Annotated in this window: 92 protein-coding genes (1 of these 92 running past the window's edge); 84 read left to right on the top strand and 8 right to left on the bottom strand. The window is 49.8% G+C overall.

Going from position 1 to position 115,343, the window contains the following annotated elements:
* From RB298_RS12815 to RB298_RS13085, 55 genes are all read left to right on the top strand, one after another.
* Positions 1–435 (top strand): ATP synthase beta subunit C-terminal domain-containing protein (locus tag RB298_RS12815; RefSeq protein WP_486047259.1); only part of this gene is annotated, 435 nt, incomplete at its 5' end.
* Positions 436–534: 99 nt separating this feature from the next.
* Complete coding sequence (locus RB298_RS12820; protein WP_015737745.1) at positions 535–939, top strand: F0F1 ATP synthase subunit epsilon; 405 nt, start codon at positions 535–537, stop codon at positions 937–939.
* 662 nt (positions 940–1,601) lie between these two features.
* Positions 1,602–1,856: a DUF1146 family protein gene (locus RB298_RS12825; RefSeq protein WP_009590551.1), complete on the top strand. Its 255-nt coding sequence runs from the start codon at positions 1,602–1,604 to the stop codon at positions 1,854–1,856.
* 500 nt (positions 1,857–2,356) lie between these two features.
* The gene (gene murA / locus RB298_RS12830) at positions 2,357–3,703 is read left to right on the top strand and encodes a UDP-N-acetylglucosamine 1-carboxyvinyltransferase (protein WP_176502510.1); all 1,347 of its coding nucleotides are present in this window, start codon (positions 2,357–2,359) and stop codon (positions 3,701–3,703) included.
* A gap of 320 nt (positions 3,704–4,023) precedes the next feature.
* Positions 4,024–5,598 (top strand): stage II sporulation protein D, encoded by a 1,575-nt coding sequence (gene spoIID / locus RB298_RS12835; RefSeq protein ID WP_486047260.1) that lies wholly within the window; start codon positions 4,024–4,026, stop codon positions 5,596–5,598.
* Between the two features lie 111 nt (positions 5,599–5,709).
* Positions 5,710–6,450, top strand: coding sequence for a M23 family metallopeptidase (locus tag RB298_RS12840; RefSeq protein ID WP_015737742.1), 741 nt, complete (start codon positions 5,710–5,712; stop codon positions 6,448–6,450).
* A 261-nt stretch (positions 6,451–6,711) separates the two neighbouring features.
* Positions 6,712–6,996: a sporulation transcriptional regulator SpoIIID gene (spoIIID, locus tag RB298_RS12845; protein ID WP_009594246.1), complete on the top strand. Its 285-nt coding sequence runs from the start codon at positions 6,712–6,714 to the stop codon at positions 6,994–6,996.
* A 196-nt stretch (positions 6,997–7,192) separates the two neighbouring features.
* Entirely contained in the window at positions 7,193–8,191 is a 999-nt protein-coding gene (gene mreB / locus RB298_RS12850; RefSeq protein ID WP_036660372.1) for a rod shape-determining protein, read from the top strand.
* 101 nt (positions 8,192–8,292) lie between these two features.
* A complete protein-coding gene (locus RB298_RS12855; protein ID WP_036660349.1) occupies positions 8,293–9,174 on the top strand; it encodes a flagellar hook-basal body protein in 882 nt (293 codons plus the stop codon).
* Between the two features lie 68 nt (positions 9,175–9,242).
* Positions 9,243–10,070, top strand: a complete 828-nt coding sequence (locus tag RB298_RS12860) for a flagellar hook-basal body protein (protein WP_486047261.1) — start codon at positions 9,243–9,245, stop codon at positions 10,068–10,070.
* 9 nt (positions 10,071–10,079) lie between these two features.
* Entirely contained in the window at positions 10,080–10,280 is a 201-nt protein-coding gene (locus RB298_RS12865; protein WP_009594210.1) for a DNA-directed RNA polymerase subunit beta, read from the top strand.
* A 500-nt stretch (positions 10,281–10,780) separates the two neighbouring features.
* Positions 10,781–11,212, top strand: a complete 432-nt coding sequence (gene fabZ, locus RB298_RS12870; RefSeq protein ID WP_007133270.1) for a 3-hydroxyacyl-ACP dehydratase FabZ — start codon at positions 10,781–10,783, stop codon at positions 11,210–11,212.
* Positions 11,213–11,257: 45 nt separating this feature from the next.
* Positions 11,258–12,976, top strand: coding sequence for a phospho-sugar mutase (locus RB298_RS12875; protein WP_486047262.1), 1,719 nt, complete (start codon positions 11,258–11,260; stop codon positions 12,974–12,976).
* Between the two features lie 119 nt (positions 12,977–13,095).
* Entirely contained in the window at positions 13,096–15,114 is a 2,019-nt protein-coding gene (locus RB298_RS12880; RefSeq protein ID WP_486047263.1) for a DUF5693 family protein, read from the top strand.
* Positions 15,090–16,331 carry a polysaccharide pyruvyl transferase CsaB gene (csaB, locus tag RB298_RS12885; RefSeq protein WP_486047264.1) on the top strand — a complete coding sequence of 414 codons (1,242 nt, stop codon included), beginning with the start codon at positions 15,090–15,092 and terminating at the stop codon, positions 16,329–16,331. The genes RB298_RS12880 and csaB overlap by 25 nt, the downstream gene beginning before the upstream one ends.
* 5 nt (positions 16,332–16,336) lie before the next feature.
* Positions 16,337–17,095: a WecB/TagA/CpsF family glycosyltransferase gene (locus RB298_RS12890; protein WP_096775861.1), complete on the top strand. Its 759-nt coding sequence runs from the start codon at positions 16,337–16,339 to the stop codon at positions 17,093–17,095.
* Between the two features lie 114 nt (positions 17,096–17,209).
* Complete coding sequence (locus RB298_RS12895) at positions 17,210–18,334, top strand: glycosyltransferase family 4 protein (protein WP_009594254.1); 1,125 nt, start codon at positions 17,210–17,212, stop codon at positions 18,332–18,334.
* Positions 18,335–18,551: 217 nt separating this feature from the next.
* Entirely contained in the window at positions 18,552–22,190 is a 3,639-nt protein-coding gene (locus RB298_RS12900; RefSeq protein ID WP_486047265.1) for an S-layer homology domain-containing protein, read from the top strand.
* Between the two features lie 251 nt (positions 22,191–22,441).
* Entirely contained in the window at positions 22,442–22,786 is a 345-nt protein-coding gene (locus RB298_RS12905; RefSeq protein ID WP_009594240.1) for a hypothetical protein, read from the top strand.
* Positions 22,787–23,154: 368 nt separating this feature from the next.
* Positions 23,155–26,166 (top strand): Ig-like domain-containing protein, encoded by a 3,012-nt coding sequence (locus RB298_RS12910; protein WP_486047266.1) that lies wholly within the window; start codon positions 23,155–23,157, stop codon positions 26,164–26,166.
* A gap of 85 nt (positions 26,167–26,251) precedes the next feature.
* Complete coding sequence (locus RB298_RS12915; protein WP_486047267.1) at positions 26,252–26,755, top strand: hypothetical protein; 504 nt, start codon at positions 26,252–26,254, stop codon at positions 26,753–26,755.
* 188 nt (positions 26,756–26,943) lie between these two features.
* The gene (locus tag RB298_RS12920) at positions 26,944–27,231 is read left to right on the top strand and encodes an alpha/beta-type small acid-soluble spore protein (protein ID WP_486047268.1); all 288 of its coding nucleotides are present in this window, start codon (positions 26,944–26,946) and stop codon (positions 27,229–27,231) included.
* A gap of 226 nt (positions 27,232–27,457) precedes the next feature.
* Entirely contained in the window at positions 27,458–28,663 is a 1,206-nt protein-coding gene (gene metK, locus RB298_RS12925) for a methionine adenosyltransferase (protein WP_486047269.1), read from the top strand.
* Between the two features lie 450 nt (positions 28,664–29,113).
* Positions 29,114–31,816: a stalk domain-containing protein gene (locus tag RB298_RS12930; protein WP_486047270.1), complete on the top strand. Its 2,703-nt coding sequence runs from the start codon at positions 29,114–29,116 to the stop codon at positions 31,814–31,816.
* Positions 31,817–31,861: 45 nt separating this feature from the next.
* A complete protein-coding gene (locus RB298_RS12935; RefSeq protein WP_009594214.1) occupies positions 31,862–33,016 on the top strand; it encodes a sensor histidine kinase in 1,155 nt (384 codons plus the stop codon).
* Positions 33,017–33,020: 4 nt separating this feature from the next.
* Positions 33,021–33,743, top strand: a complete 723-nt coding sequence (locus RB298_RS12940; protein WP_009594205.1) for a response regulator — start codon at positions 33,021–33,023, stop codon at positions 33,741–33,743.
* Positions 33,744–34,208: 465 nt separating this feature from the next.
* Complete coding sequence (locus RB298_RS12945) at positions 34,209–34,631, top strand: hypothetical protein (RefSeq protein WP_015737728.1); 423 nt, start codon at positions 34,209–34,211, stop codon at positions 34,629–34,631.
* A gap of 578 nt (positions 34,632–35,209) precedes the next feature.
* On the top strand, positions 35,210–37,111 hold the full coding sequence (locus RB298_RS12950; protein ID WP_486047271.1) for a helicase-related protein: 1,902 nt from the start codon (positions 35,210–35,212) through the stop codon (positions 37,109–37,111).
* Between the two features lie 790 nt (positions 37,112–37,901).
* The gene (locus tag RB298_RS12955; RefSeq protein WP_486047272.1) at positions 37,902–38,525 is read left to right on the top strand and encodes a ComF family protein; all 624 of its coding nucleotides are present in this window, start codon (positions 37,902–37,904) and stop codon (positions 38,523–38,525) included.
* A 113-nt stretch (positions 38,526–38,638) separates the two neighbouring features.
* Positions 38,639–39,049 carry a TIGR03826 family flagellar region protein gene (locus tag RB298_RS12960; RefSeq protein WP_009594229.1) on the top strand — a complete coding sequence of 137 codons (411 nt, stop codon included), beginning with the start codon at positions 38,639–38,641 and terminating at the stop codon, positions 39,047–39,049.
* A gap of 87 nt (positions 39,050–39,136) precedes the next feature.
* Complete coding sequence (gene flgM / locus RB298_RS12965; protein WP_015737724.1) at positions 39,137–39,433, top strand: flagellar biosynthesis anti-sigma factor FlgM; 297 nt, start codon at positions 39,137–39,139, stop codon at positions 39,431–39,433.
* Positions 39,430–39,930, top strand: a complete 501-nt coding sequence (locus RB298_RS12970; RefSeq protein ID WP_119846169.1) for a flagellar protein FlgN — start codon at positions 39,430–39,432, stop codon at positions 39,928–39,930. The genes flgM and RB298_RS12970 overlap by 4 nt, the downstream gene beginning before the upstream one ends.
* An 18-nt stretch (positions 39,931–39,948) precedes the next feature.
* Positions 39,949–41,520: a flagellar hook-associated protein FlgK gene (gene flgK, locus RB298_RS12975; RefSeq protein ID WP_486047273.1), complete on the top strand. Its 1,572-nt coding sequence runs from the start codon at positions 39,949–39,951 to the stop codon at positions 41,518–41,520.
* A gap of 12 nt (positions 41,521–41,532) precedes the next feature.
* The gene (gene flgL, locus RB298_RS12980) at positions 41,533–42,426 is read left to right on the top strand and encodes a flagellar hook-associated protein FlgL (RefSeq protein WP_452519030.1); all 894 of its coding nucleotides are present in this window, start codon (positions 41,533–41,535) and stop codon (positions 42,424–42,426) included.
* Positions 42,427–42,440: 14 nt separating this feature from the next.
* The gene (locus RB298_RS12985) at positions 42,441–43,013 is read left to right on the top strand and encodes a DUF6470 family protein (protein ID WP_452519032.1); all 573 of its coding nucleotides are present in this window, start codon (positions 42,441–42,443) and stop codon (positions 43,011–43,013) included.
* A 68-nt stretch (positions 43,014–43,081) separates the two neighbouring features.
* Complete coding sequence (gene fliW, locus RB298_RS12990) at positions 43,082–43,546, top strand: flagellar assembly protein FliW (RefSeq protein WP_486047274.1); 465 nt, start codon at positions 43,082–43,084, stop codon at positions 43,544–43,546.
* Positions 43,524–43,760, top strand: coding sequence for a carbon storage regulator CsrA (gene csrA / locus RB298_RS12995; RefSeq protein ID WP_216534489.1), 237 nt, complete (start codon positions 43,524–43,526; stop codon positions 43,758–43,760). The genes fliW and csrA overlap by 23 nt, the downstream gene beginning before the upstream one ends.
* A 160-nt stretch (positions 43,761–43,920) precedes the next feature.
* Positions 43,921–44,766 (top strand): flagellin N-terminal helical domain-containing protein, encoded by an 846-nt coding sequence (locus RB298_RS13000; RefSeq protein WP_486047275.1) that lies wholly within the window; start codon positions 43,921–43,923, stop codon positions 44,764–44,766.
* 81 nt (positions 44,767–44,847) lie between these two features.
* Entirely contained in the window at positions 44,848–45,198 is a 351-nt protein-coding gene (locus tag RB298_RS13005) for a flagellar protein FlaG (protein ID WP_486047276.1), read from the top strand.
* Positions 45,199–45,212: 14 nt separating this feature from the next.
* The gene (gene fliD / locus RB298_RS13010; protein WP_486047277.1) at positions 45,213–46,652 is read left to right on the top strand and encodes a flagellar filament capping protein FliD; all 1,440 of its coding nucleotides are present in this window, start codon (positions 45,213–45,215) and stop codon (positions 46,650–46,652) included.
* 28 nt (positions 46,653–46,680) lie between these two features.
* Positions 46,681–47,067 (top strand): flagellar export chaperone FliS, encoded by a 387-nt coding sequence (gene fliS / locus RB298_RS13015; RefSeq protein WP_486047278.1) that lies wholly within the window; start codon positions 46,681–46,683, stop codon positions 47,065–47,067.
* Entirely contained in the window at positions 47,064–47,381 is a 318-nt protein-coding gene (locus tag RB298_RS13020) for a hypothetical protein (protein WP_486047279.1), read from the top strand. Before fliS ends, RB298_RS13020 begins: the two co-directional genes overlap by 4 nt.
* A gap of 25 nt (positions 47,382–47,406) precedes the next feature.
* Positions 47,407–50,562: an IPT/TIG domain-containing protein gene (locus tag RB298_RS13025; RefSeq protein ID WP_486047280.1), complete on the top strand. Its 3,156-nt coding sequence runs from the start codon at positions 47,407–47,409 to the stop codon at positions 50,560–50,562.
* Positions 50,563–50,675: 113 nt separating this feature from the next.
* Entirely contained in the window at positions 50,676–51,935 is a 1,260-nt protein-coding gene (gene fliB, locus RB298_RS13030) for a flagellin lysine-N-methylase (protein WP_486047281.1), read from the top strand.
* A gap of 80 nt (positions 51,936–52,015) precedes the next feature.
* On the top strand, positions 52,016–53,122 hold the full coding sequence (locus tag RB298_RS13035) for a glycosyltransferase family 2 protein (RefSeq protein ID WP_486047282.1): 1,107 nt from the start codon (positions 52,016–52,018) through the stop codon (positions 53,120–53,122).
* Positions 53,123–53,546: 424 nt separating this feature from the next.
* A complete protein-coding gene (locus RB298_RS13040) occupies positions 53,547–54,878 on the top strand; it encodes a glycosyltransferase (protein ID WP_486047283.1) in 1,332 nt (443 codons plus the stop codon).
* Complete coding sequence (locus tag RB298_RS13045; protein ID WP_486047284.1) at positions 54,878–55,987, top strand: DegT/DnrJ/EryC1/StrS family aminotransferase; 1,110 nt, start codon at positions 54,878–54,880, stop codon at positions 55,985–55,987. The genes RB298_RS13040 and RB298_RS13045 overlap by 1 nt, the downstream gene beginning before the upstream one ends.
* Complete coding sequence (locus RB298_RS13050; RefSeq protein ID WP_486047285.1) at positions 55,977–57,116, top strand: ATP-grasp domain-containing protein; 1,140 nt, start codon at positions 55,977–55,979, stop codon at positions 57,114–57,116. The genes RB298_RS13045 and RB298_RS13050 overlap by 11 nt, the downstream gene beginning before the upstream one ends.
* On the top strand, positions 57,117–57,956 hold the full coding sequence (locus tag RB298_RS13055) for a class I SAM-dependent methyltransferase (protein ID WP_486047286.1): 840 nt from the start codon (positions 57,117–57,119) through the stop codon (positions 57,954–57,956). It abuts the gene before it with no gap.
* 28 nt (positions 57,957–57,984) lie between these two features.
* On the top strand, positions 57,985–58,983 hold the full coding sequence (locus tag RB298_RS13060) for a TylF/MycF/NovP-related O-methyltransferase (protein ID WP_486047287.1): 999 nt from the start codon (positions 57,985–57,987) through the stop codon (positions 58,981–58,983).
* Between the two features lie 237 nt (positions 58,984–59,220).
* A complete protein-coding gene (locus RB298_RS13065) occupies positions 59,221–59,418 on the top strand; it encodes a cold shock domain-containing protein (RefSeq protein WP_009594275.1) in 198 nt (65 codons plus the stop codon).
* A 195-nt stretch (positions 59,419–59,613) separates the two neighbouring features.
* Positions 59,614–60,180 (top strand): ribosome hibernation-promoting factor, HPF/YfiA family, encoded by a 567-nt coding sequence (gene hpf / locus RB298_RS13070; protein ID WP_009594286.1) that lies wholly within the window; start codon positions 59,614–59,616, stop codon positions 60,178–60,180.
* A gap of 724 nt (positions 60,181–60,904) precedes the next feature.
* Entirely contained in the window at positions 60,905–63,418 is a 2,514-nt protein-coding gene (gene secA / locus RB298_RS13075; protein WP_375121460.1) for a preprotein translocase subunit SecA, read from the top strand.
* 274 nt (positions 63,419–63,692) lie between these two features.
* A protein-coding gene (gene prfB / locus RB298_RS13080; protein ID WP_096775885.1) for a peptide chain release factor 2 occupies positions 63,693–64,806 on the top strand; the annotation gives its coding sequence in 2 pieces (ribosomal slippage) (positions 63,693–63,764 and positions 63,766–64,806; 1,113 coding nt in all).
* Positions 64,807–64,832: 26 nt separating this feature from the next.
* Positions 64,833–65,738, top strand: coding sequence for a YitT family protein (locus RB298_RS13085; protein ID WP_009594247.1), 906 nt, complete (start codon positions 64,833–64,835; stop codon positions 65,736–65,738).
* 101 nt (positions 65,739–65,839) lie between these two features.
* On the opposite strand, the gene RB298_RS13090 is transcribed toward RB298_RS13085, so the two are convergent.
* Positions 65,840–66,382, bottom strand: coding sequence for a hypothetical protein (locus RB298_RS13090; protein WP_213580640.1), 543 nt, complete (start codon positions 66,380–66,382; stop codon positions 65,840–65,842).
* 147 nt (positions 66,383–66,529) lie between these two features.
* Here RB298_RS13090 and RB298_RS13095 point away from each other — a divergent pair, with 147 nt between their 5' ends.
* The 8 genes from RB298_RS13095 (at position 66,530) to argH (ending at position 76,165) form a co-directional block, all read left to right on the top strand.
* The gene (locus RB298_RS13095) at positions 66,530–67,099 is read left to right on the top strand and encodes a GNAT family N-acetyltransferase (RefSeq protein ID WP_192570422.1); all 570 of its coding nucleotides are present in this window, start codon (positions 66,530–66,532) and stop codon (positions 67,097–67,099) included.
* A 389-nt stretch (positions 67,100–67,488) separates the two neighbouring features.
* A complete protein-coding gene (argC, locus tag RB298_RS13100) occupies positions 67,489–68,544 on the top strand; it encodes an N-acetyl-gamma-glutamyl-phosphate reductase (RefSeq protein ID WP_192570423.1) in 1,056 nt (351 codons plus the stop codon).
* An 18-nt stretch (positions 68,545–68,562) separates the two neighbouring features.
* Positions 68,563–69,789 carry a bifunctional glutamate N-acetyltransferase/amino-acid acetyltransferase ArgJ gene (argJ, locus tag RB298_RS13105; protein WP_375121456.1) on the top strand — a complete coding sequence of 409 codons (1,227 nt, stop codon included), beginning with the start codon at positions 68,563–68,565 and terminating at the stop codon, positions 69,787–69,789.
* Positions 69,790–69,821: 32 nt separating this feature from the next.
* Positions 69,822–70,658 (top strand): acetylglutamate kinase, encoded by an 837-nt coding sequence (gene argB, locus RB298_RS13110; RefSeq protein WP_036660318.1) that lies wholly within the window; start codon positions 69,822–69,824, stop codon positions 70,656–70,658.
* 253 nt (positions 70,659–70,911) lie between these two features.
* The gene (argD, locus tag RB298_RS13115) at positions 70,912–72,129 is read left to right on the top strand and encodes an acetylornithine transaminase (protein WP_486047288.1); all 1,218 of its coding nucleotides are present in this window, start codon (positions 70,912–70,914) and stop codon (positions 72,127–72,129) included.
* A 58-nt stretch (positions 72,130–72,187) separates the two neighbouring features.
* Positions 72,188–73,144 carry an ornithine carbamoyltransferase gene (argF, locus tag RB298_RS13120; RefSeq protein WP_009594235.1) on the top strand — a complete coding sequence of 319 codons (957 nt, stop codon included), beginning with the start codon at positions 72,188–72,190 and terminating at the stop codon, positions 73,142–73,144.
* 106 nt (positions 73,145–73,250) lie between these two features.
* A complete protein-coding gene (locus RB298_RS13125) occupies positions 73,251–74,483 on the top strand; it encodes an argininosuccinate synthase (protein ID WP_015737700.1) in 1,233 nt (410 codons plus the stop codon).
* Positions 74,484–74,749: 266 nt separating this feature from the next.
* Positions 74,750–76,165 (top strand): argininosuccinate lyase, encoded by a 1,416-nt coding sequence (argH, locus tag RB298_RS13130; RefSeq protein WP_486047289.1) that lies wholly within the window; start codon positions 74,750–74,752, stop codon positions 76,163–76,165.
* A 204-nt stretch (positions 76,166–76,369) separates the two neighbouring features.
* Here argH and RB298_RS13135 read toward each other — a convergent pair whose 3' ends face one another.
* Entirely contained in the window at positions 76,370–77,143 is a 774-nt protein-coding gene (locus tag RB298_RS13135) for an alpha/beta hydrolase (protein WP_009594263.1), read from the bottom strand.
* Between the two features lie 417 nt (positions 77,144–77,560).
* Between RB298_RS13135 and RB298_RS13140 the strand changes: the two genes are divergently transcribed.
* Together RB298_RS13140 and RB298_RS13145 are read left to right on the top strand one after the other, a co-directional pair.
* On the top strand, positions 77,561–78,289 hold the full coding sequence (locus RB298_RS13140; RefSeq protein WP_486047290.1) for a polymer-forming cytoskeletal protein: 729 nt from the start codon (positions 77,561–77,563) through the stop codon (positions 78,287–78,289).
* 66 nt (positions 78,290–78,355) lie between these two features.
* Entirely contained in the window at positions 78,356–79,096 is a 741-nt protein-coding gene (locus RB298_RS13145; RefSeq protein WP_486047291.1) for a hypothetical protein, read from the top strand.
* A gap of 73 nt (positions 79,097–79,169) precedes the next feature.
* Here RB298_RS13145 and RB298_RS13150 read toward each other — a convergent pair whose 3' ends face one another.
* Entirely contained in the window at positions 79,170–80,606 is a 1,437-nt protein-coding gene (locus RB298_RS13150) for a VanW family protein (protein WP_192570431.1), read from the bottom strand.
* Positions 80,607–80,812: 206 nt separating this feature from the next.
* Between RB298_RS13150 and ftsE the strand changes: the two genes are divergently transcribed.
* The 5 genes from ftsE (at position 80,813) to RB298_RS13175 (ending at position 86,711) form a co-directional block, all read left to right on the top strand.
* The gene (gene ftsE / locus RB298_RS13155) at positions 80,813–81,499 is read left to right on the top strand and encodes a cell division ATP-binding protein FtsE (protein WP_015737694.1); all 687 of its coding nucleotides are present in this window, start codon (positions 80,813–80,815) and stop codon (positions 81,497–81,499) included.
* Positions 81,489–82,397 carry a permease-like cell division protein FtsX gene (gene ftsX, locus RB298_RS13160; RefSeq protein WP_015737693.1) on the top strand — a complete coding sequence of 303 codons (909 nt, stop codon included), beginning with the start codon at positions 81,489–81,491 and terminating at the stop codon, positions 82,395–82,397. The genes ftsE and ftsX overlap by 11 nt, the downstream gene beginning before the upstream one ends.
* A gap of 27 nt (positions 82,398–82,424) precedes the next feature.
* A complete protein-coding gene (locus RB298_RS13165) occupies positions 82,425–83,693 on the top strand; it encodes a murein hydrolase activator EnvC family protein (protein ID WP_192570432.1) in 1,269 nt (422 codons plus the stop codon).
* A 130-nt stretch (positions 83,694–83,823) separates the two neighbouring features.
* The gene (locus RB298_RS13170) at positions 83,824–85,296 is read left to right on the top strand and encodes a S41 family peptidase (RefSeq protein ID WP_015737691.1); all 1,473 of its coding nucleotides are present in this window, start codon (positions 83,824–83,826) and stop codon (positions 85,294–85,296) included.
* Positions 85,297–85,388: 92 nt separating this feature from the next.
* Positions 85,389–86,711, top strand: a complete 1,323-nt coding sequence (locus tag RB298_RS13175) for a PDZ domain-containing protein (protein ID WP_486047292.1) — start codon at positions 85,389–85,391, stop codon at positions 86,709–86,711.
* 79 nt (positions 86,712–86,790) lie between these two features.
* Here the strand turns inward: RB298_RS13175 and RB298_RS13180 are convergent, their stop codons facing one another.
* Both RB298_RS13180 and RB298_RS13185 read right to left on the bottom strand, forming a co-directional pair.
* The gene (locus RB298_RS13180; protein WP_486047293.1) at positions 86,791–87,441 is read right to left on the bottom strand and encodes a response regulator; all 651 of its coding nucleotides are present in this window, start codon (positions 87,439–87,441) and stop codon (positions 86,791–86,793) included.
* 48 nt (positions 87,442–87,489) lie between these two features.
* Positions 87,490–88,650: a sensor histidine kinase gene (locus tag RB298_RS13185; RefSeq protein WP_486047294.1), complete on the bottom strand. Its 1,161-nt coding sequence runs from the start codon at positions 88,648–88,650 to the stop codon at positions 87,490–87,492.
* Positions 88,651–88,832: 182 nt separating this feature from the next.
* Between RB298_RS13185 and RB298_RS13190 the strand changes: the two genes are divergently transcribed.
* The 3 genes from RB298_RS13190 to RB298_RS13200 are packed head-to-tail and all read left to right on the top strand — an operon-like array spanning position 88,833 to position 92,165.
* Positions 88,833–89,780, top strand: coding sequence for an ABC transporter ATP-binding protein (locus tag RB298_RS13190; protein ID WP_486047295.1), 948 nt, complete (start codon positions 88,833–88,835; stop codon positions 89,778–89,780).
* Positions 89,781–89,827: 47 nt separating this feature from the next.
* Positions 89,828–91,009 (top strand): ABC transporter permease, encoded by a 1,182-nt coding sequence (locus RB298_RS13195; RefSeq protein ID WP_486047296.1) that lies wholly within the window; start codon positions 89,828–89,830, stop codon positions 91,007–91,009.
* Positions 91,002–92,165 carry an ABC transporter permease gene (locus tag RB298_RS13200; protein WP_486047297.1) on the top strand — a complete coding sequence of 388 codons (1,164 nt, stop codon included), beginning with the start codon at positions 91,002–91,004 and terminating at the stop codon, positions 92,163–92,165. Before RB298_RS13195 ends, RB298_RS13200 begins: the two co-directional genes overlap by 8 nt.
* A 256-nt stretch (positions 92,166–92,421) precedes the next feature.
* On the opposite strand, the gene RB298_RS13205 is transcribed toward RB298_RS13200, so the two are convergent.
* Complete coding sequence (locus RB298_RS13205) at positions 92,422–93,237, bottom strand: flagellar motor protein MotB (RefSeq protein ID WP_486047298.1); 816 nt, start codon at positions 93,235–93,237, stop codon at positions 92,422–92,424.
* A complete protein-coding gene (locus RB298_RS13210; RefSeq protein ID WP_090909949.1) occupies positions 93,221–94,015 on the bottom strand; it encodes a flagellar motor protein in 795 nt (264 codons plus the stop codon). Before RB298_RS13210 ends, RB298_RS13205 begins: the two co-directional genes overlap by 17 nt.
* A 303-nt stretch (positions 94,016–94,318) precedes the next feature.
* Between RB298_RS13210 and uvrB the strand changes: the two genes are divergently transcribed.
* From uvrB to RB298_RS13245, 7 genes are all read left to right on the top strand, one after another.
* The gene (gene uvrB / locus RB298_RS13215) at positions 94,319–96,310 is read left to right on the top strand and encodes an excinuclease ABC subunit UvrB (RefSeq protein ID WP_009594250.1); all 1,992 of its coding nucleotides are present in this window, start codon (positions 94,319–94,321) and stop codon (positions 96,308–96,310) included.
* 100 nt (positions 96,311–96,410) lie between these two features.
* Positions 96,411–99,278, top strand: coding sequence for an excinuclease ABC subunit UvrA (uvrA, locus tag RB298_RS13220; RefSeq protein WP_192570440.1), 2,868 nt, complete (start codon positions 96,411–96,413; stop codon positions 99,276–99,278).
* A gap of 332 nt (positions 99,279–99,610) precedes the next feature.
* Positions 99,611–101,200 (top strand): S-layer homology domain-containing protein, encoded by a 1,590-nt coding sequence (locus RB298_RS13225; RefSeq protein ID WP_486047299.1) that lies wholly within the window; start codon positions 99,611–99,613, stop codon positions 101,198–101,200.
* A 216-nt stretch (positions 101,201–101,416) separates the two neighbouring features.
* Entirely contained in the window at positions 101,417–101,626 is a 210-nt protein-coding gene (locus RB298_RS13230) for a hypothetical protein (RefSeq protein ID WP_009594213.1), read from the top strand.
* A gap of 245 nt (positions 101,627–101,871) precedes the next feature.
* Positions 101,872–102,948 (top strand): S1C family serine protease, encoded by a 1,077-nt coding sequence (locus RB298_RS13235; RefSeq protein ID WP_228468838.1) that lies wholly within the window; start codon positions 101,872–101,874, stop codon positions 102,946–102,948.
* The gene (locus RB298_RS13240; protein ID WP_486047300.1) at positions 102,948–104,879 is read left to right on the top strand and encodes a stalk domain-containing protein; all 1,932 of its coding nucleotides are present in this window, start codon (positions 102,948–102,950) and stop codon (positions 104,877–104,879) included. The genes RB298_RS13235 and RB298_RS13240 overlap by 1 nt, the downstream gene beginning before the upstream one ends.
* Before the next feature lie 245 nt (positions 104,880–105,124).
* The gene (locus RB298_RS13245) at positions 105,125–107,080 is read left to right on the top strand and encodes a GTP-binding protein (RefSeq protein WP_375121612.1); all 1,956 of its coding nucleotides are present in this window, start codon (positions 105,125–105,127) and stop codon (positions 107,078–107,080) included.
* A gap of 220 nt (positions 107,081–107,300) precedes the next feature.
* Here the strand turns inward: RB298_RS13245 and RB298_RS13250 are convergent, their stop codons facing one another.
* Positions 107,301–108,509 (bottom strand): MFS transporter, encoded by a 1,209-nt coding sequence (locus RB298_RS13250; RefSeq protein ID WP_486047301.1) that lies wholly within the window; start codon positions 108,507–108,509, stop codon positions 107,301–107,303.
* 527 nt (positions 108,510–109,036) lie between these two features.
* On the opposite strand from RB298_RS13250, the gene RB298_RS13255 reads away from it, so the two are divergent.
* The 4 genes from RB298_RS13255 to galU form a co-directional block, all read left to right on the top strand.
* The gene (locus RB298_RS13255) at positions 109,037–110,134 is read left to right on the top strand and encodes a DNA alkylation repair protein (RefSeq protein WP_486047302.1); all 1,098 of its coding nucleotides are present in this window, start codon (positions 109,037–109,039) and stop codon (positions 110,132–110,134) included.
* Positions 110,135–110,774: 640 nt separating this feature from the next.
* Positions 110,775–113,288, top strand: a complete 2,514-nt coding sequence (locus RB298_RS13260; protein WP_486047303.1) for a U32 family peptidase — start codon at positions 110,775–110,777, stop codon at positions 113,286–113,288.
* A 305-nt stretch (positions 113,289–113,593) separates the two neighbouring features.
* Positions 113,594–114,694 carry an acyltransferase family protein gene (locus tag RB298_RS13265; protein ID WP_119846211.1) on the top strand — a complete coding sequence of 367 codons (1,101 nt, stop codon included), beginning with the start codon at positions 113,594–113,596 and terminating at the stop codon, positions 114,692–114,694.
* Positions 114,695–115,169: 475 nt separating this feature from the next.
* Positions 115,170–115,343, top strand: partial view of a UTP--glucose-1-phosphate uridylyltransferase GalU gene (galU, locus tag RB298_RS13270; protein WP_486047304.1) — the beginning only. It continues 699 nt past the right edge of the window; the window shows 174 of its 873 coding nt (coding positions 1–174); its start codon is at positions 115,170–115,172; the stop codon falls past the right edge of the window.

Here is a 115,343-nt window from a genome sequence, read left to right on the forward strand (position 1 = left end):
TATCCTCTTTGTCGGACGCGTCATGTGTGTATAAGAGACAGTATCTATCCTGCGGTAGATCCGTTGGCCTCCAGCTCCCGTTTCTTGGCTCCGGAAATCGTTGGTGCAGAGCATTACAATGTAGCTCAAGGCGTTACTAAAATTTTGGCTCGCTACAACGAGCTTCAAGATATCATTGCAATCCTCGGTATGGATGAGCTGAGCGAGGAAGATAAAGCGATCGTTGGACGTGCTCGTCGTGTTCAGCGTTTCCTTTCCCAGGCTTTCCACGTTGCCGAGCAGTTTAACGGCATTCCTGGTAAATATGTGCCGGTTAAAGAAACCGTACGCAGCTTTAAAGAGATCCTGGAAGGCAAGCACGACCACCTTCCGGAAGCCGCTTTCCTGTTCGTAGGTACGATTGAAGAGGCAGTTGAAAAAGCAAAAACATTGTAAGCTGACGCTCCGTGATCGGCAGACCGAAACAGTGCTCTCAGTGGGACTGTGAGGTCTGCTGCGCGAGTTTTCTGCGGAAAACGGTGAGGAGGGATGGAAGTGAGCACCATTTTGTTGGAAATCGTAACGCCGGACCGCTTGGTTTACTCGGAGCAGGTGAACAGTGTTACGGTGCGTGGGGTCGAGGGAGAGCTGGGCATTTTGCCTGGTCATATTTCCTTCGTTACGCCGCTTCAAATAGCGCCAGTCTTTGTGAAGATCGGCAACGAGAGAACCCCGTTTGCGGTACAGGGCGGTTTCGTCGAAGTTCGCAAAGATAAGATTGTCATCCTGGCGGAAAGCGCAGAGAGAGCGGGAGAAATCGATCTGGAGCGTGCGGAAGCCGCGAAGGAAAGAGCAGAGACTCGCCTGCATGCGAAGGGAAGACAAGATGAAGTTGACCATCGTCGCGCGGAATTGGCTCTGCAAAGAGCGATGAACCGGATTAAAGTGACGCGGAACTAACAATACAGCTTGGCTGCAATCTTGCAGCCAAGCTGTTTTTGTTTACAGCATGGATAGGATTTCAGAGAAGCTGAATCCTGTTGCTGTGAATCGCAAGGAAAATTTCGATAAGCGGGGAAAACGCCGGCTGTTTTCTGGGAATCGCGTCGATTATAGTTAATTTTTTCATCGTTTAAAGGGTCAGAATAGTAGGATGAATTCGCTAAAGCAGCTCTCTAACGGTGTCATATGAAGCTCATGGAGCCTGCGATTCTATGAAATGTTGGGTATCCCAAATATCTAAGCCTTGCTTTTATAGAGTCGCAGCACAACATATAGCGTCTAAGAGAGAAAGGTCATTCCAAGAATTAACCATGCTGGAAGCTTTACCGGCCGCTAAGTTAGGGACCGGTAATTTTTTGTAATATAATAAGTATAAATAGGAGCATGGGGAATGAAACTATATCCATTCCTGGTGTTTCATTGGTTCATGATTGCGATAAGAACAGCTTTTTGGACTTCAGCTAATGGCGCGTTCCTGATCGTTTTTGGGCAATGTCGATAAATTTTATTATTTCCGAGGAAATGTCGTATAGAAAGTGCTGGATTCTTAGGCTCCAGCCAAGTATTATAGAAGAGTCGGTCCTGAATAGGGCTGACAAATTCACGAAGGAGGAGGGAGTATGAATCAGGATTTATCCAATTCAATCGGTGCCGTCGGTGTTAGCGGATTGATATCGATTGTTGTTTCACTGGTCTGTATCGCACTGGCTTGGTGGGCATTACAACAAGTAAAGCTGGATTTGGTTGTCCGTCATCCGAAAGGGCCGCAGGGAAAGCTGCTGCATTTGCTGCTGGCGGTGGTGCTTGGACGATTTGTTGCTGAATTCCTAATTGACTATATTACATGGAGTCAAATGATCCGATATATGTTTTAAACGCGAAAGACGGGCGTGGTACATAACGTGTTGGAACAGCTTGTTTTACAGACATGAGTTGTAGGATGGTTATGTGTTCGGCAATCTTTTACGTGTCTGTTTTAATTGCGGTATGAATGGTTATATCTCTGTTAGGTTGCTTCAGAAGAAGATGTCGAATAAACGCATTTTATTATGTTAACACTTAAATCAAGAAACTGATCGGGCGGACGCTATGACTTCCGGACTATAATGTTCACCCGGTAATTGTTGCGCATTGACAAGTGCTGGTCGGCCATGGTACCTTTCGTAGGTCCATACTGCGGATAACAGATGCTTCATAAGGTGGCATCATGGATTGTTCAATTCCTGATGTAGACACCGTATCAGATGTCATAAATAGTTCAAAAATCGCTTGTTTAGCGGAAAACACTAATGTTAAGATGAAAGTTAGGGAATTAGCAACACCTAATTACTAACACACGCAATCAGGAAAATTATGGACGCGGAGGGAAACCATGATGAGCAAATTTATCGTCCGCGGTGGCAAAAGACTGACCGGAAGCGTCAAAGTCAGCGGAGCAAAAAATTCAGTTCTTCCGATCATCGCTGCCTCTCTACTAGGGGAAGTTGGGGAAAGTGTTATTATTGACGCGCCTCCTCTTGACGATGTAATTACAATCAGCAAAGTATTGGAGTCGCTTGGTGCGGGCATTACATATCAGGATGAAGTGATACGTGTGAATGCAGAGCACATAACGACATGTGAAGCGCCTTATGAATGGGTGCGGAAGATGCGGGCGTCTTTTCTGGTCATGGGACCTTTATTGGCACGTTGTGGACGAACCCGGATTTCGCTTCCCGGGGGATGTGCTATCGGCACAAGACCCATCGATCAGCATCTAAAAGGATTTGAAGCTCTCGGGGCGGAAATCAGCCTCGGACAAGGATATATTGAAGCTAAGAGCAATGGCAGATTGCGCGGGGCAAAGGTCTATTTGGACGTTGCGAGCGTAGGTGCTACTGAAAATATTATGATGGCTGCCACATTGGCTGAAGGGACAACGGTTATCGAAAATGCGGCGAAAGAGCCGGAAATTGTCGATTTAGCGAATTACCTGAATGCGATGGGAGCCAAAGTTCGCGGTGCGGGCACGGGCGTGATCCGCATCGAAGGCGTTGAGAAGATGCATGGCGTGAAGCATAACGTGATTCCTGACCGGATCGAAGCAGGCACCTTTATGGCTGCCGCTGCGATTACCGGCGGGGACGTATACGTGGAAGGAGCCATCGCCGATCATCTCGGCCCTGTCATCTCCAAGATGGAGGAGATGGGGATCACCGTCGAGCCGGACGAGAACGGGATTCGCGTCATCGCTGACAAGCCGTTAAAGTCGGTGGATGTGAAAACCTTGCCTTACCCTGGATTCCCAACCGACATGCAATCGCAGATGATGGCGCTCTTGCTGGTGTCGGAAGGTACAAGTGTCGTGACCGAAACCGTATTTGAGAACCGCTTTATGCACGTGGACGAATTCCAATTGATGAATGCGGAGATCAAGGTGGAGGGACGTTCCGCCATCGTGACCGGCGGCGCGAAGCTGAAAGGAGCCAAAGTAACGGCAACGGATCTGCGTGCAGGGGCCGCCTTGATTTTAGCCGGTCTTGTCTCTGAGGGGACTACCGAAGTTGGCGGCGTTCAGCATATTGATCGCGGTTATGTTCATTTGGCGGAGAAGCTGTCCGGACTTGGCGCGGATATCTGGCGTATTTCGACGGAGGAACCGAGCACGGAGAAGGTTTCGAAGAAAGCGGCAACTGAAGCAGAGGACGCCAAACATTTTAAAGTGCAGCCAACCTGGGTATAACCGGGAGGCTGGATCTGTTCATTCAGAATAGATGCAATAAGTCATAGAAGGGGCTTTGCCGATGGAGGCAAGGCCTCTTCTTTTTTGGGTATGCCATCATCATTGCAGGTACTCCTCCTCCTCTTATGTTGGGATTCCGGATGAATAGGAGACTCTTTGCTAGCTTGCTTGTAGTCAGCCGTAGCGTTTCTTCATCCATATACTTTTCCCGTCTCTTAGAATAGTTCTATCAAATGCCCGTATCTCATAAGTATAAGTAGAGCGTGATGGAGCATGAACGAGAGCCTATACCAGGGGAAAAGGCACAGGAGGGAAACGCAATGAAAGATTCGAAGGTTCGTGTGAATGTGAGCACCGCAGGGAACAAACGAGCGGTCGATTCAAAAGACGTTCGGAAAGAAGGAAGTGCTGAGTCTTATCAGGTGCCGTCCGAAGGATCGGCGGCTCCCGTGTTGAAGTGGAAATTTCCTGAGGGGCTTGAGAAGAAAGGCGGGCTGACAGAAGAACAAAGCCGTCGTTCGATATCGGATACAGAGGACATGGAGGAAGGGCCGCGCGGGCACCGCGGCCCGGGGAGCAGGCCGGACGCCTTCGGCGAGTCCGGCCATGGCCCGCGGGCGGCACAGACGCCGCCGCCCGAACGCCCTGCCGGCGCGCCTGCGCATGGCGCCGGGCCAGACCCCGGCGGGCCGGCGGCCATGCCGCAGGGCCCGCACTCCGCGGCCGAGCCGCAGCGCTTCGCGCAAGCGGCGCCGGGCCGCGTGCCGCGCGGCGGCCGCACGTTCCGTGTGCGGCCTGCGCGCTGGGGGCGCCGCGGCTTTGCCGCGCGGCGCCCGGCCGCCGGGAAGCGGCGGGTGCGGGTGCACCCCGCCGTCTGGGCGGTGGCCGGGCTGCTGGCCTTGGCGCTGGCGCTGCCTCTGCTGGTGGTTGCCCCCGGCAACAACGCGCCAGAGCCGCTGCCCCCCGGGCCGGCCCCGCTGCCTTCCGCCGAGCCGCAGGCGGCGGAAGAGCCCACGGTATCCGTCTATGTAACCAAGACGGATACCGTGGAGGAGCTGCCGCTGGAACAATACCTCGTCGGCGTCCTGGCCGCCGAGATGCCGGCCGAGTTCCAGCTGGAGGCGCTCAAGGCCCAGGCCATCGCGGCACGAACCTATATCGTGCAGCGACTGGCGTCCGGCGACCGCAGCGGCGTGCCGGACGGCAAGGCCCTGGTGACCGACACGGTCAGTCACCAGGCTTATATTGCCCAAGACGAGCTGACGAAGGAATGGCGTCGGCTGGGGAAGGAAGCCGAGCTGGCGAAACTGCGGCAGGCCGTTAAGGAAACGGCGGGTGTGGTGATGACGTATGAAGGTAAGCCGATTACGGCTTCTTTTTTCTCCACCAGCAACGGGTATACCGAAAATTCAGAGGATTATTGGAAGAACGAGATTCCCTACCTGCGCAGCGTGGAGAGTCCATGGGATAAAAAGATTTCGCCCAAATACAAGACAACGGTCACGATGCCAAGGTCGGAGTTTATCGGGAAGCTTGGACTGGCGGATGGAGCCGTACCGGTATCGGCAGGCGGGGAAGGGGATTCTTCTTTTTTGAAAGTGCTCTCGTATACGCAAGGCCATCGCATTGAGAGCATACGGGTCGGCGGCAAAAAGTTCACCGGTCGCGAGGTGAGAGAGAAGCTGGGGCTCCGGTCCAGCCAATTCACCCTTCATATGAAAGACGGAGAGATTGAGATTACGACCTACGGCAACGGCCACGGAGTCGGCATGAGCCAATATGGAGCAGAGGGCATGGCCCGCGAGGGATATGAAGCGAAAGCGATCCTGGAGCACTATTATACGAATATTTCTTTTGACAAAACTTCAAATCTTCTCTCTTTAGTTGCCCCTTGATTCATTCCGTGATCAAAAGACGTCTTTTGAAACAACCTCTCAAAAAAATAATAGTGAGATAACGTATAAAAGAGTTGACCCCGGTAACAATGGTTACTGAGGTGATTGCAAATGAATGAACAGAACAAAAATAGTAAACCCCACGAAGAAACTCCTAAAACTGTGCAAGGAGATTCGGCGGTAACGTCATCTTCGTGGAAGAAAGCATTATCCAAACGGTGGGTGTTCCCGGCAGCATACTTAGCAGCAGCGGCAATTATACTAACCCTCGTGTGGGTCTACCAGGACGCCAGCCAAAAGACGCTGAACCCACAAGAGGAAGCAACAACCGTATCGGAATCGGTTCAAGGCTCGGAGAAGCCTGCTGCAACCGAAGGCAATGACGGAGAGGCTGTAGAAGTGACGGCTAATGCGCAAGCGATGATCTGGCCGGTAGCGGACGACGTGGCGGTGAGCATCGTCAAACCTTACTTTGACGAGACGAATCCGGAGACCCATCAAGAGGCGATGGTGCAATATAACGACACCTTCACGCCGAATCTGGGAATCGACTTGGCTGCCGCCGATGACACGATGTTCGAAGTTAGAGCCGCGCTTACGGGTAAAGTAACCCGGGTCGAGAATCATCCGGTCAACGGCAACGTCGTGGAGATTACATCCGGCGATACGAAAACCGTGTACCAAAGCTTGAACGAAGTGAAAGTGAAGGAAGGCGCTGAAGTGAAGCAGGGCGATTCCATCGCGACGGCCGGACGCAGCGAGCTTGAGAAGGATCTCGGCAACCACGTGCACTTTGAAGTGTATGAGGGCGGGAAACTGGTCAACCCTGTGAGCGTGCTTCCGCAAAAATAATTTCATTTCTTCGTCATATGCGCCCACCGCGCACTTGAAGAGGCAGGATCTTGGGATCCTGTCTTTTTTTTGCTGCGGGTTCGGATGGCAAGTCCAACCCTTGCTGCGCCTTGTTTTATGGAGCTGTTCTGCTTGTCCGCGATCGGCATGTCCAGAAAATAAATGGGTCCAAGTAAGCTTGTCAGCACTTGAAACCGCGAATATCCCGTCAGGCCCCTCATATAATGTACCAAACTATCCACACAGTAGGGAGGCGGGAGCGTGCACGATTACATCAAAGAGCGGACCATTAAGATCGGACGCTGTATCGTGGAAACGAGGCATACGGTTCGAACTATAGCCAAAGAATTTGGCGTGTCGAAGAGCACGGTGCATAAGGACTTAACCGAACGTCTGCCGGAGATCAACCCGGACCTGGCGGATCAGGTAAAGCACATTCTCGAATACCACAAATCCATCCGCCATCTGAGAGGCGGAGAAGCTACCAAGATCAAGTACAAAAAAACCGGCAGCAACCGTGAACCGGTGGCCACGGCAAAATCCTGATTTTTTAGGGCTTTGGTCGCTAGATTGGCGTTGAATCCCTCCCCTAAAGTATGATATGTTAAAAGCTGGTATAGGATCGAAATATGGGACCTGTTTTGCCGAAGATCATCATCGATTGCTAGATTATGTCGAAGGGTGGTACGGTACAGCGAACAGACTCTTTTACCATAAAATAACACTTTGGGGGCTTTTCATGATGTTGAGCAAGGATATTGGAATCGATCTCGGAACGGCGAACGTGCTCATTCACGTAAAGGGGAAGGGGGTAGTGTTAGACGAACCTTCCGTTGTCACTATTGAGACCGACACCAAACGAGTCCTTGCCGTCGGTGAGGAAGCACGGCGCATGGTCGGGCGTACTCCCGGCAACATTACGGCGATCCGCCCGCTGAGGGACGGGGTCATCGCCGACTTCGAAATTACGGAAGCGATGCTGAAGTACTTTATTGATCGCGTGGGCGCGCGCAGTTGGCACAGCCGGCCCCGAATCCTGATCTGTGCACCGACGAACATTACTTCGGTGGAGCAGAAAGCGATCCGGGAAGCGGCTGAGCGCAGCGGCGCAAGGGATGTGTTCCTGGAAGAAGAACCGAAGGCGGCGGCAATCGGCGCAGGAATGGATATTTTCCAACCGAGCGGTAACATGGTTGTGGACATCGGGGGCGGCACCACGGATGTGGCCGTCCTGTCCATGGGCGATGTGGTCACCGCTTCTTCGATTAAAATGGCAGGGGACAAGTTCGACGAGGCGATCACGAAGTACGTGAAGCATAAATATAAATTGCTGATCGGGGAACGGACGGCAGAAGATTTGAAGATGGCGATCGGAACGGTTCGCCCGGGCGGCAGACAAGCTGAGATGGACATTCGCGGACGCGATATGGTATCGGGATTGCCGTTTACCGTAACGGTGTCGTCAGAGGAAGTGCAGGAAGCTCTGTGGGATCCCGTGTCATCGATCGTGCTCGCAGCCAAATCCGTATTGGAGCGCACTCCGCCTGAGCTGTCGGCAGACATCATCGATCGCGGCGTTATTCTAACGGGCGGCGGCGCGCTGCTTCATGGATTGGACGAGCTGTTGACGGACGAGCTTCGGGTGCCGGTGCTTGTCGCTGAAGATCCGATGCACTGTGTGGTTAAAGGAACGGGAATTATGCTGGATAATTTGGACAAGGTCGTTAAGAAAAAGTTCTAACCTTCCGATATAGATGATAGGACAAGTTGAATATGGAGATGAACCGTAGCGTTTATCGACTAAGGTTCTTATGATTCGTTAATGGAAGGGAAGTGCCTTCATTGTTAAGAGGTCTATATACAGCCGCTTCAGGGATGATGACCCAGGAGCAGCGACATAATACGGTGACGCAGAACATCGCCAACGTTAACACGACAGGTTATAAGGCAACGAACAGCGTACAGCGCTCGTTCCCTGAAGTGCTGGTCTCCATGATCGGCGGCAACGAGTCGTCGAATGCGGGACGGAAGCTGGGTAAGTTCAACACGGGCGTATACGCCGAGGAGAGCATTTCGCTCTATACCGAAGGTGCGCTCCGGGAAACGAACAAGACAACGGACTTTGCGCTGGTATCCTCGTTTACGGTACAGAATCCGGCAACGGGCCAGGCTTATCCGTTTGATGCTTCGGGCAGATACGTGGATGAGAACGGCGAGGTGATTTACCGGCCGGAAGGATTTTTCACGGTTCAGAACGAGAACGGAGATGTCCGGTACACCCGCAACGGCAGCTTCCGGGTCAGCCCCGAAGGCAACCTGTTGAGCGAGAGCGGCTATCAGGTTCTGGATAACAATAACAGACCGATTGTATTGACAGGTCCGGCGAGTGACTTTACAGTGAATGAGCAAGGAGAAATCATGGACGCCGCTGGCAGAGGGACGGGCATCATTCTCGGCGTCAGCATCGTGAGCCAGCCTCATGGACTGATTCGAGAAGGGCATGGCGTGTTCCGCATGGCTGATCCGGACGGTGAAGTGCGTTTTATGACGCCGGCCGATAACGGAGTGGTCCGACAGGGATTCATCGAAGGGTCCAACGTGGATCCAACGCAGTCGATGGTGGAATTGACCGCTGCGCTGCGCGCGTATGAAACGAATCAGAAAATCGTTCAATATTACGACAGAACGCTGGAGAAGGCGGTCAATGAGATTGGCCGCGTCTAAGCTAACGTCTGTAAGCAGGTAGGCAGCACATTGCTGCCGAAATAATGGGAGCCCACGGGAGGTAAGTAATGAACAACTCGATGATAAGCGCCATGGTGTCGATGAATGCCCTCCAGCAGCGATTGGATGTCATTGCGGACAATATGGCAAACGTCAACACGGCTGGTTATAAGAAAAAGGAGGCATCCTTTGAGGATGTGCTGACACAGGTTCAGGGCCATCACAAGGATTTCGACCGAACGGGCCGTGCGACGCCGCTTGGCTATACACTCGGGTACGGCATGAGATTAACTTCCGTTGTGCCAAACATGGAGCAGGGCGCCATGAAGGAAACCGGCAACCCGCTCGATCTGATGATTGACGGGCAAGCCATGTTTGCGGTTCAGGGAGACGGCGCGATCGGATATACCCGCGAAGGCGGGTTCCATGTATCCCCGGACGCCCGTAATCCGAACAACCTGCTGCTGGTCAATTCACAAGGCTATCCTGTGCTTGACGTGAACGATAATCCGATTTCTCTTCCGGCCAAAGGGAAAGTTGCCATTAATGAGAGAGGCCAGATTATCGTGGAGACCCCAACGGGTGGCCGTACGGCTCCTTATGCCACCTTGAAGCTGGTTGAGCTTGAGCGTCCGGAGGGACTGGTCGCTGTAGGGGATAACCTGTTCGTCTTAGGGAATGGTTTAGCGGAAGGCGACGTATTCGATACGACGCCGCCTGCTCCGGGTGAGCCTCCTAAATCCAAGGTGCTGTCCGGATTTGTGGAACAATCCAACGTGAACCTGACCGATGAATTGACCAAGATGATGGAAGTTCAGCGGGCCTACCAGCTGACGGCACGCGCGCTTAGTTCCAGCGATACCATGATGAACCTTGCCAACACAATGCGAGGGTAGGTGGGCATCATGAGTGAATCAAACGCCAAAAAACGCTCCAAGACATCCGGATGGAAAATCGCCGTCCGTATCATGATTCCTGTATTGCTCGTACTGGCATTATTCGGGGGCATGGTCTTCGGATATGTTGTCCTGGGGGATCAGGAGCTTAGTGAAGTGTTTGAATGGGGCACATGGAAGCATGTTTTTGATTTGATTTTCGCACCGTGACGAAGGTCGGGGTGACATACAACGTCGTTGATAAGATGCCGAACTCCCTGCAAGGGAGTTTTCTTTTTTTAGGGTTAAACGGTATAATGGGATGGGACTTGCGTATTAACTTTGTCATTTCATGACAATGGACGGATGTATATAAAATAACCCCACAAAGTGGAGCCTATGCTGCGATGCTTATTCCAAATACTTTGCGGGGACCCCAAAAAACTTGTAAAAGGGCCCTCTCCTCGTACACGGAATGTCCGAAGGAGAAAGCCCCTTATCTGAAACCTTCACTTCTGCAGCGGTGAAGGATATCCATCATTTTTTCCGCAACTCCTTCTTTTTATGCAAATGATCCGAAATTCGTTAAAGAACCTCGAAGATGAAGCATGATACAACCATCAGCAATACCTTCCGCTGCTTGAGAAAGCGGCATAGCGGCGCAACTGGAACGAACTCCCCTTTTCAAACGCTATGCTTGGCGGGTACGTACATAAGGAGGATTTAATACTATGTTGAACATCAAACAGATCCAAGAGATTATTCCGCATCGTCCCCCGTTTTTGCTCGTCGATAAGATCGTGGAGATCGAGGATGGCAAACGGGCGGTCGGCATCAAGAACGTGACGATCAACGAACCGTTTTTTGTCGGGCATTTCCCTGAATATGCCGTTATGCCGGGAGTCCTGATTGTAGAAGCTTTGGCGCAAGTCGGCGCTGTGGCGATTCTCAACGTAGAGAGCAATCGGGGCAAGCTCGGCTTTTTGGCGGGCATTGACGGTTTCCGTTTCCGTGGACAAGTGGTACCGGGAGACACGCTGCGCTTGGAAGTCGAGATCATTCGCCTGAAGGGCATGATCGGCAAAGGGAAAGCGACCGCAACGGTGGATGGACGCGTAGTGGCCGAGGGAGAAATTATGTTTGCTCTCGCGGATAAGGAGTAATTTTCAGACTATTCTTGTTTGGATGAGGAAGGGAGACTTTTTTTCATGTCAGAGATGAGTCAGAGAACAATCGATACGGTACAGCGTTGGTTGAATGATCCTTATGTAGATGAGGAGACGAAACAGGAGCTGCGTTCACTCGAGCACGATGCCAAAGAGCTGGAGGAGCGGTTTTATCGTGATCTGGAATTTGGAACGGGCGGTCTGCGCGGCGTCATCGGTGCAGGCAGCAACCGGATGAATAAATATACGGTAGGTCGCGCAACGCAAGGCTTTGCGCAGTATATTCTGGAGGCTCACGGCGATGCGGAAGGCAAGCCTTCCGTTGTCATCGCCCATGATTCCCGGCATTTCTCGCCGGAGTTTGCGTTGGAGGCTGCTTTGGTTCTGGCCGGCAACGGGATTGTAGCCAAGCTGTATCCTTCCCTTCGTTCTACGCCGCAACTGTCATTCAGCGTGCGTCATTTGGGCGCTACCGGCGGGATTGTCATCACGGCAAGCCATAATCCGCCGGAATATAACGGCTATAAGGTGTACAACCGTGAAGGTGGCCAGCTAGTGCCGGACGAAGCGGAGAACGTGATTGCCCGGATTCAGGAGGTGGATTCTTTCTCCGCCGTGAAAAGGCTGTCGCAGGCGGATGCCGAGGCTCAGGGTCTGTTGGTTTGGCTGGGCGAAGCGGAGGATCAGGCTTTTGTGGATACGGTGACCGATGTCAGCGTGAATCGGGAGCTTATCGCGTCCAAGCTGGGCGAGGATTTCAAAATCGTATTCACGCCGCTGCATGGAACTGGGCAAGCCCCGGTCGAGCGGGTGCTTCGGAGCATCGGCTTTAAACATATCCATGTCGTTCCTGAACAAGCCCAGCCGGACGGCAATTTCTCCACCGTGAAATCTCCGAATCCGGAGGAACGGGAAGCGTTCACGCTTGCGATGAAGCTTGGCGAGGAAGTGGGAGCCGACATTTTGATCGGGACGGATCCGGACGCAGATCGCATGGGGGCCGTCGTGAAGAACGCTCAGGGCGAATACGTCGTGCTGACAGGCAATCAATCGGGCGCGATCATGATCCACTATTTGCTGGGTCAATTGAAGGAAGCGGGCAAGCTGCCTCATAACGGTGCCGTCATCAAGACCATCGTTACGAGCGAGATGGGAGCGGCGATTGCGGAGCATTATGGTGCCGGCGTGTTGAATACATTGACGGGCTTCAAGTACATTGGCGAGAAAATGACCCAGTTCGAGGAGTCCGGCAGCCATACGTATCTGTTCGGCTATGAGGAGAGTTACGGCTATTTGGCAGGCAACTATGCGCGCGATAAGGATGCCGTGCTGGCCTCGATGCTGATATGCGAAGCCGCCGCCTACTATAAAGGACAAGGCAAGACGCTGTACGATGTGCTGCAGGAGCTTTACGAGCAGTTCGGTTATTTCCTCGAGACGCTGGAATCCCGGACGCTTAAAGGCAAGGATGGCGTTGCCCAGATTCAAGCCAAGATGTCCGATTGGCGCGACAATCCGCCCCAGAAGGTCGGGGGCCAAACGGTTAAGCAGGTCCTTGACTATGCGGAGGGCTTGGACGGATTGCCGAAGGAAAACGTGTTAAAATATTTGCTTGAAGACGGTTCTTGGTTCTGCCTGAGACCTTCGGGCACCGAGCCGAAGATCAAAGTGTACTTTGCCGTGCGCGGCGAATCTCTCGCCGATGCGAAGGCCAAAATTCAATCGCTCTCGGATCAAGTCATGGCCCGGGTAGACGCTTAACCATAGATACATTTTAATGAGAGAAGAGAACGAAGGGGATTTACGATGGTTGCGCAAGGCATCAAATTGCTGTTGCCCTCCATCGTAAATCCCCGCAGGTTCGATGAGGAGGTACTTTCGTGGTTCAGAAATGGAAACGCTGGAACACGGCAGCCCGCAAGTGGCTGTGGATTCTGGTTGTTCTTGGCGTTGCAGCGGCCCTGCCTGTAGGTTATGACCGACTGCAAACAGAATCAACATCAAAGAACGTTGAATTGGTGTTTGATTATCGGGATTTGTTGGATGTCGCGGTGTATCAATCCAAGCCGCAGGATTTTATATCCGAGCAGCTGGATCGCCTGAAAGAAGCTGGCGTGATCAGTATGGCGCTTTATGAAAGCACGCTGGACGAGCTGGCGAAATCGCGGCGGATATCGGTATATGACGGGCAGCAGGTCGCCGATCTGACAGGTACGACGGTCTCCCCGAACGAGAATTTTACGTATGTTGCATTCCTGAACGAGGAAAGCGCAGCTTTAATTAAACCCATCATTCAAGATACGTTCACGAGACTGGGGATTCCGGTAAGATCATGGCAGTTCGATCGCGCAGTGGACGGATTGGTGCTGGAAACTCCGCGTTCCAATGCGGTCATTAAACCGTTGTCTCCAGACCCGATTACGATCAGCATGCTGAGGGAGAAGGGCTTTAACATTGTGCCGCGTCTGTCGGACAGCCTTCCGTATGATCAGGCTTACATGGAGAAGCTGATGGCGTACTTCGCGGATAACGGCGTGAAACGCATTCTGTTCGAAGGGGATTCCGCCAGAGGTTTTAATGATCAAGCCGACATGAAAAGCCTGGATTCCTTTGGCCAGCTGTTGAACGAACATGGGATCGGTCTCGTGGCGATTGAGAATATCAAGCGTCCGCAAAAAGGCTTTACGAAACTTGCCTATTTAACGGATTACAACGTAACCCGTATTTATTCCTTAAGCGAGCGGGATGCTAATCTGGAGCCCGAGGTTATCGGGGACCGCTTTGCCCTGGCATCCAAAGACCGTAACATTCGGATGTTCTATTTGAATGCAGAGCCGAGCCGGGATATGACCAAGGCTACCGTTACGCATCCGCTCGACAATCTGATTGACAGTTTGACCGGATCGGGCCAAGCCATCAAGCAGATCGAGGACAATGGCTTCACCATGGGTCCTGCAGAGCCGTTTAAGGTAACCGACTCGTCCTTGCAGCGTTACTTCAAGCTTGGGGCGGTCGTGGGAGCCATCGCGCTGATTTCGCTCGTGATTTCCTATTACATTCCGTTCTTGACGATTGCAGCCTTCCTGATCGGGCTCGTGGGCAGCGCCGGATTGTATGTTCTAAAGCCGACATTGCTTGAACAGGCCTTGGCTTTATTTGCCGCGATCAGCGCTCCAACGGTTGCCGTCATATTGGCCATTCGCAAAGTCAATGAAACGCAGAAGAGCATTCCGGACATGAGTCCTGGCAGAAGAATGACCCATTCGATCGTATTGCTGGTCAAAACCTCGATTTTGTCGCTTGCGGCTGTACCGATCGTTGTTGCGTTATTGAACAATGTGACCTATATGCTCGTGCTGGATCAGTTCCGTGGCGTGAGCTTGCTGGCTGCAGCTCCGATTGGACTTATTGCGATCTACGTGGTTCTATATCGCGGAGGATCGACTTACAGCGCAATTCTGAAGCTGCTTAAAGCACCGATCTCGTTGACATGGGTCATCGCAGCAGGGATTGTGGCCATTGTTGGCTGGTACTATCTCACCCGTACAGGTAATGCAGGGTCCGTATCTTCGATCGAAATGACATTCCGTACATTCCTGGAAAATACGTTTGGCGTACGTCCGCGTAACAAGGAATTCTTGCTTGCTCATCCGATGATGGTACTCGGCGTGTTCCTGTCATTTAAGTATCGTCATGCCGTATACCTTCTCATTATCGGCGTGATGGGGCAGCTGTCGATGGTCGGAACATTCACGCATATTCACACGCCTCTTTATATTTCGGCGATTCGCGTCGTATTGGGCCTTGGACTCGGCCTGATCATCGGATTGATCGCGATATTGGTATGGCAAGTGGCAGAAAGGATCTGGAAACGATGGTCTCCACTTCTAAGACAATAGTCATTTCCGGATATTACGGATTTAAAAATAGCGGTGACGAAGCGGTACTGAAATCGATTCTGACCGCATTAGAGCAGGAAGGACAGGCAGCGGGGGTCGATATCAACCCCGTTGTGCTTTCCATCGATCCGGAATGGACTTCGGCTGCCTACGGGGTTAAATCCGTTCATCGGATGAAGCTCGGTGAGGTTCGACAGGCGATCAAGGACAGCGACGGCTTGATCAGCGGCGGAGGAAGCCTGCTGCAGGATGCTACCAGTCCGAAGACCATTCCTTATTATCTGGGCGTTCTCAAGATCGCGCAGTGGCTCGGTAAACCGACGTTTATTTATGCCCAAGGCGTTGGCCCGGTGAACCGTAAACTGTTTTATCCGATGATTCGCTCGATCTTCCGTAAATGCACGTATATCTCGGTGCGGGACATGCAGTCGGGCGAACTGCTTCAGTCCATGGGAATATCGGGGGAAGCCGTGCACGTCGTGCCGGACCCGGTAATGGGGTTGCCGCTGCCGGCCGGAGAGGGTGTCCATCGGGATTCCCACCCGGGATCAGCAGCGTTGAAAGAGGATGAAGCTGCACTAGTTTCTTCTATAGAAGAGCAGCACGAATCATCCGAAGAACCTGTAAAGGCATCCTCGTCATCAAGCGGAGACACGAAAGGCTCTCTGCCGGTCATAGGCATTTCGGTTCGGTATTGGCATCCGGAACGAAAAGAGTTGAAGGCTGTAGCGGAAGGTTTAAAGGCGTTGGCCGGACAACGACCGGTGCATCTTCGCTTTCTTCCTTTTCATCAGCCGGATGATATTGAGGCTTCGCAGTTTATAGCGGATGCCATGGGCGATATCTCCAAGAATGGCTCTGCCTTGAGTTTCTATCGCGATGAGAAGCAGCCGCAGGACATGCTGCGCGAGGTTAGCCGTTGTGATATGATATTGGGCATGCGCCTGCATAGCCTGATCTATGCCGCGAATCAGAGCGTGCCGCTGCTCGGAATTTCTTATGATCCGAAAATCAACCACTTCTTGAAGCGGCTTGGCAGCGAGCCTGTCGGAAGCAGTGAATCTCTTGACCCGAACGTATTAAAGGATCAGATGCTGAAGCTGTTGGACGATGCAGCGGCATGGAAGGCGGAGCATGGCGAGCAGATTGCCGTGCTGAAACGCGAGGCTGCCATGCCTGCACGCCATATTGCCCAATATTTACGCCATAGAGGATGATAAACATGAAACAGACCTATCCATTTCCTACCGTATCGGTATTCGAGATTCCTTTTTCCAAGCTAAGCATGAAAGATACGGTGAAATACCTGACAGAGGCTGTGCAGTCGGGGCAGCCCCATCATGTGATCACGGCGAATCCGATCATGGTGATGACGGCCGTCAACAATCCGGAGTATAAAGAGATGATGCAAAGCGCTGAAATCATCGTTCCGGACGGCACCGGAATCGTCTGGGCCGCCGGTGTGGGCGGCGATCCGTTGGAGGGACGCGTAACCGGCTTCGAGCTTTTACATGAATTGTTGAAGGTCGGGGAAACCTATAGATGGAAGTTCTTTCTGCTGGGAACTACCGCCGAAGTGATTCAGGAAGCTGCCGAAAGGTTACAAATGCAATATCCGGCTGCAATTATATGCGGCTGCCGGGACGGTTTTTTTGGGCCTGATGAAGATGCTGCCGTCATCGAACAGATACGGGCGGCTTCACCGGATATTTTGTTTGTGGCGCGCGGTGCGGATAACCAGGAGCCTTGGATTGCACAGCATAAACAGGCGCTCCAGGTTCCGGTCGTGATGGGCGTCGGGGGATCGTTCGATATTATCTCCGGCAAACTGAAGCGGGCACCGAAGGTGTTCCAAAAGCTGCGTCTCGAATGGTTTTATCGCCTTCTGAAGGAGCCCACCCGTTACAAAAGAATGCTTGCGCTGCCGAAATTCGTAGTGAAAGTGCTGCGCGAGAAAGAAAACGTAACGAAATCGAGCTAAATGGCTCATTTCTGTGGGTAAAATCCGGGAAATCACCGGAAATTGGCATTGGTTTTCGGACCCGAAGGGAGTATAATTCAACCGGTAGACTTTTATTGGGGGTCGAATGATTACATGTTAATGATATACATCATCGGGTTTATCGTATCGCTGGCGCTCGCTCTGCTCTTAACGCCGCTTGTAAAGAAGTTTGCGGTTAAGATTGGTGCCGTTGACGTTCCTAACGCCCGCAAGGTTCATACCCGGATCATGCCCCGACTCGGGGGACTCGGCATTTATCTGGCTTTTATTCTTGGACTGATTGCGGTTCTTCCTTTTTTGCCGGATAGCCTGTCGCCTCGTGATGCCAACTTCATGAAGGCATTTCTGATCGGCGGTTCCATGATCGTATTGATCGGAGCCTTGGATGATCGATTTGAACTTTCGGCCAAAGTGAAGTTTTTGGCTCAGATTGCAGCTGCTTGCGTGGTTGTATTCGGATTTAATATTACCGTGGACTTTGTAAATATACCGTTCCAGGACCGGTACTCCATGCTGGAGAGCTGGGTATCGATTCCGCTTACGATCTTCTGGATCGTCGGCGTAACGAACGCGATTAATTTGATTGACGGGCTCGACGGACTTGCAGCAGGCGTATCCGGCATTGCGATCGGCACGATCCTGGTCATGGCCGTCTTGATGGGCAACACAACCGTAGCCCTGCTCTGCCTGCTGCTCCTCGGCAGCATTATCGGTTTCCTGTTTTTCAACTTCCATCCGGCAAAGATTTTCATGGGAGATACGGGGTCATTATTCCTTGGATTCAGTTTGGCCATGCTGTCCCTGCTTGGATTTAAGCAGATTGCGATTGTATCCTTTATTACGCCGCTGATCATTATCGGCGTTCCGTTGTCGGATACGTTCTTCGCGATCATTCGCCGCAAAATCCAGAAGAAACCGATCTTTGCTCCGGACAAGGGCCATTTGCATCACTGCCTGCGCGAGCTTGGATTCAGCCATCGCCAGACCGTGTTGATCATTTACGTCATTGCCGCGTTCTTCGGCGTATTGGCCGTCATTCAATCGTCGGCTGCCATGTATGAAGCGAACTGGGTGACGTTTGTGGTTATCTGCGTCATGATGTGTTTCATGCAGATCGGTGCCGAAGTCATCGGACTGGTCGGCAAGACCAAACGGCCGATTCTCGGGCTGATTAACCGGATGCGGATGAAGGCAAATCCCGAAAGCCGCACCAAATAGAACTTATTCTTTTTCATTATGAGTCCGGTACGGACATGCCAGCCTCGCCCAAAAAGGGTGAGGCTTTTTTGTGTTTTTTTCTAAATAATTGAATGTCTGGGACCGATATATGAACTATGCGCAAGTACCAATCTGTCAGTGAAAGCGAGGGGACCCAGTGAACGACGCAACACCCAAAACGGACGCCAACGTCCGAATGATCAAGGAGGCACAACCGTTGAAGAAAAATTTCCGTACAATAGCAAGCCTGTTATTGGCCATTGCTATGTTCTTTTCCCTTATTCCGGCATTACCGGCTTCAGCTGCAAATGGAGCCTTGTTTTTTCACTTTTCCAATCTAAGTACGGATCCGAATTCTCCAACCCCGGAGAACCGGAGCTCGATATCGGTTACGGGTACCTACAACGGCATTAACCCGAACACCATCTCTTATGAAATCAAACGGTTCGATGACACAACCACGGGCGGCACCGGCGTCAAGCCGATTCTGGACGAAGCAGCGAATACGTTCGAGTTCCTGAATGTGCAGTTGAATCAGGGCGTGAACAAAATCATCGTGTCCGGCATGAGCACGCAAGGCCAGCAGATGAGTGCTACGGCCTATGTGAAGTTCTCCGATGTACCGGCTGTTTACGAAGTAGCGCTCAGTGATGGACGCGTTCTGGAAGAGAATGCTTCTAAGCCGGTTGTCGTTACTACGCAGACCGTCAGCATTTCCGTCAAAGCGACGAATGGATCCAAGGGTGTTACCGTCAATGGGCAGAGTATGTATGCCGGCGGCGGCGATACGTATTACTCCGCAGGGATCCTGCTGCAGAAGGGTGTCAACGATCTGGTGATCGTCGTGAACTCCGAATCGAAATCCCAGACCATCAATAGACAGGTCGTTTATCATCCGACAGGTTCCATAACTGTCAATCAACTGAAGATTGGCGGCACAAATATCGATGGGCAAGCGGTAGTAACCGGTACGGTGAACGGCGTCATCTCCGGTTATGTGATCGTGGATGCTCCTCCGGCTGGTACCCCGGCGGTTCCCCCGATTCTTGAAGTATCCGTATTTCAGGTAGGATCCACAAATCCGATCACCACCTCGCCGGCAACCGTAGGTGCGGCAAGCTTGCTGGGCAATACCTTGATGTATCCTTTTACAACGACTGGCACAACCAGCATCACTCAGAGCGGGGATTATTTTGTACTCACTAAGGATTCTACCACGGGCTTTGATGTGAAGAATTCTTTTACTTACCGCGATGTCAATGCGCCTACCATCAAGCAGGTCTACCAATTATACGGCGTAACGGAGAGCGGAGGAACGGTATCGGCTACCTCCCAATCCATTTTCCCGAGCAGTAACAACACCGTCCTGAATGAACTGCCGGTCTATCTAATGGTCGAGCAAGTGAACGCAGGCAATGTCGAGATTGAGTCCAGCAAGGGCGGCGGCACGATCGCCCAGAAGTTTACCTACGGCGGCCACACGGTTTTCAAAATCACGAACCTGCCGACAGGTCAGCAGAACCTGATCATCAAGGTCAGCAATGGTTCGGGCGTTTCCGATACCAAAGTCATCCCGGTGACGTTCTTGTCTTCTTCTTATATTGATATTTTCAATTTGTACAACAACCAGGTATTTAAGAACAGCTCGGAATTCAACCAAGTGACAGGACGCATTGTCAACTACACAGGGACTACAGGACTTACGATTTCCCTGAACGGAAACACTCGCGATCTGAACGTGAACGGCAACGGGGAATTCAGCTTTACGGATACGACGTTCCTGCAGCTGATTCCAGGTCCGAATACGTTGGTAGTCGCCGACAAGAGTGGGAAAATCTCGACGAAGCTAACCCTGCTTTATTTTAGCGATACCCGTTCGGTTATCAAAAACATGATCCCATTCCCGGTTGGTTCCGCAACGGAATCCGATCCGGACGGATTGTTCCGAGAAACGGCTGAGAACGCTTATAACACGTATGAAAAAGCTTTGGGTCTGCGATTTGAAGTGGAATACACGGATGAGATTACGGTGAACCTCAGTCATCCGACGCCAACCATCTTTGCAGTATTTACCAAAAACAACCAAGGAACCTGGACTCTTTCGGGCGGTGCCCTGAAGACGCAATTGGATCCCATTAATCCGGCGGATTACGACCGTTACTTTACCATTGGCAATGGCGCAAACTCCAGCTCGGCTCGCGTAGTGTTCAAAGAGCTCGCACTACCAGAGGTTGGTTTACAGGCAATCAGTATCGGTTCGCGTTATCAGTCGGTTACAACCACCGATACCATCGAAATCACGCGCGAACGTGCACCTTATCAAGTGCTGTCTCCGAAACTTCCGAACGAAGGCGTACTGAAACAGAACTTTGTAGAGGTAAGCATCAAGGCTGAAGGCGCGGACGCCATTCTGATTGGCAAAACGCCAATGGTGAAATCCGAAATCAGCGACATTTTCCGTCTTGAGGTCAAGAACCTGAAAAACGGCAAAAACACCATCAAGTTCACGATCGAACAAGGCACCAAAAAGACAAACGGCCAATTCGTCGTAACGTACACCGACGATGCAACGGAAGGCTCCCAGTATAAAACGAATATTTCGAAGTCCGGTAAAGTGTCCGTATTTAAAGGCGGCGTATCGCTGTCCTTGCCGAAAGGCACCGTGCTTCAGCAGGCGAAATCAAGCCCTACGGCTGAAGTGCCAACGATCAACCTGCTCGGCGAGCATGACATCCTGTTCGGCATTGCCAACCAGATCGATGGTCGTACGATTAAAGCCTATAACCGGATCGGCGAAATCGAGAACGGCGTGGAAATGGACGGACGCCTGTCCCTGATTCCAGGGGATAACAACAATGCGTTCCGTTTCACGCCGGCTGCACATTTCGGATATGCGTCTCCGCTTTACTGGCTGGATGCAGGTTCACTTAATGCCTACAGCAGCAACGTGGAAGACTTTAATGTAAAAGCGGCAACACATCCGTACGCAAAAGGGCACGAATTCCATCAACGCCTGATTCCGCAGAACTGGATGGAGCTCTCGCAAAAAGGTACGATTACCTTGAAATACGATTCCGCGCTGGTGAACTCGGCTTCCAGCAACCTGGGCATCTGGTGGTACAACCCGTCCCAAGGAACCTGGATCAACATCGGCGGAAAAGTAGACGCCAAGAAGAAAACCATTACCGCTCCATTCAAGGGCTTCGGTTACTACGCCGTTAAATCCTTGCGTTACAGCTATTCCGATGCGATCTCGCATAAGACCGCCCGCAACGATATCGAATTGATGCTGGCCAGAGGATACATGAAAGCGTCCAAGCAGGATGCGTTCGGCGTGTACGATCCGATGACTCGCGGCGAATTTGCTACGATTATCGTGAAGCTGCTGGATATTCCGTTGGATTACGATACCGACAAGAACAAGCTGACCTTTGATGACATTTATCAGGAAAGTGTCGTCAACAGCATGCAGTGGGATTACCGCTACATCGAGACGGCAGCCCGAAAAGGGATCATCCGCGGCATTGCGCCTCGAAGCTTTGCTCCGAATATGGAGCTGACCCGCGAAGAAGCGGCCAACATGATCGCACGCGCGCTGAACCTGAAGATGGGCGAAGTCGAAAAAGATAAAGCAGCGCTTCAGAAGCAATTCGAAGATGTGGGCAATATCAAGTCGAACTACTCCTATCCAGCCATTCTTGCCGTAAGCAAGGCCGGCATTCTGACCGGCGTGGCGAACAGCTTGAAGGAAGGCGAGAGAAAGCCGACTTACAACTTCAACCCGGATGCGGTGCTGAATCGTGCCGATACGGCAACCGTCGTAAAACGCATGATGAGCAAGCTGAAAATGCTGTAAGCATTATTCATAAGTTAGGATTTGCATGACAAAAGGAACGAGAGCCGATGCCCAATTTCTATTGGCAGTGCTCTCGTTTTTTCCTGCGCAGCTATTACTGAACAGGTTATATATGTCATAATTAACAAGATCTTATGGGCGTCATATGCCCCGCGGAAACCGTTTACCAATATCTATTGTTTTGTAATTTCATGTAGAATACGCTACAATAGCGGAAGCACATACTATTTTTAGAGGGTGAAGATGAATTTATGAAGCCGATATTATCAAAAGCGCAGCTCGACTACATGAAGGCGAAGACCAAGTTCGAGGAAAAAGCCAAAGTGATGGAGAAGAAGATTGAGCTGGCTCGTGCCACTCATGATGAGATAACTCAGGAAGTCATGGAGGGACTCGTTGTTGAGACAGGCTTTCATGATTCATTTAACGAAATGACAGCGGCTGAGAATGCGTTGATCCAATGGTCACATACTACAATTAAACATGATAAGACATATCGTACGAATAAAGCGGAGATCGATCAGATGTACAGCACGCTGCACAGCAATCCGGAGATGCGCGCGCGGATTATCCAGCTCGCTATGAAGATTCGCTAGCATTCTACAAAGGACGCCGATAAGGCGTCTTTTTTTGTTGTCGCAATATGTAAATGGAGGGCTGTTATACGAAGCGGGGAAACTTCGAAAAAATTTTTTAAAAAAACTTTGCAACTGCCGCAACTTTTTGGAAAATCAAACGTTTATAATGTAGAGCCAACGAAGTAACCAAGATTATCCGATGCAAGAAGATTGTCTATTAATTAGAAAAATGTTCTTTACGGTGTTGGGGACTCGTTGTATAATACCTAGGTAGGATTAGGAATCTATTCTAGTATGTAGTGTTCTCTCGTTAACAAGATTCTGTGATATCGTCACAGACATCATTTATGATTTATGCTCAACTCGGGAAAGGAGGTGCAGGACAAATGAGTGATAAGAGCTACCAAATTAAAGAAAATAATCAAGTGATGATTCAAGGAGGAGAAAAAAAGGTTATGAAGAAAATTTTATCCGTAGCACTGTCTACAGCAATGGCATTCTCCATGTTTGCTTCTGTTGCATTCGGTGACGACGCACTCAACACTCAACAGAAATTTGATGTACTGAAAGAAAAAGGGATCTTCACTGGTTATCCAGACGGAACTGCTGGCCTGGACAAAGAAATGACTCGCGCTGAGTTCGCTAAAGTCCTGGTTGGTATCATGGGTCTTGAGCCAATCGAAGGCAAAGCATCTTTCAAAGACAAAAACTACAAAGCTGACAAATGGCCAGCTCCTTACGTAGAAGCAGTTTACGCTGCAGGTCTGATGGAAGGTAAAAACACGACAAAAATGATCTTCGACTTCAACGGTAAAATCACCGTTCAAGAAATGGCGAAGGTTCTCGTTACTGCACAAAAACTCGAAATCCCTACAGAAACTAACAACAACGCTTCTGACTGGGCTAAAGGTTATGTGCAAGCAGCAATCAACGCTGGTCTGGTAGACGCTAAAGCGAACCCTAAAGCGAACGCTTCCCGTTCCCAACTGGTTGACGTTGCTTACTCCATCTACCTGGCTCAACAAAAACCAGCTGTAGCAACTTACAAAGTATCCGAGAACGGTAAAGTAGTTGAGTTCACGCTCGCTAACAGCGAAGTTGTGAAAGTAACTCTTGACACTGCTCTTGTTCCTAACAAAGATACTGAAGTGAAATTCACACATAACAACTATGACTACACTGAAACAGTTAAGTGGGTTGTTACTGAAGCAAGCAAAGTACAAGGCGTTGCTGCTGACAACCTGAAAGAAGTTGTAGTAACTTTCGACGGTGAAGTTGATAAAGCGACTGCAGAACTGAAAGATAACTACAAAATCAGCGGTAGCAACAATGTTAAAACAGCTAAGCTGAATGACGCTAAAAATGCTGTTACTTTGACTGTAGAAAATCAATTGAACAACCAACAAAAATACAACCTGACTGTATCTGGTGTTAAAGCTGGAACTAAAACAATCTCTGCTAAAGATATTGAGTTCGCTCCAGTTGACAACAAACTTCCAGAGGTGGTTAGTGTAACTGGTCTGGGTACTAAAGCAGTTAAAATCGTATTCAGCGAGCCGGTTAAACAAACTCTTACAGGTACGTTCCAACTTGATGGCAAAGGTTTCTACGGTGAGCCAAAAGTTGAAGGACGTGAGTGGGTAGTTAAATCTGCTGAAACTCTGTCTGTAGGTGAGCATACTCTGACTGTATCGGGTGTTGAAGATTTCGCAGGATTTAAGTCCTTGAAATCCGAGCACAAATTCTCTGTAGTTGAAGATACAACTGCTCCGACAATTCAAGAAGCTACTGCTACCCTTGAAAAGTTGACAGTAACATTCAGCGAAGACATTGATCCTGATACTCTGTCCACAAGCAATGTTTACCACCTGCGTGGAGCTTCGAAGATTAACCCTGAATCCTTCACAGCTGTTGCTGGTAACAAATACGAGTTCTATTTCAAGAAAGAAAATGCCTTGCCAACTTATGCCACTACAATTTTTGTAGAAGGAGTTAAAGATTACTCCGGCAACCAAATTTCCGAAACTTCCAAACAAGTAACTGCACAAATTGACACTGAGCGTCCAACAGTTGTTGATGCTCGTGTAGATGCTGCTGACAAAAAACGTTTGGTTGTTACATTCAACAAACCAATTAATCCTGATCAAAACTTTGAGTCTTTGGTTACTGTGAAGGATAAAGACGGTAAAGTACAACCAATCCGTACAGCAAATGTATCCGACAACAACAAATTGTTGGTGGATTTCTACTCTGCACTTCCTGAAGGAACTAGTACTGTTGAAATCAAAGGAATCAAAGATAACACAGTATTGGGTAACGTAATGCAAGACTACAGCACAACTGTAAGTGTTGGTGATACTACAAGACCTGAATTTGCAGGTGCTTCTTTCAATATCACTGATAGCGTTCGTCGTGCGGTTGTAGTGTTCAATGAAAAAATGGACGCTGAATCCTTACTGAACCGTGCTAACTATCAACTTACAATCAATGGTGAGCCTACTCCATTGCCGAACAATGCTCAGTTGACTGTAATTCAAGATTCCAAAGCAGTTGTTATTGAATTGCCTTCTGAAATCGGATCAACTGTAATTGATAATGCTAGCTGGTCGCATTTGACAGTAACAGGAGTGAAGGATGCTTCTGGCAACTACCTGACTCCATTGTCCTACCCAATTGAAATTAGACTGTTCAATACATTGGAAGTTAAATCTACTTACAATGATACGTATCAAGGTTCCTTGACTGGTAAAAAAGAAATCAAGGTTAAATTGAACCAAGCGGTTTCGGGTACAGTTAACAAGAACACTGTAAAAGTTAATGGTGCTGTTGTTAAGGATGTTGTAACTAACAACAATGATGTTATCACTATCACACTTAACGAGGATCATTATGATACAACTGGGCTTACAGTTGAATTCGCTGGAACTACCTTCAATGGAGTTTCTGGTAACAGATTGACTCTTGGTACAACTACTGATGCAGTAGTTGCTAACAATTTTGATGATGAAGTTAAGCCTGAAGTTGCTTCTGGTCAAAATGTATATGCAACTCAAGGAACTGCAACTAGCTCCACATACACAGCGAAAATCTATGTAACAGAAGATCTTAAAGATAACGCTGGTTTGGTTGAACTTTATCCTGCAGACCTGGAAGTTAAGCGTCTTTCTGACAGAAAGGTAGTTCCTGCATTCACTGGTGCTGGAACGCAACCTAACTTCACTTATACTGTAAGACCAGTGGCGGCTACTGCAACTGAAGCAGCTCACCTGTTAGTTACTATTGAAGACAATAGTGGTTCTAAAGAACTGTACACTATTGAAATCAAATCGGGTGCTAGATACATCCAAGACCAAGCAGGAAATGTTATTGCTGCTAAAGGTCCAATCAAAACTAACTAAGATTACTGGTTAGTGTATCCAAAAAGGTCAGAGGGCAATGGCTCTCTGGCCTTTTTATCATTATAAATAAGAGTGGGTGATACTAATGAAAAAGAAATATGGGCGTATAATGATTTCGGGTATAGTTGTAACAGTATCAATTGCAATCGGCTCCATCCTCAACGCCCCCGCCGACGGCGCAGGCACCACCCCAGGCACCACCGATGACCCAGTTGTCACCAAAAGCTACGTAGACCAACAAATCCAGCAAGCACTGAATGGCGGTGGTGGAGGGAATACCAACCCAACCAATACTACACAACCATCCCAAGGTGCCGATGAAGTCAAGAACGTTGCACTGAAGCCAGGCAAGATTCTAATCGCCGACGCAGGAACGGAGTTCATCGTGCGTTCAGGCAACGCTATGATCTACACAGAAGTCGCTAGCGGTGTTGCGGATCTTACCGATGGCAAAGACCTGTTAAACGGCGAAACGGCGCCTAAGAACCATCTGCTTTCCTTCCCACGCGAAGGTCGCGGTATCCAGGTGAAAGAAGGCCAGACAAGCAATCTAATTGTCATGGTGCGCGGCGGTTACACCATTAAATAGTGTCAGCAATTAGGGGGGGGAGCCTCCTGATAATATTGCCTCTTCCACTGAGTGGCATTACGTATAACTTTCGGTGGGTATCATCCTCTTATAATTATTGCCAGTTAAGACAACGTTTTATACGTGTTGACGCTGTGTTCTCGACAAATAATAACTTCTGTAAAAACCAATACAGGAGGTGTATTTTCATGGCACGCAGCAGTCGTAATCGTCAAGTGGTTCCGGAGAGTCGTGAAATGCTGAAGCAAATGAAATACGAAATCGCAGCAGAGTTTGGATTGCCGGTGGGATATGGCAGCAGCTCGAATGGAGCGGATACGGAATTCGGTTCAGAGCTTGGAGCCATCGGAGGAGGTTCCTCCAGCCGTCGCGCTGGATGGGGGCATCTGACATCCCGCGAGAACGGATCCGTTGGCGGAGAGATCACGAAGCGTTTGGTTCAGAACGCCGAGCAAAGCCTTTTCGGCAGACTGTAGTCATTTTTCGATATAAGACGGAACTTATTCTTGATTAACATCCGATTGAAAAACCCAAGAAAATCCTTGAAAAACAGCTCACTAACTGGATTGACACCTGGTAACAAATAAGTTAATATGCATGTTGAGGATTGTACATTTCAAACCTTTTCCTGTCGGAAAAGGTTCATTTTTTGTGTAGGACCTCTTGATATATCACATACTATTCATATGGGAGGTTGATCTCATGTCTTTAACAGGGCGACGTTTATTTACATCTGAGTCCGTAACTGAAGGACACCCGGATAAAATCTGTGACCAGATTTCTGATGCGGTACTCGATGCTTTTTTGGCTAACGATCCGAACGCACGCGTAGCTTGTGAAGTTTCCGTTGCGACTGGTCTTGTTTTGGTCATTGGTGAAATTAGCACTAAATCTGAATACGTGGATATTCCATCCATCGTACGCAATACCGTGAAGGAAATCGGGTATACCCGTGCAAAATACGGTTTTGATTCCAATACATGCGCGGTGTTGACATCGCTGAATGAGCAATCGGCCGATATTGCACAGGGGGTAAACGCTGCACTGGAGAATCGTGATCCTTCCCAAGTGGACAAGGAAACCGAGAACATTGGTGCTGGTGATCAAGGTCTGATGTTTGGTTTTGCAACCAACGAGACGCCAGAATTGATGCCTCTTCCAATTGCATTGTCTCACCGCATCGCTCGTCGTTTGTCCGAGGTTCGTAAAGACGGTACGCTGGATTACCTGCGTCCGGACGGTAAAACTCAGGTGACGATCGAGTATGACGGCAATACGCCGGTTCGCGTGGATACGATCGTGGTATCGACTCAACATGCCGAAGAAGCAACACTGGAGCAAATTCAAAAGGATATTAAAGAACAAGTCATTCTTCCTGTCGTACCGGCTGAATTGCTGGACGCAGAAACTAAATACTTCATCAACCCTACCGGCCGTTTCGTCATCGGTGGTCCTCAAGGCGATGCTGGTCTGACTGGCCGCAAAATCATCGTGGACACCTATGGCGGCTACGCTCGTCATGGCGGCGGTGCATTCGCCGGTAAGGATCCTACAAAAGTCGACCGTTCCGCTGCTTACGCGGCGCGCTACGTGGCTAAAAACCTGGTTGCCGCAGGACTCGCGGACAAGTGCGAAATCCAATTGGCTTACGCCATCGGTGTCGCTAACCCAGTGTCGATCAGTGTCGACACATATGGTACAGGTAAAGTGAGCGAAGAGAAGCTGGTTGAGCTTGTGCGCAACAACTTTGACCTGCGGCCGGCTGGAATCATCCGCATGCTAGATCTTCGTCGTCCGATCTACAAGCAAACGGCGGCGTACGGACATTTTGGACGTACCGACCTGGATCTGCCTTGGGAACGCGTAGACAAAGCCGAAGCGCTGAAAGAACAAGCTGGCGCAAACTAAGGTAATTTTAGGATATGTTCCGGATATAAAGTTTAGGCATGTGCCATTCCATTTTTCTTTTGAAAAAAGGCACATGCCTTTTTGTGCTATAAATCCGTTCGAGATGTAGTGATGAAACTGGAGACGAATTAGGATTTATGACAAAAATGCAATAATTATAAAGCCGATGCCTAGTGTAGGTATTGGCTATTTTTGATTAATAAATGGTAATAAAGGAATATACTTTATGACAAACTAGTTACTTTTAGATGAAAATATAGTAACATAGGATTGATTTACATAGGCTACTAAAAAATGCCGCTACAATTTTGCTAAGACTTGGTGTACGATACGCGAAAGTGTTTTTTTTATAACAAATTCGTAACTTTTCCTCAAAAATGAAGTCTATTAAATAGAGACTTTATATGTTCGGCATCCGTGTTGAACGAGAGATGGGAGAGTTACGATTACATGGTAAGTCAGGGGAAAACACTGAAGTCTGCAAAATCAGGCGTGGGCAAGAAATGGTTGATTATCACATTGGCCGGGGTCATCTGGGTGGGCCCTGTGCTGAGCAGCGGAATACCGGTGATAGGAAATCTATCAACTTCCCCGGTAGCATACGCGGCAACCACATCAGCGAAGAAGCTGGGTGAGGAAATCATTACGTCCGGCGCGGTTTTGATGAAGTATCAGTATACCAACAGTGCCGGCGCGAAATCGCTGGCGAATGTCATCCGGGTGGATCTCAACAACAAATATGTGAAGCTGGATGTCATGACAGGGCAAGGCAATCAATTTACAACAAGACAAAGCACGGGCGGGATGGCGAAGGAAAACGGTGCAGTAGCAGCGATCAACGGGGATTTCTTTAACACCGGCAGAGAAGGAGCCCCGATGGGCGCTCAGGTCTCGAATGGTCTTTTGATGTCGTCGCCTTCGGATCTTAAAGGCATGTATGCTTTTGCCGTAACGAATGACGGAAAGCCGATCCTGGACGAATTTGCTTTTTCGGGAAGCATTACCGCTGAGAACGGAACCACATTCCCGCTGGCAGGCATGAACAAAACCGCATACACGCCGGAGGGAACCGGATCGAACTATAGCCATGTGAACGCAGCTTATATATACACAAGTGCATGGAAGGCTCTCGAGCGTCCGAAAAACAGCTCTAGCACACCGACCGAAGTGATGGTGACCGACGGAGTCATTACGGATATTTCGGTGATGGCTGGAATACCTACGGCAGTTCCGGAAGGAAGCTACATTCTTCGTACGCATGGCGCAGCAGCCGAGTTCGTGAAGAACAACCTGGCCGTAGGCCAGAGGTTAGAAGCGGATTATGCGCTCGTATCGAAAAAGACCGGTCAAAAGCTGGATCCTACGAATCTGCAGATGATGATTGGCGGCCATACGATCCTGGTGGATAACGGCAAAGCGACGTCCTTTTCAAGAAACGTGAATGATCTGGGAGGCAATCGTGCGCGTACGGCGGTGGGTTACTCCAAAGACGGACGTTACGCATACCTGATCGCCACGGAGAGCAACGATAACAGCAAAGGCATGACGCTGCAGCAGCTACAGGATTTCATGACGAAGGTTGGCGTATGGAAGGGAATGAACCTCGACGGCGGCGGATCGACAACGATGGTCAACCGACCATTAGCCGAGATGAATACCCAGCTGACCTTCAACACGGAATACGGAACGACGCAGCGAAGCATCGTTAATGCACTCGGCGTGTTCTCGACGGCACCTAAAGGCAGCTTGAAGGGCTTGAAGGTAAGCGGCAGCAACGCACTGCTGATCGGACAAATTGGAACATATCAACTCAAAGGCTATGATACTTACTATAATCCAATTGAGGCTGGCTCGATTAAACCGACCTGGAAAGCCAGCAATGGCAACCTTGCGGTTAACGGCCAAAGCATAAAAGCAACGAAGCCGGGCACATCGACACTGACGGCGGTAAGCGGCAGCACCAAAGCGACGATGCAAGTCAAGGTGCTGGGTGCGGATGATCTCGTTGCCCTGACTACAGGCGTTTCCAGTGCACCGCTGCAGGCTGGAACGAGCGTTTCCGTACCGGTAACCGCCGTAACGAGCAACGGCCAAAGCTTGGAGGTTCCGAGCAGCGCGCTGAAATGGGAGTTTATCGGATTCAAAGGCAGTGTCAAAGACGGCCGCCTGACCGTATCCTCCGTGAACAGCAATACAAAAGTCGGTTATGCCATCGCACGTTATGACGGATTTAGCACAGTCGTTATTTTGTCGGCAGCAGGCGAGAGCACGTGGGAGAACTTCGAAAATGTAAATTACCCGGTGAAGTTCACGACCAACGTGCCTGCAGTTACCGGGACGGCAGCGATCCAAAATGGCAGCGGAACAAGGGCAACCTCCAAAGTCTTGAACCTAACCTATGATATGACAGGCGGGCTGGGACAAAAAATGTACGCTTATGCCGAGCTGAATGGCACGACAGGCAAAACGATTCCTGCACAGGCAACGTCGATGACGATTGACGTGGAGGGAGATAACAGCCTGAACTGGCTGCGTGCCGAGCTCAAGGACAATAACGGAAAAACCGTGTATGTCGATCTGGCTAAGGCGATTGATTGGAGCGGCTGGAAGACGCTGAGCATCGATTTGAGCGGATATAACATTGCGTTCCCGGCTCAGATGAAGCGGCTGTATGTCGTGAACGTGGAAGAGGGCCAGGACGAGCGTGCATTGACTGGGGCCGTGTCTTTTGACGATATTCGCTTCACGATGCCGTCCCTGTCAGGAAATGAAGGACTTCCAACCGGTAAAGCGGTCATGACCATTGGGCAAAAATCGCTCATGCTGAATGGTTCGAAAGTGGCAATCGATTCCGCGCCAATCCTGAAAAACGGAACGACCTATGTTCCGATTAAGCATGTGCTCGACGCCTTCGGCGGGCAAGCGACCTGGAACCAATCCGCGCAGCGGGTAGGCGTTCTGAGAGGCGGCATGCTCATGGAATTGACGGTAGGAAAAAAGGAATTCATCCTCAACGGTAAACGCAGTTCGGCGGCTGTGGCACCTATGGTTCAAGGCGGTAGGACTTTGGTCCCTCTTCGTCTCGTTTCCGAGCAATTAGGCCTTAAAGTAAAATGGGACAAGAACACGAAGACCGTTACGATCGAATCATGATATGGTATGATATGTATATGAAACGTTAGAAATGGAGTAGAGTGCGTGGATTATCAAGCCGATGCCATCGACCGTGTCATAAAAAATGCCATCAAAGTGATGGAGGACAGCAAATACCAAATGTTCGAAATATTGGAGGCGTCGCGGCAGGAGCTCGCGTCTCTCAATCATGAACTGCAGCGGACATTAAAAGAAACGACGGAAACCTTAGAGAAGGTGGATCAGCTGGAGCTGAACTACCGCCGTTCCCGGATCCGGCTGACCGAGGTCAGCCGGGATTTCGTCCGGTACAAGGAAGAGGACATCAAGCAGGCGTATGAGAAAGCAACGCAGCTTCAGCTTGACCTCATGATCTACCGGGAGAAGGAAATGTATCTGAAGGCTAGACGAGATGAGCTGCAAAAGCGGGTTCGCAATGTCGAGAACTCGGTGGAGCGCGCAGAATCGATCGGATCTCAGATGGGCGTAGTGTTGGAATACTTGTCCGGCGAGCTGGGCCAGGTATCCCGAATCATCGAATCTGCGAAGAACAGACAGGTCATTGGACTCAAAATTATTCTGGCGCAGGAAGAAGAACGGAAACGCATATCCAGAGAGATTCATGATGGACCTGCGCAATTGCTGGCGAATCTGGTTCTTAGGACGGAAATTGTAGAAAGAATGCTTGCAAAGCAGGAATTTAAGATGGTGCAGGACGAAATAGTAGATTTGAAGGGCCAGGTGCGTTCGAGCCTGGAGGAAATGCGAAAAGTCATCTTCAATCTGCGTCCAATGGCACTCGATGATCTAGGATTAATCCCCACACTGCGTAAATATGTGCATGATTATGAAGAGAAATCGAAAATCCGCACGATCTTCGAGACACGGGGGAAAGAGCATCGTCTCTCTTCTGCGATGGAGGCGGCCATCTACCGGTTGGTGCAGGAAGCACTTTCGAATGCTGCAAAACATGCTTACCCGACTTATGTGCTTGTTGAAATCACCTACCAGGCGCAATTGGTCAAAATCGTGGTACAGGACAATGGCCTGGGATTCAATGTCGATTTGCTGGAGCAGAAAAGCAAGGACCACTTTGGGTTAATTGGCATGCGGGAGAGGGTTGAGCTGCTCGAAGGGAGAATGGAGATCGATTCAGCCGAGAATCAAGGAACCAAGATCGTGATTCATATCCCGACGAACGTAGAAAAGAGAAAGGAGTAATCGGATGGAACATTTGGAGAAAGAGAACACGATTATCAAAGTATTATTAGCGGATGACCACCAGCTGTTTAGGGAGGGTCTGAAACGCATACTGAATATGGAGGACGACATTGACGTGATCGGCGAATGCGGCGACGGCATTCAAGTGCTTGAGTTTTGCAACGAAGTGAAGCCGGATATCGTGCTGATGGACATCAACATGCCGACCGAAAACGGCGTTCAAGCGACCGAGAAATTACGTGAAATGTTTCCTGAGATCAAAGTTATTATTCTGTCGATTCATGACGACGAAAGTTATGTGTTTGAAACGCTCCGTAAGGGAGCGAACGGTTACCTCCTGAAGGATATGGAAGCCGAGTCACTGATTAATGCGATTCGTTCGGTACATGAAGGATATGCATTTATCCATCCGAAAGTAACGGGCAAGCTGATCCACCAGCTCCGCCGGATGACGTATGTAAACGAAGCAGGCGCGATGGCGGAGAGCGGTTCGCGTGAAGCTGGAGTCAAGTTTGTGGCAGGCGAGAACAACCCATTGACAAGGCGCGAAGCGGAAGTGCTTAGACTAATGGCCGAAGGCAAGAGCAACAAGATGATTGGGGAATACCTGTTCATTAGTGAAAAAACTGTAAAAAACCACGTCAGCAGCATCCTGCAGAAGATGGAAGTGGACGACCGTACGCAAGCGGTTATCAACTCGATCAAATATGGCTGGGTGACGTTGTAATCGCCGATCCGAATGCACGGACGCGTCTTACATAGGGAGGGAACTGCCAAGGGCGGTTCCTTTTTGTTATGATCATTGGGGGGTACAGCATGGCTTAACTCTTTTCGGTAACAAGCTACATAATAAACAACTGCTTATACCGCTGCCTATTTTTGATGAAAGTGCTAGGGCTTTCTCGATATCGCAAGAAAACATCCGCTAACAGCGATCTGGCTCTGTGAAGTAAACCTCGATAGGTGCTTTTGTTAAGATATCATCTCGTACTAGCACCGAAGCAGGGGGAATACGGATATTGCAAGAAAACAACCGCTTAACTGCGGTCTAGTGACTGTGAAGTAATTACGGTAGATGTATTTCTGGCAAATAAGCCGTTCCCGACAAGTTCCGTGTGGGCACCGGTTACATAACTGTCACCGTCCTTTCCTGGTCAGCATATATTGTTGATAAGAGAAGGAGGTGAGTCTCATGGTTGCCCAATTGCTGTGGATACTCGCGGTGTACGGGATCGCTGTTGCTCTGGTTCATATCGTGCATGCCCGTCATCTCCGAAGAGCTAGTGAAGGCACGGGGCGGCGCAGACATTATGTGCTGATCACGTCCAACCATGAGCGGCAGGTGGAATGGTATTTGAGAGCCCTTTCCTGGTATGCCCTGCTGAGCGGGACGCGCGTGCGCGTCACCGTCCTTGATGACCAGTCGTATGATGATACGTTAAAGATTGTCAAGAGATTGACTCATTTGTCCGGAATTGAACTGGTATACGGGACTTGGAGATCCGGTGATCCGGCATCACAAGAAACGGATGTCGATCCGAATGAAGACGAAGTCATACGGGTCGATCTGAGAAACCCGATGGAGGCTGTTCAGATTCCATATGTACAGGGATAAACATCGGCAAGTTGTTTTGGTTCCCGGGATGATACTCATATTGTTGAAGGCGTGAAGCACACTCCGAGCGTATAGCGAGGGGTGTGCTTTTTGCGTTTATTGGCGTATTGGGGTGGAAGATGTAGGGATCAGATGCTTATAAATCGTAGCAATGACAGTATTCGACAAATGGCGTTGTGCAATGGAGATGTTTTGGTTTGGGTGATCTGAGCGTTGAGGAGAGAAACAAATAGGAAATGGAAGTCACTGCAGTTAGATAAGGACGATCGTGCTTTATATTGATTTGGAACTAACTCAAACTATGGCTTGAGATTCTAACTTCTATTAGCAGGATCGGCTAAAGGGTTTGAGTTGTTGAAGATGAGGAAGATAGGTATTTGAGAAAGAAGCCCAAATAATTCGTTATTCACGGAGCTCTATCGAATCTTCATATAATGCTTCCCCGACTGGTATTAGATGACCATATTTTTTATGAAACGATCTGAAAAGCAACTGAAGCATGGTGTGAACTACCAAGTTTCAGTACCTATATATGATCTTTTGAGCTGTTTATACGTCTCAATATTGGAGTTGATGTCATGCAGATTGCCATTTATGCCATTCGAGAAGCAGAAGAATGGAATTGCTATCTCTCGCTGGATATGAGGGTGGACCTTCAATGGTGGTATGGAAGAAAGGGGCGGGTGATTGAAAGGGATAGTGTACCGTTAGTGGTACTGTTATCCTCTCGAGTACCACTGGGATGGGCCGTTGAAATCCAAGCGAGATTTCAGCCGATTCCAGACATGGATCGATGGGTGAAGTCGGATTGGCAGAGATTTATGTACCAGGCATTAAATCCGTTTTTACTGCAGGAGCCGGAGAGCAGCAGGTCGAAATGGAGCGTATTGCTGCAGGAAATCCAAGTGATGGATGGGGCCTATCTAAGTTCCTTGATCGAAAAGGGAGCCGTGCTAGTGGGCTGGGATGCACTGGTGCAGCAGGCAGAGCTGCTGATCGAGTGCATGGCAGGACGAGCCTTGCTTGCTGGCGAGGTCGAAGCATTGTTGGGGGAGGTCGCCGTGGGCACCGGCGACTGGCGCGCTGCGGCCCAGCTCGGCGTCCTGCTGGGCCGCCTGCGCTTGGAAGCGGGGCTGGCACAGCCCGCCCCGCGCAGAGGGCCCGGCTGGCTCCGCCGCCGGGCCATGGCCTTACGCTGCCGGCGCTGCGGCAGCGAGGCCAAGAGCCGCACGGCATGCGCCGCGTGCGGCTCGGCGGCTTGCGCCTATTGCGAGGCCTGCCTCGCGATGGGGCGCAGCCGCGCTTGTGCCCTGCTGCTGCATGGCACAGCAGGGTCGGCCGTGCGGGGCACGGCCGGGGGCTCCCCCACCGCGGCCTTGGGCCAGTGGGGGCTTAGCGCAGCGCAGAGCGCCGCCGCTGGCGCTGCGCTGCGGTTTTTGGCGGAGCCGCCCGCAGGGGGCTCCGCGGGGTCCGCCGCCCGGTTTCTCATCTGGGCGGTGACCGGTGCCGGAAAGACCGAAATGATCTTTCCGCTGCTGCAGTCCATTCTGGATGCAGGCGGGCGCGTCTTGGTCGCAGCGCCAAGACGGGACGTGGTGCTGGAGTTGGCACCTCGGTTATCCAAGGCATTTCCCCAAGAGACGGTGGTCACGTTATATGGCGGAAGTCCGGAGCGTTGGAAGCGGGGGAGCATCACGCTGGCAACGACGCATCAGCTGCTGCGATTCAGGGGAGCTTTTGATCTGGTCGTGATCGACGAGATTGATGCCTTTCCCTATCATAACGATCCGATGCTGGATTACGCGGCCAAGGGTGCTTGCAAACCGGGGGGGAAATATATCTATCTGTCAGCTACCCCGCCAACGCCTCTACAGCGCGAAGCAGCGGCTGGCCGATTGCCACATGCGAAAGTTCCCGCACGCTTCCATGGTCATCCGTTACCCGTTCCTCATAAACTGAAAATGTTTGCGGTGAGCCGCTGCCTACAAGAAAAAAAGCTTCCCCCACTCCTGGTTCGCAGCCTGAGTGCCTCTCTGAGACGTGGAGCTCAGGTGTTCCTGTTCGTTTCCCGGATCAAGCATATTGATCCTATTCTGGAACTGCTCCGCGAGGCGATTGCCCATATGCCGATTGAAGGGACTTCATCCATCGACCCGGAGCGGGCGGGCAAAGTGGTGTCCTTCCGAAACCGCGAGATTCGCTTGCTGGTGACAACAACCATTCTTGAACGTGGGGTAACGGTTCCCAAGAGTGATGTTTTTATTTTGGATGCAGATAGCGAGCTATTTGATGAAGCGGCCTTGATACAGATGGCAGGACGTGCGGGCCGATCCAAGGATGATCCAGCAGGACGTGTAGTGTTTGCTGCACCGCAATGGACGAGATGCCAAAGCTCGGCTGTTCGGCAAATCAAGGCGATGAACCGAATCGCTGGTAAGGGCGGGTATTTACGAACAGTTCAAGAGTTGACGGGTAAATAGGAGGGGTGACTGGGGAGTAAGCGTGTGGGCGTTAATTATAGTTCTCGTCCTCCTGATGTTAATCTCATGGGTACCTTATGGAATCTAATAGATTCACATAGATACTTTTAGCTCCCATACATTCTCGTCTCTCATGGATACTCGTAGCCTTCCATAGACTCTTATAGTCTATTGGATTTCTTAGATTCCCTTAGATCCCCTTAGATCCCCAGTGCTTCTCATAGTTCTCAGATTCCTATAATTCCAAACCATCCTTACATAACGGGATAATAGATGACCGAGATGTCTGCTAGGGACATGGTAATGGATCGAGAGCTTCAACAGCTCCTGTGCATGGGGGATTTAGTAACTGCGGTTTCATCCGAATCGAGAGTTCGGTGGCCAAAGCGCAAGTAAATATTAATCCCGAATCATGTAACTCATTCAATATAAGCGAAATAAAAGGTTATATCAGCGGCTGCAGTGGCGATATGAACGCACTGTTCACTCTGTAGTCTTTTATCCGCAGAGCGGCATTCTTTTTTCAATCTAACCAAGAAAGGAAGGTGCGTCTTTGATATCCAACGTCTTAAGCCAACTCTTCGGGCACATGCATCGCTTGCTAAAACCGATGGACGAGATCTGCCTCACTTGCGGAAAAATAGGCTCATGTAACCAGGAACTTCAGGGGATATGCCATGCCTGTTATCGGCAGATCCCATGGATTTTCAAACCCCGATGCTTGCGATGCGGGCGGGGAATCGGTTGTCCTGACTGTACTCGATTAGGCGTGAACGATCGGAGCTTTGTTTTGAATCGGAGTGCGGTAACCTATGACGCGCAGATGAGGGAGTGGCTGGCCCAGTATAAATATAGGGGGAATGAGCGGTACGCACCTCTTTTGGTCGAGATGATGCTGCGAGCCTATACGATGTTCCATCGAGAGACGAACGTCCGTATGTTTGATCCTCGTTTGAGAAACGCTCGTAGTGTGCCTTGGAGCATACATGCCGTCACTTCGGTCCCGGTTAGCCAGGAAAGGCTGCGGGAGAGGGGGTTCAATCAAGCGGAAGTGCTGGCTATGGGGCTTGCCGCTAGCATTAAAACTCCTTATGTTCCGCTGCTGGAACGTAACCGTCACACGGATAAACAGAGTTTTAAGAGCCGGGTGGACCGGCTAAAGGATATGGTGGGTGTTTTTGGCGCGTTACAGCAAGCATCCGAAGTGTTGTGGTCTATAAGTAAGCGGGGCGCAGCGAATACCGGTTCTCCAGAGGAGATATTACCGAACATGGGGCCTCTTCGTATATTACTCGTCGATGATATCTATACCACTGGCAGTACGATTAACGCTTGCGCGCAGGTTTTGCGAGGATACGAATCCTTCTTGGAAATGCCTATCGAGATTTATAGTTTAACCTGGGCCCGCTCATAAACAACCGAAATAGGAAAAATATGTGGATTCTCCTTTCGAATGATAGACGTAAGCCCTCAGATAATGTAATCTAGGGGTATCAAAGGTTCTATGTGGCATGGAGGTTGTTGAGCATGAATTTGGGGAATTGCCCTCGGTGCGGCAAGTTATATACGGTGAATATTCGGGAAATGTGTCCTGAATGCATGAAAGTGATTGAGAAGGAATACGAGAAATGCGCAACCTTCCTGCGTGAGCAAAAAGGCGCAACCATCCATGAGGTATCTGAGGCTACGGAAGTATCCGTGCGGCAGATTACCAAGTTTATCAAGGAAGGCCGAATCTCGATTGCGAACGCGCCGAACCTGGCATATCCTTGCGAAGTGTGCGGAACGTTGATTCGCGAGAGCAATATGTGCGAGTCCTGCCGGACCCGATTAACGAGGGAGCTAAGGCAGGCGGCTGCTGGCGACCAGGAACATCAGCCTGGGTCCCGCAAAGACAGAGAGACTTATAGTGCAGTCGATAAACTGCGCAAATACTAACTTTTGAACTATTAACAATGTTTCATATCCGGCCGATAAACTTAGTAAAGCTTATCGGTCTTTTATTTTAAGTGAGGTGAATAGGGCGTGAAGATTAACGAATCGGGACGTGTGAACGGCATCAATTCGTATCAACGGAATATTGAATCTCGGGAGATGCAGCATATCGATAAGAAGAAACGCCGCAAGGATGAAGTATCAATCTCCCCGGAGGCGATGGAACTGAGTGCACAGAGTAAAGTACAGGATCCGGAACGCGCGGAGAAAATTCAGCGTTTGAAGGAAGCTGTAACCAACGGCACATATGAAGTGCCGGTTGATCGTTTGGCAGACAAATTACTCCCGTATTTTCAATCCTACAATAAATCAGGTGAGTCCAAGTGAGTGCTAGATCCATAATCGAATATATGAAGCGTCAGGATGAGCTGCATCAGCAGCTCATAGAGGCAGGGAAAGATAAAAGGCAAGCCATTCTGGATAATGATGTGGAACGTCTTACAGCGGTCATGACCAAGGAGAACCGCCTGCTGAAGCAGGTGGCGGAAACGGAAGCGCTGCGTCAAGGTGCCGCAGATGATTTTTTGCGTGAGAAGGGCATCCGCTCCCAGCTTCAGCTGACGGTTACTGAAATGACTCGTCTTGTATTTAACCCGGATGAAAAAACAGAGCTGCAGGATGTGCAGCAGCAATTGATGGACAGGCTTATGGAGCTCAAAGAACTGAATGCCATGAACCGGGAACTGATTGAGCAGTCTCTGGCATTCATAGATTATAGTCTGAATTTATTAGTCAGCCGTCCGGAGGATGATATGCTTTACCAGCATCCGCAACATCAGAATCCGGCGGGCAAAGGCCGAAGCATGTTTGATACCAGGGCATAAGCAGAAAGGAAAATGTAGATGAGATCCACATTTCATTTGCTCGAAATCGGAAAGAGGGGCTTGATCGCCCAGCAAGCTGCACTTAACACAGCTGGTCATAACGTTACGAACGCGAATACGCCGGGATATTCCCGCCAGACAACCCGCCTGGTTGCAGCTAACCCGATCGCTTTTCCGGGATTGCAGCGCTCTCAAGCGGCTGGTCAGCTCGGGATGGGCGTAGAAGCGGCGAGTATTCAGCGGGTTCGGGACTTCCTGCTGGATATCGAATACCGCAATCAGAACACGAATTTGTCGACATGGAGCGTTCAGCAAGAGACGCTTTCAAATATTGAGGGGATTTTTAACGAGCCTTCGGACAGCAGTTTGAGCGCGAGCATTGCGGAGTTTTGGACGGCTTGGCAGACGCTGAGCAAGAATCCAAGCGACACCGATTTGTCCGCCCGGATGGCGGTTCAGCAGAAAGCGATTGCTTTGACGGAGACGTTTAACCATATTTACTCCCAATTAGATACGCTCAGTAATAACTTGACGTCCCGCATCGACACTAAGGTAGCGGAAGCTAATAATTATATTGAGCAAGTGGCTGAATTGACGCAAAGCATAAAACGCATCGAGGGTCTTGGCGATAACGCAAACGATTTGCGCGATAAGCGGGATTTGCTCGTTGATCAGCTATCATTGCTCGGAAACGTCAATGTCACGGAGACCGGTGACGTTTATCAAGTGACGTTTGGTAACCAGGTCGTGGTTGATGATATGACGTTTACCCCGATTACAAACGCGATTGCGGGCGCATTGACTGGCGGGGAGATTGCTGGTTATGTGACCTCCCGTGATGTGCATGTTCAAGGGTATATCACCCAGTTGAACATTATGGCCAATACACTGGCTACCGGTAAAGTGGAAGTGACCCTGCCGGCTGGAACGATTCTTCCACCAGGTGTCAACATACCGAATGCGGTTATGGATGCGAATAACCCACGTAAACTCGCCGAGGATACTAAGCATACGGTTGATGGCCTTAACGGACTACATAAGTTAGGCTATACCCTCAATGAGCCGGCCACAACCGGCGGCGATTTCTTTGTCTCTGCAAACGGCGGGCCAATTACGGCTGGGAATATGAGATTAAGCCAGACGATCCAATCTGATCTGAAGAACATTGGTGCCTCGCTGAGGACCGAAATGAAGACGAATCCGGATGGAACAACCTCTGAGGTCGTTCTCAAAGGTAACGGCGGCATGGCACTTCTGATCGCGGGGTTGTCGGAGCGGACGTTTAGTTTCAATCCGAACAACAGCAACGGCGCGGTAACGGACATAACAAACTTTGAAGGATACCTGCAGTCCGTCATATCCAAATTGGGTACGGACAGCAGTAACGCCATCAAGATGGTGGAGAACGGCACGTTGCTGGTTGAGCATGCAGATACACTCCGCCTATCGATTAGCAGTGTATCGCTTGATGAAGAAATGTCGGACCTCATTCGCTTCCAGCATGCTTACAGCGCATCATCTCGTGTGGTCACTACCATTGATGAGATGTTGGACAAATTAATTAACGGTACCGGCGTTGTCGGCAGATAGGAGGAATAAATCATGCGCATAACCCAATCCATGATGACTAGCTCCATGATGAGCGGCCTGCAAGGCAACTACCGCAGACTGGACAAATACCAGGAGCAAATGATGACCCAACGCCGGATTAACCGTCCTTCCGACGATCCGGTGGGAGTAGCTAGTGCACTCCAGTACCGTGGTCAGATTACTGCGACGACGCAGTTTGAGCAAAACGCGGAGGATGCGGATTCGTGGTTGAAATATGGAGATACGGTTCTAACAGAGACAACGCAGATTATACAACGATTGGCTGATCTCGCTGTCCAAGGTGGAACTGATACTGTACCAGCCGATGCACGTAAAAATATTGCCGAGGAAGTAGAACAATTGTATGAACAGCTTGTTTCTCTCGGTAACTCCCAATTTAAGGGGAAGTATATTTTTAATGGTGATCGAATTGATCAAAAACCATTCCCAGATGATCCGTCACAAACGGCCTATACTTTGGATCAAGGTGAGGTTAAATATCAGGTTGGTGCTGGGATTACCGTATCAGTAAACACATTAGGAGAGCAAGTTTTTGGTGCTTATGGGGATGCAACCGGTATATATGCAGTAGTAGATAACTTTAAAAAGGCGTTGTTAGCAAACGATACTACAGAAATTCAGAAGGCTATTCCCTCCCTCCAAAATAATTTGGAGACAGTAATTACAGCCCAATCTGAAATGGGTGGTAAACAAAATCGATTGGAATTCACACTAAGCCGCCTTGGAGATTTGAATATAAATTATATGGATCTTCAGTCTAAGGTGGAGGATGCAGACATTTCAAAAGTAATCATTGACTTAAAAACCTCTGAAAGTATATATCAGGCTTCTTTGGATACAATGGCACGTATAATACGACCAAGTCTACTTGATTTTTTAAGATGAGACGGGGGGTATAAATGCAGTTTCCTCAGATTCAAATCCAACAAGGATATTCAAAGTTGGGCCTGCAGACGACAAGAGGCCAGCAAAGCATAGAACAACCAAGACCTTCATTGAATATGAGTCAGAAGCATGTTTCAATCGAGATCGAAAGTGTGAAGGGGAAGCTTGAGATTGACTCTCGTAAAGCTTGGTCTGCTTTAGGCAAAGCCCGATTTGAGGAGGTTACAGATCGAATTGCACAAGCCTCTTTGCAAATTTCTATGCAAAACATAGCCGAGATAGCGCAAAATGGAGACCGGATGATGGCTATACATGAAAATGGCAATGTATTTGCTGATATTGCTCGACAGAATGTGTTTAAAGAACGGCCAATCGAGATTGCTGGTGAGCCGGGATATGATAATGTTGATATTACTTATACTCCAGGACAAATCCAAATGAATTATATTCCAGGAGGAGTGACATTCCAACCAGAAGTTCACAGACCAGTGATAGATTATTATCCTGGTAAGGTAAATCCATATCTAATTAGCCAGAATTTCATATTCTTGTCGGTATCAGGACAACAACTCGACGCAGTTGTGTAGCGATTCATAGCTATAATGAACTAAAGTTCATTATAGCTATTGCTATTTTTGAACTAGGAGGTAATAAAATGATCGTAAACACAAAAAGATTTGGTGAGATAAAGTTAATCGATAATGAGAAACAGATTATAACGTTTATCAGTCCGATATTAGGTTTCTCAAACTTATCAAAGTATATACTATTTCAAGAAGAGTCAGGAGCGTTTGAATATCTTCAATCTATTGAAGATGAAGATTTGACATTTGTTATCGTAGATCCATTTATATTTTTTTCCGATTATGAATTTCAACTTGATTCCCATTGGATTGATGTTTTAGGGATTGAAAATGATCAAGATGTTAGTGTCAGAGTTATTGTTACGGTACGATCTGCAAACGATATAACATGTAATCTTAAGGCTCCGCTCTTAATGAACGAACAAAATTATCTGGCGGCACAAGTCGTTTTAGATAATAGGAGATATTCCACTCGACACTCACTTGTAGTTGAGGGGAAAGGAGAGAGTGAGCATGTTGATCCTATCGAGAAGTAAAGGACAGAAAATTATTATCAACGATAATATTGTTCTTTCTGTAATCGAAGTCAGCGGTGATCAGGTTAGAATCGGTTTGGAAGCACCTTCTAATGTTACGATTTACAGAGAAGAAATTTATGATGCAATACAACGTCAAAATAAAGAGGCCGTAGAAATTAATGACGATGTTCACTCGATTCTCCAAAGTGTTACTTCGGCTCGAAAAAAATAAAATAAAAATATTAGTTTGCTATAAACAAAAATAATATCAAGCCGATAACTATATTATGGGTCGAAAGGCTTGGTAGTGACGGCCGCATGCCATGTCTCGATCACAAATTGGGTGAAGCAAGGATGCTAATCACCAACACATTCCAAGGAGGAATTTTATCATGCGTATTAACCACAATATCAGCTCTTACAACACTCAGCGTCAGTTGACTTTCAACAATAATAGTTCTGCAAAGAACTTGGAGAAGCTTTCTTCCGGTTACCGTATTAACCGTGCTGCTGATGATGCTGCTGGTTTGGCAATTTCTGAAAAAATGCGTAACCAAATTCGTGGTTTGGAACAAGCTAACCGCAATGCTTTGGATGGTATTTCCATGATCCAAGTAGCTGAAGGTGCTTTGAATGAAACTCACTCCATGCTGCAACGTATGGGTGAACTGTACACTCAAGCAGCTAACGAAACGTTGACTACTTCGGATGCTAAGAAAATCCAAGATGAAATTACTCAGCTGACTGAACAAATTGATAGTATTGCTACTCAAACCAAATTCAACGGTAGAGAATTGTTGTCTACTGCCGTAGATGCTAAAGAATTGGAATTCCAAGTCGGTGCAAATGAAGGCGACACAATTACACTGGAACTGAAAGGTGCTCAAATGGCACAACTTTTCGCAGCTGGGGCTCTGGTTGACTTGACTCTTACAACAGATGCGAACCAGTTGAATGATGCTGCGAAACTTGAAATGACTAAAGTTCAGAAAGCAATCGATCTGGTGTCTGAAATTCGTTCCGGATTGGGTGCTGTTCAAAATCGTCTGGAGCATACTATTAACAATGTTGGAACGACTGCTGAAAATCTGCAAGCTGCTGAATCCCGTATCCGTGATGTAGATATGGCTAAAGAGATGAGTGATTTCACTAAGAACAATATTCTCACTCAAGCTGCTACTGCAATGTTGGCTCAGGCTAACCAACAACCACAAGGTATCTTGCAACTGCTTAGATAATTATCGTATATTTAATGGCCGGCCGGATAATCCGGCCGGTTTTTCTATAATATCAGGCAATTTTAGAGGGGAATAGTGAGAATGAAAGTGAGTAATGATTCGTCAAAGCTTCCTTTCATTAGGCAGAAACAGTTGCCATCATTAGTTGGAGATTCTACTACATTGAGTAAACCGCGACAACAACAAGATTACCCGCTGTTTTCAGCCCTTGATGGAAGACACGAGGAATTGGTGGAAAAAGCTAATAAAACTCTAGAAGACCTCAGTACGGAATTGAAGGTAACATTTCACAAAGAAACAAATCAATTAATGGTCAAGATTGTGAAATCTCAAACCCAAGAGGTTATAAAAGAGATACCCCCAGAAAAACTGGTTGATTTGGTTTACAATTTATGTGAAATCGCTGGTATTTTTACGGATCGTAAAATATAGGAGGTGACAGGGAAATGACAATCAAAATTAGCGGTATGGCTTCAGGAATGGATATTGATAAAATTGTTTCGGACCTTATGAAGGCCGAAAAACTTCCATCTCAAAAGTTGCACCAACAGAAACAAACGGCGATTTGGACAAGAGACCAGTATCGTGAAGTAAATATGATGTTGTCGAAATTAACTAACGCTGTAGATAAATTAAGGTTTGCTACAAATTTTTCAAAGCTTAGTGCAAATTCAAGTAATTCATCAGTTGTTGAAGCTACTATGAAAACTGGAGCGAAGGAGTCTTCTTACAGTATTCAAGTCAATCAACTGGCAACATCTGCTACAGTGATTGGAAGTGAAATCACAGTCCCTACGTTTCCATCAGGAACTGTCACTCTATCGGATGGAACAAACAGCAAACCTGTAACCCTGGATGGAAAAACACCACAGAATGTGGTGGATGAGATCAATAAGCTTGGTCTTGGAATTCGTGCAAGTTTTGATGCGGTTAACAATCGAATTTCTTTGGTTTCGTCCACGGTAGGAGGAAAGTCGGAAATTACTCTAGGTGGTAATGTTGGCCAATTGGGATTAACTGCTGGTACAACGAATGGTGACAACGCAGAAGTTCTCGTAAACGGCAAGACGGTTAGTATAGCCAATAACAGTCTTGAATTAGACGGGGTTTCCCTGAAGTTGAAAGGGGTCTCCACAGGACCAGTAACTGTAGGTGTATCCAAGGAAACTACTTCTGTTAAAAATCAAATCATGGAGTTTGTGAATTTATACAATACAACCATTGATAGCTTGCGTGAAAAATCATCAGAGTCGGTTTTTCGGACGTTTAAACCATTGACCGATGAAGAAAAAGAATCGATGACAGATAAGCAGATCGAACTGTGGGAGAGCAAAGCTAAAAGTGGTCTTCTAAGAAATGAAAGTATTCTTGAAGAAACAATGAATACTCTTCGAAATAATCTTTCTAAAGAATTGACGACCTCAGGGGTATTTAATTCATTGAGTGATATCGGAATTAGTTTTAAGTCTTTTATGGACGGTGGAATTAAGGAACTGGGTAAGTTGAAGGTAGATGAAGCTAAACTGGAACAGGCAATTAATGACCACCCAGATGATGTTATCAATTTATTTACTCAAGCTCCTACAGCTGATAAATCAAAACCAAGTGAACGTCTCGCACAAACAGGTTTTGCGGATCGCATATATGAAGCACTTAAGACTCAGAGCAGCAAAATCATAAAAAAAATTGGCAGTGGTACTAACAGTGAACTTGTTGATAACAGCTACTATGGAAATCTTATAAGAGATCTCAATTCAAAGATTAAAACAACAGAGGATCGATTGGAAAAAGTTGAAGATCGGTACTATAAGCAGTTTGTTGCAATGGAAAAGGCGATTCAAAAGTTGAACAATCAAGGGTCCTGGCTATCACAACAATTGGGTTAACATACGTTTTATATTGAGGAGAATAACTATGATGATGCAGAATTACCAACTTCAGTATCAAAAGGTGAGAGTAGAGACTGCGAGTCCGGGGGAACTGACCCTTATATTGTATGAAGAATTGTACCGAAGACTTAATTTGTCGAGGCATCAGTTTGAGGGTGGGAATATCGAGGAGAGCAAACAAAATGTTCAGCGTTCTCGTGATATCCTTCAGGAACTTCTAGTTACCCTCAATATGGAATATGAAATTTCACAACAGTTGTACCAATTATATAATTATTATTTGAGAAGATTGAACGACTTTATCATCCATAAGAATATAGAACCCTTAGAAGAAGTCATTGAATTTTCGAGAGATATGGTAGGCACATGGAAACAGGCATTACAAATTGTAAAGAGTGGAAATGACCAATGACCCAGAAGCAGGCTGAAGAAATATTACTGCAGATCAAAAATTTGTGTGAAAAACATATTATCAACTTTTCTGCAAGTTCATATTTAATTGATTCAGAGAGAATTGATCATCTTTTTCAATTATTGTACACGGCCGATACAGAGGCTTTTGAGGACTCAAATTCCTGGAAGAGACACTGTTCGGAAGTTCTGCAATTGAACGATAAATTGAAGGTGATAGTGGGGGGGAAAATGCTAGAAATGAATCGTATCAGAAACATGAATTATAATTCAATGAATAAAGTTGAAGCTTTTTATATTGACCGTAAGGGTTAGGACAGAATAAAGGAGGACAAGAAAAATGAAGATCAGACGCTGGCTATTAAGCTTATTAGCCGTGATGATAATAGTGGCAGGGCTACAATGGTTACCGGGAAAAATCGAAGCCGCAGATAATTATCTCACAGTCAATAAAACAGTTACTCCTAATAACATCCTTGAGGGAGAAGAGGTTGATGTAAGGCTTGATATAACAGGTGCTCCGCCAGTTAATGTGGTATTACCCAACGATGTCATATTAATAATAGACAGATCAGGCAGCATGGGAACACAGAAAATGGAGGATGCTAAAAACGCTGCAAAAGGATTCATCGATTTGATGGATTTCTCAAAACACCGAGTTGGTATCGTTGACTATAGCGATGCATCCCGTTCGTTTGGGTTAACAACAGATACGTCTTCCGTAAAAGATTATATTTCCACTATAAAAGCTAGCGGTGGTACTGCAACAGGAGACTCTATATCAAAGGCTATGGAAATGTTAGAGGGTCATAGAGACAATGCTCAGCCTGTTATAGTACTGTTAACGGATGGCGATGCTACAATACCAAGCAATAACCCGTATCAGTTTGCATTGGATAAAGCAAATGAGGCTAAGGAAGCTGGAATTGTATTCTATACGATAGCTCTTTTAGAATCTAACGCTAATCCAGACACTAGCGGACCAAACAAGTTGCTTAAAGAGATGGCAACGACAGCTCACCACCATCACTATGTGCTTGGCTCTGTTGGACTTTCTGAAATTTATGCTGCGATTGTTCAAGAAATTGGTTTGGCTAGTGCATATGATGTAATTGTAGATGATATAATATCCAATCAATTTGAAATTATCCCAGGCTCATACGACAATAATATCCCTAAACCGATTGTTGAGGGAAATAAGCTGACGTGGAATTTCCTTGAGTTGAAAAAAGACACACTCTCATTCACTTATAAAATAAGGCATAAAAAAGGAAGTAAAGTGGGTTTGCTCCCTGTAAACGGTAACGGGACGCGTATTACATATAAGGATTATACGGGTGTTTCTAAGCAGGCGAATATTCCTAATCCAACTGTAACGGTTAAATATCCTGCTCCGGTTATTACAGCTGTTACTCCATCTGAAGGTAAAGTTACAGGTGGTGATACTGTAACGATCACTGGTGAGAATTTTAGGGAGAATCCTCAAGTAACTTTTGCTGGAAAATACTCTACACAGGTTGACTATATAAGTCCAAATGAGGTTAGAGTGCTGGTGCCACCAGGTAATCAAGGAGAGGCTGTGGTTAAACTCATCAATGACGATAATCAAGCCGCTACTGCAAACTATACTTATTATGATGATCCTGTAATCACCAATATATTACCGAACAATGGACCATTGGAAGGAAATACTCTGGTGCAAGTTAGAGGTAGCTCCTTTTTGAAAGGTGTAAAGGTTAAATTTGGTGAAGTCTATTCGACCAGTGTAACATTCAATCATAGTGGTTATCTTTCCGTCATGACACCAGCTGCTACTAATCCAGGAGTTGTGGACGTCGTTGTTGAGAATCCGGATGGAAGAACAGCTACGTTGTCCCAGTCATACACATATAATGAACCACCCAAAATGACAGTGACCTCAATTACCCCGGACAAGGGCCTTACAACGGGAGGGGAAACCGTTACAATTAATGGAACACTCATTCAAACTGGAAGTAAAGTCTTCTTTGGCGATGTGGAAGGTACAAATTATAAATACTCTAGTGTAAATAAAATGTTGGTAAGTGCACCTGCCAATAATACTCCTGGAACGGTAGATGTCCGCATTGAAGGGCCAGACGGTTATTCCGTTGACCTGCCAGCTGCATATACTTATGAGAATCCACCGCTTCCGCCTGCCCCAACAATACTAAAAGTAACACCGGCATCAGGAGTTATGACTGGAGGGAATACAATATACGTAGATGGGACAGGGTTCCAACCTAATGCTAAAGTTTATTTTGACGGAAGTGAAGTTTCGAAGGTTGTGTTCTCTACTTCTTCCAGGCTTTCAGTAACTGCGCCTGAATGGCCTACACCTGGAAAGGTTGCAATTACAGTTACTAATCCTGATCTACAGTCGGTCACTCTAGCGGATGCGTATGAGTATTTGACGCCACCACCACCACCTGGTCCGGCAATATCTGCCGTGTTACCTGCTAAAGGGCCTTTTTTAGGAGGAAATCGAGTTTACGTAGATGGTCAAAACTTTGCCAATGGAGCACAAGTTTACTTTAATGATCAAGCAATTGCTACAACTTTCGTAACTACTTCACGGCTTTCGATTGTTGCACCAGAAGCTACAAACCAAGGTTATGTTACGGTAAAAGTAGTGAATCCTGATTCACAGTACGTTGAGAAGGCGAATGGCTATTTATACGAGGCACCTATAGTTATTCCAGCACCAATAATTACATCAGTAACACCAAATACAGGAGCCAAGACAGGAAACTATCTCATGGTTATTAATGGTGAAAATTTCCAAAGGGGTGCTGTAGTGACGATTGGTTCTACTCAGTTAAACCTGTATGCTTATGTGAACACTACACAAGTAAGGGTTATGATTCCTTCGTCTTCAACTGCTGGTACTGTTGACGTTACGATTACTAATCCTGATGGTCAATCAGCTACATTAACAGGCGGATTTACTTATGAAGAACCGAAAATATCAATCAGCAAGTTAATCCCAGGAAATGGCCCTTTAGCCGGTGGTACATCGGTATATGTTGATGGAGCGAACTATGATCCTGGAATGACAGTCACTTTTAACGGGCAACAAATAAGCTTTACTTACGTCTCGAATGCGAGAATTCGAATTATTACACCTGCTGGAACTGCCCAGGGAGCAGTACCTATTGAATTGACCAATCCGTCGGGCTCCACTGCAACTGCTCAATTTACCTATGATGCGCCCCCTGTTATTCCAGCACCTTCAATTAGTAAGCTGAGTGTGGCAAGCGGCTCGATAGCTGGTGGTTACACAATGTACGTGGATGGTGCTTATTATCAGAATGGTGCGACTATAGACTTTGGAGGAATAATCATTACCCCTCAGTTTGTCAATAGTTCACGCTTAATGATCAGGGTTCCTTCCGCAGTTACTCCAGGAATTGTTTCGGTTACAGTCAACAACCCTGATGGAAAGAAAAGCAATTCGAAAGATTTTGAGTACAAGTAATTGCATATAGGAAAGGCCTTATTGGGTCTTTCCTTTTTTTATTGTTCATGAAATCTAATTGTATGACGATATATATTATTAAAGGGTTATAGGGTATCAGTAGGAGGGGTTTTGTGGAGAAGATAGTACTAACACCAAGGTATATGAATTCTTTTGTCTGTATTGGTAGTGAATGTGAGGATAATTGTTGTTCTGCGGGGTGGCAAATATCTATTGATAAGAAAACATATCTAAAGTATAAAAATATCAAGCATTCTGAATTGAGAAAAGAAATTAAAGATTCTGTCAAACGAAATAAAAATGAAGTCACAAGCGACTCAAAATATGCCTTTCTTAAAATGAACGAAAATAAACATTGTTCGTTACTCAATGAAAACAAGATGTGCGCCGTGCATTTAAAGCTCGGTGAGGATATGCTTTCACCAGTATGTGCAACCTTTCCAAGAATCCAGAATCAAATTGATAATCAGTTTGAGCTATCAGCCACATTATCTTGTCCCGAGGCTGCCAGACTAGCTCTTTTGAATCCTGATGGTATTGATTTCGAGAAGAAAGATTACGAGCCAAACAAAAATTGGAGCACAAAGATTAATCTTAAAACCCAGAATATAAATAATGGGAACATGAAATTCCATGAAGTTAGAGAATTTGCAATCGATATAGTACAAAGTAGACTTTTAAGCTTAAGTGATAGACTTATTTTCTTAGGATTGTTTATGAATAAACTACAAGAGATATTGGACAGAAAAAGTTATCATGAAATAAATGATCTGATTCAAGAATATCAAATCAAACTCTCTACTGAGCAATATTTAAATAGCATTCAGCTTATACATGATAATATTTCTTTGCAAATTGAGACGACAATAGGATTGGTTAAAGCTCGAAAAAAGTCAGACATTAGTAGCGTGAAATATCTCGAATGTTTAGAAGATTTGATGAACGGTTTGAATATTCGAGATGAGAACCATATGGATAATCAAAAAGTGGTGGATGTTTACCTCTTTAATTATAAAAATTACTATGCTCCTTTTATTGCTGGATATGAGTATATTTTAGAGAATTATGTAGTGAATTATATGTTTGAGAGCATGTTTCCTAATATGGCAGTTGGGGATCCCTTTAAGGACTACATTAAATTGGCCTCCTTATTTGCTATGTTAAAGTTGCACTTTGTTGGAATTTCGGGGGAGTATAAAGGGCTTAGCCAAGATTTAGCTGTGAAAATTATTTATACCTTTGTTCGTGCATTTGAACATAATTTATCGTACAAGAATGGCATGATGGAGCTGATAGAGGAAAATGGATTTAATACACTGGCCCATATCGTATCATTATTGAAAGATAGAAAAATTGAAAAAATTCAAATTTAAACGAGCTGAGATATTATGGATCTCTGTTAGAAATAGAGTTAGCTGAGAGAACTCTATAAAACGACTAGTGAGGACTTATTATGAAAACTAAGCTACCTATATCCGTTTGTATGATTGTTAAGAATGAAGAAGCATACATTGCAAAGTGTATCCGCTCTTTGAAGTCCATAGTTAATGAGATTAATGTGGTGGATACTGGATCTACGGATCATACGATCGCAATAGCTGTCGAAGAGGGAGTAAGACTTCATCATTATCAATGGAATGATAATTTTTCAGATGCTAGAAACTACGCAATCAGTGTTGCTACACAACCTTATATATTGATCATGGATGCAGATGAAATATTAGATCAAACTACTGCAGAGTTTCTAGAGCAATATATAAACAGTTTATCAGATGTTCCAGCAACTGTTATCGTACGCAGCGTAATGGATGAACAAAGAATAGTGAATTCAAGGCTCACTCGGTTATTCCCTAATCGTGGAGAATATCAATATAAGGGTATTATTCATGAACAATTAACTTACAAGGGCATGCCAATTGAAACAGTTCAAAATACAAATATTGTTATAAATCATACTGGATACCAAGATAGCGAAATACAAAAAAAGGGTAAAATCGATCGAAATTTAAGACTGCTTAGAAAACAACAGGAATCCGATTCCAATTCAAGCTATATAAGTTTTCAAATTGGACAGACCTTATATGTGAAAGGGGATTATGAACAGGCTATTCTGGCTTTTGATGAAGCTCTCCAAAGTGCTTCGAAACAAGGTTTCTTGCCTGATTTTATTTCTACTTTATTTTTATCTTACGGCTATTGCTTACTCAATACTGCTCAATTTGATATATTGGACAATCTTATTAACGATGCTATTGAATTTTATCCTGATTTTACAGATCTATATTTTTTATACGGTGTCTCTTTAATCGATAGAAAGGACGTTCAGAAATTTACGGATATTAAGGAGATTTTCGAATATTGTCTTCATCTAGGCGAGGTTACAAATCCTTCATATGAGTCGGTCGAAGGAGTCGGTTCTTATAGAGCCTTATTCAATCTAGGGGTATATTACGAAGTTATGGATAATGATGAAGAGGCATATAGATGTTATTCTAGAAGTGCTGAGTATCGGTTCAAACCTGCATTAGTTAAAGTGTATACGCATAAAGGGAAGGTGTAGCAAGTGAAAGACATGAAGTGATAAGGCTAATATTAAACCCAGACATACTTGGCAATATATATTTAGTATAATTTTTATCGAGCAGACCGCTTTAGTTGAACTCTTAGTAGGCCTGCTTTTTAGTTTTTTTAACGAGGCTTTGCTCTTATTACACACTAACTTTTACATCGCCAAAATCAAATTCAAGTTAATAATATAAAAAATGAAATAGCTTCACTTTTCTTACGCTCTAGATTTGTCAAGAAGAACGGCGATTGGTAATTTCGTTGCGTTCACTCCATTGGTAAATACTAAGCTGATCTTTCGATAGTTTTTAATTAATCAGCTGGAACTTATCTTCGTATTATACTATCAAGTTTATGTAAAAACATGCCGATATTACCGGGTGTAGAAAAAATAACTTTCAAGAAAAGGGCGAATTCAAATGGATTTTGAACTCAGCTTAAAATTAAAAGCAGATATCTACAATTTAATGCAATCAACAGATTTTATGAAGGCTAAGGATTTACTGGAACTCTATTCTGATAAATATGGAAGCGATCCAGATATCGTTATTTTACAATCCATGTTTTATTTTAAATTAAATGATTTAGAAATAGCACAGAGAATATTGGAAGAGGGAATTAAAAAATATCCATTGCATGAAGATTTAAATTATAATATAGGCTTTATTTATGAAAATGTAGAAGATTACCCCAAAGCGGCCTTTCATTTTTATATCGCTCAACTAGTAACGAAGGATGAGATCTTGAAAGAAGAACTCTCACAAAAACTCGGTGTTCTACGTTCATTGCTAAAGGTGCCTGTTACTAATATTCTCCTGGAAAACAAGAGCAGTATTCCAAAAGTAAGTGTCATAATTACAGCATATAATCAAGAGAATTATCTCAAACAAACAATTGAGAGTTTACTTTCGCAAACATATCCTAATATAGAGATTATAGTCGCGGATGATTGTTCTACCGATGGTACGGAATCTATGATGGAGCGATTTTCAGGAGAGTACAGAGTCAACTATAAGAGAAACACTCAGAATTTAGGGCCTGGAGTTAATGGGTGTCATGCATTTTATCAATATGCAGACGGGGAATATGTACTCTTCGTTAACCATGATGATTATTTAACAGATTCTAATTACGTCTTGAAAGCTGTGTGTTTATTAGAAAGTAACAAGACATTATCCTTTGTCTTTGCGAACTGTACGAAGCTTAATATATCTACTGGGGAGGAGCAACAAACGGAAGTATATTTAAATGAAGAAGTTAATGGCATGCATTATTTTATGTTTTATGAGACGAGGGATTACCCGCATATTACGAGTCTACTGACAAGCGTATTTCGAAGGGAATTACTTGTTCAAATGGAATGCCTTGTAGAAGAAACGATGAGTAAAGATTTATTTTTATATTTGAAACTTATGCTGGCAGGAAATGTTGGATTTATACAAGATAATGTAGGAGTATATCGAGTACATGAGCAAAGCATTAGCTATAACATGCCTCCCCAGTACGATTATTCCACAATTAAGGAGCTGGACAGGTTAAGGGGGTTTGCTAATAAAAACTATTTCTCATCGGATGAGCTAATGGATAAGTGGTTAGGATTTCGCATATATGCTTATTTTAGATGGAGATTCAATACACTGCGAGTTCAGAAAAATTATGAACAAATCGATAAAATTATGAATTTTCTTAGTAAGAAATATAATAATGCATATATATTGTTGAAAAAAGATGCTGAGGAAAGAGAACTATAATGATCCCAGTTACCAAAACCTACCTGCCTAACATTAAAAAGTATCAAGAATATGTTGAACGAATATTTGCTTCTAACCAATTGACGAATAATGGAACCTTGGTTCGTGAACTTGAAAGTAAGTTGAAAGATTATTTGGGTGTACCCTACCTAGTTCTTGTTTCTAATGGAACGCTTGCTCTGCAATTAGCTTATAAATTGCTTGAGCTTAAGGGGGATGTTATTACGACTCCCTTCTCTTTCGTGGCGACAACAAGTAGCTTGATTTGGGGAGGATTAAAGCCAGTTTTCTCGGACATTAATCCCGAGACTTTAAATATAGATGTTACAAAGATTGAAGAAAAGGTTACTAAGGATACCTCTTGTATTTTACCGGTGCACGTATTTGGAAATCCATGCGAAGTTGATCGAATCCAAAAAATTGCTGATAGACATAATTTAAAAGTGATATACGATGCAGCGCATGCATTTGGTACTGATTACAAAGGAAAGAGTATTTTTAATTTTGGTGATGTTTCTATTGTAAGCTTTCATGCAACCAAGCTATTCCACACTATTGAGGGTGGAGCAATAATCATGCAGAATGAAGAACTTTATAAAAAAGCAAAGCAGTTAATAAATTTTGGATTTGGATCAAATGGGATTCCAGAAGTCCTAGGTATAAATGCTAAAATGAATGAATTTCAAGCGGCTATGGGTTTATGTGTTCTAGATGACATTGATATAATCCATTCAAAGAGAGAGCAAGTCCATAAGTATTACCAAGATCGATTAGGCTCTATCTCGGATATTGATCTAGTCTCTTTCAATCAATTAGGAACAAAAAATTATTCATATTTTCCAATCATACTAAAAAATGAGGAAATCGTAGTTAGAGTTAAAGAAGCACTAGAAGAACAGGAGATTTTTCCTCGAAGATATTTTTATCCGTCATTAGACGGACTTCCTTATGTCGATTCTCCTCCAATGGAAGTTGCAGGTGAGATGGCTAATCGTATACTGTGCCTTCCGATGTACGGAGAATTATCAGAGTCGATAATTGATGAGATATGTCATATCATAATTAATCAAATAACTTCCATGGTGAAGGAGAATGAATGTGTTAAATAGAGGAGGTTCCAATTCTAGTCGCGCGTTCATTCTTTTTTCGGGTTTTAATACCAGAGCGGTGTTAACTTTATGCCGAATCTTTACTAAATATAAGATTACCTTTTTTATCATTGCTTTAGATAAGAATGATCCAATTCATTTAACAGCATATACATCCCACGTTAAATGGATACGTAAAAAGAGACAGCTAGATCTTGATGAATTTATAGATGCAATTGAACATATAAGAACACGCTATGAAGTGGATACGGTCACTATTGTACCAAGTACGGAAGCACTTAACCGCTTTATTTTAGAGCATAGAGGTTTTTTGGAGGATAGAAATATATCAGTTCCCTTAGTGAACAAAGCTTTATATGAGTTGATTTCTAATAAATACTCTTTTGGTGAATTATGTGCTTTGAAAGGGATGAAAGTTCCAACTGAAATTACGCTGTCAGAGAAAGCTGTAACCAATTATCCGATAGTGGCAAAGCCAAGAAATTATTCGACTTCAAATACTATTAGTCCCGTTATTATTAATCATCAACTTGAATTGCTAGAGTTTCAACGATTATATAATGTGGATGATTTTTATTTTCAGGAATATGTAAATGGTGAATCTTACTATTTGTTATATTCCATTGATAAATCCGGAACAGTAGTTAGCTTTTCTCAGAAAAACTTCATTCAGCAAGGCAATGGAAAATCAATTGTTCTAGCAGTATCAGCAGAGATACACAATGAAAGCATCGGTGAGAAGTATAAACGGTTCTTTTTAGAATTGGGTTTCCATGGCGTTGTCATGGTTGAGATAAAAAGAATAAAGGAAAATGATTACATGATAGAAGCAAACCCACGGTTTTGGGGCCCACTTCAATTAACCATGGATTGTAATGTTCCAATAGTAGAGTTGTGGTTACAAATGTGCGGTTGTGAACTTCAGGAAGAATCGAAAGCATCCCCCCCATATGTGTATGGAGAATATCTTTGGCTGTCAGGCTTATTGAAATCTATAAAAAATAACGATGTGATGTACCATGTTAATCCTGAAGTTATACAACATTTGCCTGATTATCTATTAAGCGATGTTTATCTAAGGAAAGATAGCCTTAATTACTTCTACGACGAGATCAAGGGAGACAAATAAATGAACGAGAGAATATTAAAGCTTAAGAATCTGTACAAAGATTCTTCTAAGCATTCTACTTATCAGAATATACCTTCTTTTGTACAAGAGGCTCTCGGGTATCAAGAGCACATTAATGAAGAATGGCGCGGGGATACTGCTCGTTATAAATTCATTTTGGGCTTTTTACAGGAGTTAAAGGTAGATAGTATTGTTGATATTGGAGCTAATACTGGTTTCTTCTCCCATAGTCTTATGAAGGATTTGCCCAATATAAGTGTCACAGCAATCGAACCTAATAAAAATCATGCAGAATTTATTCGAGAAATCAACGAGATTTTTAATCTTACTAACATCAAAGTAATAGATAAACCACTTCAAATAGAGAACTTTGACACACTGCAAAATGAATTCGACTGTGCATTGATATTAAACGTGCTTCATCACGCAGGTGTGGATTTCGATCAAGATAAAGTGAAAGAACCATATGAGGTTTGGGATTATATGGAGAACTATCTGAATAAGTTTTCAAAAGTCTCTTCCTTGATAATTCTTCAGTTAGGATATAACTGGGGGGGCGACAAAACAAAGCCAATCGTGCCTACTAGTGACTGTTATCAAATGTTCTCTAATTTATATAATTGCGCCAAACGTTCCGGATGGAATATCCGAGAGGTGGCTTATTATTTTAAAATGGAGCAGGAGTATAAAACGATGCCACAATCCATACTTGATACCATAGATAATGATGAGAGCAAGTCGAGAGACTTATTTAATTCTTGGTGTTTATCTATGGACATTTCAACAAGTAGTGAATTTTATAAAAGACCTCTATTAATTTTGGAAAACAGTGCTAACTGAAGTCTATACTATCAGGAGATGAAATTAAATGTATAAGCTATTGGTCTTTGGTAATGGGGGTTTATGGAGTATTATAAAGAACTATATCGATTCTAACAAAGCAGAGATTATTGGATTTATTAATAGTGATCTAAAATTGAATGGGACGTTTTTTGAAGATAAACCTGTAATTACACCACAACAAATAATGAATTATGAATTTGACTATATCGTACTGGCGAGTGGTCAGTATGACGAGTTAATTAATCAACTTAAGGACACAAATCTTGAAAAGGAAAAAATTATTGCATTTAAGATCAACGGTTCGAAGGTGTTTCAGGAAATTCAAGATCAGGCAAATCGTAGAATACTAGAAGAAACAAATCAAAATAGTTTTAACCTAATATCCCGCAATAATATGGAGCCTTACTTTTTAGTAAATATGAATATGTTAGGTAGGGAAAGAGAGTTTGAACTTACTGATGGTTTTACTGATTATGTTCGACTTTCGACATTAGAACTCATCGCAAATGAGATCAATACATGTAACATACCAGGTAATGTTGCAGAGCTAGGCGTATATAAAGGGGATTTTTCAAAGCATATTAATAGATTGTTTCCAGCTAAGAAGCTGTACCTTTTTGATACGTTTCAGGGATTTGACAATAGAGATATCTTGATAGATTTACAAAAAAAATACTCTAGTGAAACCACTCGATTCACAGATACAACCATAGATCTTGTTATGAAAAAAATGAAGTACCCAGAAAATATACACATAAGAAAAGGTTATTTTCCTGAAACATCGGAAGGCCTTGAAGATCAGTTCTCTTTTGTAAGTATTGACACTGATCTGTATAAGCCGATTTATGATGGACTTACGTATTTTTATCCTAGGTTAGTAAAAGGTGGATATATTTTTGTTCACGATTATAATAATGCTATATTTAAGGGAGCGAAAGAAGCAGTACGAAAATTCTGCTCGGAGAATTCTATTCCTTATGTACCCGTTAGTGATAATCTAGGAACAGTAATCATTGCAAAATAAGATTCCCAATACTTGTTTCACTCCCTCCCTCCCTGGTTAAATAACCATAAACATATTTTGTCCGCATACTATTTTCGCCCGCCAACTCAGTCGTGAAGCCAAGTCGACATTTTTCCCGGTTTTCTGCAAAAGAAAACCTTTTCCTTGGTAATTGACACTGGATAAGTCGGGTGCTATAGTCGGAAATGTGGACAATTAGTGTCACACTTTATTTGACAATGAAGGGAATGTTAGTGCATGCAAGGTAAAGTGAAATGGTTCAACGCAGAGAAAGGTTATGGCTTCATCGAGACTGAGGACGGCGGCGACGTATTCGTACATTTCTCCGCGATCCAATCCGAGGGCTTCAAGACTCTGGAAGAAGGACAATCCGTAGAATTCGAGATCGTTGAAGGCGCTCGTGGCCCGCAAGCAGCTAACGTAATCAAATTATAATCATCCCGGCATAGCCGACCTACATAAACGGTACGATGGTTAACAATTGGAGATTCGCTAGCCCAAGACTCCGGAACTTCCGGGGTCTTTTTTTGTGTCCGGCCTCCGAAAAATATTGTGCTAAAATTCACAATTCTGTCTTTTTACATAGCCATAACAAAATGGTATAATGAGGGTGCAAAGGAGGAGTGCCCAATGCAATTCACTATCCGAGGTCAACAAATTGAAGTGACCGATGCTTTGAAGGACTATGTTGACAAGAAACTCAGCAGGCTAGATAAGTATTTTGATGCACCCCCCACCTCCGAAGGATACGTCACCCTGAGTGTCATTCGAGGATTGCACACGGTGGAAGTGACCATTCCGCTTACCGGTGTGGTACTTCGTGCGGAAGACCGAAGCGATGATATGTACGCTTCCATTGACGCCGTTGTGGACAAGTTGGAACGTCAGATTCGCAAGCACAAAACCAAGCTGAACCGCAAGATCAAGCAAGAGGGCGGACTGAAGACGCTCATTGCGGAGAACGGGGCAGCGGCCACCAGTCAGGTGGATGCAGAGCAAGTGGAGTATGACGAGGACGAATACGAAGTCGTCCGTACGAAACGTTTTACCATGAAGCCGATGGACGTAGAAGAAGCGATCCTGCAGATGAACATGGTAGGCCATAATTTCTTTGTATTTTCCAACATTGACACACAAGAAGTAAATGTCGTCTACAAACGTGATGACGGCAAGTACGGATTGATCGAGCGGGACTGAGTTTTAAGCGGCAGCATTTCTAAGGGAATGCGGAGGGAGCTGGCCCGGTTCGAATTTTAAAATGAAATCGAAATGTAAGATGAGCCTTCATCCGTGCAAGCGGGTGGGGCTCTTTATTTGGATATACGGCTTCGAGACGCGTAAGGATCGCAAAAAGAATGGCATTTGATGGTAACCCCATCGGAGTATGCTGAATAGTGCAACCTTTTTATCGATGGAATGGGTTCATAAGGAACTTCATGGGTTCTTCTTACAATAGCCTCAGATGACACAAAGCTAGGGCTTCCTATATAGGTGGATTGAAGCCCATTTAGCTGATAATTCAGCGATTGCTCCAGACGGTGGCTTCAGGCCTCATCCTCTGCTTATTCCCTACAATGGACATCGATGTTCCTGTCCTCATTAGATGTAGAATTTGACTTCGGGGATGAAGATAATTCCATTGCTGCGCGCCGGGAAAATGCTCCACGCAACTTTTTTGGGCCTCTCCGCGTCTCATAGAGTAAGGCTTCGCGTAACAGACACCTCTTGTAATAGCACATATTGTTGCGGCATCCCTTACAAACTGTTACAATTTATGCAAACCCTCATTTTATGGGACGGGCTTTTTAGCCTGCATGAAATGGGACCATCATAAGGAATCAATGAATCGATTTCATCATTTAACCCTTTGGCATTTAATGAAGTTGATTCTATCACTTGTTTTGCACGAAAGGGGTTAACCATGCTAGGACTTGTCAAAAAGATTTTCGGCGACACCAACGAGCGTGATGTCAAACGTCTCATGAAGACGGTCGATGTAATCAACAAAATGGAACCGGATTTTGAGAAGCTCTCCGATGAGCAGCTGCAAGCCAAAACCGAGGAGTTCCGTGCGCGGATCGAGAAAGGTGAGACGCTGGAGGAATTGCTTCCCGAAGCGTTTGCGACAGTCCGCGAGGCTTCCAGACGGACGCTTGGCAAACGTCACTATGACGTGCAGTTGGTCGGGGGGATGGCCCTCCACGAAGGCAAAATTGCAGAGATGAAAACCGGTGAAGGTAAGACCCTTGTAGGTACGCTGCCGGTTTACTTAAATGCCCTGCTTGGCAAAGGCGTTCACGTGGTTACCGTCAATGATTATTTGGCGCAGCGTGACAGCCAAGAAATGGCGCAAATATATAACTTCCTGGGTCTATCCGTTGGGGTTAACCTAAGCGGCATGGAGCACCCGGATAAACAGCAGGCTTATGCTTGCGATATTACGTACGGGACGAACAATGAGTTCGGTTTTGACTATCTGCGTGACAACATGGTCCTCTACAAAGAGCAGATGGTACAGCGTCCGCTGTATTTCTGCATCATTGACGAAGTGGACTCCATCCTGGTTGACGAAGCGCGTACGCCGCTCATCATTTCGGGACAAGCTCAGAAATCGACCGAGCTGTATTTTGCAGCCGACCGGTTCGTGAAGCGTCTGACGGCCGAAGAGGATTACACGGTAGACATTAAGGTCAAATCCGTAGCCTTGACGGAAAAAGGCGTAGCGCTGGCTGAACGTTCCTTCGGAATCGAGAACCTGTATGACCACAACCACGTAACCTTGAATCACCACATTGTACAAGCGCTGAAAGCGAACGTGATCATGCGCCGCGATGTGGATTACGTGGTTACCGACGACGAAGTGGTCATCGTTGACGAATTTACGGGCCGTCTGATGGCTGGACGCCGCTACAGCGACGGTCTCCACCAGGCGATCGAAGCGAAGGAAGGCATTGAGGTTCAGAACGAGAGCATGACTCTTGCGACGATTACCTTCCAGAACTACTTCCGGATGTATCGCAAGCTGGCGGGTATGACGGGTACGGCGAAGACGGAGGAAGAAGAATTCAAGAAAATTTACGGTCTTGAAGTGCTTCAAATTCCGACGAACCGACCGAATCAGCGTGTCGACATGCCGGATGTGGTTTACAAGAGCGAAGATGGCAAGTTCAAGGCGGTAGTAGCCGAGATCGTGGAACGGCATAAAAAAAACCAGCCGATTCTGGTGGGTACGGTTTCCATCGAGAACTCCGAGCGTTTGTCTGAAATGCTGAAACGCAAAGGCGTCCAGCATAAAGTCCTGAATGCGAAATACCATGCGGAGGAAGCGGAAATCATCTCGCGCGCCGGACAGCCGGGATCGGTCACGATCGCGACGAACATGGCGGGACGCGGTACGGATATTTTGCTTGGCGAAGGCGTACAGGATATTGGCGGACTTCACATTATCGGTACGGAGCGTCACGAATCGCGCCGGATCGATAACCAGCTGCGCGGCCGTGCAGGTCGTCAGGGTGACCCGGGGTCTACCCAGTTCTATCTGTCCCTCGGCGATGAGCTGATGAAGCGTTTTGGTACGGACAACGTGCTGAACATGATGGAACGCCTTGGCTTCGAAGAAGATCAGCCGATCGAGAGCAAAATGATTACCCGTGCGGTTGAATCCGCGCAGAAGCGGGTAGAAGGCAACAACTTCGATATGCGTAAAGTCGTTCTCCAATACGATGACGTCATGAACCAGCAGCGCGAGATTATCTACAAGCAGCGCCGCGAGATCTTGGAATCCCAAGACATCAAGCAAATCGTTGTCGAGATGATCAAGCCGGTCATTGACCGCGTCGTGCAGGCTCACTGCAGCGATGACATTCCGGAGAACTGGGAACTGCAGGAAGTGGCAGACTACGTGAACAGCAAGCTGCTGGACGAGGGTGCCGTTACCCGCGAGGATCTGTGGGGCAAAGAAGCCGAAGAGCTTACCGAGTATATCTTCGATCGCGTGATGAAGAAATACGAAGAACGCGAGCAAGCCATCGGCGAAGAAATGGTACGCGAGTTCGAGAAGGTTATCGTGCTGCGCGCGGTAGACAGCAAGTGGATGGATCACATCGATGCGATGGACCAGCTGCGTCAAGGCATCCACCTCCGTGCATACGGCGGTACCGATCCGCTTCGCGAATACCAATTCGAAGGCTTCGAAATGTTTAATGCGATGATCGCTACGATCCAGGAAGAAGTGGCGACCTACATCATGAAGGCTCAAATCGCAACGAACCAGGAGCGCCAAGCGGTCGTGGACGAGAACAAAGTCTCCACGAACAGCAGCAGCGAACCTGCCGAGAAGCGTCCGGTCCAGGTGGCTGAACAGATCGGCCGGAACGACCCGTGCCCATGCGGCAGCGGCAAGAAGTACAAGCATTGCCATGGACAGAACGCGTAAGCGATCCGACCCAAAAGCGATGAATCGTATAGAATAGCCCGTCCAGGTGATGGGCGCGGATTTTTCTGGCTCCCTTAAGAGCGGCAGATGAACCGGGTGATGGTGGTCTTTTCCACGGTGATCCGAATCCCCCTGCCGCGCTTAAGGGAGTTTATCTGAATAAACGGCGAAATTCCTGGTACAGCAACGTGAAATTCTCTTGAAATGGAACGTTTTCCATGGAGGAGAGGGTATACTGAAATTATTACGTGTAGATAAGAAAGGACGAGGACTCATGATCGATCCAAGTGTGAAGCAGGACCTGCGTGAAATCAGCAAAAAACTAACCAATCTTAGGGGGTCTCTTTGACTTAGATCTCAAACAGGAAATGATTGAGAATTTTGAGGAGAAGATGGCGGCTCCGGATTTCTGGGACGATAATGAGAAGGCTCAGGCGCTAATCGCCGAGATGAATGCCGTGAAGTCATCCGTGGATCAATACCAGAAGCTGCAGGCGGATTACGATGATGCCGTCGTGATGATCGAGCTGGCGGATGAAGAGGGCGATGACTCCCTTGCGGGAGAGATCGGTGAGACGATCAAGGACCTGGTTGGGCGCGTGGAGGAATTTGAGCTTCAGCTGCTGCTGAACCAGCCTTACGATAAAATGAATGCGATTCTTGAGCTGCATCCCGGCGCCGGTGGTACCGAGTCTCAAGACTGGGGCCAAATGCTGCACCGCATGTACACGCGATGGGCCGAGAAGCGCGGCTTCAAGGTGGAGACGCTGGATTATCTCCCTGGCGATGAAGCGGGAATCAAAAGCGTAACCCTATTGATCAAAGGCTTTAATGCCTACGGATATTTGAAGGCTGAAAAAGGGGTCCATCGACTGGTTCGGATCTCTCCGTTCGACTCTTCGGGCAGACGGCATACGTCCTTCGTGTCCTGTGACGTCGTACCGGAAATTACGGATGACGTGGAGATCGACATCCGTACCGAGGATCTGAAGATCGACACGTACCGGGCGAGCGGCGCCGGCGGACAGCATATCAATACGACGGACTCGGCCGTACGGATTACGCACTTGCCAACCGGCGTGGTGGTGACGTGCCAGAATGAACGCTCCCAGATCAAGAACCGCGAGCGGGCGATGACGATGCTTCGTTCCAAGCTCTACGAACGCAAAATCGAGGAGCAGCAGAAGGAATTGGCGGAGATCCGCGGCGAGCAGTCCGATATTGCTTGGGGCAGCCAGATCCGTTCGTATGTATTCCATCCGTACAGCATGGTCAAGGATCATCGGACGCAAGTAGAGACCGGTAATGTCGGCGCCGTTATGGACGGAGATTTGGACGGATTTATCGACGGGTATTTGCGCAGCCAGATCAAGCAGGAAGTCGAGTAGGACGTTGAGGAGAGATTTATAGAACTATGGCGCAATCCGCTGGCAATCCATCGATCAACAAACGAAAAAGAGAACCCTTGATTCCGATCAACGGTCCGCTCCGGCAGACGGTGGACGCAATCTTTATTATCGTCGGCTCCTTTATTATGGCGCTGTCGTTTAATCTGTTTTTCCTGCCCAATCATATCGCCTCGGGCGGCGTGTCGGGTTTGTCCGTTCTTGCGCAAGCGTGGCTCGGCATTGAACCGGCCTTTACGCAGTGGGCGCTGAACATTCCTTTGTTCGTGCTTGGCTTTTGGCTGCTTGGGCGCGACTACGGCATCCGCTCCCTGCTGGGAAGCGTGATTTTGCCGCTGTTCGTCTTTTTGACCAAGGACTGGCCGATTCCAACCTCTAACCCGCTTCTGGCATCGATTTATGGCGGTATCGGCGTCGGTATCGGCATGGGGCTGGTCTATCGCGGCAGGGGGTCAACCGGCGGGTTGACCATCGTGGCGCAGCTCCTGCAAAAATACAGCGGCCTCAGCTTTTCCGTCTGCGTCGTACTGCTGGATGCGATCGTAATCTCGTCGGCAGCCCTCGTATTGTCGCTGGAGCAGGCGTTATACGCGCTGATTGGTCTGTACGTGACAGGCAAAGTGATTGATGCCATTGAGTTGGGCTTTAGCTTTACCAAGGTGGCCTACATTATATCCGATCATACGGAGCCGATTACCAAGGCCATTCTCGAGGACCTTGACCGCGGTTTAACCAAGCTTACCGCAGAGGGAGGCTATACGGGCGAACACCGGACGGTCCTGATGGTCGTCGTCGGACAGAGCGAAATTCCCCGTCTCAAAACGGTGGTCCAATCGGTGGATCCGAATGCCTTCGTCATCATTAGCAATGCCCATGAGGTATTGGGCGAAGGATTCCGCAATATTAAGGCGTAGCCTCTCGGCTCGTCAGCATACTCTCTATAAAAAAGAAGTAACCATTCGTCAGACAGCGTAGTCTGAGCATGGGTTACTTCTTTTTTTATGTAATGGGATCGTTACCGACGGATCTGAACTAGCGTAATCTTTGACTTCGAGGTGTCCGCCATGAAGGAGATGCGGGTCTTGCCGAAAGTGTAGACCATCTCGTATGCCTCTTCCATGTCGTTATAATACATTTCGTAGGCGCTGCCTAAATGCTTTTTGACGTCCGCAAAGGTTTGGTCCGGGAAGCCTTCTTTACCTATCAACAAACACCACATGCCGTTTGAGCCTGTATAAGGGTTTTCGAAATTAAATCCGGCATACGAAATATTTTTGAATTTCCAAAACTCGCCGCCGTAGTGGTAGAATGAACTCACAGGTTTTCCCAATTTGGAGGCGATCTGATTTTGGGTCATGCCGAATTGGACGCCGCCAAAGCCTGGGATGACTCCTTTTTTCAAATAAGCCGCCGTGTTCTTGTTAAGGATTAACATTGGCGCAGGTTTGGTTTTTGCTTGGGTGGTTGAAGCGGCAGCGAAACTGGGATGAGGAGCCTGCCACGTGAGGCAGATCAGTAAGAGAAAACATAATAGGCCCGTCGTTCTTTTGAATATCATGGTTTTACCTCCAGGAATCTAAGTTGTAGGAACATATTTCCCTAAGAGGATTATATCAAAGCACTGTTTAGGTCGATAGACTTATTTATTAGGTTAAAAGTAATAGGGAGCGTGAAGTCTTAGTTTATAGAACAGGGGGAGTTACGAATGGAAATCGAACAGATCTACGGCAGTTTGCCGGTGCTGGAAACCGAACGTCTGCGCCTTCGCAGAGTATCGATGCAGGATGCCGATCAGATGTATGCCTATGCCTCAGACGATGAGGTGGCGAAATACGTTACTTGGGAGACCCATCGCTCGATCGATGACAGCAAGCGGTTTATTCAATTCATACTGGCTCAGTATGCCAAGCATGATATTGCCCCGTGGGGGATCGAGCTGAAGGAGAGCGGGAGACTGGTCGGGACGGTTGATTTTGTATGGTGGAAGCCCGAGCAGCAGGCCGCGGAGATCGGATATGTGCTGGCACGGGATTGTTGGGGACAAGGCATCATGACCGAGGCGGCCTCTGCGCTGCTCAAGCTTGGTTTCGGCCGTATGGAGCTTGTACGTGTGCAGGCTCGATGTTTGGTGGAGAATATCGGCTCTCAGCGCGTAATGGAGAAGATCGGCATGTCCTATGAGGGGACGGTGAGGAAGGGGATCAAGGTTAAGGGGCAGCATTGGGACCTCAAACTCTATTCCATTCTGAAAGAAGAGTTCGATCCATCTCGATAGACATTGCCTTCGGAGCTCGTTAGCAGTTTGGACCAAATTTGAATAATCCATTGTATTTATATGAATACGGTCGTATAATAATACATATTTATGAGACGGATAAAGTCAATGAATACCTTGGAAGCACATATCGCTTTTGACGCAGGAAACGGAACGCTTCCGAAGAAGTTCATGACCAGCCTGACTGCTTCTTGAAGCAAAATGATACCAAGAATCATCAGCGGACACGCGTGGTTTTTGATACCCAACATAGGATGAAGAGGAATTTAGGCGGCGGCATGGCTCGATCGGAAGAAGGAAACGGAAGAGCATGGGGTAGAGATGAAGGATGGATGAATGGGACCTTGCATAAGGTCCTTCAGCTGTTCCTTGGGGAGAGGGATGAGGATATGACGGACACAAATACAGTAAGAGTTGCTATTGTTGGATCTACCGGCTACGGTGGCGTGGAACTGATCCGCTTGCTGCAAGCGCACCCGCGCGTTGAGATTACATCGGTAATCTCTTCATCGACGGCAGGCGTACCGATATCGGACGGATTTCCGCATTTGACCAATATCATCACACGCAACCTGGATGGCGTTAACCCGGCGGAAATCGCCGAGGTGGCCGACTTGGTATTTGCGGCTACGCCTTCGGGCGTCAGTGCCAAGCTGGTACCGGAGCTGCTGGATGCAGGCTTGAAGGTCATTGATCTCTCGGGCGATTTTCGCTTGAAAGATGGAGCCGTTTATGAACAGTGGTATAAACACGCGGCTCCGAGCGCGGAGCTGTTGGAAAAGGCCGTATATGGCCTGTGCGAAGTGTTTGGCGAAGAGGTCCGCGATGTGGATTTCATCTCCAATCCGGGCTGTTATCCGACCGCGACGCTGCTGGGCCTGATTCCGGCCATCAGCGCGGGCTGGATCGATGCTTCATCCCTTATTATCGACGCCAAATCCGGCGTGTCCGGTGCAGGACGGGGAACGAGCCTGATGACGCATTATGCTGAAATCAACGAGAACTTCAAAGCCTACAAGGTGAATAAGCATCAGCATATTCCCGAGGTCGAGCAGGTATTGACGCAGGTAGCGGGCGAACCGATCACGGTCACCTTTACGACGCATCTGGTACCGATGACGCGGGGGATCATGAGCACCATGTATGCCACGCTGAACGGTCCTTACACGGAAGAGGATTTCATTGAACTGTACCGCCAGTATTTCAAGGATCGTAAATTTGTGAGAATCCGCGACCTGGGCGTATGGCCTGCAACAAAAGAAGTCAGCGGGTCGAACTTCTGCGATATCGGCTTTGCGGTGGATGCGCGCACGAACAGAGTGACCATTATATCGGTCATTGATAATGTGGTGAAGGGTGCGGCCGGGCAGGCGATCCAGAACCTGAATTTGATGATGGGATGGGAGGAGAGCCTCGGACTTACGTTTACGCCGATTTATCCGTAAGCGGCTGGGGATACAGACATGGGAGAGAATACGTTTGCGATTATCGATGGGGGCAGCATCGTAACGCCGCAAGGCTTCAAGGCTGCCGGGCTCCACTGTGGACTTAAGAAGACCGACCGTAACGACCTGGGCGTCATTGTATGCGATGTGCCTGCCGTGGCGGCTGCCGTCTATACGACGAACCTGTTCCAAGCGGCACCACTGAAGGTAACGCGTGAAAGCTTGGAGGACGGCAAGCTTCGCGCGATTGTCGTGAACAGCGGGAATGCCAATGCCTGCACGGGCAAGCAGGGCGAAGAGGATGCATACACGATGCGCGCCAGCACGGCTGCGCAATTCGGCCTGGACGTGAACGATGTGGCCGTTGCTTCGACGGGTGTCATCGGGGAGCTGCTGAAGATGGACCGAGTATCCTCCGGTATTGCCGGCTTGCCTGCGCGGCTCAGCGGCGAAAGCGAAGGGGCTGAAAGCTTCAGCCAAGCGATTTTGACAACCGATCTGGTAAAAAAGGAAGCCTGCGTTACCGTACAGGTTAACGGCACGAAGGTGACCATCGCCGGCACGGCGAAGGGATCGGGGATGATTCATCCGAACATGGCGACCATGCTCGGATTCATGACGACGGATGCGGTCATTGGTCAGGAAGCGCTGCAGCTGCTGCTGCGCCAAACGACCAACCTGACCTTTAATATGATTACGGTGGACGGCGATACAAGCACCAACGATATGCTGGTTGCGATGGCCAGCGGCCTGGCGGGGCATGACGTGTTAACGCCGGAGCATCCGGATTGGGATGCATTCGCAGCCGGCTTCCACTATGTGTGCCAGCAGCTGGCGAAGGCGATCGCACGTGACGGAGAGGGAGCTTCCCGCTTGATCGAGGTTCGCGTGGACGGCGCCGAAAGCGACGATGACGCGCAAGCGATCGCCAAGACGATCATCGGCTCCAGCCTGGTCAAATCGGCGGTGTTCGGTGCGGATGCCAACTGGGGACGGATCATTGCGGCTGTGGGCCGCGCAGGCCGTCCGGTCAATCCGGAGACGGTGGATATTGCCATTGGTCCGATTTCGGTGCTGGAGCAGTCAAGGCCCGTTGCTTTTGACGAAGATGCGGCGCTGGCGTACCTTCAAGGCGACACCGTGGATATCGACGTGAAGCTGCATATCGGCAGCGGGTCGGCTACGGCTTGGGGCTGTGATTTAACCTATGACTATGTCCGCATTAATGCGGCTTATCGTACTTAGATAACTAAAAAATCAGGACGGAGGAGATGGATATGAAGAGCACGATCGATCAGGAGAATTCGCAGCCGGTTCAAACCTCAAGCGCGGATACGTTTGTGATGAAATGCGGCGGCAGCACGCTCGCGGCCCTTCCGGACAGCTTCTTCGAGGATTTGAAGAATCTGCAGGATAAGGGGGTTAACCCTGTTATCGTGCACGGCGGCGGTCCCGCAATTTCCGGCAACCTGGAGAAACTCGGCATCGAGACCGAGTTCGTGAACGGTCTGCGCAAGACGACGGAGGATGTGCTGGACGTCGTGGAGATGGTGCTTGCGGGCACCATCAATAAACAGATCGTACGACGGATTCAAAGCGTGGGCGGTTCTGCCATCGGCTTGTCCGGTTCAGACGGCGGGCTGATCGAGGCCAAACCGGTAACGAACCATGCGGAGGTTGGCTGGGTCGGCGACGTCACGTTGGTGAAGTCATCGATCCTGAGCGGCGTGCTGGAGATGGGGTACATGCCGGTGGTTGCGCCGATCGGCGTGGATCCATCCGGTCAGCGCTATAACATCAATGCCGATACGGCGGCTGGTGCCGTGGCTTCTCATCTGGGCGTTAACCGGATGATCGTTGTCACCGACGTGCCGGGGATCATGAAGGGATCGGGCGGCGAGAAGCGGGTGCTTCCGACCGTGACGGTGCAGGAGATCGAGGATATGATCGGAACGGGCGAAATCTATGGCGGCATGATACCGAAGGTAAGAGCAGCCATCAGCTGCATTCACGGCAAAGTGAGCGAGGTCGTCATCGTGGACGGAAGCGAGCCGAACGTGCTGAGCCGGGTGCTTGGAGGCGAAGTGCTGGGCACGCGCATCGTGCGGATGTAGATTTAGATTCGAAATTGTAGAATATAACGGCTTCAACGGAGAAGGTGGAATTGTTCTGGAGAAGCAGCGCGGTCGCCTTTGTCCACGGAATTTATCCTTGATTACATGATTCCATGAAAATCTGTGGGCAACAGGGATCGGAGGAATGATCCGAATTCGCAGTGCTGGTTAAGCTTAATGGATGTTCATATCGTAGGACGGTTCAAACGTGAAACACGAAGCAATGCCAAATGCAAAGGAGTGTGTGAAGGCTATGGGAAAAGAAGCAGCAGGCGGTATCAAAGCAGCTAATGAAAGCTCGTTGTTCCAAACGTACGCCAGATACCCAATCGCCCTGGTCAAAGGGGAGGGCAGCTGGCTATGGGACGACCAAGGCAATAAGTATCTTGATTTTATGGCCGGTCTGGCGGTAACGAATCTCGGCCATGCCCCGGTAAAAGTGAAAGAGAAGCTGAAGGCCCAGCTGGATGAATTGTGGCATGTCTCGAACCTGTTCCACATTCCGGGCCAGGAAAAAGCAGCCGAGCTGCTGACAGCCAACACCTGCGCGGATGCGGTCTTCTTCTGCAACAGCGGGGCCGAAGCGAACGAAGCTGCCATTAAGCTGGCACGCCGCTACCATCAGAAGGTGAAGGGAACGGGACGCTACGAGGTCATTACGTTTACCCAGTCCTTCCATGGTCGGACGCTGGCTACGCTGACGGCCACCGGCCAGGATAAGGTGAAGGAAGGCTTCCTCCCGCTTCCGGCAGGCTTCAAAAGCGTTCCCCTGCATGACCTTCCGGCGCTGGAAGCAGCCATTAACGACAATACCGCAGCCATCATGATCGAGATGGTGCAGGCGGAGGGCGGCGTGCATCCGGTGGAACCGGAATTCCTTCAAGCCGTCACCGGGCTGTGCAAGAAGCACGGACTGCTGCTGATCGTGGACGAGGTGCAAACGGGCATGGGCCGGACCGGCAAGCTGTTTGCGCACGAGCATTACGGCATCGAGCCGGATATTTTCACCGTGGCCAAAGGGCTCGGCTCCGGGTTCCCGGTCGGCGCGATGCTGGGCAAAGCTTACTTGCGCGAAGCCTTCACGGCAGGAAGCCATGCCACGACGTTTGGCGGCACGCCGATTGCCAGCGCCGTCATCCAGGCCACCATCGAGACGATGCTGGAGGACGACGTGCCGCAGCGCGCGGCCGAAGCCGGAGAATATTTGATGACGAAGCTGAATGAGAGCCTGGGCAGTCATCCTTTTGTGAACGCGATCCGGGGGAAAGGCCTGCTGATCGGCATCGAATGCGTCGAACCGGTTGGCGAGCTGGTGCTGAAAGGACAGAGCCGCGGGCTGCTGTTCGTAACGGCAGGACCGAACGTGATCCGGCTGCTTCCGAATCTGTACGTCACGAAACAAGAGATCGACCAGGCGGTGTCGATCGTTACGGAACTTATACATGAGCATACGGCGGTTAGCCAAGCATAGAAGAATCGTACAGCAGCATTATGGACAATAACAGCATGGTTAAGGAGGACTGAAGAATATGGCCGCTAGCGGACAATTGAAGGAATTAAGCCTGAAAGGGCGGGATATGATCGAGCTGGACGAATACTCGACGGAAGAGATTCAGTTCTTGCTCGATTCGGCAATCGAGATCAAGCGCAAGCAGAAGAACGGGGAAGTCTATCAGCCGCTGAAAGGCAAGACGATCGGCTTGATTTTTGAGAAGTCGTCCACGCGGACGCGGGTGTCGTTCGAGGCTGGGATGTTCCAGCTGGGCGGACATGCGCTCTTTTTAAGCAAAAACGATATTCAGCTCGGACGCGGCGAGCCGATCAGCGACACGGCACAGGTGATGTCCCGTTATCTGGACGGCCTGATGATCCGTACCTTCGGGCACGACAACGTGGTCAACCTTGCGAAATATGCTTCGATTCCGGTCATCAACGGCCTGAGCGACATGGCGCATCCATGTCAGGTACTGGCTGATTTGCAGACGGTGCTGGAGCACAAGGGCAAGCTGAAAGGTCTCAAAATGGCCTTTATCGGCGATGGCAACAACATGGCGCATTCGCTCCTGATCGGCGGTGCCAAGATGGGCATGCATGTGGCCGTGGCCAGTCCGAAGGGCTATGAGGCAGATGCCAGCATCGTGAAGCTGAGCGAGGAAATCGCGGCGCAAACGGGCGGCAAAATCACGATTACCCAAGACCCGCTCGAAGCTGCGAAGGATGCGGACGTGATCTACACGGATGTATGGGCAAGCATGGGCTTTGAAGAGGAGCAGGCACAGCGGGAAGCCGCTTTTGCGGACTACCAGGTAAACGAAGAGCTGGTGAAAGCGGCGAAGCCGGATTACTTGTTCCTGCATTGCCTCCCGGCCCACCGCGGCGAAGAGGTCAGCGAAGGCGTGATCGACGGTGCCAATTCCGTCATTTTCGATCAGGCCGAGAACCGTCTCCATGCCCAGAAGGCTTTGATGGTTGCTTTGATGGCATAGAGCCGCCGATGACCAGCGAACATTCTCTATGAAAATGCGTCAATGGACGTTATCTTTAGTATAATGAAGGACAGGGTTGTTAGTAACAAAGAGAGGGAGTTAAACCATGGCAAAACAAAAAATCGTATTGGCGTATTCCGGCGGTCTGGATACGTCCGTCATTCTGAAGTGGCTGAAAGAAACCTACGATGCGGAGATCATTGCCTTCACGGCCGATATCGGCCAGAAGGAAGAGCTGGACGGACTTGAGGAAAAAGCGCTGGCGACCGGCGCCTCCAAAGTGTACATCGACGATCTGCGCGACGAATTTGCGAATGATTTCATCTTCCCGATGTTCCAGGCGGGTGCCATGTACGAAGGGCAGTACCTGCTCGGCACCAGCATCGCGCGTCCGTTGATCGCGAAACGCATGGTGGATATCGCACGTGCCGAAGGCGCGACGGCAATTGCGCACGGCGCTACGGGCAAAGGGAACGACCAGGTTCGTTTTGAGCTGGGCGTAGCCGGCTTGGCACCGGACATTGAAGTGATCGCGCCTTGGCGCATCGAGGAGTTCCGAAACTCCTTCCCGGGACGCGCGGAGATGATCGCTTACGCGGAAGCGCACGGCATTCCGGTAACGGCATCCGCTGCGAAATCCTACTCCATGGACCGCAACCTGCTCCATATCAGTTACGAGAGCGGTGTGCTGGAGGACCCTTGGTTCGATGCAAGCGCGGAGGACAGCAAGGATATGTACCTTCTTAGCGTATCGCCTGAGGATGCGCCGGATGAGGCGGAATACCTCGAGCTTACGTTTGAGCAAGGGAATGTCGTTGCGCTGAACGGCGAGTCGATGAGCCCGCTGCAAGTGATGGAGAAGCTGAACGAGCTGGGCGGCAAGCACGGCATCGGTCGCGTGGATATGGTGGAGAACCGCTTTGTCGGCATGAAGAGCCGCGGCGTCTATGAGACTCCTGGAGGCACGATCCTGTTCACCGCTCATCGCAAGATGGAGTCCATCACGATGGACCGTGAAGTGATGAACCTGCGCGACAGCCTGATTACCCGCTACAGCACCTTGGTTTATAACGGCTTCTGGTTTGCGCCGGAGCGTCTGGCATTGCAGGCGCTGGTGACCGAGAGCCAGAAGAACGTTACGGGTACGGTGCGCGTGAAGCTCTACAAAGGCAATGTGATCGGCGCAGGCGTGAAGAGTCCGGTGAGCCTGTACAACCCGGACATCGCCACGATGGAAGCCGATCCGACGCAAGCTTACGATCAAGGCGACGCTACCGGCTTTATCCGCTTGAACGCATTGCGTTTGAAAGTGGCAACCGGCGTGAATCAGAATCAATAAAACAGTCTGAGGGCTCGTGTAACGGAACAAGCGCATCGGATTGAGCGCGGTAACGAACGCGGCCAAAGGATACATGATATGAAGTCTCATGTCTTATATCCGGTAATTGATCGAATATAAGCGTATGGATATGGACGTACTAGTAATGAACAGGCTGAAGGCCGTTTTCATGCTGGAGAGCGCCGTCGATTCTCGTGCAACGGGATGAAAGGAACCTCTTAAGCGGGAAGCGGCCCTCTGCCTTAAATCAGAGAGGGGCAAGTGTTGTGAGCAAGTTATGGGGCGGACGCTTTACGAAGCAGACCAACGCATTGGTGGAGGAATATACGGCATCCATCGGTTTTGACAAGCAGCTGGCCGAGGAGGACATCCAGGGAAGCCTTGCGCATGTGTCCATGCTGGGCAAATGCGGCATCGTGCCGGCGGAAGACGTGGAGACGATCAAGGCAGGATTGGGCAAAGTGCTGGAGCGCATCCGTGAGGGCAGCATCGAGTTCTCCGTATCGGATGAGGATATCCATATGAACATCGAGAAAAATCTGATCGAGGAAATCGGACCTGTCGGCGGCAAGCTCCACACGGGCCGCAGCCGCAACGACCAGGTGGCAACGGACATGCACTTGTATTTGCGCAACCGCGTCGTGGCTTTGACCGGCATGCTGCACGAGCTGCAGACCGCGTTGATCGGGCAGGCGAAGGATAACCTGGATACGATTATTCCGGGGTATACGCATCTGCAGCGTGCGCAGCCGATTCTGTTCGCGCATCATTTGATGGCTTACGTGTCCATGTTCCAGCGGGATATCGACCGTCTGATCGACAGCTATAAGCGCATTAACGTGCTGCCGCTCGGGGCAGGCGCGCTTGCGGGCACAACGTTCCCGATCGACCGCCATTTCGTGGCCGAGCAGCTCGGTTTCGACGGCGTTTACGAGAACAGCCTGGATGCGGTCAGCGACCGCGACTTTATCCTGGAATTCCTCTCGGATGCTTCCATCATCATGATGCACTTGTCCCGCTTGAGCGAGGAGCTGGTGCTTTGGAGCAGCACCGAGTTCAACTTCGTCGAGCTGGATGATGCGTTCTGCACGGGCAGCAGCATTATGCCGCAGAAGAAGAACCCGGACGTGCCCGAGCTTGTCCGCGGCAAAACCGGACGGGTATACGGCAACCTGATGGGTCTGCTTACCGTGCTGAAGTCGCTGCCACTTGCTTATAACAAGGACATGCAGGAAGACAAAGAAGGCATGTTCGACACGGTGGCTACGCTGGAAGGCGCATTGCAGCTGTTCGCGCCGATGATCGCCACGATGAAGGTCAACAAAGGCCGCATGCGCGAAGCAGTGAACACCGACTTCTCGAATGCAACGGATATTGCGGACTTCCTGGTCGGCAAAGGGCTTCCGTTCCGCCAGGCGCACGAAGTGATCGGCAAGACCGTATTGTACTGCATCCAGAACAACAAATACCTGCTGGACCTGACGCTGGACGAATTCAAGCAGTTCTCCGAGCTGTTCGACGACTCCATCTATGGCGTGCTTCAACCCGAGACGGTGGTCAATGCGCGTAACGTTTACGGCGGCACGGCAACCGAGCAGGTGAAAGCGGCGATCGACCGCAGCGTGCAGACCCTTCAGGTCACGGAAGAATGGCTGGGTCTCCGCCAGGGGAATGCAGAGTAAAGGATACAGAAAACTTGAAGTAGTAAAAATAAAGGTGGATCGGCAAAAGCTATATTTGCTGATCCACCTTTTGTTGTGTAACGATGAGATTCGTTGAACGAGGGATTGCCTAAAATCCTCTCATGAAGAGAAGTGCACCCAGTACACCCCATGGAACTGCGAATGAACCGCAAGCACGTTCATGGCGTGGATATTATGGGTTCATCAGGCTTTCAACGGAAGCCATTTCAGAACATCCTGGATATGGGTATCCCAATATCCCCAATCGTGGCCGCCCGGCCCTTCCTGATACGTGAGATCCAGGGAGGTTGCTTCGCAGGCTTTGCGGAACGCTTGATTGTCTTGGTAGAGGAAGTCTTCCGTTCCGCAGCATTGATACAGCAGCGGTTTCGGTCCCTCCGAGCGGTCCACTTCCTGAAGCAGCCACAACAGGTCATTGTCGGTGCCGGTAATGTCCCGATCTCCGTAGACTAAACGATGCTCAAACAAAGCCTCGTTCCTATTAATATGACCCGCCATGTCGAGCGCGCCCGACAGGCTGGCAGCAGCGGCGAAGGATTCGGGACAGCGAAGGGCAAGCTTGAACGCCCCGTAGCCGCCCATGGACAACCCGGCGACGAAGTTATCTTCCCTCGCGTGGGATAACGGGAAGAAGGAACGGGCGATGGCCGGCAGCTCCTGGCTGATAAAGGTCCAGTATTTTCCTCCGTATTCCATGTCCGTATAGAAGCTGCGATGCACTTGCGGCATAACGACGGCAATGCCCATCTCGGCCACGTAGCGTTCGATGGAGGTTCTGCGCAGCCAGATGGAATCGTCGTCGGACAGGCCGTGGAGGAGGAAGAGCGTCGGATGCAGACCGCTTTTGGCATGATTCGTCATGCCGATTTGTGAAGAGGTTTGCTGAGGGAGAATGACGGTCATGGACGTGCTGAGACCGAGCACCTCCGAGTAAAAGTGACATTGCATAAGAGCCATGGATTATGTATCCCCTTTCATTTTTGAAAATGAGAGATCAAAGTGACGAGCCTATTAGGATCATATCACAATCGATCCCCCTTGCTCCAAGTAAATCTAAGTCATCGTCTGCGGCGGGCGAGCACGGATTTAAAGTCTGCTGCATTCGGAAGCTTCGCCATTCTCCAGGAGCATAAAGGGGGTCGGCGACCGAGTCGAAACGGATGGAATGAATCCGTGCATAAAACGCCTCGGTCTTCAGACCGAGGCGAGGTTCAGCCATCGGGCCGTTCTATGATGCGCTGCGTTGTGTTATCTTAGAGGGAGATTATGGCTCCATCTGGTGGAGGATTCGATAGCATGGATTTAAAAGTTTAGCGAGCGTCCAATTAAGATATAGCATGATGATCCTATTTGTGAATCTGGAGGAGTATGCTTATGATACCACATGACGATAAACTGTCCGATCTGAAGATTACGGGAACCGGCAGCTCAAGCGGCGGCCAATACGGCAAGGTGCGAATCGATGGTGCCGGGCAGGTGAATGGAGATTTGGATTGCCGGGAATTAACAGGCAACGGAACGATGAGTTTGAACGGCGACGTAGCTGCCGACAAGATTCGCGTGAACGGTTCGGGAACCATTAAGGGGACGGTGGACGCGGAGGAGCTGCATGTAGCCGGCAGCCTGAGCGTGAAGAGAGGCGTGCGCAGCCGATCCATTTTTATCGGGGGGCATTGCAGCATTCACGGTGATTCCGAATCGAAGAGGCTTGATGTAACCGGAAACCTGAGAAGCCATGGTGACGTGCGGAGTGAGACGGCCACGTTTCATGGGGGCTTCAAGATCGATGGCCGCCTGCATGTAGGAACAGCGGATATTCGGCTGTTGGGCCGCTGCCTTGCGCAGGAAATCGTCGGAGACCGGATCACGATCCGCAAAAAAGGAAAGCGTCTCTGGGAGATGCTGTCCCTGCCATTACGGGGAACGCGGCTGGAGGCACGCATTATTGAGGGCGATGTCCTGGATCTAGAGTATGTCGAAGCCGATATCGTCCGCGGCAACCGGGTGATTCTCGGCCCAGGGTGCGAGATTCGGCAAGTGGAATACCGGGATGAATTGACGCAGCATCCGGAAGCCCAGGTCAGAGCATCCCGGCGGCTTTAAGTTTTAAGGGCGACATTGGGCCAAACATCCGGGCATAGGCCGAATAGATGGCAAGGAGGCAGCGATATGGTGCATAACGGAACAGCCGTAGATAGACCCGGTGTTTCCATAACGGGTGACGGTGTCGTTGGCGGCGGTATTGTCGGCAAGCTTCGGATAAACGGTGAAGGCGTCATTCATGGCGACACGGATTGCCATCTGCTAAGCTGCAACGGGAGCGCGGTCATAAACGGAAGCCTGCTCGGAAGGCAGGCTAGAGTGAACGGCCATGTGAAGGTGTCCCATCATGTCCAGATGGAGCACGTCCGGGTGAATGGAAGCTTGGATGCCGGCGGAAGCGTCAGGATCAGCCGCATCGGAATCAATGGCGGCTTGAGCACGGGAGCCGATCTGTTTGCGGTCAAAGGCGTCGTGAACGGTACCCTGGATGTTGGCGGCAACCTGGAAGCCGAAGAGATGACGGTCCGCGGCATACTACGCGTGAGCGGGTCCGTGATAGCTCGGGAATTGACGCTGAGGCTCGTTGCGCAAGCCTCGCGCGTCAACGAACTCCGAAGCCGCACGGTCTTCGTAGCTCCAACGATGCTGGCCAAATGGTTCCGTTCCTCACGGATCGGATATCTGAATGCCGAGCTGGTTGAAGGCGAGGATATCCGTCTGGAGAATACGAGCGCGGCCATTGTCAGGGGTAGTAGAGTCCATATCGGAAAGGGCTGCTCCATCGGCCGGGTGGAGTATACCGAGACGTTCAGCGCAGATGCCCAGGCGGAAATCGGAAGCTATTATAAAATCGATGCACGACATTAAAATAACGGCAAGGAAAACAGCCCGTATTCGCGGTTCGATTCGCGAATGCGGGCTGTTTCGTGCCAGCTTCGATTTACGGGGCGCTGATACCGTCCTCAACGACTTCCTCTTTGGGCGTTTCGTTCGCATCCGGCAGCGGGACCTCGTTCGTCGGATTGATGGCAACGATGCTGTTCTGGGGACGGTAGGTATCCTTGGATATTTTCACGTTCTCCACGACCTTCCCGTTCACTTTCTTGGTTCGGTAGGTTTCTACCACATAGCCTGGTTTTCCGTTTTGAACCACCTGCTTCAATCCCGGCGGCAGCGAGTTGTTGTGGATGACCTTTTCCGGCGAAGGCAAGGTTTCAATCGTGGTGGATACCAGCTCGTATTCCGTATTTTCCGGGAAGGTGCCGAACATCTTCAGCGTTAAATTGCCGTGCGATACCTCGGACAGGATAAGCAGGTGCTTGCCTGTATTGTTCCGGAAGCGAAAGTTGATCGCCCCTTCGGCAAAGGTGGCGTCCTGTCCCTTGGGCAAGTAGCTGACCGGAAGGGAATGATTCCGCCTTTCGGTGATCTCCAGCCCGATCAGCAGGGCGGCATGATACACCGTGCTGGATACCTGGCAGATCCCGCCCCCGATACCGGGCACCAGCTTGCCGTTCACGATGACGGGAGCTTCCTCAAATCCATACTCCTTCTTCGCAACATCAATGATATGAGCATAATTGAACTCATCGCCGGGCTTCAGAATCATGCCGTCCACGGCTTTGGCGGCAGCGGTTACGTTATGTACGCGTCCGGGCCCGCTGGATCCAAGACCGGTGGAGAATTCAACGATTTTTCGCTCAATGCCCTCGTCCTGCAGCGACTTTACGGTAACGGGGGGCTTTTGACGGATAAGAGGCAGCTGCACCGCAATGGCTTCTTCCGGATACGGTTCCGTGAAGTGGGACTCGTTCGGAAGCGCTGCGCTGAACCCTTCATAGAACGCAGGCCAATCGATGCGGTACGCGGTTTTCTCCGGGGTATACCGGACCACATCGTCATCGGAAATGCTCCGCACTGCGTTGACAGGCTCTCCAAAGCGTTCTTTTTGCCAGTCTTCGTTTAACCGCCCTTTCAATACGTCGCGATTCCAGTCGGTGGATATATGCCATTCCAGCTGAAACTGCCGCCGGTAAAGAACCTGTTCCCATAGCGATCCTTCGGACAGCTTGGCAATGGCTTCTTTGAAATCGGCTGCGCTGAACCGAACGCCGGCTTCTTGGAGACTGAAGCTTTCCGTGCGCCCTTTGAGGGCCTCCGACTCCAGCGTCACCTTGATGCTTGTCATGGCGTGGAGCCGCTGTTCCAGCTCGGACAATACCTCGTCGGCGGGTTGCCCCCCTACCTGCCAGCCGGAGAGAACGACTCCCTTCGGCAGCTCCTTTTGGTTCGCGTACATCGTCAATAGACCGAAACCGACGGAGAGGAGAAGAGCGATACTGATGACAAAGATGAGACCGAGATGAATTTTTTTCATTTGAAACCACCTTCTTAACTTCGTATTGGCCGCAGTACATGCACTTGTTCATGTATATGTCACGGTGGGCTCAAACTTTCGGGTACTCAAAAGGTAACAAATTTGTTACAATAGACGATGTCGTGAGGATTTTTCTTGGATTTTAAAGGAATTCGATGGAAACTGTCGAAAGTATAATGGCTAATTATGGATTGGGAAGTGATGAAGTGATCGAAATGCAGGACGTATGGAAGACTTATCCAAGCGGCGCCCATGCGCTTCAAGGAGTTTCCGTTACCATTAACCGCAATGAATTCGTCTATGTTGTCGGACCGTCGGGTGCCGGCAAATCGACATTCATGAAACTTATCTATAGAGAAGAAGTGCCGACCAAAGGCCAAATTTCCGTTAACGGATTTAATATCGGGAAGCTGAAGCAGCGCAAAATCCCCTATGTTCGCCGAAATATCGGGGTTATTTTTCAGGACTATCGTCTGCTGCCCAAGCTGACTGCTTACGAAAATGTAGCTTTTGCCATGGAGGTTATCGAAGCGCCGCAGCGTCTCATCAAGAGACGGGTTATGGAGGTGCTGGATCTGGTGGGCCTGAAAGCCAAGGCGAACCGCGAGCCATCCCAGCTCTCCGGCGGGGAGCAGCAGCGGATCGCAATCGCCAGGGCGATCGTGAACAACCCGTCCGTCATTATTGCGGACGAGCCTACGGGCAACCTGGACCCGGAAACCTCCTGGGGCATTATGCAGCTGCTGGACGAAATCAATTTCAGGGGAACCACCATCGTAATGGCTACCCACAACAGGGATATCGTGAACACGATGCGTAAGCGCGTACTTGCGATTGAGCACGGACAGATCGTCCGCGACCAGCAGAGAGGAGAGTACGGGTATGAATTTTAGAACCTTCTTGCGGCACTTGCGGGAAGGGGCGAAGAGCGTTTTCCGGAATGGGTGGATGTCGGTCGCATCGATTACGTCCATCGTGGTGTCATTATTTATACTGGGCGTTTTCATGCTGTTAGTCATGAATGTGAACGCATTAGCCGATAAAGCAGATAGCAACGTGCAAATCAATACGTACTTGAATCTCAATGTGGACGAGAAGCTGCGCGAAACCATCAAAGGCGAGATCGAAGCCATGCCGGAAGTCAACGCCATCAAATTCGTGTCCAAGGAAGAGGGCATGAAGGAGCTTGAGGAAAGCCTCGGCTCCGAATGGGTGGAAGGCTTCAGCGAAGCGGACCAGAATCCGCTTCCGGACGCATTCGAGGTTTCCGTTATCGAACCGACCACGGTCGGGTTCGTTGCCGACAAGATTACCGCGCTGAACGAGAAGTATGCGGAAGAGCCGATCCTGCGCGTCAAGTACGGGGAGGGCACGGTAGAAACCTTGTTCAAGATTACGAAAACGGTGCGGAATATCGGCTTTATTTTCGTAGCGGGACTCGGCTTGATGTCCATGTTTCTGATTTCGAACACCATTCGGGTAACGATTTTGGCCCGTCGCCGCGAGATCGGCATCATGAAGCTTGTCGGCGCGACCAACAACTTCATCCGCTGGCCGTTCTTCGTGGAAGGAGCCATGATCGGCCTCCTGGGCTCGATCATTACGGTTACGCTGCTGTTTATAGGCTACAATCGCCTGTACGCCGCGTCGCAGACGGATTTGACGCTGGCGCAGAGCCTGATTCCATTGGGAGATCTGTGGCTGCTGCTCGGGACCATCATCGTGGCCCTTGGCATCGTCATTGGCATTTGGGGCAGCACCATGTCGATACGTAAATTTTTGAAAGTATAAAACAAGGTAAAGGATGGGGAGCGAAACTTGAAGAAAATCGCCGCAGGAGTAGCAGCCTTATTACTGGCCACTGTTATGATCCAACCGACCGTCGGACAAGCCGAGAAGAAGACTTCAGCCGATGTAGACAAAGAGCTGAGGGTGCTTCAGGAGCAGGTCAAGAAAGCGCGGGCGCAGAAGAGCAAGGCTGCGGATGATAAACAAGAAGCCCAGCATTATAAGAATAAAACGACGAAGAACCTGAAATACGTAATGGAGCAAATCAGCATCGTCAGCAATGAATTGACGAAGATTTCCGTCAAGATCGAGGAGACGGAGGATTTGCTGAGAACAACGACCAAGGAGCTTGAAGCGGCGGAGGAGCGCATCGCCTCCCGCGAGAAGCTGCTGGAATCCCGGATTCGCCTCATCTATATGGATGGGCAAGTATCGTATCTGGATGTGCTGCTCTCCGCAACCAGCTTCAGCGATTTTATTGAGCGTGCCGATTCCTTGAAGACCATCGTCGATCAGGACCAGGATTTGCTGGTGCAGCATAAGCAGGACAAGCTGCTGGTTATCGACAAGAAGAAAGAACTAGAAGGGCAGTACGCAACCGCCAAGGATCTGTACGGCCAGATGGAGGACCGCAAGAGCATCCTGAACGAGAAGGAACAGGAGAAGCGCGTTCTGCTGGCCCAGTACGATCAGGATATCGAGGATGCGGACATCTTAACCGAAGAGCAGGATAAAATGCTGGTTGCCTTGGCAAGCAAGCGTTCGGATCTGCAGAAGGAAAAGAATAAGCTTGCCGCCGAAGAAGCGGCCCGTAAAGCGGCGGCTGCCAAAGCGGCTGCGGCGAAGAGAGCGAAGGCGACAACCCTTGGCGGCAGCAAAGGCGGCGGCGGGTATACCGGCAACGGCGGACCGTTTGCGATACCGGTCTCCGGAGCCAGACTCTCCTCCGGTTACGGACCGCGCGTCCATCCGGTAACGGGCGAGGTTGGCAAGATGCACACGGGTCAGGACTTCGCGGTTCCGCAAGGGACCGAGATCCGGGCAGCCGAGAGCGGCACCGTCATCTTGGCCGAGTGGTGGAGCGGTTACGGAAACTGTGTTATTGTTGATCATGGGGGCGGCGTATGGACCTTGTATGGGCATATCCGCAACGGCGGCATTAAAGTCAGCGAAGGCGACAAGGTGTCCAGAGGGCAGAAGATTGCCGAAGTAGGCTCCACGGGTCAGAGCACGGGACCGCATCTTCATTTTGAGGTTCGGGTCAACGGATCGCCGGTGAATCCTTCGCCTTATCTGTAACAGAAATGATGACGCAAACCATATAACCTTCAATACCGCTGTATAAATATTCCCGGCAAGCCAATCATATACTAGGTGGACGGGATTCCCCTGTGTGTAGCAGTTGAAACGTACAAAGGCGGTGAAGTACTTGCTGAAAAAACGAACGGCTGTCTTTCTGGTCATCGCTGCCATGCTGTGCGGCGGACTGTTAACGATGGCTTTGACCCAGCTGCCTGCTCCAAGTCAGACCGGAGACGGCGGCGAGGGATTGCTGGCCAGCATCGCGAACAGGAATGGACTGGAGCAGTCTGAAGCGAAGAAACTGGGGACAGCGATTGACCTCATCGAAAGCAATTATTACAAGGATATCGATCGGTCGAAGCTGATCGACGGCGCGATCAACGGGATGATGGAAGCGCTGGAAGATCCGTATTCCAACTATATGGGCAAAGAAACGGCGGCCCAGTTTGAAGAAAGCATTGAGGGCTCCTTCACGGGGATTGGCGCGGAAGTGTCCTCCGTAGACGGCAGCGTCGTCGTTGTATCCCCGATCAAGGGATCGCCTGCGGATAAAGCCGGCATTCGGGCCAAAGATACCATCCTTTCCGTCAATGGCGAATCCTTGCAGGGCCTGGAGCTGAATGCGGCCGTTAACAAGATTCGCGGTCCGAAGGGCTCCAAGGCCGTCCTTCAGATCAAGCGGGCAGGATCCGAGCAGCCGATCGAGTATGTTATCGTCCGGGATGACGTCGATCTGGAAACCGTGTCGGCACGGATGGAGAAGGGCGGAATCGGCGTGATCGAGATTTCCCAATTCTCGCTGAATACGGGCGAACGCTTTAAGGAAGAGCTCAAGAAGCTGGAAAGCCAAGGCATGAAGGGACTGCTGATCGACGTCCGGAACAATCCCGGCGGCGTGCTGTCCGTTGTCATTGACATCGCAGAGCAGTTCGTGCCTAAAGGCGAGCTGATCGTTCAGGTCGAAGACAAGGATAAGAAGCGGGAGAAGCATCCTTCCAATGGCGTGGCGAAATCGTACCCGATTACGGTGCTGATGAACAAGGGCAGCGCCAGCGCTTCCGAGATTTTGGCAGGCGCATTGCAGCAGTCCGCCGGAGCTACCCTGATGGGCGAGCACTCCTTCGGAAAAGGGACCGTGCAAACGAGCTTTGACAAACAGTTTGGCGACGGAAGCCTGCTCAAGGTAACCATTGCCAAATGGCTGACGCCAAACGGTACCTGGATCCATGAGAAGGGAATCGAGCCGGATATTAAGGTGTCGCAGCCTGAATACTTTACCGTCGCGCCGATCGATAAGAAGAAAACTTATGCGTACGACACGAACAGCACGGATGTGAAGAACGCGCAGATTATGCTTGAAGCGGTTGGTTACGCGGCAGGACGCACGGATGGTTACTTCGACCGGAATACGGAGAAGGCGGTCAAGAGCTTCCAGAGCAAGCACAAGCTGAAAGCGGACGGCATCATTAACAGCGCTACAGCCGAGGCATTGGAAGCGGCATTGATCGAGAAGATTCAGGATCCGAAAGAGGATAATCAAATGAATCGCGGAATTGCCGAGGTTCGGAAGGAAATCGCCGCTAAGGCGTCGAACAAGTAAGAAGGCTGAACGTTAGCCTTCTTTTTTCTTTGGAGATATCAGAAAGCGTAAACTTCGAAGCATCTTGGAACCGAAAGGAGCGTGGCAAGCCGTTGGAGACATTGAAACAACTGCTGATGTATGGGATAGATGCAGGCATACAACTGCTGACGCAGCCCTTTTATTATATTTCGATTTTGTTTGTCATGCTGTTTTACCGAAGGCAGGTGTTGGTGGAGCGCAAGCTGTTCCATGTGAAGCTGCATTCCTGGGGATTGCAGACCTGGCGTACGTTTCTAGGGGGACTGGCGGCAGGCATCGGCGTGTCCATCGTGGTGGCCTTCTTGGGGATATCATTAAGTCTGGAAGCCATTATATGCATATGGGTGACTTCGCTGATCCTGATGCTGTTTCATATCCGGTACTTATGCTTTGCCTATTCCATCGGTCTGCTTGGGATCATTCAGTTTGTGTTGGGCTGGTTTCCGAATTGGCAGCCGGAAGGCTGGATTCATCAGGTAACGGCAACGATCCTTGGTTTGGACATTCCGGCCTTGCTGGCGTTGTCCGCCGTCCTACATTTTGCGGAAGCTTTGCTGGTAAGGATACAAGGGGCGGGATTTGCCACCCCGCTGTTTCTGGAGGGCAAGCGCGGCAAGCTTGTCGGCGGCTATCATATGCAGAGCTTCTGGCCCCTGCCGTTGTTCCTGCTCGTTCCGGCGGTTGGCGGGGGCAGCGTGCTGCCGTGGACGCCGTACTTTGGCGGCGATGCTTGGAGTACGGGCTTTACCATGATGGCCCTTCCGGTCGTGATCGGCTTCGGAGAGATGACGCAGAGCATGCTCCCCCAGGAGAAGGCAGGGATCACGTCGAAGCGTCTCATATTCTATGGAGCGATTGTGCTGGCGTTGAGCCTGCTGGCCGAGTGGTGGTCGCCGCTTACCATCGCGGCCGCATTAGCGGCGCTGCTGCTGCATGAAGGCTTGGTATGGTACAGCAGATACGAAGAACAGCAACGCAGCCCGATGTTTGTACATCCGGTACGCGGATTACGCGTTCTCGCCGTGCTGCCGGACAGTCCGGCGAGCGAGCTCGGCATTTTGGCAGGGGAGACGATCCTCAAGGTGAACGGTAAGCTGATTCACAGCAAGGAGCAGCTGCACAGTGCCTTGCGACAGAATCCGGCCTTCTGCAAGCTGGAGGTTCAGAACCATCAAGGGGAGAGCAAATTTCTCCAGCGTGCGATCTACGCCGGGGATCATCATCAGCTGGGAGCTATCGTGGCGCCAGACCCGAGGGATGGCATTGCAGTGGGGTTGAAGCCGGTAAGCTTGATCACGCTGCTGGCGAATAAACTTCATATTCGCAGCAAGCGGGGGGCTTCCGGCAGCAAGACGTCCGGCGGTTCCGAAGAAGCCGGATTCCCTTCATCGTGATACGGCAAACGGGCCTTTGTCCAATATGGACAAGGGCCCGTTTTTTAGCTTCATGCCGTTATGTAATGAATAGGCGGGACTAGCCCTGCACCTTTTTTAAATAAAAGATAGCGATTTGCGTCCGGTCCCGAAGATTCAGCTTGCCCAGAATATCGGTGACGTAGTTTTTGACGGTGCCTTCGCTTAGGTAAAGCTGCGCGGCAATTTCCTTATTGGACAGGCCCTCCGCGATAAGGGCGACGACCTTTTTCTCGGCAGGAGTGAGCCCGAACTGTTCCAGCTCAGCGGATCTCGGGACCGGCTGCGGGGTTGGACGAAGCATGCCGGTCAGCTTGCGGGCGATATCGGGATGTATCAGCATGTTACCGTCATGCACCGTTTTGATCCCCTGGATGATGCGATCGGGCGGAATGTTCTTCAGCAGATAACCGCTGGCCCCGTTCCGCAGCGCCTCCACGATGTAATCATCGTCATCGAAGGTAGTCAGCATCAGCACCCGTACACCAGGGTATCGCTCGCGAATGCGCCGGGTTCCTTCCACGCCGTCGCATACCGGCATCCGGATGTCCATGAGCACGACGTCGGCATGAAGTCCGTCCATCAATAACGATAGTGCCTCCTCCCCGTGTTCCGCGACAGCCGATACTTCGATATCCGGATCCATCCCCACCAACAGTTTCAAGCTTTCCCGAATGAACGGGTCATCGTCTGCAATCAATACGGATATCATGGATAGCCACGATCCTTTCTATAAATTAGGGTCCTGCCGTCGTGCCAGTCACATAATCTCGCGCTTCCGGTAGACAGGCAGCCGGGTGATGACGGTAAAAGGCACGGATTTTCTGACCTCCAGCGTTCCGCCCACCACCTTGGTTCGTTCGAGCATGCCGCCTATCCCGATGCCATGACGGTCTGCCGCAGCGATCGGGTTCGCCTCCTCTTGGACCGTGCCATCGTTGGAGACCTCCATTCGAACTTCCTCGTCTCCGTACTGGAGAAAAATTTGGACCTGCTTGGCCTCGCCGTGGCGTATGGCGTTGGTGATGGCTTCGCGGGCATTTTTGTATAATACCACCTGTTGGCTCGGATAAAGCGGATAAGGAATTCCCTGCAGTACAAGCTCGGTCTCGATTCCGGTCTCCCTGCCGGTCTCCTCCAGCAGCCGATCTAGGGAATAATCGTCCGTGATCCGCCTTGACGGATTCATCTGTTTCACGGCGGTCCGCATCTGCTCCATGCTCTCCCCCAGCTGGTCGCGGATTTGATGGAGCATATCCATGCCCCGGGCGGCATCCTGCGGCACGATATGAAGAGCGGCTTCCATCATCATTTTGACGCGAATCAGCCGATGGCCGATATCGTCATGCAGCTGGCGGGAGATGCGGTTACGCTCCTCGGCCTGCGCCGCGCTTTCCACCTGATGGGCGAACTGCAGCAGCTGCCTGCCTGCCTCGTCCTGCTGGAAATGCAGTCTTTTCAGTTCGTCGTATAAATGAATGTGATCCAATTCCTTCTGGTTCATTTCATGGATGCGGTGGAATGTGACCGCCAAGAACAGAAACAGCAGATTGGCCGTCGTATGCAGCAGCGCATCGTAATCGGTAATCGCGATGTTGAGCAGCGCAAGGTGACCGAATGCCAGCCACAGCCTGCCAGGCCGCTCGAACAAGGGCAGATAGACGCATAGGGAGGATATAGACAGGAATACCATCATGAAGCCGTATTGGTGGCATAGCCATAGGGACAACGGGATTTCCAGCAGTATGGCTGCTTTCCGGTAAGCAGGCGAAGGCAGGAAACGGCTCAGCACCGCAATCGCCAGAAAAAGCAGGATGTACACCATATACTCCCCGTAATCGTCGAGCTGCTGCAAAAAGATGTCCGCTGCGGCGGGCAGGAGAATAAGGCCGTACCTGAGATAGGCAAGTGGAGATGTCACGTGCGATCCAACCCTTTTCCATTGTGAAGTCAAACCGTTCAAACGATTGGCTTCATTATAGCACATGGATGTTTTCGGCAAGGAGATGACTTTCGTCACCCCATAAGGTGACTTCCTCTACCTTCAAAATCCGGCGATTCCAGATAGAATGTAATCAACAGATGGATACGAGGGAAATGGAGATGATGATTATGACCGTCTTTCTGGAGATGAAGGATGTCGTAAAACGATATGGAAGCAAGCTGTCGGTGGATCATATGAACCTGGAAGTGCACGAAGGCGAGATTTTTGGATTATTGGGACCGAACGGAGCGGGCAAGAGCACGTCCATCAATATGATCTGCGGCCTTCTGGCGAAGGATCAGGGCATCATCAAAGTAGACGGTATCTCCATCGAGGAGCAGCCGCTGGAAGTGAAACGGAGAATTGGGCTGGTGCCCCAGGATCTGGCCCTGTACGAAGAGATGACGGCTTGGGATAATGTCGCTTTTTTCGCCAAATTGTACGGCCTGCGCGGCCAGCTGCTGAAGGAACGGGTGGAGGAGGCGCTGGCGTTTGTCGGGCTGCAGGATCGGGCAAAAGAAAGGCCGTCCACCTTCTCCGGGGGGATGAAACGAAGACTGAATATTGCATGCTCGATTACGCATCGTCCGAAGCTGATTATCATGGATGAGCCGACGGTGGGGATTGATCCGCAGTCCCGGAATCATATCCTGGAATCCGTAAAGACGTTGAACCGCATGGGTTCTACCGTTATTTATACAAGTCATTACATGGAGGAAGTTGCCGCGATCAGCGACCGGGTGGCCATCATGGATCAAGGTCATGTTATCGCCTGCGGGACGCAGCAGGAGCTTCGGGCACGCGTGGCGCATGAGGAAAAAATCATTCTTACTGCTGATGGGATCACACCGGATCTGGTGGAGGAGCTGACCATTCACCCGCGCGTTAGGCGCGTGGCGCAGAATGATAACGAGGTCCAAGTCTATGTACCGTCAGCTCAGGATGAGCTGCAGGATATTTTATTCATTTGCAGTAAACACCATACGACGCTTCGCTCCCTGCAGTGCGAGGAGCCGGGGCTTGAAACGCTGTTTCTCAGCCTGACCGGGCGAACGCTTCGCGATTGATCATAACGGACACGAGCAGAGGAATCCATGAAGGAGGAATACCGAAGATGAATACGATGATTATCGCTTGGTTCGAGCTGAAGCGGATGGCCACCAGCCGATCGGTGCTGATCAACCAATTTTTGCTGCCGCTGATCCTTATTTTCATATTGGGAAACGCGCTTTCGGGCTGGTTTGGCAATGATCAGGAATTTAAACAGCCATCGGTCCGAGTGGGATTGGTGTTGGATGCCGAGGCTGGAGGACAGCTGCCGGGGAGCATGCAGGCGCTGACCGGCTTGCCGGAGATTCAGGACCTACTGGAACCTGAGGTGGTATCCAGCCGCGAAGAAGCCGAAGAAAAGCTGCGCCGGGGCGAGGTCGATTACGCGGTGGTGATTCCTGCTTCCTTTGATGAACGAATGAGCCAGGGAGCGGACGTGAAGCTTGAACTGCTACCTGGAAGAGACCGTGATCTAAACCTCGTGGCAGACACTGTCTTCAAGACCTTTATCGCAGATGCCAATCACAAACAGGCGGAGGTAGTCGTTATGGGCGGAGACCAAGTTCTTGCGGCTCAAGCGGCAGCGCCTGTCGATGCGTCGGACGGACCCAACGTTACGATCGGGCAGCTGAGCGAGAAAGGAGCAACGTACTCCGCAGCCCAATATTACGCTGCCTCCATGCTGATCATGTTCCTGTTGTATTCCGGTCTGATGGCCAGCAGCAGCCTGCTGGGCGAGCGGGAAAGCCGGACCTTATATCGCTTGCAAAGCGCGCCCGTTAACCCCGGAACCGTGTTTGCCGGAAAAATTATCGGATGCAGCCTGATCACGCTGGCACAGGCAGCCGCCATCGTCCTTGGATCCATGTGGCTGTACGGCGTTAAATGGGGACCGCACCCCTTGCTGCTCATCGTGGTCTGCGTATTAATCACGTTATCGTCCATGACCATCGCCACGTTCATAACCCTGGTCTCCTCCACGGCGGCTGGAGCCAGAGGGCTGATGCAGGCGATCATTATCGCCATGACGTTTGTCAGCGGAGGGTTTATGCCGCTGCCCGTGGAGTTCTTCCAGAAGCTCGGCGCCTTCACCGTCAACCATTGGGCGATGCAGAGCATGCTGCGGATGATGCTGAACAGCGACGTGCATTTGATTGTCACATGCGTTGGCATGCTGGCGGCCATTACCGCGGCCTTGTCGGCTGCAGCCATGATTACGTACAGGAAGGTGGGATACCATGCATAGCTTAACCATTGCCTGGCATATGGTGAGACGGACGCTCGGGCGAAAGAGAGGCTGGATCGTTTACCTGCTGGTTCCTTGCGTAGTGGTCACCTTGACGGTGTTTCTCATGGGGCAGACCACGGCCGCGAGCATTCTGGTCACTTACGTGAACGAGGATGAGGGACCTGCAGGGCGGTACTTGATGAATGAACTGGAGCGGAGCGGCCAATACGTGCTCAATGAGTCCGGGTCCGAGAATATGCTGAGGGAAGACCTGGTGGAGAATAAAAGCACGGTGGGCGTTTATATTCCGCAGGGGTTCAGCGACGGATTAATAGAAGGCCAACGGCCGGCGGTTAAAATATACGAAGTCTCCACCTCGGAGGCCTCGGTAATGATCCGAATGACGGCGGACTCCGCGGTTACGCGCCTGAGCGGTACGGCCGCCTTGATCCGGGAAACCTCGGAGCCGGACGCGGATCGTATGCTGGCGCTGCAAGAGGTGCTCAAGCAATCCGCGCTGAATCGGGTGGATACCGAGGTCACGGATCTGAATCTATATGCGAAGCCGGGACTCTCGAACGTAACGGGATTTACCCTGATGTTCATGATGACCCTTATCTCCAGCGTGGTGTCGATGATGATTGATGACCGCAGGCAGCGAACGCTGTCCCGCATGTATACGGCGCCGGTACGCGCCTATCAGATCGCTTTAGGTAATTTTCTGGGCAGCCTGGTGGTTGGCTCGCTGCAGGTGGTCATCGTGCTCGTGCTCAGCCGGTATGTCCTTCGTTACGATTACGGAGTTCCGTTCGTGCTGCATTTCCTTATTCTGATGGCCTTTATGCTCGTATCGTTAGGCGTGGCAAGCACGGTCGCGGGGCTGATCCGGAACGGGCAAAATGCGGCCATGATCAATTCCATGATCGTCACGCCGACCTGCATGCTGGGCGGGTGCTTCTGGCCGCTTGCCATTATGCCGGAATTCATGAAGAAGATCGCCAATTTCATCCCGCAAAAATGGGCCATTGAGGCGGTGGAGACCGCTGCTACGGGCGGCACGTTATCCGACATCGCACTGCCGCTGGCCGTGCTGGGCCTGATGGCAATCATTCTGCTGGCCGTCGGTTCCGCTGTCCTGCGGCCGAGCGAGAGCGGGGTTGGGCACGGCGCTTAAATTATTCGCTCCAGGAGTTCCTCCGTAATAAAGCTCTTGAAGCTTCGACCGGAGGTTGCATATCCTGGTGCAGTATCGTGAGGCCCAGGTTTGTTATTAGTGATCCAACCATTGTTTATATATGCAAAAGCGCCCGGCCAGATCTGAATCCATGCCGATTCAGTTTGCCGGGCGCTTATTCGGTTTATGCGGATGTGTTACGATTTCCTTCAACGCAAAGCATGGAAGTACATGGGCCGGTCATAGCGGCAATTGCCTACTCCTTCAGCTGCCGTAACACCGTGATTTCAACCCGGCGGTTCTTCTGCTTGCCTTCGGCGGTCGCGTTGTCCGCGGCCGGCCTCGTATCGGCATAGCCTGCATACTGGAAGCCTCCCGGGTCCAGCTTGCTGTGCTCCAGGAAGAATCGCAGCACCGACATCGCTCGGGCGCCGGAGAGCTCCCAGTTGTCCTTATAGCTGGAGTAGCGGCCGATCGGCACGTCGTCCGTATGCCCCTCGATGCTCACCGTGGTGTTTAAATCGCCGAACAGGCTGGCTAATTTGCCCAGAACCGGAGCGGCGCCAGGTTTAAGCTCGGCCTTGCCGACATCGAACAGGAAGCGGTCGCTTAACGTAATGGCAATCCCCTGCGGCTCATCCGAGATGAAGATGTCCTCTTCGAGCTGGTTATCCTTCACGTATTGCTGAATGAGCCCCATAAAGTTCGCCAGCTCTTCCTCCTGGGCACGGAAAGCAAGCTCGCGCTCGGTCAGCGGTTCCTGCCCGTTATCCTTGTCCTCGCCTTCCTCGTCGGCAGCAGGCTTCGGCGGAGGATTTTTATGGTTCTCGGTATCGGCAGTTCCGGTAATCCCCGAGCCCATCTCCAGAATGCTGTCCCCGCTCTGGAAGGTGGCCTGCAGGGATTGGGTGACAAGCTTGTATTTTTCCGTGTCGAGCCGGCTCATGGCATACATCACAACAAAAAAGATCAGAAGCAGCGTAATCAGGTCGGCATAAGTGATCATCCAGCGGTCGCGCTGTTCGCCTTCGGCCTGTTTGCGCTGACGCCGCCGTCTATTCGGCTGTCTCATGCGCGATCCCCCTTGAGGACGGAATGTCCGTGGTGCCTGCGGAAGCGAAGGAGGCTAGCTTTTTGCGAACCAACAGCGGGTGCTCTCCGTTCTGAACGGCCATGATTCCTTCGAGCAGCAGCTCCATTTTTACAATTTCTTCTTCGGAACGTGCTTTAATCTTGGACGCAATGGGCAAAAAGATAATATTGGCACTTGCGACGCCGTATAAAGTGGCGGTAAAAGCGACAGCGATGGACGGGCCGAGACCGGTCGGGTCCTGCAGGCTGCCCAGCACGTGGATCAATCCCATGACGGTGCCGATGATCCCCATGGTAGGGGCATAGCCTCCGGCGGACTCGAAAATTTTGGCATAGCCTTCGTGCTTCTGCTCGGCGGCATTGATATCGAGCTCCAGGATTTGACGCACCATTTCCGGGTCGTTGCCGTCCACGACCATCTGCATGCCTTCCCGCAGGAACGGATCCTCGTGTTCGGCCGAGATGCGCTCGAGCGCCAGCACCCCGTCTCTTCTGGCCGTTACCGACATATCGACGATGGCATCAATCAGCTCGTCCGTCGAACGGTTGCTGCGGCCGAAGGCCAGCTTGAGCGCAGCGGGAATCGTACGGAGCCGGGTGGCAGGGAAACTGACGATGACGGCGGCGATGGTCCCGCCGAATACGATAAGCGCAGCCGCGCCTTGCAGCAGGCCGCTCAGATGCCCGCCTTCCCATAAAAACCCTCCGATCAACGCGGCCAGACCGGCGAGAATGCCAAGAATAATCGTAATATCCATAACGCTGTATCATCTCCTTAAGGAAGTTAATTAAGATCATCGGTTCGTATGCCACAAGTTCGACATGAACACTGAAGGCTCCCGAAGTCGTGGAAGCCGGGGACTTAAAGATTTGCCCTGGAACTTATTGAAATTTTCACTAAACTGTTTGCATCAAAAAAACGTAAAGGGTATAATGAGACGGGAACAAATATTCTTATTCCTTACGCAGACACCACTAATTTCCCATAGTATATCATCGGGAAGTTTCGACATATCTTTTAGCATGAATTTCATTTTAGAGTATGAGGGTGATGAAGGGCAATGAGCGATTTAGTTGTCAGTACCAAATCCTTTGAGATCCAGTCTGAATTCCAGCCGCAGGGCGATCAGCCCACGGCTATTGATGCGTTGGTCGAAGGACTTCGCCAAGGGAAAAAACATCAGACGCTGCTAGGTGCAACAGGAACGGGTAAGACGTTTACGATCGCGCAGACAATCGCCAAGGTAAACCGTCCGACACTCGTCATTGCGCATAACAAGACGCTGGCTGCGCAGCTGGCCAGCGAGTTTAAGGAATTCTTCCCGAACAACTCGGTGGATTATTTCGTGAGTTATTACGATTACTATCAGCCGGAAGCCTACATTCCTTCCTCCGATACGTATATCGAGAAGGATTCCAGCATTAATGAAGAGATCGATAAGCTTCGCCACTCCGCCACGAGCTCGCTGTTCGAACGGCGCGACGTCATCATCGTGGCGAGCGTATCCTGCATATACGGTTTGGGTTCGCCGCACGAGTACGGGGAAATGCTGCTTTCGCTCCGGGTCGGCATGGAGAAGCCGCGCAACGAGATTCTGTCGCGGTTGGTCGATATCCAATACCAGCGGAACGATATCAACTTCGTGCGCGGCACGTTCCGCGTGCGCGGGGATGTCGTCGAGATCTTCCCGGCCTCGAAGGGAGAGCATGCCGTCCGCGTCGAGCTGTTCGGCGACGAGATCGAACGGATCACGGAGATCGACGTCTTGACGGGCGAGCTGGTTGGGGAACGCGAGCATATCGCCATCTTCCCGGCGTCTCACTTCGTCACCCGCGAAGAGACGATGCGGGTAGCGCTCGTGAATATCGAACGCGAACTGGAAGAGCGGCTTGAACTGCTGCGCTCGGAAGGCAAGCTGCTGGAGGCTCAGCGGCTGGAGCAGCGCACCCGTTACGACATCGAGATGATGAAGGAAGTCGGATTCTGCTCCGGGATCGAGAACTATTCGGGTCCCCTGACCTTCAGGGAGCCTGGGGCTACGCCATATACGCTTCTCGATTACTTCCCGGACGACATGCTGTTCGTCATTGACGAGTCGCACGTTACGCTGCCGCAAATCCGCGCGATGTACAACGGTGACCGGGCACGTAAAACGGTGCTGGTTGATCATGGCTTCCGCTTGCCGTCCGCGCTCGATAACCGGCCGCTGAAGTTCGAGGAATTCGAGGAGAAGGTGAACCAGATCATCTATGTATCGGCCACGCCGGGACCGTATGAGATGGAGCACTGCGATACGATGGTCGAACAGATCATCCGGCCGACAGGCCTGCTCGATCCGATCATCGACGTGCGCCCGACCGAAGGGCAGATCGATGACTTGATCGGCGAGATCCATGACCGCGTGGACCGGGACGAGCGCGTGCTCGTGACCACGCTCACGAAGAAAATGGCCGAGGATTTGACCGATTACCTGAAGGAAATCGGAATCAAGGTCCGTTACATGCACTCCGATATCAAAACGCTGGAGCGGATGCAGATCCTGCGAGATCTGCGGCTTGGTACATTCCACGTGCTGGTGGGTATTAACCTTCTACGGGAGGGTCTTGACCTGCCGGAGGTTTCCCTCGTAGCGATTCTGGATGCGGACAAGGAAGGTTTCCTGCGTTCCGACCGCTCGCTCATCCAGACGATCGGACGGGCGGCCCGGAACTCGGAAGGCAAGGTTATCATGTACGGCGACAAGATCACCGATTCGATGGATCGGGCGATCAAGGAAACCGAGCGCCGTCGCAGCATCCAGGTTGCTTACAACGAGGAGCACGGCATCACGCCGCAGACGATCCGCAAGAAGGTGCGCGATGTCATCGAAGCGACGAAGGTCGCCGAGGGCAAGGCGGATTACCTGGTGGGCGAAGGACAGAAGATGTCGAAGAAAGAGCGTCAGAAGCTGATCCAACGCCTCGAGGCCGAGATGAAGGAAGCGGCGAAGAATTTGCAATTCGAGCGTGCGGCCGAGCTTCGTGACGCGCTGCTGGAACTGCAGGCCGAGTAATATGGAGAGACGAATGACAAGGGGGACGGCCTATGCGGTCGTTCTCTTTGTGAAATATAAGCACCACATGCATGCCATATGGAGTAGGAGATGATATCGTTTGGCCAGTGAAAAAATTGTGATCAAAGGCGCCCGCGCACACAATCTGAAAAATATCGACGTCACGATACCGCGTGACAAGTTTGTCGTTCTGACGGGGCTTAGCGGCTCGGGCAAATCCTCCCTCGCATTCGATACGATTTATGCCGAGGGTCAGCGCCGTTACGTGGAATCCTTATCCGCTTATGCGCGCCAGTTCCTCGGACAGATGGAGAAGCCGGATGTCGATTCCATTGAAGGCCTGTCGCCGGCGATATCGATTGACCAGAAAACCACGAGCCGCAATCCGCGCTCGACGGTAGGCACCGTGACGGAAATTTACGATTATTTGCGTCTGCTGTTCGCCCGGGTCGGACACCCGCACTGTCCGGACCATGGGGTGGAAATTACCTCCCAGACGGTCGAGCAGATGGTAGACCGCATCATGCAGTATCCCGAGAAGACGAGACTGCAAATTCTCGCGCCGGTCATTTCCGGCCGCAAGGGCGAGCACAAAAATCTGTTTGCCGACATTGCGAAGCAGGGCTTCGTTCGGGTGCGCGTCGATGGGGAGCTTCGCGATCTGTCGGAGAACATCGAGCTTGAGAAGAATAAAAAGCATACGATCGAGGTGGTAGTGGACCGGATCGTGGTGAAGGAAGATATCGAGGCCCGCCTCGCCGATTCGATCGAGACGGCACTGAACCTGTCAGGCGGCCAGCTCCTGGTCGATATCATGGGTCAGGAGGAGCTGAGGTTCAGCTCCAACTTTGCCTGCCCGATCTGCGGCTTCAGCATGGAAGAGTTGACGCCGCGAATGTTCTCCTTCAATACGCCTTTCGGTGCTTGCCCGGATTGCGACGGCTTGGGCGTGGAGATGATCGTGGATCCAGAGCTGCTTGTGCCGGATATGAGCAAAAGCGTCGAGGAAGGCGCCTTTGCCGCATGGAGCGGGGGCACATCCACGTATTATCCGCAGTTTTTGAAATCGGTCTGCGCGCATTTCGGCATTCCGCTGGACAAGCCGGTCAGTACCTTTAGCCAGGAACAGATGAATAAACTGTTGTACGGCACGGGCAAAGAGAAGGTTCACTTCCGTTATGAGAATGACTTCGGTCAGCGGAAGGAAGCGCACGTCACCTTCGAGGGCATCATTCCGAATCTGGAACGCCGCTACCGCGATACGAACTCCGAGGGTATCCGCGAATACATCGAAGGCTATATGAGCAGCAAGCCGTGCGATGTATGCAAAGGCCATCGTCTCCGCAAGGAAAGCTTGGCCGTTACGATCAATGATCGCAACATGGCCTATGTTACCAGCTTGTCGATCGGAGAGTCCCTGAAATTCTTCGATCATCTGGAGCTTAGCGAGAAAGAAAAACAGATTGCCAATCTCATCTTGAAAGAGATTCACAGCCGCTTGGGCTTCCTGGTTAATGTCGGGCTGGATTACCTGACCCTCAGCCGTTCGGCGGGAACGCTGTCCGGCGGAGAAGCGCAGCGGATCCGGTTAGCCACTCAGATCGGATCGAGCCTCATGGGCGTGCTGTACATTCTGGACGAGCCGAGCATCGGGCTGCATCAGCGGGATAACGACCGACTGATCTCCACGCTGGAGCATATGCGGAATTTGGGCAATACGCTGATTGTGGTCGAGCATGACGAAGACACGATGATGGCCGCGGACTATATCATCGACATCGGCCCGGGCGCAGGTATTCATGGCGGCCAAGTCATTGCGGAAGGAACGCCGAAGGAGATTATGAACGACCCCAACTCGCTGACGGGCCAATACCTGAGCGGGCGTAAGTTCATTCCGGTCAGCAGCAAGCGCCGCAAGACCGATGGACGCTGGCTGGAGATTAAGGGCGCGAAAGAGAACAATCTGAAAAATATTAACGTGAAGATTCCGATTGGCGTGTTTACGGCGGTAACGGGCGTATCCGGATCCGGCAAGTCGACGCTGGTCAACGAGATCCTGTACAAGACGCTCGCTCGGGATTTGAACAGGGCGAAGGTACGTCCGGGGCAATACCGTGAAATGAAAGGTCTGGAGCACATCGAGAAGGTCATCGACATCGACCAATCTCCGATCGGCCGTACGCCGCGTTCCAACCCAGCAACCTATACAGGCGTCTTCGACGATATCCGGGATATCTATTCCCAGACGAATGAAGCGAAGATTCGCGGATACAAGAAGGGCCGCTTCAGCTTTAACGTGAAGGGCGGACGCTGCGAGGCCTGCCGCGGAGACGGCATTATCAAGATTGAGATGCACTTCCTGCCGGATATCTACGTGCCTTGCGAAGTTTGCAAGGGCAAGCGTTACAACCGCGAAACGCTGGAAGTCAAATATAAAGGCAAGAACATCGCCGAAGTCCTGGAGATGACGGTGGAGAATGCAACGGATTTCTTCCAGAACATTCCGAAAATTCACCGTAAGATGCAAACGCTGATGGATGTGGGCCTGGGCTACATTACGCTGGGTCAGCCTGCCACCACGCTGTCCGGCGGCGAGGCGCAGCGCGTGAAGCTGGCTTCCGAGCTGTACCGCCGCAGCACAGGCAAAACGATGTATATCCTGGATGAGCCGACCACCGGCCTGCACGTGGACGATATCGATCGTCTGCTCGTCGTGCTTCACCGCCTGGTGGAATCCGGGGAGTCCGTCCTCGTCATCGAGCATAATCTCGATGTCATTAAGACCGCGGACTATCTGATCGACCTGGGTCCGGAGGGCGGCAGCGGCGGCGGTACCATTATCGCTACGGGAACGCCTGAGGATCTGGTCAAGGTGCCTGAGTCTTACACAGGCAAGTATCTGAAGCCGATTCTGGAACGCGATACGAAGCGAACCGAGGAATTGAACAAGGTGGAAGCAGCCCGCTAATAAATGTTAGCGGACGTAAAGTTGTTCTTTGTCGGCATGGGAATTGCCTAGCAATGGGAATGGCACATTGCCATTCTCAATGCCGGCATCGATAAGAAAATGAGAGGAGTCCCTGGTGGAATTGCCAGGGGCTCTTTTTTTGTGATGGTCGACAGCCATCGAAGCATGCCCCGGACCACGAACCGTGCGAGCAGGGAGCGGCGAGCAAGTCATTTAGAGAAAACTTCAAGGAATGCACTTATGTCCGGCGTTATTTTCATGCTATCCTCCAATATCTTCGTATTCCAGGATATGGTATGATCTTGGTGATTTCGTTAAAACGGAGGGATTGTATGAAGAGGATCACCTGTTCCATTCTGATCGTTTTGGCAGCAAGTGCTTTATACATAAACTCAACCGACGGCGTACAGGCAGAGGTAGGGGGATCCGTTACGGATCGCGTGCAGGCAGAGATGGGGGTATCCGTTTCGGGTGTGAAACACTTCAATGCACAGGAAGCCCTTACCCGATTAAATAAAGGGTTCCTTCCGCTAGACGGGCAGGGGAAGTCTAGCTCGACAGAGGCTATAAGCCGGCAGGATTTTGTCATATTCATCGTCCACATGTTAAACCTAAACGCGGATAGTCCTCCGGAAGTCATTACCTTTAAGGATGTGCCTAAGGATCATTATGCCTTCACCGCGATCGAAGCTGCGGTTCAGGAAGGGCTGGTCAAAGGGGTCGGTAACGGGAGATTCGGGCTCGGATTGCCGCTGACGCGTCAGGATATGGCTATGCTGTATCAAAGAGCTCTGCGAGGGATATCCGATAAGATCGGATCCGGCGCGGAACCTTCACGGCAGAATTTAGAGGAAGGATCCTCCAGCAATGATGCCAAGGAAGCAATGGCACTGGCCTTGGAATTAGGACTGTTTCGGGAATCCGGCATTGACGGTTTGAACCCCAAGGGTACCGTCACTCGGGAAGAAGCTGTCAGGGCTACAGCCAAATGGCTGGAATCCGTGGAGTCAATCGATTTGAACGCTGCCGTGAGCGAAACGGAAACACCGCCGCCGAATAGCCCTCTTCCGGTCATTCATGGCATCGTTGCTACTTCATCGGGATCAACCTCGGCAACTCCTGTTCATTCCGGACCAACGCAAGCTCCGACAGAGACGGGACCTTCAGCTACCGTATCGGAGGCTTTGCCGACAACGGCACCATCAGCTCCGAATGATCTGAGGTTCCACCATGTGAAGGGGCAGGCTCAATTAACCTGGACGCATCAGCAGGGCGTAACCTACAATATCTATTCCAGCGGACAATCGGGATCGGGGTATGCCTTATTGGCTGAGGGATCGAATGTGGACGCAGGTTCTTATGCCATTACGGATGTACGTTTTCAAGAACCCTCTTACTATGTGATCGAGGCTGTAAACAGCTTCGGCAAGAGCGGTTATTCTAACGAAGTTTCGAGCCGCCCGAATAAAGTGTCGGGCCTTCAGGCCATCCTAAATGAGGAAGATGAATCCATTGCTTTAACCTGGTCAGATGCACAGGAAGGCGTAACCTATCATGTATACTACACAGGACCCGACGGAGCTGGGGCACGTTTGAACGATGAACCGTTAGAGAGTCCGGCCTATCTCATTCCGAATCTTCATATGCTGGCAGGTCTGCCCGGCCGGTATACAATTCATGTGGTCGCCGTGAACGAATGGCATATCCGCAGCGAACCGTCCAACGAGGTAACTTTGGATGTCAGAAAGGACCCCGTGGATCGGATCACGATCATGGATCCTTCCGTGGCTTTGCCAAGCGAGGATCTGGCGGAGGAGACGGTAACCGAGCAGGAGTCGGCTCCAGAGGAACAAAAGGATCAGGAGGATCAGGAGGAGTATGAGGATCCCATTCTCGATCCCACCCGGGTACCTCTTGGATAACGGAACAACCTGTGTTAGGTTCCATTTCGTTAGCGATCTAGTCCCTGCCATGATGAAAGTCATGCTAATGTCTGACAATTTGGTTAAAAATGAGAAATTTCTATGACTTTTTTTCATTTTTCGGGGCGGAGGGCTTGCATCTGGACGGGCACATGGATAACATAGAAGAAGATATGTAAATTTGCCCGAGAAGAAACCCACGAGGAGGTACGTTTCATGATCCTTGCAGCAGCATCGGATGCGACCGCGACATTTAAGACATTTGATATTTTCATGATTTTGTTTACGATTCTGATCTTTGTTGGCGTGGTTCGCCTGTTGATGGCCCGTCAAAAAAATAAATTCGCAATCGCTTTCGGTCTCGTCAGCTTATTTGTGTTCTTGTATTCTGACTATGCCATGATTACAGGATGGTTTAACAATTAGGTTGGCGTGATGCACGCTATTAAAGCGGCTTCATGACGAATGGAATGAAATACATACAAACTAGACGCCCTTCTGCTACCCTGCAGTGTGAAGGCGTCTTTTTGTTTCTTCGGAGGCAAGTTACACGATCCGCAGGAAAAACGTAAAAGAAATAGGTCTATCAGCAATGGTTACAAATGGAAAAACATGATAAATTGAGGAGTACAAGTTGGGTAGAGGATGGAACCGGGGGAGGAACATACCAATTGAAAAACGTACAATGGCAAAAAAGATCCGCGGCCATGCTGCTGGGGACCGTCATTTTGGCAGGAAGCAGCGGCATGCTCACACAGGCAGAGGTTGCGGATGCAGCAAGCGCGAAGCCTAAGAATACATATGAGCAAAACGAGGTGCCTCAAGTCATCAGCCGGATGTCGCCGTCGGTGGTCGGCATTATCGGGAAGGCCGCTCAAGGAAGCGGCGAAGTGGACGACAGATACAACCTGGCGCATGGCACAGGAGTCATCTGGAAGTCGGACGGCTGGATCGTGACGAACGCCCATGTGGTGGACGGGCTTACCGGAATCACGGTCGTGACCGCAGACGGCAAATCCTATAAAGCCAAGGGCGTATACAGCGATCCCAAGAGCGATATTGCATTGGTCAAAATCAATGCCAAGTCCCTGAAGCCGGCCAAATTTGCGGCAACAGCGCAGCATGCGCTAGTCGGGGAAACGGTTGTTGCCATTGGCACGCCGATCTCGTTCTCGCTGCGAAACTCGGCCTCGGTGGGCGTGGTTAGCGGGCTAAACCGGAGCGTAGACGGCTCTTATCGTCTGATTCAAACCGACACCGCCATTAACCCGGGCAACAGCGGGGGCCCGCTCGTCAACTTGAAGGGCGAGGTCATCGGGATCAACAGCAAGAAGTTCGCCGCCGTCGGCATTGAAAACATGGGCTTCTCCATACCTGCAGAAACGGTCCGCTACGTTGTGGGGCATTTATTGGAATACGGCGAGGTGATTAGAGCCGGACTCGGATTGGAGCTGGAAGAGAGCTGGTCCGCCATCGTGGGTCTCCCTTCGGACGATCCGTTGACCGTTACGAAGGTGTTGTCCGAGCAGGCCAAGCAGGCCGGCATTCAAGAGGATGACGTATTATATGCGATTAACGGCAAGCGTATTTATTCCGTTGTTGATATCAACGAACGGTTAAAGCCCTATATTCCCGGTCAGCAGGTTCAGCTGCTGATGCAGCGGGATGGGGATATCGTGAACGTAAAACTGACGCTCAGCCAGGACGGTAACGGAGCTGCTTCGTCAAGCGTTGGGGAGGCCGAGTAATGGACAAGAGAGAAAGAACGGAAACTAGCCGTCGCCTGCGGCAGGTGACAGCCGGAACCTTATCGGCGCTGATGTTATTTACGACGTTGTCTCTTCCCGCATGGGGAGAAGAAGCGGTTGTGCCGGAGAAGCGTATACTGACCGTGCAAAACGGCAGCAGCACAGCTTCGGTCAATGGCACTTCCTACACGATTGCCAAGCCGCAGCTGAAGCATGGCGTATTGATGGTACCGCTGGGCGTATTCAAGAAAGCGTTTGGCAGCGAGATCAGGCTGGAGGGCGAGAACCGGATACGGCTGCTGCAAGGGCCGCATACGGTCGTGCTCATCATGGACAACAAGACGGCATGGATCGACGGGAAAAAGGTGCAGCTGCCGGTGGAACCGACCATGGTGTCCGGTACGCTGATGGTGCCGCTGCGCCCGGTTGCGGCGGGAATCGGCGCCAAGGTAAGCTCCTCCCAGGGCAAGCTGGCCATCAGCCTCATGGTCACGGATAAGGAAGAGAAGCAGGACGAGGGCGAAATCAACAACACGACCGGGAAGACCCGAATCGGGAACAGCTATTATGAATGGAGTTTGAATTATCCCTCCTGGATGATGGTTGGAAGAGGCACGGACGATGAGAGCGGTTCGGCTTTCAATGATGCTACGGGCCGCTATTACCTGGAGGTGCACGCATCCTCCCACAAGGTGAAGCTGAGTCCCGATGATCTGCTGGAACGGCTCCTGAAGGAAGTGGGCGACTCCGGAGACGTTGTGCTGCACCAAGAGACGGTCACAAGCGCAGCGGTTCCGTATGCCAGAGTGGTCTCCCGCGATGTCGACGGCGTCTTGTGGGAAGGTCGGCAGTACTATGCCAACGACCGCGTTTATGAACTGTATTTTGCCGATGCCGAAGCGGTTCACTATAAAGATATGGACCAACACGCAGGCTTGCTGGGCTCTTTCCGAACGGCCTATCGGGCAGGAGACAAATCGGTAAAAGACGTATCCTCCATCGTGGATGGGTTCCGCGAAGCAGGAAACGAAGAATACGGTATATGGTTCGGCATTCCGGCAGGCTGGGAAATCAACAACAAGGATATGTTATACGGCAGCGAAGGAGAGGGCTATCTGTCCGTCTCGGTGACATCCGCTCCGGCGGGGGCCGATGGTACCCTCGCCGCTTGGGGGCAGCGCCTTAAAGACTGGCTGGCCGAATCCTTTGTCGAGGAATCGTACGAATACGTCGGACTTACGCCTGTGGAGATTTCCGGCGTCAAAGGGCAGATTCAAGAGGTTCGGTACAACTTCGGGAATAAATGGATAACGGAATATGAGGTGATGGTCCAGAAGAACGGCTACCGCTATTATCTGGAGTATGCGATACCGGATGGGCAGGAACGGACGGCTTCCAACTGGAAAAAGGTTCTCGAATCAATCGAGATCGATTACGATGTGGTACCGGCAAATTTCGGCCGCATCGGCGAAGAGGGCTACCTGACCGATAAAACCAAGATGAGAAGCAAAAGCTCCGAGACGTACCGCTATCATATCGATATTCCGAGGTACTGGGAGCCGCTGAACGATCAGTTCGAGCAGGGAATCGTGGAGTATGGCTTTGCCGGGGGCGGCTTTGAAATTACCGCCCAAAAGGATACAACAGTTGAAGTCATCGTCAGCAATCTGAAACGGTATTATAACGAAGCCAGCGCGGCTTCGTCGGTGAAATTGCTGGGCGTCGATAAGATCACGTTTGCCGGCGTGCCTGCCGTGTCGTTCAAGGTGCATCAGGTGAAGAACGGCGTTGGTTATACGACCGAGGAAATCGTCTTTGAAAGCGGGGATATCGCGTACACGATCATGACAACGCTGAATGATGCCAATGCAACGGAAGTGCAGCAAGCGGCGCTGGCGCGTACGCTCGCCTCGTTTGAGCTCGTGAAATAACCCGCAGAATGGAATTATGAACTCACATCATATGGAATAAAGCGAATGTTTGATAACACCGATAGCTGTCCTGCTGCACTCATGGTGCGGATGGGCAGCTATTTTGGTTTAGGCAGCGGAATGACGGGCCCTCATCCGAATAATGTAGAACATATGTGCCGATCAGGGAGCCTGATATGTTAAAATTAAAAAGTGAGAGCAAATGGATCATTCATGAAACCGGCTTGCAGAAGAGGGATAAGCGGATGAAAAAAACGATAGGCATGTTCGCCCACGTGGATGCGGGCAAGACCACGCTGGCGGAGCAGTTGTTATATACGACCCATACGATTCAGGAGCGCGGCCGGGTGGATCACCAGAGCGCATATCTTGATCGTCATGACATTGAAAAAGAACGGGGCATTACCGTATTTGCCGATCAGGCCACCATGCATTTTAACGGTTCCACGTATTATTTAATCGATACGCCGGGTCACGTCGACTTCTCGCCGGAAATGGAGCGGGCCATACAAGTCATGGATGCCGCCGTTGTCGTCATCAGCGCCGTGGAAGGTGTCGAGGGGCATACGGAGACGGTATGGCAGTTACTGCGGAAGCATGACGTGCCGACGTTCCTGTTTATCAATAAAATCGACCGGGTAGGCGCAGACGTGCCGCGCGTGCTGGCGGAGATTCGCAGCGAGCTTGCCGAAGACGTTTGTTTGGTCACCGAGGAGGATGTGCTGCAGGAAGGCCTGATGCAGTCTTCGCTCATTGAGTTTATTGCGGAGCGGGACGAGAAGCTGCTGGAGCTCTATATGGAAGAGGGATATGAGGATTCGCGTTGGCTGGATGCAATGATAGCAATGGTACGGAAGGGGGAGCTGTTTCCGTGCTTCAGCGGATCCGCCCTGCAGAACGTGGGCGTAACCCATTTCATGCATCAGTTGGATCTGCTGACGGTAACGGATTACGATCCCGAGGCGGCATTTGCCGGGAGGGCTTATAAGATTCGCCATGATGAACAGGGCGCCCGGCTGACCTATATCAAAGCCACTGGCGGCACGCTGCAGGTGCGGGATGAAATCACGTATGTCTCCGGAACGGAGACGATCACGGAGAAGGTGACGCATATCCGCTTGATCAATGGGGGGCGGGCAACCCCTGTCGACCGTGTGCATGCGGGCGACCTGTTTGCGGTTACCGGCATTTCCGCTGCTGCGGCAGGAGTCGGGATGGGGGCTCTTAGCGGCCGGACGGTGTACGAGCTGGTGCCGACGCTGAAGTCCAAGGTGCAATTCGAGTCCTCGATTCATCCCAAGGATATGCTGCGCTGCTTCCGGCTGCTGGATGCGGAGGATCCTTCCCTGTCCGTGCAGTGGGATGAGCCGGCACAGGCGATTCATATTCATGTGATGGGCATCATTCAGCTTGAAGTGCTGGAACGAATCGTGTTTGAGCGGTTCGGTTACCGCATTGCGTTTGGCGAGCCGGAGATTTTATATAAAGAGACCATAACGGAGGCTGTTGTGGGAAGCGGCCATTTTGAACCGCTGAAGCATTACGCGGAGGTGCACCTCCGGCTGGAGCCGGGAGAGCGGAACAGCGGCATCGTGTTTGCCAATGCGTGCCATCCGGATCTGCTGCCGGTTAATTATCAGCATCTGGTTGCCCAGCATGTTGGCGAGAGGGATCATCACGGGCTGCTTACAGGTTCGCCGGTCACTGATATGAAAATTACCCTGCTGAAGGGACGGGCGCACAACAAGCATACGCATGGCGGCGATTTCAGGGAAGCCACGTATCGCGCTTTGCGACAGGGGCTGGAGAAAACAACCAGTCTGCTGTTGGAGCCATACTATCATTTCAAGGTAAAGGTGGATGCCGAGTTTATCGGACGGTTAATGTCGGATTTGACCCAGGCCAAAGCAAGCTTCGATCCTCCGGAAACGGTGGGAGACAAGGTGACGGTGACGGGATCGGCACCCGTATCCACCATGATGAAATATGGAATGGAATTAGCGGCGTACACCAAAGGAAGAGGAACGATATCGCTGGTATACGGCGGATATGACCGGTGCCATAACGAGGCAGAGGTCATTGAACGCAAAGGATACGACAAGAACGCAGACCCGGAATACAGCTCCTCTTCGATATTCTGCGCCAAGGGCAGCGGTTATGCGGTGCCTTGGGATGAAGCGGATCGTCTCATGCATGTGTGAAGCGGTGGAAGAGACTAAGTGGTTAGGCAAGAGGTTCGCGGTTGTAAGGGAGACGAGGGATTCAATAAAGTGTGATTGAAGATAGCTGTGGGATTCGTGTATGTACATGCTGGTTCATGAAAAAGAGCTTCTCGGAAAGAACGTGGGAGAGGGTTTATTGATATCCGTAATGAGTTGCGCACGCGTCATCAAACTTAACGCGTGCGCATACGGAAGGTATTTATGAAGAGAGGGAGCCTTTTTCTACAGGCTGCCCACGAGACGGCCGCATCGTCCAATACGTAATGGCGGTCGTAAACAGCATTAAGACGCCTGTCATTAAGAATACCGAGTGAATGTTAAAGATGCCGCTGATCATGCCGCCCGCGAGCGGCCCGGCCATCCCGCCGATTTGGTTGGCGGTTTGGTTGAGACTGAACGCGCGCCCGCGGAATTCGCTAGGCGTATGTTTGACCACAAGGCCGTTGAGTGCCGGGAACACGGCACAAAAGAACGCGCCGTAAGCAAAGCGGATGGCCGAGAATGCCCAAATGTTGCTGAACAGGATCTGGGCGAGCGATCCGATTCCACTGGCGAGCAGGCCGATCAGCAGCACCTTTTGGAACCCGATTTTATCGGCCAGACGTCCCCAGCGGGCCGCAAACAGGATGCTGGCGATCCCGACGATGGAGAACACAAAGCCGGCAATCATCGAGGTATGCGATGAAGAGCCGCCGATCTGAGCGATATACAGCGGCAGTACGGGCTCGATCGTCATGACGGAGAACTGCGTCAGTACCGTAAGCATGAGCACGGTCATCAGCGCCTTGTTGTGTCCGGCGACCTTAAACGTGTTCATGACGGAGACGCGCTCTTTGCTGGGTACGAATTTCTCTTCTTTGACCCAGAATATGACGAGCAGCGTGGCTGCGAAGCACAGCATCCCTGCCAATCCGAATGCCATCCGGTTGCTGAACAGGGAGGCCAGGGTGCCTCCGATCATCGGGCCCATGATGCCGCCGGTTGCGGTGGCCGTGGACATCATGGAGAGGGCGTAGCCGACTTTTTTCTCGGGGGTATTGGTGCCTACGATCGCGATCGCGCCCGGAATAAAGCCGGAGAGCAGGCCTTGCAGCAGGCGGAGAATCAGCACTTGATACTCGTTCGTGACGAATGCCATCAGTACATAGATGACAAAGAGCACTAAGCCCGCGCGGATAATCATCGGTTTGCGTCCATATTTATCGCCGACGGCTCCCCAGAAGGGAGAGGACAAGGCGCCCGCAAAAAAAGCGGAACTGAACAACAGTCCCGACCACAATTCCGTATGCTTGGTAACGCCGAGCTCAATCAGAAAAAGCGGGAGAAATGGTATGACCATCGAGAAGCTTGATGAAACGATAAATGAGCCGAACCATAGTATCCATAAATTCTTTTTCCAACTTTCCATGTCTTCTTCATCTCCTGATGTGCGATTTGTTGTACTCCTTCGAGCTTCGCCTCCTGTCTTTTTAAATAAGTAATGGTGTATGTATTACATGTATCAGAAATAAGAAAGTGTAAGCTTCATGGGCTTACCAGCCTTATTTTTGGAAGAAACGCTTCCTTTACATGTGGATCTTTCATTGGAGTAAGTACGTCGATAAACGTATGACTTTGCGGTCTCGATTGGTGTTCAGTCCATCCGTGCATCGGCTGAGGTCCCAACAGGGCAATCCGGATGCGGATAAAGCAAAACGCCCCCCCAATTTGGTAAACTGGAATCAACCAGACTACCGCACTAAAGCGAAAGGCGTGCAACTTCATCCTACACCACATGTTTTGGATTGGGAAGAGGCGGGGAATGGGGATAGAGCGGTCGGCGGCTCGTTTGGGGATGAGGCGGAACCGCCGGTTTATCGCATGAATAAAGGGCTTTCAGGATTCCATGAGACGTGGATGCAGGATCGTAAAAATTATTTTTTGGGGAGAACTGATATGAGAGAAACGCTGAAGGATCTATATTCGAATACGTTGTTCCAGCAAGTGACCGACCGGCTGAAGGAGGCTTATCCGGCATTCGATGCGGACCGGTTCATGACGCTGATTCGTAATGAAGCCTGGGAGCAGGAGGAGTTCAAGCAGCGCATCCGGCATATTACGCTGGCCTTAACGGACACGCTGCCTGCTTCTTACCCGGAAGCCGTCGGGATCCTGAAGCAGGTGGCTCCGCATTTCAGAGGCGTGGAATACGTGTTTTTTCCCGATTATGTCGAGGTGAACGGCATGGATGATCTGGAGACGTCGATGGAAGCTTTGGCGGTATTCACGCATTCTTCCACGGCGGAGTTTGCCGTCCGGCCTTTTATCATCCGGGACCAGGATCGGATGCTGGCCCAGATGATGGCATGGGCTCAGTCCGATGACGAGCATCTGCGCCGATTGGCGAGCGAAGGCTGCAGGCCGCGCCTGCCTTGGGCGCCGCAGCTGCCGGCCCTGATCAAGGATCCGCGTCCGGCGCTGCCGATTCTGGAGCAGCTGAAAGAGGACTCCTCCTTGTATGTTAGAAAAAGCGTCGCCAATCACTTGAACGATATCTCCAAGGATCACCCGGAGCTTGTGCTGGAGATCGCCGCCAAATGGTATGGCAAGCATCCGCTAACGGATTGGATCGTACGTCATGCGCTGCGTTCGCTGCTTCGAAAAGGGGATATCCGGGCACTGGCTATTTTCGGATACGAGGAGCTTGAGAAGCTGGAAGGACTGGAGGTGCGAGAGCTGCGCATCAAACGTTCCGTGATTACGATGGGGGACGATTTGGAGTTCGCTTTTCAGTTAGTCAACGAAACCGGCTATCCGATGGCGCTCCGCATCGATTACGAGATCGATTATATGAAGGCAAGCGGCAAGCTTGCGCCGAAACGCTATAAATGCTCGGACAAGATTTATGCGCCGGGATGCTGGAAGGTCGAGAAGAAGCAATCGTTTAAACCGATCTCCACCCGCCGCTTCTACTCCGGCGATCACCGCCTTCACATCGTCGTGAACGGCAAACGGTTGGCGAGCATGGATTTTGTGCTGGAGGGCGCGGAGTAAGAGTAGGGGCGTGGTGCAGGACGATGTACTGTACTGGCCAACCTGGGGGCAGGTCGTGCACAGACAAACCTGTGGTGAAGAATTCCACCAGTGAGTACGGGACGATTCCGATCTAAAGTTTTGTACATCGTGTGCACTGCTCCCTGTGCGCACGGTGCGTGGTCGTTGGGGCATTCTTGGATGGCTGTCGACCGCTGAGATGTTAAGGAGGTTCTGACTACAGGATTTTGAAATCCCCATGCGGTATCCCTGGCATAAAGGCAAGGGAAAGTAATCTACTTAGGCAGAGAAAAGAGAGTTAAGAGCAATAGTCCCGCACGGTGATCATGCGCCAGTAACAGCCACAGAGGATCATGTGAGGCAAGCTTTCCGATGGGAGGGCTTGTTTTTGTTTTGCACAAAACCGAGTGCCATGCGGATTATGGCAACACTATCAAATGTGTGGAAATCAAGTTAGCAGGTAGAAGAGAAGCCGGACTTTTGGTACACTAGATAAGTTGAAAAGCTTTCAAATGGTTTACAAACAATTGATATAGATGTCGGATGCCCTGTTCTATGAACATAGAGTATGGCAAGCAGGTTTCAATGGAAGAATAGTAGTACACAGCACGCCGGCTTAGACCGGTCTGGGAGGATATAGATGGACACGAAAGCACTACGAAGAGAAGACGTGGAGCTGCTGGCGCCGGCAGGGGATTGGGATTGCATGCGAGCCGCGGTGGCGAACGGGGCGGACGCGATCTTTTTTGGGGTCGAAAAATTTAATGCGCGCGCACGGGCGAACAATTTCCGGATGGACGAGCTGTCCGAAATTATGGCCTTTTTGCACAGTTATGGGGTTAAGGGGTTCCTGACCTTCAATATTCTGGTGTTTGAGAACGAGTTGGAGGATGCCAAGGAGCTGATCGATGCGTGCGTGGATGCCGGCGTGGACGCGGTGATCGTGCAGGATCTGGGTTTGGTGAAAATGATTCGCGAGATTTCTCCGGATTTCCCGATCCACGGCTCAACGCAGATGACGATTACGTCGCCGGAGGCCGTCGAGTTTACGAAGCCGTTTAACATGGAACGCGTCGTGCTGGGACGCGAGAATAATTTGAAGCAAATCCAAAAGATCGGGGAGCAGGCGAAGCTGCCGATGGAAGTATTCGTGCATGGTGCGCTATGCGTATCCTACTCGGGCCAATGCCTGACTTCCGAAATGTGGGGCGGCCGGTCCGCCAACCGCGGAGAGTGCGCGCAGGCCTGCCGTCTGCCGTACGATCTGATCGTGGATGGCGAGCAGAAGCCGATGGGCGACGTTGCCTACCTGCTCTCGCCAAAAGACCTGGCAGCGATCGATCTCATGCCGGAGCTGATTGAAGCGGGCGTGACCTCGTTCAAGATAGAGGGCCGTTTAAAGAGCCCGGAATACGTGGCCAACGTGGTGAGCAAGTACGGGAAGGCGATCGACCGGTATTTTGACGGCGAGGATGCGAGACCGAGCAAGGAAGAGGTGCGCGAGCTGCAGCAGAGCTTCTCCCGCGGCTTCACCCATGGTTTCCTGGATGGAACGAATAATAAAAAGCTGGTCGAGGGCACGTTCCCGAAAAGCCGCGGCGTGTACCTCGGCCGGGTGGAGCAGATTCTGCGCGACGGGGTCGTCTGCAAGCTGGATGCACCGCTGAAGCGCGGGGACGGCATCGTGTTTGATGCCGGCGACCCAACGAAAAAAGAAGAAGGCGGACGCGTCTACGACGTCCGCCGCAAAGGCGTCAAGCTGGAGGGCGAGGCGCAGGAAGGCTGGATCGTCGATATCGTTCCCGGCCGGAGCGACGTGGATCTGCGCAAGCTGCATGTCGGCGACCGGATCTGGAAGACCAACGATCCGGCGCTGGATAAGCGCCTCCGTCAGACGTACGAGACGGAGAAGCCGTACCGGGTATTCCCGGTACATGTGCGCGTCAGCGGCCGTCCTGGGCAGCCGCTGTCGACCTGGTGGACCGATGTGCAGAAAGGCACGACGGTCCAAGTGGATTCGGAGCTGGAACTGGAGATCGCCCAGAAGCGGCCGCTCAGCCAGGAGATCCTGGAGGAGCAGCTTGGCCGCCTGGGCGGAACGGTGTTCCAGCTTGAGGCACTTGACGTCGACCTGTACGGCGACGTCATTGTGCCGATTCGCGAGCTCAACAGCATCCGCCGCCGTGCGGTGGAGCTGCTCGCCGGCGAGCGGCCGAAGCCGCCCGTGTACGTGAAACGGGCGGTGTCGGTGTATGGCGATGCGGCTGCGCCCGCAGCGCCCGTGGCCCGCGGTGAGGCGAAGCTCACCGCGCTGTGCCGCAGCCTCCCGCAGGTTGAGGCTGCGCTTGAGGCCGGCGTCGAGATGATCTACGCCGACTTCGAGTTCATCAAGCAGTTCCCGGCAGCGGTGGAAGCCGTGCGTGGAGCCGGCAAACAGATTGCGCTGGCAACGCCGCGCATTCACATGCCGGGCGAGAACGGCTACCACAACAACATCCTGCGCCTCCAGCCGGACGCCGTGCTGGTGCGCAATACCGGTGCGCTGTATTTCTACCTGCGCCACCGGATGGAGAACCCGGGGGCGAAGCATCCCCGGTTGATCGGCGACTTCTCCCTGAACATTGCCAACCACAAGGCGGTTGACCTGTTCGTTGAAGCCGGATGCGACGCCGTCACGCCTTCCTATGATCTGAACATCCAGCAGATGGTGGATCTTCTCGGGAAGGCCGACACGTCCAAGATGGAGATCGTCATCCATCAGCATCTGCCGATGTTCCATACGGAGCACTGCGTGTACTGTACGTTCCTCAGTGAGGGCACGGACTTCACGAACTGTGGACGTCCGTGCGAAGAGAGCCGCGTGTCCCTGCAGGACCGGATCGGCATGTCCCACCCGGTACGGGTAGACGAAGGCTGCCGTAATACCGTGTACAACGCCATCGAGCAATCCGGCGCCGAGTACCTGGCGAACTTCATGGAGCTGGGCGTATCCAGCTACCGCGTGGAATTCCTCGAGGAAACACCGGAGCAAGTCCATGAAGTCATCGATCTCTACAACCGCGCCCTGCGCGGCGAGATCAGCGGCACCCAGGTGTGGAAGAAGCTGAAGGCGACCAACCAGCTTGGCGTTACGCGGGGGCAGTTGGTGAAGTAGTATTTTATTTGGTTCTGTATCCCTTAAAGAGTACGCTCCCAAGATTTAATAGCGTACTCTTTTATGGTGGGGATTTTATCGGTTTACTTATATACCTTTGATCAGTTTAAAGGTTAAATGCCTTTTCATCTTTATGTAGGTGCTGCATTGAAGTAAAATTAAAGGGAAGTTGCAAAATTATTGATTTATGATGTAATCAAGAAAATATAACATTCTTATTTTAATTGTACTCAGCTAATATGTGTTAAATTGTTACTATAAAACTTTATTCATGTCTTTAAGTACTTACAGGAGAAATCAATTGAATGAAAAAACTAGAGTATTTAGAAGGACTTCGTGGTGTAGCCGCCTTAATTGTTGTTATTGCACATTTCGGACAATTTTTTTATAATCGACAGCTGTTTATTGAGCAATCTTTAATAAGTGCTACTCCTCTTAATCTTATATATAATGGAAATTTTGCAGTCTGCATCTTTTTTATTTTAAGTGGGTATGTCCTTAGTAGACGCTATTTTTTAGAGAGAAACCAGGCATTATTAACGTCTGGTGCAATTAGAAGATACATCAGATTATTTATACCAGTTTCTTTTTCTGTGATATTAGCATATTTTTTACTAGTTACGGACTCATTTAAATATTTTTCAATATACACTTTAAATGAAATGTATACTACCGCCGATCATAATTTTCTCAAGATGTTAAAAACTCTTACATATAATATATTCTTCACTTATGACTCAAGTTATAACCCTGTTCTCTGGACAATGACTTATGAATTTTTAGGCTCTCTATTAATTTTTTCTTTTTTAGCCTTGTTTGGTAAATCAAGAAAAAGATTGTTAATGTATTTAGTGATGATAACTGTTTTCTGGGATAGCTATTATTTAGCCTTTATATTAGGCCTTATTTTATCAGATTTCAAAAATAGTCCCGATTGGAATTTTTCAGTAACAATGAGCAGGAAATTTAATGTTTCATTTTTATTAATCGGAGTGCTATTCGCTTCATATCCATTTACGCCAGTAGAGAATACTATTTATCAGTACCTGCAAGTTCCATTTTTGCATGCAAATTTTTTTAGATTCTATCATATCGCCGGTGCTTTTTTTATTATAGTTGTAATTATAAATAGTAAGTTCCTACAACATTTGCTTTCCTATTCTCAGATTACTTATTTAGGGAGGGTCTCTTTTTCAGTATATCTACTCCATTTTCCCATAATGTCATCGTTTTCATTCTTAGTTTTTGATAAATTTTTAAAGTTCTTTTCATATAAGATAAGTTTTATCTTGACATTTCTTATATCTCTCCCCTTGATATTTGTTTGTGCTAACTTTATGGAAAAATATATAGATGCTAAAGGAATTACTTATTCCAAAAAATTGTACAGTAAGTTTTTCAAATAAAATTAAATGTGATTGGCAATTATTGATCTGTTTCTTTATACTGGAAATATTTTGGCCTAACCCGCGACTTGCTATCAATACGAACTGATCAGCGTTTATCTTCTGTCGTTGCTTTCGAGAGAAGGCCCAGTTCCCAATTATAGTTGCTGCTATACATAACTATGGCTATATTTCCCGAAGTTATAGACCTTGGAAAAAGCATCTACCGATATAGTTGATGGCATTAAACCTGGAGGATATTTTAATCAAGTTTTCGAACATCTCTAAAAGCATTGAGCGCTTCTTCCTATCTTTTTGGCTTGTTATCCCTATTGCCAGTACGGTAAATATAACTTTAATACACGTTTCGAAAGGCCTTGAATTAATTGTATTTGAGATAGTGTGTGAATAATTCTGTGTTTAGATAGACTTGAATTTTGAAACAGTTCGATAAATTCATATTTTTACGGAATGTACTAGAGGAGAGTCGGTTAAAATGAACATTCGTAAAGCGATCATACCGGCCGCAGGACTGGGTACGCGTTTTCTGCCGGCTACGAAAGCGATGCCGAAAGAGATGCTACCCATTGTGGACAAGCCGACCATACAATACATTATCGAAGAAGCGGTCGCTTCCGGTATAGAGGACATTATCATTGTAACGGGAAAA

This window comes from Priestia sp. BR_2 (assembly GCF_041954005.1).
GTDB lineage: Bacteria > Bacillota > Bacilli > Paenibacillales > Paenibacillaceae > Paenibacillus_AQ > Paenibacillus_AQ lautus_A.

What these genes read in the sequence shown, in the direction of transcription:
- RB298_RS12825 (WP_009590551.1), top strand. Translation starts at nt 1,602, where the DNA reads ATGAATCAGGATTTATCCAATTCAATCGGTGCCGTCGGTGTTAGCGGA.
- murA (WP_176502510.1), top strand. Translation starts at nt 2,357, where the DNA reads ATGAGCAAATTTATCGTCCGCGGTGGCAAAAGACTGACCGGAAGCGTC.
- spoIID (WP_486047260.1), top strand. Translation starts at nt 4,024, where the DNA reads ATGAAAGATTCGAAGGTTCGTGTGAATGTGAGCACCGCAGGGAACAAA.
- RB298_RS12840 (WP_015737742.1), top strand. Translation starts at nt 5,710, where the DNA reads ATGAATGAACAGAACAAAAATAGTAAACCCCACGAAGAAACTCCTAAA.
- mreB (WP_036660372.1), top strand. Translation starts at nt 7,193, where the DNA reads ATGTTGAGCAAGGATATTGGAATCGATCTCGGAACGGCGAACGTGCTC.
- RB298_RS12860 (WP_486047261.1), top strand. Translation starts at nt 9,243, where the DNA reads ATGAACAACTCGATGATAAGCGCCATGGTGTCGATGAATGCCCTCCAG.
- RB298_RS12865 (WP_009594210.1), top strand. Translation starts at nt 10,080, where the DNA reads ATGAGTGAATCAAACGCCAAAAAACGCTCCAAGACATCCGGATGGAAA.
- fabZ (WP_007133270.1), top strand. Translation starts at nt 10,781, where the DNA reads ATGTTGAACATCAAACAGATCCAAGAGATTATTCCGCATCGTCCCCCG.
- RB298_RS12875 (WP_486047262.1), top strand. Translation starts at nt 11,258, where the DNA reads ATGTCAGAGATGAGTCAGAGAACAATCGATACGGTACAGCGTTGGTTG.
- csaB (WP_486047264.1), top strand. Translation starts at nt 15,090, where the DNA reads ATGGTCTCCACTTCTAAGACAATAGTCATTTCCGGATATTACGGATTT.
- RB298_RS12890 (WP_096775861.1), top strand. Translation starts at nt 16,337, where the DNA reads ATGAAACAGACCTATCCATTTCCTACCGTATCGGTATTCGAGATTCCT.
- RB298_RS12895 (WP_009594254.1), top strand. Translation starts at nt 17,210, where the DNA reads ATGTTAATGATATACATCATCGGGTTTATCGTATCGCTGGCGCTCGCT.
- RB298_RS12905 (WP_009594240.1), top strand. Translation starts at nt 22,442, where the DNA reads ATGAAGCCGATATTATCAAAAGCGCAGCTCGACTACATGAAGGCGAAG.
- RB298_RS12910 (WP_486047266.1), top strand. Translation starts at nt 23,155, where the DNA reads ATGAGTGATAAGAGCTACCAAATTAAAGAAAATAATCAAGTGATGATT.
- RB298_RS12915 (WP_486047267.1), top strand. Translation starts at nt 26,252, where the DNA reads ATGAAAAAGAAATATGGGCGTATAATGATTTCGGGTATAGTTGTAACA.
- RB298_RS12920 (WP_486047268.1), top strand. Translation starts at nt 26,944, where the DNA reads ATGGCACGCAGCAGTCGTAATCGTCAAGTGGTTCCGGAGAGTCGTGAA.
- metK (WP_486047269.1), top strand. Translation starts at nt 27,458, where the DNA reads ATGTCTTTAACAGGGCGACGTTTATTTACATCTGAGTCCGTAACTGAA.
- RB298_RS12930 (WP_486047270.1), top strand. Translation starts at nt 29,114, where the DNA reads ATGGTAAGTCAGGGGAAAACACTGAAGTCTGCAAAATCAGGCGTGGGC.
- RB298_RS12940 (WP_009594205.1), top strand. Translation starts at nt 33,021, where the DNA reads ATGGAACATTTGGAGAAAGAGAACACGATTATCAAAGTATTATTAGCG.
- RB298_RS12945 (WP_015737728.1), top strand. Translation starts at nt 34,209, where the DNA reads ATGGTTGCCCAATTGCTGTGGATACTCGCGGTGTACGGGATCGCTGTT.
- RB298_RS12950 (WP_486047271.1), top strand. Translation starts at nt 35,210, where the DNA reads ATGCAGATTGCCATTTATGCCATTCGAGAAGCAGAAGAATGGAATTGC.
- RB298_RS12960 (WP_009594229.1), top strand. Translation starts at nt 38,639, where the DNA reads ATGAATTTGGGGAATTGCCCTCGGTGCGGCAAGTTATATACGGTGAAT.
- flgK (WP_486047273.1), top strand. Translation starts at nt 39,949, where the DNA reads ATGAGATCCACATTTCATTTGCTCGAAATCGGAAAGAGGGGCTTGATC.
- flgL (WP_452519030.1), top strand. Translation starts at nt 41,533, where the DNA reads ATGCGCATAACCCAATCCATGATGACTAGCTCCATGATGAGCGGCCTG.
- RB298_RS12985 (WP_452519032.1), top strand. Translation starts at nt 42,441, where the DNA reads ATGCAGTTTCCTCAGATTCAAATCCAACAAGGATATTCAAAGTTGGGC.
- fliW (WP_486047274.1), top strand. Translation starts at nt 43,082, where the DNA reads ATGATCGTAAACACAAAAAGATTTGGTGAGATAAAGTTAATCGATAAT.
- csrA (WP_216534489.1), top strand. Translation starts at nt 43,524, where the DNA reads ATGTTGATCCTATCGAGAAGTAAAGGACAGAAAATTATTATCAACGAT.
- RB298_RS13000 (WP_486047275.1), top strand. Translation starts at nt 43,921, where the DNA reads ATGCGTATTAACCACAATATCAGCTCTTACAACACTCAGCGTCAGTTG.
- RB298_RS13005 (WP_486047276.1), top strand. Translation starts at nt 44,848, where the DNA reads ATGAAAGTGAGTAATGATTCGTCAAAGCTTCCTTTCATTAGGCAGAAA.
- fliD (WP_486047277.1), top strand. Translation starts at nt 45,213, where the DNA reads ATGACAATCAAAATTAGCGGTATGGCTTCAGGAATGGATATTGATAAA.
- fliS (WP_486047278.1), top strand. Translation starts at nt 46,681, where the DNA reads ATGATGATGCAGAATTACCAACTTCAGTATCAAAAGGTGAGAGTAGAG.
- RB298_RS13020 (WP_486047279.1), top strand. Translation starts at nt 47,064, where the DNA reads ATGACCCAGAAGCAGGCTGAAGAAATATTACTGCAGATCAAAAATTTG.
- RB298_RS13025 (WP_486047280.1), top strand. Translation starts at nt 47,407, where the DNA reads ATGAAGATCAGACGCTGGCTATTAAGCTTATTAGCCGTGATGATAATA.
- RB298_RS13035 (WP_486047282.1), top strand. Translation starts at nt 52,016, where the DNA reads ATGAAAACTAAGCTACCTATATCCGTTTGTATGATTGTTAAGAATGAA.
- RB298_RS13040 (WP_486047283.1), top strand. Translation starts at nt 53,547, where the DNA reads ATGGATTTTGAACTCAGCTTAAAATTAAAAGCAGATATCTACAATTTA.
- RB298_RS13045 (WP_486047284.1), top strand. Translation starts at nt 54,878, where the DNA reads ATGATCCCAGTTACCAAAACCTACCTGCCTAACATTAAAAAGTATCAA.
- RB298_RS13055 (WP_486047286.1), top strand. Translation starts at nt 57,117, where the DNA reads ATGAACGAGAGAATATTAAAGCTTAAGAATCTGTACAAAGATTCTTCT.
- RB298_RS13060 (WP_486047287.1), top strand. Translation starts at nt 57,985, where the DNA reads ATGTATAAGCTATTGGTCTTTGGTAATGGGGGTTTATGGAGTATTATA.
- RB298_RS13065 (WP_009594275.1), top strand. Translation starts at nt 59,221, where the DNA reads ATGCAAGGTAAAGTGAAATGGTTCAACGCAGAGAAAGGTTATGGCTTC.
- hpf (WP_009594286.1), top strand. Translation starts at nt 59,614, where the DNA reads ATGCAATTCACTATCCGAGGTCAACAAATTGAAGTGACCGATGCTTTG.
- secA (WP_375121460.1), top strand. Translation starts at nt 60,905, where the DNA reads ATGCTAGGACTTGTCAAAAAGATTTTCGGCGACACCAACGAGCGTGAT.
- RB298_RS13085 (WP_009594247.1), top strand. Translation starts at nt 64,833, where the DNA reads ATGGCGCAATCCGCTGGCAATCCATCGATCAACAAACGAAAAAGAGAA.
- RB298_RS13090 (WP_213580640.1), bottom strand. Translation starts at nt 66,382, where the DNA reads ATGATATTCAAAAGAACGACGGGCCTATTATGTTTTCTCTTACTGATC.
- RB298_RS13095 (WP_192570422.1), top strand. Translation starts at nt 66,530, where the DNA reads ATGGAAATCGAACAGATCTACGGCAGTTTGCCGGTGCTGGAAACCGAA.
- argC (WP_192570423.1), top strand. Translation starts at nt 67,489, where the DNA reads ATGACGGACACAAATACAGTAAGAGTTGCTATTGTTGGATCTACCGGC.
- argJ (WP_375121456.1), top strand. Translation starts at nt 68,563, where the DNA reads ATGGGAGAGAATACGTTTGCGATTATCGATGGGGGCAGCATCGTAACG.
- argB (WP_036660318.1), top strand. Translation starts at nt 69,822, where the DNA reads ATGAAGAGCACGATCGATCAGGAGAATTCGCAGCCGGTTCAAACCTCA.
- argD (WP_486047288.1), top strand. Translation starts at nt 70,912, where the DNA reads ATGGGAAAAGAAGCAGCAGGCGGTATCAAAGCAGCTAATGAAAGCTCG.
- argF (WP_009594235.1), top strand. Translation starts at nt 72,188, where the DNA reads ATGGCCGCTAGCGGACAATTGAAGGAATTAAGCCTGAAAGGGCGGGAT.
- RB298_RS13125 (WP_015737700.1), top strand. Translation starts at nt 73,251, where the DNA reads ATGGCAAAACAAAAAATCGTATTGGCGTATTCCGGCGGTCTGGATACG.
- RB298_RS13135 (WP_009594263.1), bottom strand. Translation starts at nt 77,143, where the DNA reads ATGGCTCTTATGCAATGTCACTTTTACTCGGAGGTGCTCGGTCTCAGC.
- RB298_RS13140 (WP_486047290.1), top strand. Translation starts at nt 77,561, where the DNA reads ATGATACCACATGACGATAAACTGTCCGATCTGAAGATTACGGGAACC.
- RB298_RS13145 (WP_486047291.1), top strand. Translation starts at nt 78,356, where the DNA reads ATGGTGCATAACGGAACAGCCGTAGATAGACCCGGTGTTTCCATAACG.
- RB298_RS13150 (WP_192570431.1), bottom strand. Translation starts at nt 80,606, where the DNA reads ATGAAAAAAATTCATCTCGGTCTCATCTTTGTCATCAGTATCGCTCTT.
- ftsX (WP_015737693.1), top strand. Translation starts at nt 81,489, where the DNA reads ATGAATTTTAGAACCTTCTTGCGGCACTTGCGGGAAGGGGCGAAGAGC.
- RB298_RS13180 (WP_486047293.1), bottom strand. Translation starts at nt 87,441, where the DNA reads ATGATATCCGTATTGATTGCAGACGATGACCCGTTCATTCGGGAAAGC.
- RB298_RS13190 (WP_486047295.1), top strand. Translation starts at nt 88,833, where the DNA reads ATGATGATTATGACCGTCTTTCTGGAGATGAAGGATGTCGTAAAACGA.
- RB298_RS13195 (WP_486047296.1), top strand. Translation starts at nt 89,828, where the DNA reads ATGAATACGATGATTATCGCTTGGTTCGAGCTGAAGCGGATGGCCACC.
- RB298_RS13200 (WP_486047297.1), top strand. Translation starts at nt 91,002, where the DNA reads ATGCATAGCTTAACCATTGCCTGGCATATGGTGAGACGGACGCTCGGG.
- RB298_RS13205 (WP_486047298.1), bottom strand. Translation starts at nt 93,237, where the DNA reads ATGAGACAGCCGAATAGACGGCGGCGTCAGCGCAAACAGGCCGAAGGC.
- RB298_RS13210 (WP_090909949.1), bottom strand. Translation starts at nt 94,015, where the DNA reads ATGGATATTACGATTATTCTTGGCATTCTCGCCGGTCTGGCCGCGTTG.
- uvrB (WP_009594250.1), top strand. Translation starts at nt 94,319, where the DNA reads ATGAGCGATTTAGTTGTCAGTACCAAATCCTTTGAGATCCAGTCTGAA.
- RB298_RS13225 (WP_486047299.1), top strand. Translation starts at nt 99,611, where the DNA reads ATGAAGAGGATCACCTGTTCCATTCTGATCGTTTTGGCAGCAAGTGCT.
- RB298_RS13230 (WP_009594213.1), top strand. Translation starts at nt 101,417, where the DNA reads ATGATCCTTGCAGCAGCATCGGATGCGACCGCGACATTTAAGACATTT.
- RB298_RS13240 (WP_486047300.1), top strand. Translation starts at nt 102,948, where the DNA reads ATGGACAAGAGAGAAAGAACGGAAACTAGCCGTCGCCTGCGGCAGGTG.
- RB298_RS13245 (WP_375121612.1), top strand. Translation starts at nt 105,125, where the DNA reads ATGAAAAAAACGATAGGCATGTTCGCCCACGTGGATGCGGGCAAGACC.
- RB298_RS13250 (WP_486047301.1), bottom strand. Translation starts at nt 108,509, where the DNA reads ATGGAAAGTTGGAAAAAGAATTTATGGATACTATGGTTCGGCTCATTT.
- RB298_RS13255 (WP_486047302.1), top strand. Translation starts at nt 109,037, where the DNA reads ATGAGAGAAACGCTGAAGGATCTATATTCGAATACGTTGTTCCAGCAA.
- RB298_RS13260 (WP_486047303.1), top strand. Translation starts at nt 110,775, where the DNA reads ATGGACACGAAAGCACTACGAAGAGAAGACGTGGAGCTGCTGGCGCCG.
- RB298_RS13265 (WP_119846211.1), top strand. Translation starts at nt 113,594, where the DNA reads ATGAAAAAACTAGAGTATTTAGAAGGACTTCGTGGTGTAGCCGCCTTA.